The sequence below is a fragment of the Aeromicrobium sp. CF3.5 genome (assembly GCF_051262695.1).
Classification (GTDB): Bacteria; Actinomycetota; Actinomycetes; order Propionibacteriales; family Nocardioidaceae; genus Aeromicrobium.
This window is the reverse complement of record NZ_JBIMEZ010000002.1, coordinates 1-115343: the sequence shown is the minus strand read 5'-3', so window position 1 is coordinate 115343 and position 115343 is coordinate 1. Positions and strand designations below refer to the sequence as shown.

The following is a 115343-nucleotide window of genomic DNA, read 5'->3' as shown; positions in this document are numbered from 1 at the left end:
ATCCTCACGCACAAGGACGTGGCCAAGAAGGCCTCCTGACCCGTGCGGACAGGATGATCAGGTCACTGGTGAGGGCAAGTGATCAGGTCACCGGTGACGGCAGAGTGATCAGGTCGCGCAGCGGTGCGGCGCTGACCCGGTCCTCGGGGCGCGAGACGAACAGCTCAGCGTGGTAGTACCCGTCGTCCTCTCGGCCCGTCGGGTCGTGGCCGTGGTCGCGCACTGACTCGATCGCCCATGCCTGCTCGTCGTCGCTGACGAAGCGCCGCTGGCGTACCGTCCCCTCCGCGAGCTCGGTCACGAGTCCGTGGGCAGCCAGGGTGTTCTGCACGGCGGCGTAGTCGTACGTGCGCAGGCACAGCGATGCGACGGTCACGGTGGGCGGAGCGTGGCGCAGCAGTCGTTCGAAGGTCTTGCCGGTGACGTACCCGATGCCACCGGTGGTGGTGATGAGGTCGACCCCGGACAGCAGCTCGGCGAGTTGCGGCGAAGGCTCGTCGGTCTCGAGATTCTCCGCCGCTCCGTGGTCGAGGGCACCGACCTCGACGGCGTACTGCACGGCGTGCTCGGCGATGTCGATGCCGATGGTCTCGACCGCGTCGTGGCGGCGGTGATCGCGCAGCAGGCCACGGTCGGCTGCGATGAGCTCGTCGGTGGACAACGATTCGCGCTGCGCTGCGCGGTAGTGAGCGGTCAGGTCGTCCATCGACAGATCGGTGGTCATCAGCGAGGTGACGATCCCGTACGAGCAGCACACGTCGAGCACGGTGGGCCTGTCAGCCTGGGGAGGGCTGGCGACGCGCAACAGCTGGTCGAAGATGTCGGCTCCGTGCTGAGGAATCTGGTAGTCGAACTCCGCCAGGGTCGAGTAGTACGCCCGCGGATCGTCTTGGTCGTAGATCGTGCCGAAGTCAGCCTTGTGCAGATCGGTCGTGAGATGGGAACGGTCCGTGGACGACGTCATGGTCACCTTTCGGGAGGGGGAGTGTCGTGCTCGGTCACGTCCCACGGTAGGCGTGCTCGTCTTCATGGCAAGTTCGGACCCCATCGGGTCGGCGTCTAGGTTGGCTTGCATGACTTCTGTCGACATCGCTCTGCTCGGCGCCACCGGCTTCACCGGCGGCCTGACGGCCGACTACCTGGCCACGCACCTGCCCGACGGCGCCACCTGGGCCATCGCAGGTCGCAACCAGGCCAAGCTGGAGACGGTGGCTGATCGTGTCGAGGCACTCGGCGGTGTGCGGCCCGAGATCATCTCGGCGGACAGCACCAACGCCAGCTCGATGTCGGCGCTGGCTGGAAGCACCCGCGTGCTCGCCACCACGGTGGGGCCCTACCTGCAGCACGGCGAGGCCGCCGTCAAGGCCGCAGCCGAGGCCGGGATCGCCTACATCGACCTGACCGGTGAGCCGGAGTTCGTGGACCGCATGTGGCTGAAGTACCACGATGTCGCGCAGCAGTCCGGCGCCCGCCTCATCCACGCGTGCGGGTTCGACTCCATCCCGTACGACCTCGGCGTGCTCTTCACGGTGCGCCAGCTGCCTGAGGGAGTGCCCCTGTCCGTCAGTGGCTACATCCGTGCTGGCGGCACGGCGTCGGGCGGCACGTATCACTCCGCCATCGGGGCGTTTGCCGGTATCCGCGGTGCCGGCAAGATCGCAGCCGAGCGCAAGCAGCGCGAGACGCGGCCCGAGGGTCGCACGATTCGCGGCGGCGGCACGATCGGTCGCGGTGCCGCCGGCAAGGGATGGGGGCTGCCGCTGCCGACCATCGATCCGCAGATCGTGCTGCGCTCGGCACGCGCACTCGAGCGCTACGGCCCCGAGTTCAGCTATCAGCACTTCGCGCAGTTCACCAGGCTGCCGGTTCTGGCGGCCACCCTGGTCGGCGGCGGCGTGATGCTGGCCGGTGCGCAGCTGGCGCCCACCCGTGCCCTGCTGCTCAAGCTGAAGACCCAGGGCGACGGCCCTGACGAGGCCAGGCGTGAGAAGTCGTGGTTCTCGTTGCGCCTCATCGGCACCGGCGGCGGCCAGTCCGTCATCACGCAGGTCAGCGGCGGCGATCCGGGCTACACCGAGACCGCCAAGATGCTCAGCGAGTCAGCGCTCTGCCTCGCCTTCGATGAGCTGCCCGAGGTCTCAGGGCAGACCACGACTGCGGTGGCCATGGGCGACGCCCTGATCGGCCGGCTGCAGGCCGCAGGCATCACCTTCCGCACCATCTAGCTGGTCAGGCAGTCTGCTCTGCGTCGAGGTCCTGGCCGACCAGATCAGCGATCTGGTCCACGAGGTCGGCGTCGGCGCTCTCCACCGTGATGGAATCGCCCTGCTTGGCGCCCAGCGTCATGATCAGCAGCGCCGAGCCGGCATCGATGGGGGTGCCGCCGGACTTCGACAGCGTCGCGGGTGTGGTGGCGGCCGAGGCCGCCTGCGAGATGAGGGCGGCTGGTCGGGCGTGCAGGCCGACCGCTGATCCGACGGTGATGGTCTTGCTGGTCATGGTGTTCATCCTTCGTTCCAGTGGTGCACATCGGGCAGGGGAGGTAGATCTGCGGGTCGGGGCATGGTCGAACCGGGGAGCGCCGCTGCGGCACTGCCGTAGGCGACGGCGAGGCTGAGCCGCTTGGCCGCATCCAGGCCGTCGAGAGCGCCCAGCAGGTAGCCCGCCAGTGCGGAGTCGCCTGCACCGACGGTGCTCCGCGCCTCGACGCTGGGAGCATCGGCGTGCCATGAGCCCTCACCGGACACCAGAACGGCGCCCGCTGGTCCGAGAGTGACCAGGACGGCGCCGATCCCGGCATCGATCAGCGGCATCGCCGCGGCAACCACGGCATCGACGGTCGTGAGGGTCGACGCGTCGACCCCGACGAGGTCGGCGAGCTCGGTCTCGTTGGGCTTGATCAGGTCGATGCGGTGCGGCTGTCGGCGCACGGCCTCGCGCAACGGTTCGCCCGAGGTGTCCAGGGCGATCGAGAGTCCGTCCCCCGCCACGCGGGCAATGACATCGGCGTACCAGTGAGAAGGGACACCGGGGGGCAGGGAGCCGGACAGGACCGCCCAGCGGGCGCCGGGGGTCTCGCGTGCGACCTCGTTGATGAGCGCGTCCAGGTGTGCGGGGTCGAGCGCCGAACCCGGGGCATTCACCTTGGTGGTCACACCGTCGGGCTCGGCGAGGGTCAGATTGATCCGGGACGCCAGGCCGGTGGGGACGGCTCGATGGGTGAGCCGCAGCTCGCGGAGTCGGACCAGCAGGGGATCGTCATGGTCGCCGGGCAGCACGGCGACAGCCAGCTGTCCCGCCTGCCTCACCACCTGCGCCACGTTGACGCCCTTGCCGCCCGCATCGTCGTGGGTCGAGATCGACCGCAGCACCTCGCCGCGGGCCAGCGGCTCCGACAGGGTGATCGTGCGATCGATGCTGGGATTGGGCGTGAGGGTCACGATCATGCGATGACGACCTTCACGTGGTGCGCCTCGAGGGCCGCGATGTCTTCCGCCGAGATGCCGTCGTCGGTCACCACGATGTCGAGGTCGTCGTACGTCGCGAAGGTGAAGACGTGGCGCTCGGCCAGCTTGGAGGAGTCGAACACAGCGACGACAGTGGTCGCACAGCGCACCAGGGCCCGTTTCGCCGCAGCTTCCTCGCCGTCGGGCGTGCTGAGACCGGACTCGGGTCCTGCGGCGTTCGTCGCGAGGAAGCAGACGTCGACATGCATCTCGTTGACCGCGTCGATCATGCTCTGCCCCACGGCGGCGGCCGTCACGCCGCGCACGCGCCCCCCGAGGATGTGCAGGTTCACCGACGGGATGGCTGTGAGCTTGGCGGCGATCGGGATCGCGTGGGTGATCGCTGTCAGCGGGTGGTCGAGGGGGATCTCGTCGACCAGGTGGCTGATGGTCGTGCCGGCGTCCAGGGCGATGCTACCGCCCTCGGGTGGCAACAGGTCGGCAGCGGCCCTGGCGATGCGCGCCTTCAGGTCGGTGTTGGTCGAGGTGCGTTGGGTCAGACCCGGCTCGAGGATGCGCAGGGCCCGGGTAGACACGGCGCCGCCATGGACCCGCTTGGCCAGGCCGTCGCGCTCGAGAGCGGCCAGATCGCGCCGAATGGTCTCGCTGGACACGTCGAGCTCGCGGGCCAGGTCGACGACCACGAGGCGTCCGTCGACCTGTAGGCGCTCAGCCAGAAGTTGTTGACGTTCAGGTGCGTACACGTGCCCCCCTCGGGCAGACGGTCTGACGACCGAATAAGTGAGATTGTGTGGTTTTCAACCTCTTACCCGTAGTTTTACGTGCCCGATCGGAGTAAAGTCAAGGATATGCGTGAGTTCAGTCACATATTCGGCCATGAACGGGCCTTCCAGGAGGATGAACAGAGATGACGGTCCTGCTCGGCAACGGTGTGGTCCCCGGAATTGGTGCCGGACCGGTGGTGCGGCCGATACCGCGACCCACGGTGCCGGCCGACGAGCAGCCGGTACAGCCTGACGAGGGGGCCGTGCTGTTCACCGCTGCCGCCACTGCCGTGGCCGATCGTCTCGCCTCACGGGCGAATCACGCCAGCGGCGCCGCCTCGGAGGTGCTGATGGCCACGGCAACGCTGGCCCGCGACCGCGGCCTGGTCGCACTGGTGACCAAGCACCTGGGTGACGGCACCGGGCTGTGCGCCTCGACGGTGGCTGCCATCGACGAGCTGAGCGCGATGTTCGCCGCTGCCGGCGGGTTGATGGCTGAACGGGTCACGGATCTGCGGGACGTGCAGGACAGGATCATCGCCGAGCTGATCGGGCAGTCGGAGCCCGGCATCCCGACGGCAGACGTGCCCTCGGTGCTGTGCGCCGACGACCTCGCCCCGGCCGACACCGCCGGGCTCGACCCCGCCACGGTCGTCGCTATCGCCACCTCGTTGGGTGGGCCCACCAGTCACACGTCGATCATCGCCCGGCAGCTCGGCATCCCCTGTGTAGTCGGAACGGTGGGGCTCGGCGACGTTGCGGTGGGCACGTATGTGCTCGTCGACGGCGCACTCGGCGAGGTCGTCCTGGATCCCGCAGCAGATCTCGTCGCGACCCGCCTCGAGGCGGCAACCGCCGCCGGCGAGGCCGCTGCTGCCTGGCGCTCGCCCGGTCGCACCCGTGACGGCCACGGAGTCGACGTCCTGGCCAACGTCCAGGACGGCGCCGGTGCGCGCCGCGCCGCCGGCACCCAGGTGCAGGGAGTGGGCCTGTTCCGCACCGAGCTGTGCTTCCTCGACCGGGACGTCGAGCCCACCGTGTCGGAGCAGGCGAGCATCTACGGGGAGGTGTTCGAGGCGATGTGGGGCCGCAAGGTGGTCATCCGCACGCTCGACGCCGGCTCGGACAAGCCGGTCAGCTTCGCCACCATCACGAACGAGCCGAACCCCGCGTTGGGTGTTCGGGGCATGCGGCTCGGCTGGCGCGACGAGGGTCTGATGGACCGGCAGCTCGACGCCATCGCCCAGGCTGCCGGTACAGCAGCCGGACCGGTCTGGGTCATGGCGCCCATGGTCGCCACCGAGGACGAGGCCGCATGGTTCGGGGCCAAGGTCCGCGACCGTGGCCTGGTGCCGGGGGTGATGATCGAGATCCCGAGCGCTGCGCTGCTGGCCGATCGCATCCTGCGCCACGTCGACTTCGTCTCGATCGGCACCAACGACCTGAGCCAGTACGCCTTCGCCGCCGACCGGATGGCCCCGTCGTTGGCGCGGCTCACCGATCCCTGGCAGCCGGCGTTGCTCGCCCTGATCCGGACGGTTGCCGACGCCGGCATCGCCGCGGGCAAGCCCGTGGGTGTCTGCGGGGAGGCGGCGGCGGACCCGCAGCTGGCGTGCGTCCTCGTGGGACTGGGCGTCACCTCGTTGTCGGCGGCAGCCACGGCGGCGCCGCTGGTCGGCGCCACGATCGGCGCGGCGACGCTCCAGCAGTGCCGCGAGGCCGCGGCCGGGGCGCTGTCCGCCTCGGGGCCGGCGGAGGGTCGAGAGGCTGCCCGCGCCGCCCTGTCCTGATCTCGGCGCCACTGGCTGCACAGCACGAAGGGCGCCTCCTTTGCGGTAGGCGCCCTTCGTGGTTCGTGGTTCGTGGTTCGTGGTTCGTGGTCCGTGGTGTCGACGTGTCTGTCAGGAGGCGTGTGGCTCGATGGTCACCTTGATGCCTGCGCCGCTCTTGACGATGTCGATGGCCTTCAGCACATCACTCAACGGCAACCGATGGGTGATGAGGTCGCCGACCGGCACTGCACCGGAGGCGATGCGCTGGAGCGCGTCCTTGTTGTTTGCAGGGCTCGAGCCGTTGGCGCCCACGATGCTGAGCTCGCGGTAGTGCACCAGGTTGGAGTCCAGGCTGATGGTGGGCCTGTCCTTGGGCAGTCCGCCGAAGAAGCTGATGCGGCCCTGCCGGGCGGCGTACTGCACCGCCTGTTCCTGGGCGATGCCGGCAGCGGTCGCTGTGATGGCGACGTCGGCTCCGCGTCCGCCGGTCAGCTTCATGACGGCCTCGACGACGTCGACCTCGCCGGCGCAGATCGTCTCGTCGGGCTTAACCAGATCGGCTGCCTGGTCCAGTCGGCCGCGGTTGAGCTCGATCAGCGTGATGCGCCTGGCGCCGTTGGCCCGCGCTAGGCGAACGTGCAGGCATCCGATGGGGCCTGATCCGACCACGACGACGTCATCGCCCTCGCCGACGCGGGCGAGATTCTGCGCATTGATAGCACATGCGAACGGCTCGGCCACCGACGCCTCGGCGTAGGAGAGGCCCTCGGGGATCTGGTTCAGGCCGTCGACCTTGAGCACCTCCCGCGGCACGATCATGTTCTCGGCGAAGCCACCGTCGAACTGGTAGCCCATCGACACTTGATTCGGGCACACCGACATCCGGCCGCGGGTGCACTCGTCGCAGTCCCCACAGGGAACGGCGGCGATGACCTGCACCCGGTCGCCCGGTGCCCACGAAGACCCGTAAGTCGCGTTGACCGCGGACCCGACCTCGACGACCTCGCCGGCGATCTCGTGACCGATCACGCGCGGGAGGGGGTGCAGATTCTGATGGCCCGCGCCGAAGATCTTGACGTCGGTGCCGCACGTGGAGCAGGCGTGCACCTTGATCTTGACCTCGTCGGGACCGGGCGTTGGTTCGTCGGCGTCCTCGTAGCGCAGGTCGCCGGGGGCGTAGAAGCGTGCCACCTTCATCAGTCGGATTCTCCTTCGTCGGGTTGGAGCAGCGCGAGCACCGTGTCGGCGTCGGCTACTTCTCGTAGTTGCCGGGCGCTCTCGGGGTCGACCAGGATGCTGGCCAGCTTCGACAGGATGCCGACGTGGTTGTCGCCCGCAGCCGCGATGCCGATCGCGATACGCACGTCGTTGCCGTTCCAGTCGACGCCCTCGGGGAAGCGCACGAACGAGAGCGCGTCCCGCTGGACGGAGCCCTTGCTCTCGACGGTCCCGTGGGGGATGGCGAAGCCCTCGCCCATGTAGGTGGACACCGACTGCTCGCGGGCGAGCATGGCCTCGACGTAGGACGCCTCGACAGCACCGACGTCGACCAGGACCTGGCCGGTCAGGCGGATCGCTTGTTCGGCCGTCGAGGCCGTTGCGTCAATCACGACGGCCTCGCGGCTCAGCAGATCAGCCACTGATTTGTCCCGAACCCATCAGGATCTTCTTGACCAGCGCGGTGACGGCCGGATCACCCAGAAAGATCTGGAACGGCACGATCGGCGTGCCCGGGGCGGTGGCCCTGGCCCGATCGGCCAGGCCCTGGTGGCAGATCACCACGTCCGCGTCGTCCGGGATCGAGACCACGGGGGTGTGCTCGACCGTGACTCCGGACTTCTTGAGCTGTCCCTTCAGGGTGCTGGCGAGCATCACGCTGCTGCCCATGCCGGCGTCGCAGGCCACGACGAGCTTCCTGATCGCGGAGGCGTCGATGGTGTTCATGCGGTGCCTGCTTCCTGCATGTCTTCCTCGATGGCTTCTTCATCACCCTCGGCGTTGCGACCGAATCCCATGAGCGCGGAAGCGACGGAGAAGGAGACCAGGGTGGAGATCACGACGCCGGCGATCATGCCGGCGTAGTTGCCGAAGCCCTTGGGCGTCTGGATGATGTAGGCGAAGATGCTGCCCGGAGATGGAGACGCCACGAGTCCTGCACCGGTGAGCTGGAAGGTCGCGACGCCCGCGGCGCCACCGGCGATGACGGCCAGGATCAGCTTCGGCTTCATCAGAATGTACGGGAAGTAGATCTCGTGGATGCCACCGAGGAACTGGATGATGATCGCAGCCGGGGCGCTCTGGCGCAGCAGGCGCGGTCCGAAGAACATGTAGGCCAGCAGGATGCCCAGGCCGGGTCCGGGGTTGGACTCGAGCATGAACAGGATCGACTGACCGGTCTCCTTCGCGTCGATCGCGCCGAGCGGGGTCAAGATGCCCTGGTTGATCGCGTTGTTGAGGAACAGGATCTTGGCCGGCTCGATGACCACCGAGGCCAGCGGCAGAAGGTTGCGCTCGACCAGAGCGTCGACGCCCTCGCCCAGGCGATCGGTCATCCACTGCACGACGGGGCCGGCGCCCTTCAGGCCGACGATCGCGAGCGCGCCGCCGATGATGCCGGAGGAGAAGTTGTCCACCAGCATCTCGAAGCCGGGCTTGATCTTGCCCTCGATCCGCTCGTCCCACTTCTTGATCAGGTAGCCGCCGAGCGGGCCCATGATCATGGCGCCGAGGAACATCGGCACCTCGGTGCCGACGATGACGCCCATCGTGGCCACGGCCCCGACGACGCCGCCGCGGTGACCGTGCAGCATCTTGCCGCCGGTGAAACCGATCAGCAGCGGGAGGAGGAAGAGGATCATGGGATCGACGAGTGCGGCGAGGCCTTCGTTCGGCAACCACCCGGTGGGGATGAACAGTGCCGTGATCAAGCCCCAGGCGATGAAGGCACCGATGTTCGGCATGACCATGCCGGCGAGATGGGCACCGAACCTCTGGATGTTGGCGCGAACGCCGGTGCCCGCTGCCATGGGCGTGTAGTTGGACATGTGCTCTCCTCGGGATGCCGCGGGACTACCGCGTAGTGATCTGCGTCACGAGAACATCAAATGCCCGATTGTGTGGTTTTGTCAAGAACATTGTGAGTTCTTGTGAGATTTAGTCGGAGTTCGGCAAGTCCAACGTGGCCTCGACGAGGATTTCAGGGCCACCCGTGGTGGTTTCGACCGGGCCAGTGACTCGTCCGGCGGCGCGGACGTCATCGAGGGCGAGGGCCAGCAGGTCCAGCGACTCCTGTGCCGCGGTGACCTGCACCCGGGTGGCCTGGGTCTTCTGGCCGACCTTGGCGGTCGACTTGGCGCCGCGGATGCCGGCCAGCACCGTGGCGGCGGTGGGAAGCAGGGCCGGATCGGCCGGGGTCGTCGCGATGTCGTCGAGGGTGGGCCACGCCGACCGGTGGATCGAGCCGCTCTGCCACCACGACCAGACCTCCTCGGTCACGTACGGCAGGAACGGCGCCAGCAGGCGCAGCTGCACCGACAGGGCGATCGCGAAGGCGCTGCGGGCCGAGGAGCCACCCTCGTCGTCGCGGCGGGCTCGCTCCTTGACCAGCTCGAGGTAGTCATCGCAGAAGTCCCAGAAGTTCTTCTCGGTGACCTCCAGGGCCGACGCGTAGTCGAAGGACTCGAAGTGTCGCGTCGCCTCGGCGACCACTCTGCGAAGCCGTTGCAGCATCGACTGGTCGAGAGCCATCGTGACGCGTGCCGGGTCGAGGTCGTCGACGCCTGCGCCGAGCCCGTACTGGTCCTCGGCGGCCAGCACGAACTTGCTGGCGTTCAGCACCTTCATCGCCAGACGACGGCCGACCTTCATCTGGGCCTCGTCGAACGGAGAGTCCGTGCCCGGGCGGGCTCCGGCAGCACGCCAGCGCACCGCGTCGGCGCCGTAGCTGGCGAGGATCTCGTCGGGCACGACCACATTGCCCTTGGACTTGCTCATCTTCTTGCGGTCCGGGTCCACGACGAAGCCCGAGATCGAGGTGTGCTTCCACGGCGCCACGCCGTGCTCGAGATCGGCGCGCACGACGGTCGAGAACAGCCAGGTGCGGATGATGTCGTGGGCCTGGGGGCGCAGGTCCATCGGGAAGGTGCGCTCGAACAGGTCGGCGTCGCGCTCCCAACCGCAGGCGATCTGCGGGGTCAGCGACGACGTGGCCCAGGTGTCGAGCACGTCGGGGTCGGCCATGAAGCCGTTCGCCTGACCGCGCTGATCCTCGGTGAAACCGGCGGGTGCCTCGGCGGCCGGGTCGATGGGCAGGTCTGCCTCGGCGGGCAGGATCGGGTCGTCGTAGACGGGTTCGCCGGCCGCGTCGAGGCGGTACCAGATCGGGAAGGCGACGCCGAAGAACCGTTGGCGCGAGACCAACCAGTCGCCGTTGAGGCCGTCGATCCAGTTGGTCAGGCGCGACTGCATGTAGGCGGGCACCCACTCGATCTCGCCCCCGCGAGCGATCAGCTGGGTGCGGAGGTCGGCGTTGCGGCCGCCGTTGGTCAGGTACCACTGGCGCGTCGAGACGATCTCGAGCGGCTTGTCGCCCTTCTCGAAGAAGTTCGCCATGCGCTGGGTGGGCTTCGGCTCGCCGTCGAGGTCACCGGACTCGGACAGTGCAGCCACGGTCAGCTCGCGCGCCGTGAAGATGGTCTTGCCGACGAGGTCGGAGTACAGGGCGACACCCGCATCGGTGGTGATCCAGGCCGGGACGTCGGGCAGGATTCGGCCGTCGCGACCGATCACGGTGCGGTTCGGCAGCGCGAACTCGCGCCACCACTGCACGTCGGTCAGGTCGCCGAAGGTGCAGCAGTGCACGATGCCCGATCCCTTCTCGGGATCGGCCAGCGTGTGCGCGATGACGGGAATCTCGACGCCGAAGATCGGCGAGGTGACGGTGGTGCCGAACAGGTGGCTGTAACGCTCGTCGTCGGGGTGCGCGATCAGCGCGACGGCCGCCGCGGTGAGCTCGGGCCGCGTGGTCTCGACGTGCACCTTCGAGCCGTCAGGCAGGTGGTAGGCCACCCGGTGGTAGGCGCCGGGGTACTCGCGGGCCTCGAGCTCGGCCTGCGCGACGGCGGTCTGGAAGGTGACGTCCCACAGGGTCGGGGCGTCCTGCTGGTACGCCTCGCCGCGAGCGAGGTTGCGCAAGAACGCCCGCTGGCTGGTGGCCCGGGCGTCGTCGCCGATCGTCGTGTAGGTCTGCGTCCAGTCCACGCTGAGGCCGAGCGTGCGCCACAGCTCCTCGAAGACCTGCTCGTCGGTCTCGACCAGCTGGTTGCACAGCTCGATGAAGTTGCGCCGGCTGATCGGCACCTGCTTCTTCGCGTCGGGCTCGGCTGGCGGCGTGTAGTCGGCCTCGTACGGCAGCGACGGATCGCACCGGACGCCGTAGTAGTTCTGCACCCGGCGCTCGGTCGGCAGGCCGTTGTCGTCCCAGCCCATCGGGTAGAACACCTCCTTGCCGCTCATCCGCTGGTAGCGGGCGATCAGGTCGGTGTGGGTGTAGCTGAACACGTGCCCCACGTGCAGCGATCCCGAGACCGTGGGGGGAGGGGTGTCGATCGAGAAGACCTCGTCACGGGTCTTGGAGCGGTCAAAGGCGTAGGTGCCCTGCTCGGCCCAGCGGGCGGACCAGGTGGCTTCGAGGCCTTCGAGGACGGGCTTTTCGGGGACGCGGTTCACGAGGAGTGAGTCTACGGGCGCTCCAGCCAGTGCATCGACCTGCCGTGCCCGTGCGTCCAGGCAGCGGCCCGACCATCGATTCCGAGGACGAACGTCTCCTGTGCGGGACGAGGACCGGTCGAGGTGACCGAGGGCAACACGTCCATCGACTCGTTGCTGATCCAGTGGCATGCGTCGTCGGCAACCAGGTCCCTGATGAGGTGGTCGAACGAGGTGCGTTCGGCGCCGTCGAGGTAGGCGATGACGGCACTGTGGAACACCACGACCGGACCGTGGCGGCCTGCTTCGGCGATCAGGTCCGGCAGCCCGCGCAGCAGGTCACCGGTGGTAAGCCGAGGTGGATCGTGGCGTGCGATCTCGATCGCTGTGCGCAGACGCGATCGACGATCGTCGTGCTCGGGCCAGATCAAGTTCTCGAGCCATCGCATTGCTTCGTCGTCAGTCACGTCGAGCGGATTGAGGTCGAGTCCAGCGCGTCGCGCGATGCGCACGGGCTGCGTCGGAAGGGGAGCCGGCCCGCGCACCTGACAGGAGATCTCGGGACCCCGGCCGAGGACCACGTCGCCCTGATCGGTCGACCATCGATAGCGGTAGCGATCTGGGTACAGGCACAGGCCTGCACTGGCGCCGATCTCGATCAGGGACAGGGCCGGCGAGGATGCATCGGGCTGCAGCAGGCCCATCGCGGGAACCAGGGTAGCGAGACGACCGACCTCGTTGGTCTGTGTCGAGCGATCGAAGATGGTGTGGCGGATCGCGTCGCCAACGTCTCCGAGGACGGCCGCACGGAAGCCGTCGTAGGGTCCGGGCGCCTCGACACCGTGCCAGCGTGCCGCCGCGAACACGAGATTGGGCTGCTGCTTGATCCGCGGCAGCGTGGCCAACCAGTCGAGGACCTCCAGATCCCGCGCGACTGCTGCTGACCAGGCCGAGAAGCAGGGCGAGTCCGTGGCCTGGAGCGCGAAGGCGCGGTACTGGTGCGTCAGATTGCTCCACAGATCCACGAAGTCAGCATGTCATCGTCTCGCCCCATCCCCGGGCGAGCGAGGTGGAAGTTTCCCAGGAGAACCCCGAAAGTTGACGCCTCTCCCTTGTCGCAACCAGGGTGACGTGCCAGCTTTCGGGGTTCTCCTGGGAATCATGTGACCAGCGGGGCCTCAGGCATGGCGGGGTTCCTTGCGGCGATCGATGCGACGCAGACGCGACCGATGGCCTGCTGCGACAATGGGAGCAATGAATCCCACCTACACCGAGGTCGAGCAGGCGCTGCTCGGTCGCTGGCCCGAGAACCGGGTCGAACCGTCGCTGGATCGCATTCGTGCGATCTGTGATCTGCTGGGCGATCCGCAGGCGTCGTTCGCCGCCGTGCACCTGACCGGCACCAACGGCAAGACGTCGACCAGTCGCATGATCGACACGCTGCTGCGGGCCCTCGACCTGCGGGTCGGGCGCTTCACCAGCCCACACCTGGAGTCGATGACCGAGCGGATCACGGTCGACGGTCTGCCCCTCACCGAGGAGCTGTTCGTCGAGGCCTTCGCGGACATCGCGCCCTTCGCGCAGATGGTCGACGAGCAGTCCATGAGCGCCGGCGGACCACCGATGTCGTACTTCGAGACGATGGTCGCCATGGCGTACGCCGCGTTCGCCGACACCCCGGTCGACGTCGCTGTCGTCGAGGTGGGCATGGGCGGGTCCTGGGACGCGACCAACGTCGTCGACGGCGAGGTCGCGGTGATCACGCCGATCTCGGTCGACCACGCGCGGTACCTCGGCGACCGGCCCGAGGTCATCGCGATCGAGAAGGCCGGCATCATCAAGGCTGGCGCCTCCGTGGTGATCGCCGAGCAGGAGCCCGAGGTGCTTGACGTCCTGATGCGCCGGGTGCTCGAGGTGGGCGCCAAGCCGCTGCGCGAGGGTGTGGACTTCGGGCTCGCCTCGCGGGTCAATGCCGTCGGCGGTCAGCAGATCGACCTGCAGATGGGCTCGCGCCGCTACGACGACATCTTCCTGCCGCTGCACGGCGCGCACCAGGCGCACAACGCGGCCTACGCGCTGGCGGCGGTCGAGGCCTTCACCGACGGCCGTGAGCTCGACCCCGATCTGGTGCGGGATGCCTTCGCCCAGGTGACGTCACCGGGCCGCCTCGAGATCGTGCGCCGCAGCCCCACGGTGCTGCTCGACGCCGCCCACAACCCGGCCGGAGCGCAGGTCGCGATCGACACGGTGCAGGACGCCTTCGACCTCAGCCCGCTGATCGGTGTCGTCGGCATCATGGCCGACAAGGACGCCGACGCGATCCTGCGGGTTCTGGAACCTGTGCTCGCCCACGTCGTGATCACCCAGAGCAGCTCCGCGCGATCGATGTCGGCCGCCGAGCTCGGCGACATCGCCATCGACCTGTTCGGCGAGGAGCGCGTCACCATCGCGCCGCGCCTCGACGACGCGTTGGAGCGGGCGGTCGTGATGACCGATGGAGCTGACGGCTTCAGTGACGAGGTCGGCGGCGGGGGAGTGCTGGTCACCGGTTCTGTCATCACCGTCGGCGAGGCGCGCCTGCTCTTCGGCGGCCCCGAGCGGGACGACGATCAGCGATGAGGGGTCAGTCATGAGGGGCCAGTCGTGAGGGGCTGGGCATGAGAGGCATGTGCGCGGCGATGCTGACGCTGCAGGCCATCATCGTGGGCCTGGCCGTGCCCGTGCTGATCTCGGTCGAGGACGTCGAGCCGTCGCTGGCTCTGCCGCTCGGTCTGGGTCTCGCGCTGCTCTGCGTGCTCACGGCCGGCATGCTGCGCCGCCCCTGGGCGTACTGGATCGGCCATGCCACCCAGGTCGCCACGATCGGGCTGGGCTTTCTGAGCACGCCGATGTTCTTCGTCGGGGCGTTGTTCGCGCTGCTGTGGATCAGCGCCTTCCTCCTCGGCCGCCGCATCGAGGCCGACAAGGCCCGGTGGGCCCGCGAGGCCGAGGAGGACTGAGCGTCAACCGACCATGTGCACCAGGGACCACTGGTGCTCCTGGGCGATCATCTCGGCGGCCTTCTCGCCGATCATGATGCTGGCCGCGTTGGTGTTGCCGCTGACCACCGTGGGCATGACGCTGGCGTCGGCGACGCGCAGGTTGGCCACCCCCATCACCTTGAGCTCCGCGTCCACGACGCTGCCCATGCGGCACGTCGACGTCTCGTGGTAGACGGTCATCGAGTAGTGCCGGGCCAGGTCCTGCAGCAGCTCGTCGCTGGGCTCGGCCCCCACCTCGTGCCCGTGCTTCGCGGCCAGCGCCGGCGGCACCATGAGGGCGCCGATGCCGTCGCCGGGCCAGTGCCTGGCAATGTCGAGGGCGCGGCGGATCACCGCCAGCATGACCGACATGTCGTGCGGATCGCCGTAGTAGTTGAGGCTGATGTTCGGCGCATCGGCGATGTCGGCGCTGGTCAGGGTGATCTCACCCTCGGAGTGCGGCTGAACCGGGTTGGGCAGGATCACGATGGTCTGTGCGTCAGGCGACAACGCGCTGGCCGGGTCCGGGAAGTAGGTGGCCGGGTCGATGCGGAACACGTGCTGCCAGATGTCGGGGGTGTACCCGCAGGCCAGGACGCCGATCTGTGCGTCGTGGGTGTGCTCGTCACCCAGGCCGGTGGAGAAGAAGGCCACGGCGTCGTAGAACGACGAGGACGCCAGTCCCTTGCCGGTGGTGGCCCACTCGGTGACCTGACGCTCGGCCTCGGCCTTCAGTGCGGCCAGCTCGGGCGGAAGGTTCACGTCGTCGGCCGGGTCGGCCGGTAACGGGCCCGCAGGCTCGCGCAGGGCGTCGGGGCCAAGGCCGATGGCGATCTCGGTCATGGTCAGGGCCACGCCGGGCGCCGGGAACGCCAGCGGGACGTGCAGGTGGTCCTTGAGGTGCTTGCCGACGTGCGGGTTGTCCACGACGCTGTCGATGTCGAGCGCGGCCAGCTCGTCGGCAGGACCGATGCCCGAGACGAGCAGCAGGTGCGGCGACCCGATGGCACCGGCGCTGACGATCACCTCGCCGTCGGCCATCACCGTGTGGGAGGCGCCGTCGGCGTCGCGGTACTGCACGCCGGTGGCGCGCGGATCGGCACCGCCGGACTCCAGCAGGATCCGCTCGACCTGCGCGTGGGTGATGATCGTCAGGTTGCTGCGGTCGAGATTCGGCTCGAGGAATGCGTGAAAGGTCGAGGACCGCTTGCCGTCGCGGGTCGAGGTCTGGAACAGCGACGAGACACCCACGGCACCGCCACGATCGCGGCCGTTGTAGTCGCCGCGGGGGATGCCGACTGCCTCGGCGGCCTGCACGAACTGCTGGGCGGCCACGGTGCGCGGTGCGCGCACCGACACCCCGAGCGGTCCGTCGGTGCCGTGAACCTCCTCGTCGATGACGACCTCGTCGCCGTCGGGTGAGCCGGCTCCGTTCGGGTCGGCCAGCCCCTCGCTCTTGATGAAGTAGGGCAGGACGTCGTCGTAGGCCCACCCCTTGGCACCGTCAGCCGACCAGCTGTCGAAGTCGCCCGGGTGCCCGCGCACGTAGGCCATGTAGTTGAGGCCCGAGGAGCCGCCCAACATCTTGCCGCGTGGCACCATCATGCGGCCATCGGCGAGGCCCTCGCCGGCACCGCCCGGGTCGCCGGTGAACATCCAGTCGACCTCGGGGTCGAGCTGCAGGGACGCCACCGCGGCGGGCATCGCCTCGTGCGGGGGAGGGGGGCCGCCGGCCTCGATCAGTGCCACCTGCACCGTGGGGTCCTCGCTCAGTCGTGTCGCGATGACGGCGCCGGCCGATCCACCTCCCACGACGATCACGTCGAACTGTGCGCTGGAACCCGTGGTGTCTGGCTGGGTCATGGAAGAGACCTCCGTCGGCAATGCGTACTGGCGTGTGTGATGTCTATCACTGTCCGGCGGTTGTGCGGTAGGGGTCGAGGCACCGAGTACCGTCGGGCCATGGTGCGGATGCTGGCCATCGCCGACGAAGTGGATCCGTTGCTGTCCGACGCCCGGCTGCGGTCCCTGATCCCGGACCTCGTCGTCTCGGCCGGCGATCTGCCATGGGACCACTTGGAGCACGTCGTCTCGGTGACCGGTGCTCCCGCGCTGTTCGTGCCGGGAAACCACGAACCGCCCAGCGGGGCCGGCGAGATGACGGCTCCGCCCGGCATGCGCAGTCTCGATGGTGCGGTGGTCGAGGTCGCGGGGCTTCGCCTCGCAGGTCTCGGTGGCTGCGTGCGGTACAACGGCGGCGATCACCAGTACACCCAGGAGGAGTACGAGGCGCGTGCCGCTGCCCTCTGCTCGGCCGTGGAGTCCGCTGGCGAGCCGCTCGACGTGCTGGTGACCCACACGCCTCCGCTGGGGCTCGGCGACGACACCGACCCGAGCCACCGGGGCATCGCGGCATTGCACGCCGTGATCGAACGGCTCTGCCCCACGTGGCACCTGCACGGCCACCTCCACCCGCACGGCATGCACAAGCCCGACCGCGCCCTCGGCGCGACAACCATCCGCAACGTCATCCCGTGGTCGCTGCTCGAGATCGAACCCCGACGGAAGGCCTGACTCATGGTCAGCAACTCAGGATCGCCCCGCGTCGACGCCGAGAGCGACTTCATGCGGGCCAGACGTCACCAGGTGCTCTCGAGCCTCGCGGCGCGGCTGCGTGGCGCCACCGATGACGTGGTGCAGTCGATGTCGTTCGACGACGTGGTCGAAGCGCTCGGCCGACGTGGCGAGCACTACGCCGGAACCAAGGTCATCGCGCTCGATGACATCGTCGGATCGGTCGACAAGGTGCGCGACTTCGATCGTCGTTTCCGTCCGACCTCGACGCGCAGTCGACAGCGATGGGAACGTCTGGCGCGCGCCAATCGCACCGGCGAGATCATCCCTCCCATCGATGTCTACCGGATCGGCAACGTGTACTTCGTGCGCGACGGCCACCACCGGGTGTCGGTGGCCCGCAGCCTCGGCACCAAGCTGATCGAGGCGAGGATCACCGCGATCGACACCTTCTTGACCCCCGTGGGGATCGAGGGTCGAGCCGACCTCGAGTTGAAGTTCTGGCGGCGGATCATGCTGCAGCGCGTGCCCTTCACCGGTGAGGCCCGGGCCGCCGTGGCCGTCAGCCGCCCCGCCGCCTACGGCGAGCTCGCGGAGGCGGCAGAGGCCTGGGCGTCTCGCGCCATGCATGCCGAGGGGGCCTACATGGATCCGGAGACGATGGCGGCCCGCTGGTACGCCGAGGAGTTCAAGCCCGTCGTCGAGATGATCGAGGAGGCCGGCGTTCGCGGCGACGACGAGCGACCCGCTGAGGCCTACCTGCGGGTCGCCTGCGAGCGGTACCGGCTCATCCGCGAGCACGCGTGGAATGCGGAGGTCCTCGACGAGGTCAAGGGCAAGGGTCGCCGCAAGCGTTGACGGGAAAAGGCCCCAACTTCTGTAGCGGTAAGCAGGTCAGAACCGGTCCCAGACCTGCGTAACGCTACAAAAGTGGGGGGGGGGGGGGTTACAGACCGACGGTCAGGTTCTCGCCGCTGGCCGGATCGAACAGGTGCATCCGGTCGGTGTCGATGAACAAGGTGGCGTTGTCGTCCGCGGTGACGGTGCTGGCTGCGTCGAGCGAGACCACGAGCTGGGTGCGCAGGGAGTCGCCATCGCCCTCGCGGGCGAGCTCGCGCAGCTGGTCCTGGACCTGGGCCTCGGCCTCGTACGGCACGTAGGCGTACTGCTGGTCCCCGAGCCACTCGCGCACGTCGATGTGGGCGTCGAAGGTGCGCGCCGAGTCGACCTTGCCCTCCTCGATCACCGAGACGTCCTCGAAGTGCTCGGGGCGGATCCCGGCCATCAGCAGGCCCTTGCCCTCGGCCTTGGCGGCCTTGTCTGCCGGCAGCGGGAACGTGCCGAACGGCAGCGTGACCTGGCCGTTCTCGACCGTGGCGGGCAGGAAGTTCATCGGCGGCGATCCGATGAAGCCGGCCACGAAGAGATTGACGGGCTGCTCGTACAGCTCGCGGGGGCTGGCCAGCTGCTGCAGATTCCCGCGCTTCATGACGGCGACGCGGTCACCGAGCGTCATGGCCTCGGTCTGGTCGTGGGTCACGTAGACGGTCGTGATGCCCAGCTTCTTCTGCAGACGTGCGATCTCGGTGCGCATCTGCCCGCGCAGCTTGGCGTCGAGGTTCGACAGCGGCTCATCGAAGAGGAACGCCTGCGCCTCGCGCACGATCGCGCGACCCATGGCGACGCGCTGGCGCTGGCCACCGGACAGGTTGGCGGGCTTGCGCTCAAGGTGCTCGTCGAGGTCGAGCGTCTTGCTGGCCTCCCGCACCTTCGCGTCGATCTCCTTCTCGCTCGTCTTGGCCAGACGAAGGGGAAACGCGATGTTCTCGTAGACGCTCAGGTGCGGATAGAGCGCGTAGTTCTGGAACACCATCGACAGGTTGCGGTCGCGCGGCGCGAGATCGTTGACCCGCTCGCCACCGATGACCATGTCACCCTCGGTGATGTCCTCGAGCCCCACGATCATGCGCAGCAGCGTGGACTTGCCGCAGCCCGAGGGCCCGACCAGGATCATGAACTCCCCGTCGGCGACGTCGATGCTGACGTCGTTGACGGCCGGGAAGCCGTCGCCGTACTTCTTGACGATGTTCTTCATCTCGATGGCAGCCATGAGATCAACCCTTCACTGCGCCGGCGGTGAGGCCGGCGACGATCTTGCGCTGGAAAAACAGGACGAGGATGACGATGGGGACCGTGGCGACCACGGCACCCGCGGCCAGCAGCGATGCGGGCCGGTTGAACGGATCGGCGCCGACGAAGAACGACAACGCGGCGGGGATGGGACGGGCGCTCTCGGTGGAGGTCAGCGAGATGCCGAAGACGAAGTCGTTCCACGCGAAGAAGAAGGTCAGGATCGCGGCGGTGAACACGCCGGGTGCGGCCAGCGGCACGATCACCTTGCGGAACGCCTGCCAGGACGTGGCTCCGTCGACCTGGGCGGCCTGCTCCATCTCCCACGGGATCTCCCGGAAGAACGCCGAGAGGGTCCAGATGGCCAGCGGCAACGTAAAGCTCATGTACGGAATGATGAGGCCGGGCCAGGTGTCGTAGATGCCGAGCGTGCGCCACAGGTCGAACAGCGGACCCACCAGCGAGACCACCGGGAACATCGCGATCACCAGGGCCGTGGTCAGCACGAACTTCTTGCCAGCGAACTCCAGACGAGCGATGGCGTACGCGGCCAGCGTCGCGAAGATGACCGACAGGATCGTCGCGGTCAGCGAGATGCCGATCGAGTTGATGATCGCGCGCCGGAACTGGCTGTTCTGGAGGACGTCGACGTAGTTCGTCCAGCCGGCGCCGCCGCCGCTGGAGGGGAAGAATCCGGGGCTGCCGTTGGTGACCGCAGCCTGGCTCTTGAACGACAGCGAGATGATCCACGCGACCGGCAACAGGCACCAGGCCAGGATCACGCCGACACCGAGGGCGGTGCCGATCCTGCTCTTCAGCTGCTTATTCATCTCAGCTCTCCTGCCGTGCGTCGGCCAGATTGACCTTGAACAGCTTGACGATCACGAACGCCACCACCAGCACCGAGATGAACAGCAGGACCGACAGGGCCGATCCGATCCCCAGCTGGAACTGCTCGATCACCTGGCGGTAGGTGAGGAACGAGATCGACTCAGTGCCGTTGGCGCCCGCGGTCATCACGAAGATGTTGTCGAAGATGCGGTACGCATCGAGCGCGCGGAACAGGACGGCGACCATGATCGCGGCCCGCATGTTCGGCAGGATCACCTTGGTCAGCCGCTGCCACCAGGTGGCGCCGTCGACCTTGGCCGCCTCGAGCATGTCCTCGGACACCTGCGCCAGGCCGGCGAGCAGCAGCAGGGACATGAACGGAGTGGTCTTCCAGATCTCCGAGGCCATGATCGCCAGCACCGACGACGGATACTCGGCGAACCAGTTGAAGTCGGCACCGACGAACGGCAGCCAGCTGTTGACGAAGCCGTTGGTGTTGGAGAAGGCGAACTGCCACGCGAAGCCCGACACGACGGTGATGACGCCGTAGGGGATCAGGATCGAGGTGCGAATCAGGCCGCGGGCGAAGATGACCTTGTGCATCACCATCGCGAAGGCGAAACCGATCACCAGCTCGACAGCGACCGTGACGATCATGATCATCACGGTGTTGGCGGTGTCGCGCCAGAACAGTGCGTCGGTCAGGGCCGTCGCGTAGTTGGCCAGCCCGACGAACTCACGGTCGTCCGGCGCGGTCAACGAGTAGTTGAACAGCGACAGGTACAGGGCGCGCAGCATGGGGAACGCGGTGACCAACAGCATCATCACCAGAGCTGGCGCGACGAGCTTGCGGGCCAGCGAGGTCTCGGCCTTCGAGCGATCTGACTCTGGCGGCTTGGGTGTCTTCTTCTTCGGTTCATCCAGTGTCGTGGTCACAGGAGTGCCTTTCCGCTCAGAACGGCCTTGAGGAAGGCCGCCGATTCGGCGGGAGTGTCGGTACCCACAGCATTGGGCGAGTGCCACCGCGACTGCACGGCACTGGAGACCTGGCTGTAGAACGCGCTCTTGGGCCGCGGCCCGCCGGAGTCGATGCTGTCGCGCCACAGAGCCAGCAGCTCGGTGGGGTAGACCTCGGTGAGCTCGGGGGAGTCGTAGACGGACTCGCGGGACGGCATCAGGCCCTCGTTGACCGCGAGAGCGGCCTGCGCGTCGCTGTCGGTCACACAGATGGCGGCCTCCTGCGCGAACTCGGGGTACTCCGAGAAGGCGCCGACCCCGATGTCGATGCCACCGATCGGTGGGCGGGACTCCTCGCCGGCCACGGTCTGCGGGTATCGGGCGAAGCCGAGGTCGTCGAGCTCGGCCTCGTCGGCCGGCCCACCGGGCTGGCCGAGCAGGCCCAGGTAGTTCTGGTAGACGAAGGTCCAGTTGGTCATGAACTCACCCGGCCCGTCCTCGGGGAACATGGCGCCGAGGCTGGTGCCCTCGTTCGAGGTGGAGAAGTCGGGCTGAGCGGCCCCGGAGTCTGCCAGCTTCTCGATGACGCCTGCGGCTGCCTCGGCGGCCTCGGAGTCGATCGTGACCTCGGCGTCGCGCCCCTCCTCGACCGTGTCGGGGTCGAGGATGTTGCCTCCGGCGCCCTGGATCAGCGAGTTGATCCAGACGACGTAGGCCTCGTACTTGTCGGCCTGGACGCCGACGGTGGCGCCGTTGTCTGCGGCGGCGTCGATGACCTGGTCCCAGGTGACGGGTTGGGTCATGTCGAGTCCGGCCGCCTCGGCCAGGGACTTGCGGTACCAGAGCACCTGGGTGTTGGCCCACTGCGGTGCTGCCACGACCTCGTCCTCCCACGTCACGGTCTCGGCCGCCCCGGCGAGCACGTCGTCGTCGAGGACGGTGTCGCCGGCCTCGCCCTCGAACGGCGCCAACCACTCGGCGTTGGCGAACTCGGGCACGAAGACGGGGTCGAGGCTCATCAGGTCCGTCGAGGTGTCGCCCGCGGCAAGCCGCCGGGCCAGCTGGGTGCGCTGGTCGGTGGCGCTCGCGGGCAGCAGCTGGATCGCGATGTCGTAGTCATCGGTGCTGCAGTCCTCGGCCAGCTGGTTGAGCGTGTCCTGGCCGTCGGGGTTGATGTACCAGTTCAGCGTCGGCTTGCCATCGTCCCCGCCACAGGCCGCCAGCATCGAGGTGCTCACGGCCAGGGCTGCGAACGCAGCGAACCCCCGGCGTCGTGTTCTGCCCAGTCGCGATGTGTCTGGTCGCTGGACCATGTGGACCTCCCCATCCGAGCCCCAGTGAGTGTGACTCACCGCACAGGGCTCACTGAACGTATCGCCGCGGTGGGCCACGCGCAAGAATCGCGCAAAAAGTCAGACGAGGACCCACGCGGTGACGTCGGGAGGCACATGCTGACCCTCGAGCGGCGCCGACACGGCGATCACGGTGGCCCGTGGTGGGAGAGGCGCGAGATCTGTGCCCAGGTTGCAGATCACGGTCACCTCGCCGTTGTCGAGCTGGAGGAGGTTCGGCCGGGCAGCCGCCCATCGCAGCGAACCGTCGCCGAGGTGGTACTGGCGGCGCAGGCGCAGCAAAGATCGGTACAGCTCGAGGGTCGAGCCCTCGACGCCGTGCTGCCGGTCCGGGGCGAGGTCGCCGAAGGTGGCGGGCTGCGGCAACCACGTGCGCCCGGACGGCCCGAATCCGAGACCGGGCGCACCGGACTCCCACGGCACGGGCACGCGGCATCCGTCGCGTCCGCGAACGGTGTGGCCGCTGCGCTCCCACGTGGGATCCTCGCGCACCTCGTCAGGAAGCTCGGTTGCCTCGGGGAGTCCCAGCTCCTCTCCCTGGTACAGGTAGGCCGACCCCGGCAGCGCCAACATGAGCGCGGTCGCGGCCCGAGCGCGACGAAGGCCCAGCTCGGCGTCGGGCTGTGGATCCCCGATCCCGATGCCGAGCGTGTCGACCACGTCGGTGGCCCCGGCGCGACCCAACCGGGTCGCGTGTCGGACGACGTCGTGATTGGACAGCACCCAGGTCTGGGGTGCTCCGACGGCCTGGGCGTGGTCCAGGGATGAGGTGATCGACGCCCTCAGAGCCTCGGCGTTCCACGGGGTCTGCAGGAAGTTGAAGTTGAACGACTGGTGCAGCTCGTCGGGGCGCACGTACCGGGCCAACGCCTCGGGCGGCTCGACCCACGCCTCGGCGCACAGGATGCGAGCGGTGCCGGTGGCCGTGGAGTAGGTGTCGACCAGGGTGCGCCAGCTGCGATGGATCTCGTGCACCCCGGGCTGGTCCCACATGGGGGACAGGGCGGTGTCGGAGTGATTGGGGTCCAGTGACAGGTCGGTGTCCGGCAGGCCCTCGGCCTTGACCATGCCGTGCGCCACGTCGATGCGAAACCCGTCGACGCCGCGATCGAGCCAGAACCGCAGGACCGATTCCATGTGCTCGCGCACTTCGGGATGGGACCAGTCGAAGTCGGCCTGGCTGGGGTCGAACAGGTGCAGGTACCACTGACCGTCGGGTACCTGGGTCCAGGCCGGGCCGCCGAACACGCTGGTCCAGTTATTGGGAGGTGCAGCGTTGGGAGGTGCAGCACTAGGTGGTGCAGCGCCGTCTCTGAACAGGTAGCGCGCCCGCTCGGCACTGCCCGGCTCGGAGGCCAGTGCTGCTTGAAACCACGGGTGGTCGATCGAGGAGTGGTTGGGGACGACGTCGACGATGACCCGCAGGCCGAGGCCGTGGGCGCGCTCGATGAGTGCGTCGAAGTCCGCGAGCGACCCGAAGAGGGGATCGACGTCCGTGTGGTCGGTGACGTCGTAGCCGCCGTCGCGCTGCGGCGACGTGTAGAACGGCGACAGCCACACCGCGTCAACGCCCAGATCGACCAGGTGGGGCAGGCGCTGAGTGACACCGGCGAGATCGCCGATCCCGTCACCGTCGCTGTCAGCCCACGACCGCGGGTACACCTGATAGATGACGGCATGTCGCCACCACTGAGACTCGGCCACACGGCCACTGTATGGTCTGGCGCATGCCTGAGACTCGGGATGGAGCCGCACGCGTGTTCGCCACAGTCATGGCGGTCGTGGTGGTCTGGTACCTGGTCGCGTTCGCGCCCACGGTCGTGCGGTTCGCCCAGATCGACGCGTCCACGTCTTTCGTCTTCCCGACCTTCGTGGTGCTGCCGTTGATGCCGGGCTCGTGGTCGGTGCTGCTGATCGGACCGACCGTCGGGGGCGCCGTCGCCGGGCTGCTCTCACGGCGCGCATTCGTGCTGATCGCTCCGGTTGCGGCGCTGGCCGTGGTGCTCACCGTGGTCGAGCTCAGCGGGATGGTCGGAGCAGGCGCAGGTGCCTATGCCACGGACGACCGACTGATCGCGGGTGGCCTGGTGCTGTTCGGACTCGGCACCACGATCGGTCTGGTGATTGGCGCCCTGGCGCTACGAGGTCGGTCGGTCGCACGCCAAGGCCTTGCGTGGGTGATTGGCGCCTGGTATCTCGGTCCGTGGCTGAGCGGTTGGGCCTCCTTTCCGGGGACATCGCTCGATGACGGCGGAGTGCTGGGGTTGGCCTGGACGCGTGTCGTCGCGCTCGTCGCGCTCGTCGCTGTCGGGGTGCTGATCGGTCGAGGTGGAGCCTGGATCACGGCGGCGGCAGCGACGGTCAGTGTCGTCGTCCTTCCACTGACGGTGGGCGTGTTCGACTTTGTCACCCCGATGCTGCGGCCATCAGAGCCCGCGGACGTCGTCGGTGAGGCTGTGGACCGTGCGGTCTACATCCTGTGGTTCATGCTGGAGCGACCTCAGTCCTACCTTCCGGCCCTCGCGGTGCTCGTCGGTGTGCTGGGCGGCGCGCTGCTCGGTCGCCGGACGGGGTCCTCTCCCGCCGGTCCGGAGCCCGTCGAAGCCCGATAAGTTGCACACATGACCCAGCGCACGCTCGTCCTGATCAAGCCCGACGCGGTTCGCCGCGGACTCACCGGACAGGTTCTGTCCCGGTTCGAGGCCAAGGGCCTCACCCTCGTGGCGATGCAGCACCGAGCCATCGACGCTCAGATGGCCGACGCCCACTACGCCGAGCACGTCGACCAGCCCTGGTACCCGCCGCTGCGCGAATTTGCGATCTCCGGGCCCCTCGTGGCTCTGGTGCTCGAGGGCGACGAGGCGATCTCGGTCGTGCGGACGCTCAACGGAGCCACCGATGGTCGGGCCGCTGCCCCCGGCACCATCCGCGGCGACCTGTCGCTGTCGAATCGCGAGAACCTCGTACACGCCTCGGACTCCGAGGAGTCCGCAGCGCGCGAGATGTCCCTGTGGTTCCCCGACCTGGCCTGACGGGTGTCGCGAGGATGGCCCGCGACCGGCCCTCGCCGAGGATCGGGAGGCGGCAGTGAGCGTGCTGCGTAGGTTCCTGGTCTGGCCCACGCCGCGCAGGCTCCGCATCCTCGCCCGGCTGGTGCGAGATCGACTGCTGCGTCGTCGCCGCGCCTTCAGCGCCCTGAGCACCTCGCCGTTGTTCGACCCGCAGTGGGTCGCGGCGCAGGTGGGCCGTCCGCTCTCCATTCGCCAGGCCGTCCGGGCCTACGGGGCTGATGCGGCGAACCTGTCGCCCCACCCGCTCTTCGACACGGCCGCTGTGGGTCTGGAGGCCGCGGACACGCCCAACGGCGGGTCTCCGCTCGAAGTGTTCGTCCATGACGGTGAACGGCGTCTCGGCTCGACCCACCCGCTGATCGACGTCGACGTGCTGCGCGAACGGCACCCCGATGCGGCCGCCCACGAGCAGGGACCCGTGGCCGGTTGGCTGGCCACCGTGACCGACGACGCCGTGCTCCCGTCGCCGACGGGAGTCGAGCCCGCAACCTGGTCCGACGTCCGGCGATGGTCAGCGGAGACCGTGGCGTCGGGACGCGCGGTGGAGGCGACCCGACGTCCTCCGTCCGCCACCATCAGTGTCGTCGTGGTGGTGACCGACGAGAGCATCGCTGACGCAGCGAGCTGGTGGCGCCAGGGCCGAGCAGACGTCGGTGGTGACATCGAGACGATCGAGCTGGTCCTCGTCACGGTCGGCCTGACGCGGGCCCACCAGGTGCTGGTGGACCTGCTGGCTGCGGCCGACGCGGTCACGTCGGTGGTTCCGGTCCCGGCAGGATCGACCGTCGCCCACGGCTGGAACGCCGGGGCCGCCGCGTCGAGCGGTCGGGTCCTGATCCTCGCCGGACCGGGACAGCATCTCGACGTCGACGGGCCTGTTCGTCTGGCCGGCTGTGTGCGCGATCATGCTGCGTCGATGGTCCAGCCGTTGGTGGTGAGCCCCGACGAGCTGGTGGTGAGCGCCGGCGCGGGCTTCCTCCAGGGTGGTCACGCCTTTCCGTTGCTGGCCGGACACGCGATCAGTGACGCGCGAGCCGCAGGACACGCCGAGATCGCGGCTCCCCTCGGCGATCTCGTGGCGGTGGACCGGCAAGCACTGCTGGCGACCGAGGGCTTCGGGCCGGACCGGTCGCCCGACGCCGCCGTGGTCGAGATCGGTCTGCGCGTCGAGGGTCCGGTGATGCTGTGCCCCGACGTCAGGGTGACGCGCCACGGCGATCATGTCGCGCCCCTCGGTCGAGAGCTGGTCGGCGATGTCGAAGCCGATCGGATCACCAGAGACTTCTATGCGTTGGCGGGTTTCGACCTGACGACGTCCGAGCCGTCCGCGGCTCGAACGCCGGTCGCCACACCACACCCGCGTCTCGAGGTCGGGGAGGAACGGCTCCCGGCCCTGCGCTGGACCATCGACCTCGCCTCGCCGCCGGGACCTCGCGGAGAGTCCTGGGGCGACGTGCACTTCGGGCGCGCGCTGGCGGCCGCGCTCGAGCGGCGCGGCCAGCGGGTGTCGGTGGACTCCCATGCCGGTCGTCACCGACCGACGCGCGATCTCGATGACGTGATGCTGGTGCTGCGGGGTCTGGACCGCGTTGAGCCTCGCCCCGCGCTGGTCAACATCGAGTGGATCATCAGCCATCCCGATCTGGTCTCGGCCCAGGAGGCCCGAGGCTTCGACATCGTCTTCGCGGCCAGTGCCGCGTGGTCCGAGCGGATGACCGAGCAGTGGGGAGTCCCGGTCAGTCCGCTCCTGCAGTGCACCGACCCGAGCGTCTTCCATCCCGATCTGGCCGAGCACGACACCGGGCCCCCTGTCCTGTTCGTCGGCAACTCGCGCGGCGTCCACCGACTCGCCGTCCGGGCCGCCCGGGATGCCGGTCTCGATCTCACCCTCTACGGCGAGCACTGGGAGCAGTTCCTGCCCGATGCGGCGATCGCCGGCATCTACGTGCCCAACGGCGAGGTCGGCGCGCTCTACGCCTCGGCGGGGCTCACCCTGAACGATCACTGGGACGACATGAAGCGCGAGGGCTTCATGTCCAACCGCCTGTTCGATGCGGCGGCCAGCGGAGCGCGCATCGTCAGCGACCACGTCGACGGCATCGCCGACGTCTTCGGCGAGCAGGTCCAGTTCTTCGAGACCCCAGACGATCTGCGACGACTGGCCAATGATCCTGGTGCGGTCTTTCCTGACGCTGCCTCGCTGCGCGACCACGCGATCCACGTCATGCGCGACCACTCCTTCGATGCTCGTGCCGGAGTGCTGCTGGAGCACGCCGCGCGACGATGGGCCGAGCGTCGCTGAGCACGGGTCGGCTGGGCGTCAGGACTCCACGGCCAGTCGGGTGTGACCTAGGGTCGTGGCGTGGATGTGAACAGAGCTGGAATCAAGCACCTGGCGCGCCGCTCGCTCCCTGTTCGGTGGCATGCGCCGATGGGCCGAGTGGTGCGCGCCGCTCGGCGCAGGCCTGCCCGCGCCGTCGATCGTGCGTCGAGACCGATCGTCGAGCGTCAGCTGCACCGGGTCGACCCTGCTGCGGCTCCGTGGCTGCGGACCGCCGTGGCCGAGGCGTTCGAGCGCCTGTGGCAACCGCCTCACCAGCCGGTCGAGCCGCCAGAGCCGGTGGTGCGCGAGGTGATCGAGCGACAGATGAACCGCTTGTACTACCACGTCTCGGATCGCACGTGGAAGGACACGTGGTACCGCGGCACGCGCCTGTACAAGTGCCCCACCGACATGTGGGTCTATCAGGAGATCATCGATGACCTGCGCCCCGGACTCGTCGTGGAGACCGGCACGTTCCGGGGCGGGAGCGCCTCGTTCATCGCCGACCGTCTTGATCTCCTGGGACACGGAGAAGTCGTCACGGTGGACATCACCGAGCTGCCCGATCAGCCGCAGCATCCGCGTCTCAGCTATCTGATCGCGTCCTCGACGGCCCCCGACCTGCTGGCCGAGATCCGACGGCGACTTCCGACCGACGGCTCGCCCGTGGTCGTGATCCTGGACTCGGACCACTCGCACCAGCACGTCCTCGACGAGCTGCGTGCCTACGCCCCCCTCGTCACTCCCGGCTCCTACCTGATCGTCGAGGACACCAATGTCAACGGTCATCCCGTCGCTCCAGCCCACGGCCCCGGACCGTGGGAGGCCGTGCAGGAGTTCTTGGCCGAGACGGACCAGTTCGACATCGACCCCAGGGGTGAGCGCTACTTCCTGACCCAGAACCCCGGGGGATTCCTGCGCAAGATCGACACGGCAGAGCAGACCGGGACCGGTGACGTCACGGTGTCCTCGACGGACGTCGCGTCGTCGTCGGGCCGACGCCGGCCGGACGACCCGGCCGAGCTCGCCATCGACATCGTCTCGGACATGGAGGTCACGGGCGAGACGCCGGCCGTGGTGCTGGTGCTTCCGGGGCTCAGCGCCGGGCAGGCGTTCGCAGGCATCCGAACCGCCGTGGTGGCCGGAGCGACGATGGCCGATCTCACGCGACGTCCCCTGCACATCGTCCTCGCCGGAGACAGCCACGGTGACGTCGATGACTTGCACACGGAGCTGCGCGCGATCATCAGCGGTCAGGGTCTCGGGCAGATTGCTGACTCCCTGCGCCTCACCCGTCCCGACGACTGTGGTCGTCAGCACCACCGGGCCGATCTGTGGATGGTGACGTACTGGACCACGGCACTCGCGGTGGCCGACGCCATCGAGAAGAACCTCATCGACCGCGACCGGGTCGTCTACCTGATCCAGGACTACGAGCCCGGGTTCTACGCGTGGGGACATCAGCACGCCCAGGCCCTGTCGACGTACCGGCAGGGGTTCGTCCCGCTGGTGAACTCATCGACCCTGGCCCGCCACCTCGTGCAGGAGGGCGTCGCCGACGTCGATGACAGGCGCGTCTTCGCTCCGGAGGTCGACAGCGCGCCGGTGCACCGGGCCTCCGCTGCGTGGGCCCCGTCAGCGGACGGGGAGATCCGGGTGCTGTTCTACGCGCGCCCGTCCAAGCCGCGCAACATGTACGACACGGGCATCGACGCCCTCCGACGATGGGCGGAAGGGCTCCCCGACGGCGTGCGGGCCACGGTCTCCCTGTCCGGCGAGAGCATCAGTGTTCCGCCCCTGCTCGGCGACAACGTGACCACGCGCACGCTGGGCAAGCTGGACTATGCCGGCTACTACGAGGAGCTCCAGCACACCGACGTCGGACTCGCGCTGATGCTCAGCCCGCATCCAGGACACCTGGCACTCGAGCTGCCCATGAGTGGGATCCCGACCGTCACCAACGAGTTCGTCGGAGTCCGCGCGGCGTGGGTGCCGGGTCTTCATCTCGCCGCCGCGGACCCCCGCAGCCTGGCCGTCGCGCTGTCAGCGGCGACCCAGGCCGCCCGAGGGCTGTCCGAGCACAGCACGCACGAGGTCCCCGACTCGCTGGGCGGCCCGCTTCGATCGGCCGTGGCGGCCGCGCTCGAGGAGCTCGACCTCGACTGAGATCGGGCACTACCTGGACTCAGACCAGATCTTGCGGCACGAGACACCAGGCCACGTGGTGGAACAGTCCGCGCACGTTGTCGGGCAGCCAGACCACCTCGTGCGACTGCGATGCCAGCTCGATGTCACCCTCCAGCGTCACCACGTCCTCGACCTGCTGGGGGCTGTCGCGCACCTTGTCCTCGAAGGCCACGAGCGCCACGCGGACCTGGACCCCGAACGGGTTGGCGTTCGCCACCCCCACACCCCAGAAGTCCTCGGGCTCGAGGGTCGCCTTCTGGTCCAGGTCGACCATCACGGCGCGCAGGTTCTCGTCGAGCGTCGGGTGCTCGACCTCCTCGACCTCGACCAGCCGCACCTGTACGCCGCGCACGTCGCGGGCGGCGGGACCGTCGAACCGCAGGATGTCCTGCATCGTGGCGTGTCCAGGCAGCAGGGCTGCGCCCAGGTGGGTACCGAGCACGGTGCGGACCTCGATGTCGGGCATCTCGGCGCCGTACATGTTGAACGCGACGAACTCGAGCGTCGGGCGCACGGCCGTCTCGGTGTTGTTGGTGATGGTCAGCGTCTGGTCGGGGGAGTCGTCGGTCGACTTGGCCTTGTACTCGATGTCCAGGGGTGCAGGCTCGCGCGAGCGGCGTCTTCTCACCCCCCGAGCCTACGGGCGCGGGGACAGCTCGTCCTCGATCACCCCGGGACGGGCCACGAAGGTACCGAGAACGCCGACCAGCAGGCCCGCGGCGGCGAGGACCATGACCGCGACGTCCCAGTTCCCGGTCGCCTCGTGCAGGATCCCGACGCCCAGAGGTCCCACGACGGCGATGAGGTAACCGATGCTCTGCGCGAATCCCGAGAGCGCGGCCGTGCCGTCGACGGTGCGGGCTCGACGGTTGATCTGGGTGAGGAACCAGGGGAACGCCACGCCACCGGCGCCCAGCATCGACGCCCACAACCACGGCGCGGCGGTGGGCGCCAGCAGCACGCCCAGCCAGCCGCTCACGACCAGCAGCGAGAACGCCCACGGCAGGATCGGGCGGTCACCGGTCAGGCGGATCAGTCGCGGCAGGGCCAGGGTGATCGGCACACCGACGGCCGCCAGCAGGCCGAGCATCGCACCTGCGGTTGCCGTGCTGAGGCCGGCCTCGTCGAGGATCTGCGCGAACCAGCCGAACTGGGCATACGCCTGGGCTGACTGGGTGCCGAAGAATGCCGCCATGATCCACGCACTCTTGCTGCGCGCCAGGCTCGTGATCCCGATCGTGCGGGTGCCGAGCTCGACCGGCTTGGCGGAGTTCCGGCGCGACAGCAGCACCCATGGCACTGCAGTAGCCAGCGTCAGCAGCGCCCACACGCCGATGCCACTGCGCCACCCGCCGAAGGTGTCCGACAGGGGCACGGTCGCTGCCGAGGCCAGGGCAGCGCCGCCCAGGAGCGCCGCACCGTAGGCCGCACCGATCGAGGAGAGGTGATCGGGCACGTGCTGCTTGGCCAGCGCCGGGAGGATCACGTTTCCCACGGCGGCTCCGCCCAGTGCGACGATCGACAGGACCACGAAGACGGCAGCGGAGTCGACCAGGGCGCGGGTCACCAGCCCGATGGCGGCGATGGCCAGCAGCGCGACCGCGGTGCGATCGAGACCGAGACGCTGCACGAGGCGGGGGGTCAGCGCGCCGAACACAGCGAAGCACAGGACGGGCAGGGCGGTGATGACACCGGCCAGACCGGTCCCGATGCCCAGGTCGTCTCGTAGCGGCTCGATCACCACGCCGACACTGGTGACGGCCACCCGCAGGTTCAGGGCGAGCGCGATGATGGCGACGGCCCACCACCAGGGCAGACGGGAGTTCGAGGGCACCGCAATAGTGTGGCGCCACCGCTGCGAGGGGTGCACGTGGGCCGGATCGGACGGCCCGCGCGATGGTCATGTGCGATACTCGTCACCAGACGACACGGCAGGCGGATCACACCGCGCCCGACCGCGACGCGCCCCACAGGGTGCTGACCGCGGCAGGACCAGTGGTTCGCCGTAGTGACAGGCCGCATGCGTCGACCTGACCAAGCTTCTGGCCCGTCCTGCGGGCCACACACACGCCGGACGCTCGACCGAGGTCGAGCATCCGGGAGGAGAGCAGATGCTCGACGACGACTCGAACACACCCACCACCTCGACCGAGGGTGACGCTGCGGATGAGGCGCCCAAGCGCCGCCGCGCGGCGGGCCGTGCCGCTGGCCCTCCGGCGGCCGTGAGCTTCTCGGCTCCGGCCACCAGTCCCGCCAGTGCCACTCCTGAGCGGGCCGGGTCTGCTGCCAACGCGGACGATGCCGATGCTGCCAACGCGAACGATGCCGACGGAGCGCCGCAGCAGCGGGCGCCCCGGAAGCGCCCAGCCAGAAAGGCGCGATCGGTCGACAGCGACTCCGACGACACCGTCGAGTCGCCGGCCTCTGACGCCTCGGCCGACGAGACCCCGGTGCGCAAGCCGGCCGCCGCAGCCTCCGCTGCAGCGATGTTCCGGGCTCCGGCCGGTGGGCTCGCTCCGGCGCGCCAGTCATCGAAGAGCGATGACGACGACGAGGACGAGATCGACCACGACCGCGACGGTCGCCACCAGACGGACGACGACTCGGACGACGACGAGGGAGCGCCCAAGCGGCGTCGCCGCAGCCGTGGTGGACGTCGGCGTCGCAAGGGAGACGGTGACTCCGACGGCGAGGTCAGCGACGAGGACTCCGAACCGTCCACCTCCGGCCGATCCGGCGCGGGGGGCGGCAACGCAGGTCGTCAGGAGTCGGGCCGTCAGAGCTCTGGCGGCGGACGTGGCGATGACAACGAATCCGACGACGACTCGGGTGCGAATGGCGGCACGCGCCGCCGTCGCCGCCGGGCGCGTGCCGGCGATCAGTCGGACTCCGCGCCGGACGATCCCGACAACACCGTCGTCCGTGTTCGCAAGGGCCGCAGCGCCGATGATCGGCAGAGCCGAAGCGCCGAGGACGAGATCACCGGTGTGGCCGGCTCCACTCGTCTCGAGGCCAAGAAGCAGCGCCGCCGGGAAGGTCGCGAGGCTGGCCGCCGTCGCGCGCCGATCGTGTCCGAGGCCGAGTTCCTGGCCCGCCGCGAGTCGGTCGATCGCCAGATGGTCGTGCGTCAGAAGGACGACTACACCCAGATCGCCGTGCTCGAGGACAAGGTGCTCGTCGAGCACTACGTGGCCCGCGAGTCCCAGACGTCGTTGATCGGCAACGTCTACCTCGGCAAGGTCCAGAACGTCCTGCCCAGCATGGAAGCCGCTTTCGTCGACATCGGTGCCGGCCGCAACGCCGTGATCTACGCCGGCGAGGTCGACTGGAGCTCGGTCGGCAACGGCAAGGCCCGCAAGATCGAGGACGCGCTGAGTCCCGGTCAGGTCATCCTCGTGCAGGTCACCAAGGATCCGGTCGGCCAGAAGGGCGCCCGGCTCACCAGCCAGGTCAGCCTGCCCGGTCGGTTCCTCGTGCTCGTACCCGGTGGTCAGACCAGTGGGATCTCGCGCAAGCTTCCCGAGAACGAGCGCAACCGTCTCAAGGCGTTGCTCAAGGAGGTCCTGCCCGACGGCACCGGTGTCATCGTGCGCACGGCCGCCGAAGGGGCGTCCGAGGAGCAGCTGACCCGCGACGTCGGCGGACTCACGGCCCGCTGGACCGACATCGAGGCCAAGGTCGCCGACGGCAAGGCGCCGCAGCTGTTGTACTCCGAGCCCGACCTGATGATCAAGGTCGTGCGTGACCTGTTCAACGAGGACTTCGCCGGACTCATCGTCGAGGGCGACGACTCCTGGGACATGATCAAGGGCTACGTGGACCACGTCGCACCTGATCTCGCCGAGCGAGTCTCGCGCTGGGAGAACGCCGACACCGACGCCTTCACCAGCTTCCGCATCGACGAGCAGATCCACAAGGCGCTCGACCGCAAGGTGTTCCTGCCCTCGGGCGGCTCCCTGGTCATCGACCGCACCGAGGCCATGACCGTGGTCGACGTCAACACGGGCAAGTACACCGGTTCGGGCGGCAACCTCGAGGAGACCGTCACCAAGAACAACCTGGAGGCGGCCGAGGAGGTCGTGCGCCAGCTGCGGCTGCGTGACATCGGCGGCATCATCGTCGTCGACTTCATCGACATGGTGCTGGAGAGCAATCGCGATCTGGTGCTGCGTCGCCTGGTCGAGTGCCTCGGCCGAGACCGCACCCGTCACCAGGTCGCCGAGGTGACCTCGCTCGGCCTGGTCCAGATGACGCGCAAGCGCATCGGCACCGGCCTGCTGGAGTCCTTCAGCGTCGACTGCGATCACTGCAAGGGACGTGGGGTCGTCATCGCCGACACTCCCGTCGAGCCCAAGAAGGACGACGGTCCTCGGCGCGGTGGCCGCGGCGGCGGCCGCAGTGGACGAGCCGGCAGTGGGGGCGGTAGTGATGCGCCCAACGGTTCCGGATCCAACGGCTCCGGATCCAGCAATGCGGGAGGCAACGGTGGGGGCGGCAACCGCAATGGCGGTCGCAACCATCCCAAGCCCGAAGCCCCGCGCAACCCGGCCCCTCAGGACTCCGCGCCTGCGGACCCCAGGCCTTCGGACTCAGCGCCTGCAGACTCAGCGCCTGCAGATTCGGTGCCCGCGAGTGCACCGGCGGAGACGACCCCCGAGGTCTCGGCACCTGAGCACCAGGCGCCTGTGGCTCCTCGAGTCGAGGCTCCTGCCGCTGTGCCCGCCCCGCAGGCAGAGCCCCGGGAGGCGACTCCCGAGGAGCCCACCAAGAAGCCCGTGCGGCGTCGGGCGGCCTCCAAGCCGGCCGGCCCGCCACCCCCCGTTTTGACCAGCGAGGGTGAGGCTCCGTAGACTGAACCGTCGGTGCGCTTGTCGCATCGTCGTGCGCGTTTAGTCGCGCCCCATTTCATTGGACGAGGTAGAGGAATTCCCGTGGTGTACGCAATCGTGCGCAGTGGCGGAGGCCAGCAAAAGGTCGCCGTCGGTGACGTCATCGAGATCGATCAGGCCGCCGAGGTCGGAGCATCGGTGTCGCTTCCCGCGGTGCTGCACGTCGACGGCGACGCCGTCACGGCCGATGCCGACACCCTGGCGAAGGTCAACGTGACCGCCGAGGTGCTCGGTGGGACCAAGGGCCCCAAGATCGTCATCCAGAAGTACAAGAACAAGACCGGCTACAAGAAGCGCCAGGGTCACCGTCAGAAGTACACCCAGGTCAAGATCACTGGTATCGAGAAGTAGGGGACTGGCATGGCACACAAGAAGGGCGCCGCTTCTACCAAGAACGGCCGCGACTCAAATTCCCAGCGCCTCGGCGTGAAGCGCTTCGGTGGCCAGAAGGTCAACGCGGGCGAGATCATCATCCGCCAGCGCGGCACGCACTTCCACCCCGGCGTCAACGTCGGCCGTGGCAAGGACGACACGCTGTTCGCCCTCTCGGCCGGTGCGGTCGAGTTCGGCACACGTCGTGGCCGCAAGGTCATCAACATCGTTCCGGTCGCTGCCCCCGTCCTCGCTGGCGCGGCGGAGTAACCGAGCACACACCTCATCCACGAGGGGGCGGTCCGCAGCAGCGGGCCGCCCCCTCGTGTCAATTCACACCCCCCCCAGGAGCAGGTCATGGCCGTCCCGACCTTCGTCGACACCGTGACGTTGCACGTCGCTGCAGGAGCAGGTGGCCACGGCGTCGCCTCGGTCCACCGTGAGAAGTTCAAGCCGCTCGGAGGCCCCGACGGCGGAAACGGCGGCCACGGCGGTGACATCATCCTGCGCGTCGAGCAGGACGTCACGACGCTGATCGACTACCACCACGAACCGCACCGCAAGGGCGGCAACGGCGGACCTGGCGCGGGCAACAACCGCAGCGGCGCCAACGGCGAGACGCTGGTGCTGCGCGTTCCCGACGGGACCGTCGTCAAGTCCAAGACCGGCGAGGTGCTGGCCGACCTGATCGGTCCCGGCACCGAGATGGTCATCGCGGCCGGTGGCCGTGGCGGGCTGGGCAACGCCGCCCTCGCCTCGTCGAAGCGCAAGGCGCCCGGCTTCGCACTGAAGGGTGAACCCGGCGAGGACCTGACCATCACGCTCGAGCTCAAGGTCGTGGCCGACATCGGTCTGATCGGCTTCCCGAGCGCCGGCAAGTCCAGCCTGATCGCGGCCCTGTCGCGGGCGCGGCCGAAGATCGCCGACTACCCGTTCACGACGCTGGTGCCCAACCTGGGTGTCGTCAGCGCCGGATCCACCACGTTCACCGTCGCCGACGTCCCGGGGCTCATCGAGGGTGCCAGCGAGGGTCGCGGCCTCGGTCACGACTTCCTGCGCCACGTCGAGCGCTGCGCCGCACTGGTGCACGTGATCGACTGCGCGACGGTGGACCCCGGTCGCGACCCGCTGACCGACCTCGACGTCATCGAGAACGAGCTGCGGGCCTACGCCGAGGCCACCGGGTCCGATCTCGGTGACCGTCCTCGCCTGATCGCACTGAACAAGACCGACGTGCCCGACGCCCGCGAGATCGCCGACTTCGTGCGCGCCGACCTGCACGAACGCGGTCTCGACGTCTATGAGGTCTCGGCAGCCAGCCATGCCGGTCTGCGTGAGCTGTCCTTCGCGATGGCCGAGGTGGTCGCATCCAAGCGAGCAGCCGCGCCACACGCCGAGGCCACCCGCATCGTGCTGCGGCCACCGGCCGAGGCTGGTGTCGGCGACGACTTCACGATCACCCAGATCGACGGCAAGTGGGTCGTCAAGGGCGACAAGCCGCGCCGGTGGGTGCGTCAGACCGACTTCACCAACGACGAGGCCATCGGCTTCCTCGCCGACCGCCTCAACCGGCTCGGCGTCGAGGCCAAGCTGCTCAAGATGGGTGCAGAAGCCGGCGACGACGTCCTCATCGGCGAGGAGGACGATGCCGTGGTGTTCGACTTCGCTCCCGACGTAGTCGCCGGCGCCGAGGTGCTCGGTCGACGCGGCGAGGACGAGCGCCTCGACCCCAATGATCGACGCACCAACCAGCAGCGGCGCGAGGAGCTGGCCGCCAAGCGCGAGTTCGAGGCTGGTGCCCGCGAGGCCCGAGAGCGCGGCGACGACCCCGCCACGCCCGACTGGAGCTTCGACGACGAGGACGACGAGTCCACCTCATGATGGTCGCCACCATGTCAGGCGTGGGGCTGTGAGGGGACGGGGCCGATGACTCGGCTGGTAGTCAAGGTCGGATCCTCGTCCCTGACGACCCGACAGGGCCACCTCGATCCCGCTCGGGTCGACGCGATCGTCGATGCGATCGCCGGCGCGCGCGATCGCGGCGACGAGGTCGTCCTGGTCAGCTCGGGCGCCATCGCGGCAGGGCTGGGTCCGTTGGGACTGTCGCGTCGTCCCCGGGACCTGCCCACCCAGCAGGCCGCGGCCAGCGTGGGCCAGGGCGCGCTCGTTGCGCGCTACACCGAACGATTCGCGGCTCGTGGCCTGGTGGTCGGCCAGGTGCTGCTGACGGTCGACGACGTGACGCGGCGGGGGCACTATCGCAACGCGCAGCAGACGTTCGCCCGCCTGCACGAGCTGGGCGTGCTGCCGGTCGTCAACGAGAACGACACCGTGGCCACCAGCGAGATCCGGTTCGGCGACAACGATCGGCTCGCGGCGCTGGTGGCTCATCTGGTGCACGCCGACCGGTTGGTGCTGCTGTCCGACGTCGACGGCCTCTACGACGGTCCGCCGGACCGGCCCGGCTCGCGACTGGTGGAGCGAGTCGAGGATCCGGCGGATCTCGGCGGCATCGACATCTCGACGGTCAGCGCGTCGAAGGTCGGGACGGGCGGCATGATCACCAAGGTCGACGCCGCCCGGATCGCCACCGGTGCCGGCATCGCGGTCACGCTGACCTCGGCCGAGAAGATCGACGGAGCACTGCGCGGCGACCAGGTCGGGACTCAGTTCGCGGCCACCGGTCGCCGGCGGTCCACCCGCCTGTTGTGGCTGGAGCACGCGAGCGAGTCCAAGGGACGCCTGCACCTCGATGCCGGTGCGGTGCGTGCCATCACGGGTCGTCAGGCATCGCTGCTGCCTGCGGGCATCACGACGGTCGACGGCGAGTTCGACGCCGGCGATCCTGTCGACCTCCTCGCGCCCGACGGCAGGGTCGTCGCGCGCGGTCTGGTCGGTTTCGACAGTGTCGACCTGCCGCGCCTGCTCGGACGCGACACCCGTGACCTCGGAGCCGAGCTGGGGCCCGGATACGACCGTGCCGTCGTCCACCGCGACGCCCTGACCGTGCTGACCAGACCGCGCTGACCTGAGCGGGTCGCTTGCCTAGACTTCGGGCATGACGATCGTGCATGACCTGGCCCGCAGCGCCCGAACAGCGGCGATCGAGCTCGCGGTGGCGACTCGATCGGTCAAGGACGCGGCGCTCGTGGCCATGGCCGACGACCTGATCGCGGCCACCGACCGCATCGTGGCGGCCAATGCGATGGACGTCGAGACGGCCCGCGCGGCCGGCACGGGCGAGCACGTGATCGATCGCCTTCGGCTCGACGCCGACCGGGTGCGTGCCTTCGCCGAGGGGGTGCGCGACGTCGCCGCGCTGCCCGACCCGGTGGGTGAGGTGGTTCGCGGGTCGACGCTGCCCAACGGCCTGCGGATGCAGCAGCTGCGCGCCCCCATGGGCGTCATCGCCATGATCTACGAGGGCCGCCCCAACGTGACCGCAGATGCCGCCGCGATCTGCCTCAAGGCCGGCAGTGCGGTCCTGCTGCGGGGGTCGTCGTCAGCGGCCCAGTCCAATCACGTGATCGTCGACGTGATGCGATCGGCCGTCGCCCGCGTCGGCCTGCCCGAGGACCTCATCACGGGCGTGCCAGCAGATGACCGTTCCACCGCCACTGACCTGATGCGTGCCCGTGGCCTGGTCGATCTCGTCATCCCGCGCGGGGGAGCGGGCCTGATCCGCACCGTGGTCACCGAGTCGACGGTCCCGGTGATCGAGACCGGCACGGGCAACTGCCACGTGTACGTCGACGCCGATGCCGACCTGGAGATGGCGCTGCAGATCGTGCTGAACTCCAAGACGCACCGCACCAGCGTCTGCAACGCGGCCGAGTCGTTGCTGGTGCACCGTGCGGTCGCCGAGGAGTTCCTTCCGGCGGTCGTCGAGGCCCTGCAGGCCGCCGGGGTCACCATCCACGGCGACGAGGTGTTCCAGGCGGTCTCGCCCGCCGTGGTCGCGGCGACCGAGGAGGATCACGCCACCGAGTACCTCGACCTCGACATCTCGGCGGCCGTGGTCGACACCCTCGACGCGGCCATCACCCACGTGCGCCGCTACTCCTCGGGCCACACCGAGGCGATCGTCACCCGCTCGCTCGCGACGGCGCAGCGCTTCACGGCGGGGGTCGACTCGGCGGCCGTCATGGTCAATGCCTCGACCCGTTTCACCGACGGAGCGGAGTTCGGTTTCGGCGCCGAGATCGGCATCTCGACGCAGAAGCTGCACGCCCGCGGACCCATGGGTCTGCCCGAGATGACCACCACGACCTACGTCGTCACCGGCGACGGTCACGTCCGTTGAGGCGCGCGGGTCGCTCCGCTCCCCGCTCCAGCCGCTCGTGCCTCGCGGCTGCTGGGCTCCGCCCAGGCGCCTGCCTCGCTGACGCTCGGCCCGTGGTCACGACGGTTGCCCGTGTTCGTCGGTCGGCGGCGGCGTCGGCTAGATTGTGGTCATGACGTCGAACCTGATGACCTCCTTCGCCACGTCCGAGGAGCCGCTGCGTGACATCGGCATCGAGCCGTGGCTGGTCGGCGTCATCGCGCTGGTGGCCCTGATCGCGCTGCTGCTCGGCCTGCTGCAGTTCGGCAAGGGACGCGAGCACTCCTGAGCACCACCGCCGCGGGCATGTCCCAGACCGTCACCGCCGTCGCCCCTGAGCGTTCCGACGGTCGTCGTCGGCGCATCGGCGTCATGGGTGGCACGTTCGACCCCATCCACCACGGCCACCTCGTGGCCGCGAGCGAGGTGCGAGCCTGGTTCGACCTCGACGAGGTCATCTTCGTGCCCACCGGGCGTCCGTGGCAGAAGGCCGACCGCGAGGTCTCCGAGGCCGAGGACCGCTACCTGATGACCGTCATCGCGACGGCCAGCAACCCCCACTTCTCGGTCAGTCGTGTCGACATCGATCGCGACGGACCGACCTACACGATCGACACGCTGCGCGACCTGGCCGACCGGCATCCCGATGCTGACCTGTACTTCATCACGGGAGCCGATGCCATGGCCGCGCTGCTGAGCTGGCGCGACCACGACGAGCTGTTCTCCCTGGCGCAGTTCGTGGGCTGCACGAGGCCCGGACACGAGCTCGACGAGACCTCCCTGGAGGGGCTGCCGTCGGATCGCATCACGATCCTGGAGATCCCCGCCCTGGCGATCTCCTCGACCGACTGCCGTCTGCGCGTCGATCGGGGAGATCCGGTGTGGTACCTCGTTCCCGACGGCGTCGTGCAGTACATCGGGAAGCACGGCCTCTACCGAGGCCAAGACGAGCAGAGCCTGTACCACGACCCGCATCCATCCGAGGAGAACCCATGACCGCCACCGACCGAGCCGTCGAGCTGGCACGCCTGGCCGCCACCGCAGCCGACGACAAGCTCGCCACAGACATCGTGGCCTTCGACGTGTCCGACCAGCTGGCGATCACCGACATCTTCGTGATCTGCTCGGCGTCGACGCCGCGCCAGGTCAGGGCCGTGCAGGACGCCGTCGAGGAGGCGCTGCTGGCCGAAGGGTCCAAGCCGGTGCGCCGCGAGGGCCAGCGCGAGGCCCAGTGGGTGCTGCTGGACTTCGCCGACATCGTGGTCCACGTGCAGCACACCGAGATGCGGTCGTTCTACTCGCTCGAGCGGCTGTGGAGCGACTGCCCCGTCGTCGCCCTCACGGCGTGAGCACCCGCCAGGTCGTGCAGCGCCCATGAACACGCGCCAGGCCGTGCAGCTCTCATGAACACGCGCCAGGTCGTGTTGTGGCGTCACGGACGCACGGCATGGAACCTCGCCGGCCGGGTGCAGGGCACCAGCGACATCGAGCTCGACGACGTCGGCCGACGACAGGCCGGTGAGGCCGCAGAACGGCTCGCCGCGCTCGGGCCCACCCGCATCATCAGCTCGGACCTCGTGCGCGCGCACGCGACGGCGCAGGCGCTGGGCGCCGTGGTCGGTGTCGAGGTCGAGCTCGAGCCCCGCTTCCGCGAGATCCACTTCGGGGCGCGCGAGGGGCTCACCTGGCAGCAGGCCTGGGAACAGTTCCCCGTCGGCATGAAGGCCTGGGTCAGTGGCGACGAGACGCAGATTCCCGACAGCGAGACCCATCGAGGCGCGGGGGACCGGTTCACCGAAGGGCTGCGTGAGCGTCTCGCCGAGACCGACGACGAGGTCGTCGTGGTCGTCGCGCATGGGGGCGTGATCCGGTCGGGTGCCTGCGCCTTCCTCGGTTTTCCCCTCGAGACGTGGGGCCTGTTCGGGGGCCTGGACAACTGCTCGTGGTCGGTCCTGCAGGAGACGCGGCACGAGCAGTGGTCGCGCTGGCGCATGACGGAGTGGAACGCCGACAACGTGCCGCGGCCCGTGCTCTCGGACGACCAGTGACCCGATCAGGGGCCCGATTGGGACACGGGAGAGACCTCCGATAAGGTGGTGCGGTCCCCCCGGGGCATTGGCGCAGTTGGTAGCGCGCTTCCATGGCATGGAAGAGGTCAGGAGTTCGAATCTCCTATGCTCCACCGGTGATCGAAGGGCCCCGCACAGCGTGCGGGGCCCTTCTTTGTGGGTAACAGCCCGTAAAGATCTGATTATCAGATACCATGGTGTCATGCGTATGGTCAGCGCCACCGAGGCCTCCCGACGATTCTCCGACCTGCTCGACTCGATCGAGGCGGGCGACACCGTCACTGTCACCCGGGGCAACCGCGCGATCGCAGAGATACGACCCGCACCCCATCGCACCGGGCGCGACCTTCGGGCAGCACTGGTAGAGGCGTCGCCACCTGATGACCGGTTCGCCGCCGACATTGCCGATGCCGTCGAGAACTTGACCCACGAGGAGGCGGACCCGTGGGAAGGCGCGTGATCCTCGACACGAACGTCTTGATCGACTACGAGCGCGGCGTCCTGGATCGCGCTGCCCTCGACGACGACGAGCTGGCTATCGCCGCCATCACGGTGGCTGAGTACAGGACGGGAATCGAGCTGGCGGACACGTCGAAGCGTGCCGCCGCCCGGACGCGAGCCCTGGCCGCAATCGTCAGCGTGGTCGAAGTGCTGGAGTACACCGAGGCTACCGCGGTCCATCACGCTCGACTGATCGCCTATGCGCGGCGGTCGGGACGGGCCCGCGGTGCTCATGACCTCATCGTTGCCGCGCACGCGGTGCAGTCCGAACGCCTGCTGCTCAGTGGTGATGCGGTGGCTCGTTTCGCTGACCTTCCTGGAGTGTCCGCGGAGCGGCCCTGAGGAGTCACACCCTTCGTGATGGTCGCTCGTCGGGCCATGGAAGAAGGGGCTCCAGGGTCGGTGTTCTTCGTTGGCGAGATCGGGGTTGCGTGCGTTCGCCTCGGTCCCACCTTCGTGACCCTGGGATCACCAGGCCGGATGCACGCGCGCTCGGACGCGACCACGTGTCCGACCGATCTCGAAGACCCAGAACCCATCCAGAACTGGCCAGACGTGTGTCCGGTGGGGCGTCTCCTATGCTCACCCCCATGGCTTGGCTCTCGGGACGTGTGGCGTTCCTCACCGTCCTGAGCGGACTCGTGGCGGTTCACCTGACCGCCGTGACCTTCGCGGCCGTGCCGCCCAACCGGTACTCGAATGCGGTCGCGCCCAGCACGGGCTACCTGGGGGCCTACTTTGCACAGAACTGGCGACTGTTCGCGCCGAACCCGGTGGCCCAGGACCGGGTCGTGCAGTTCCAGGTCAGCTACCGCGATGACGCAGGCACCCTGGCGCAGACCGAGTGGATCGACTGGACCGATGTCGAGCTCGATCTCGTACGGCACCGGATCGTCGGTGGTCGCGCCGGATACACGACCAACAAGATGACGTCGTCGCTCGGCAGCCGGTACCGCACGCTGACCGACGCCCAGCGGCGCGTGGCCGACGAGGCGCCCGAGGATCCACCGCCGGCGTGGGAGGACCTGGCTTCCCAACTGATCGAGTCCGGCACCGATCCCAGTCGCGAGTCGGTGGCCCTGTCGGCCTATCTGCGGTACGAGCGTGCTGTGGTGAGGCTGGGCAGCGACATCGCCGCCGCACGGCTGCCGGACCGCGAGATCGTCGCGATCCGGTACGCGATCGAGACGCAGGCGGTGACCCCGTATGCCCAGCGAGGCGGAACGAAGGCCGAGCGCGAAGCTGCCCGCCCCGACCCCACGCAGCGCGCATCGGGCTGGCGTGCGCCGCTGACGGGCTCGGCGGCCGAGCGCGCCGTGGTCGGCGACTTCGACAGCAGGCACCGATGACGACGACATCGCCGCGCCGGGGCGCCATGGAGACCGGTCTGCGCCGGGCCGAGGAGTGGTTGACCGGCCAGAAGCGTTCGCTGTACGGCATCTCGGTCACCCGGATGATCCTGGGGTTCGTGGTGTGGAGCCAGCTGGTGGCCAACTGGCCCGACCGCCAGTACACGTGGGGCGACGGCGCACGCTGGACCTCGCCGGTGCAGGACCAGGCGGGCTGGCCCAGCTTCCTCGGGGCGTTCGACGCGTTGTCAGGTCGTGGCTTCGACGCCCTGTACCTGCTGACGATCGTGGCCGGCGTCTCGCTGATGCTGGGCTGGTTCACCCGCGCCAGTGCCGTGCTGACCCTGGTGCTGTGGATGTCGCTGTACGTGACCAACCCGTTCGTCGGGTCCGGCGGCGATGCGGTGCTGCGGATGGTGCTGCTGTACCTGTGCTTCACCGATGCCGGACGCATCTGGTCCCTCGATGCGCGGCGGGAGCAGCGGCGCGCAGGTCGTGCGGCAGAAGATCGGGAGCCACGTCGCCCCTTCGTGCCGTCGTGGATGTCCTCGGCCGTGCACAACCTGGCGCTGGTGCTGATCATCCACCAGGTCGTGATGGTCTACGTCGGATCGGCGTTCTGGAAGCTCTCCGGTCCGCTGTGGACCGAGGGCACGGCGGTCTACTACCCGCTGCAGACCGAGGCGTTCTCGCCGTGGGGTGACCTGCTGCAGCCCCTGATCGCCTGGTCGCCCTTCGTGCTCGGGGGCACCTACGTGGCGCTGGTGGTGCAGCTGTTCTTCCCGGTGTTCCTGATCTATCGACCGACGCGCTTTTTGGCCCTGATCGTGATCACCGGCATGCATCTGGGCATCGGCCTGCTGATGGGCATCTTGTACTTCTCACTGGTGATGATCGCTGTCGACATGATCCTGGTCAGTGATCAGTCGTGGAGGAGGGCCATGGTGACTGTGAGATACATCACGGGTAGGGTGCGTCGTGCGCGAGAGCTTCATTCCGAGATCTAGCGCATTTTGAGTTTTTGTGACTTTTATCCCACTCCGGGCCGCGAGACCTATATGGTGCCTGAGAGTCCGATATGACGAACGAGGACTGCTCCGGCACCACTGACCACTCCTGACTGGGGAAACCACTCGATGAATAGACTTGCCAAGAACTCGATCGCCGCAGGGTTGACCACCTTGCTGGTGACCACGGGTCTTTCCTTCTCCGCCTTCGGTGCGGACTCCTCCACGGGCCAGAGCGACGCCTCGGCCCTGACGGCCACCGGGTTCGCTGATCTCATTGACACGGGGATCTGCGAGGCCATGTCGACCAACGGTGCCTCGACCGGCACCGGCACCTGTGGCACGGGACTGGCCACGCAGGGCACCGGCACCTTCAACCAGAACGCCAGCACCGGTGACGGTGGTACGTCGGCCGCCGCGGCGGAAGTCGAATCAGTCGATATCGACGGCTTGACGACCATCGATCTGGGCACGATCCCCACGGACCTGCAGAACATCGACACCAGCACCGCCCTCGATGACATCGTCCGAGCGCTGTTCGGCGGCGGAGACGACGGCGGAGGCGGCGGCGGCCTCCCCGATCTGGGCGACCTGTTCCCCGGAGGTCTGGATGGCCTTGGACTCGGCGACCTGAGCCCAGAGCAGCTGGACTTCCTGAACGACTTGGGTCTGGGCGATCTGAGTGAGTCAGACGTCCAGAATCTTTCGGACATTCTGCAGCCGATCCTTGATCCCCTGCAGGACAACGCAGTGGACCCCATCGCCGAGGCATTCGACGACGCTCTGCCCGTCTCGATCGAGATTGGTGCGGTCACCAGCCAGTGCACGGCTCAGGCCGGTCAGAACGCCACGGGAACCTCGTCCATCGCTGGCATCGACATCGTGATCGAGCTCGGTGACAGTGGCGACACTGACATCCGGATCCCTGTGACGATCCAGACCGACCCCAACTCCGATCTGATCGGCTCGATCGCGCTGACCCAGATCTCGGACGGGATCACGCAGGGCCTCGAAGACTCCCTCAACACCAGCTTCGATGGTGAGGCCGGTCCGCTGGCAGACCTCGTGGGGCAGGTCCAGGATCAGGTCATCGCCGAGATCCTCGATCAGGCTGACGTGATCCTCGAACCCCTGAGCGATGCCGTGGCGCCGCTCTTCGAGGGCACCGTCAACAAGCAGGTCGTCGGCGATGACGGCGAGTCGATCGAGGTCACCGCCCTGGATCTCACGATCTTGGGACTTGAGGGCGCTGGCGATTTCTTCGGAGATAACTCCGAAGCCGCTCCGGCTGGTGCCAACCTGCAGATCGCCCGCGTGAGCTGTGGACCGAACGGTGCTGCTCAGGTCGACAATGACGACGACGGCAACGCTGACGTCGACGGACCGGTTGCTGACGGCACCAACGCAGACGCTGACGCAGTGGCTGACGCCGACGCGAACGACGACGGCACTCCCGTCGCGTCGATCGCCGACGCGGACAGCGCCGCTGACGCGGACGTCCAGGCCAGCCTGCCGAACGCCGGTGCGCCGAACCTGCTGCCGTTCTTCCTGCTCGGCATCGCACTGCTGGCCTTCGGCCTCGCGGTGCTGCTGAACGAGCGTCGTCGACTCGGGCTTCCGAGCTCGGACAACCTCGCCTGATCAGCTGAACGCGTGAGTGCCGGCATCCCTCGGGATGCCGGCACTCGCCGTATTCTGACGCCATGCCCGAACCTGTCTCCGTAGCCGGCCATCTCGGCCGCTGGCAACGGCTGGTCGTGCTGGTCCTCGGCGTCGTGCTGGTGGCCCACACCGTGCTCCTGGCCCTGTGGCTCGCCCCGTCGAGCCCCATCCGCGACACCGTCGGCGCCGGCAATCTCGCCACCTACGTCGATCCGTACTTCCAGCAGGGCAACGACGTCGTCGGTGTCGGCTCCAACCAGGTCGACGAATCCCTGGTACTGCGTGCCCGCGTGCAGCCCGAGGGCGGGGGAGAACCGTTCGTCACCGAGTGGATCGACGTCACCGCCACGGAGCTGCGCGCCGTGCGGGGCGAGCTGGGTCCGTCACGATCTCACCAGATGGCCCGCCGGGTCGCCACCAACATGAACTTCGCCGTGTTCGGGCTCGACACCGCCCAGCGCGAGACCATTGCCGAGACCGAGGCGAACGTGCCTGTCGTCCGTCTGCAGCGGGCACTGAACGAGCAAGGATCCAGCGCAGGCGCCGTGCAGAACTTCATGGCTCAGGACCAGATGGCCACCCAGCTCTCCTCGCTGTGGCTCGGCGCGTTGTACGACGACGTCGAGCTGCTGGAGGTGCAGTACCGCGTGGGACGCCGCGTGGTGCCTGACATCGCGGACCGGGTCACCCAGAAGATCACCGACACCGACTTCGACTACTTCGACATCGGCTGGCGCGCGGCCTACCGCGCCAACCCCGAGGCGCGCGCCGCATTCAACGACTACCTGCACGGAGACGCACTGTGACCGATCTGTGGTGGCGCTTCTCGGATGCTCTCGGCGACCTCCGTCGCGGGTTCGAGCGGTGGATGGTCGACGAACGCCACGCCCGACGCGGCGCGGCAGCGGTTCGCATCGGCACCGGTCTCGCCGTGCTGGGGCTCCTGCTCTCCAACTTCACGACCCGCGACGTGTGGGTCGGACAGGCCTCGGTGTGGGCCGAGCCGGCCCGCTCCATCAGCACCTTCCCCGAGCTCGCGCTGCTGCGCGACGTCAGTGGGGACGTCCTGAGCGTCGTGTACGTCCTGACGCTGCTGGCCGCCGTCGCCTTCACTCTCGGCTGGCGCACCAAGGCGGCCAACGTCATCACCTATATCGGGTTCATCGCGATCGTCGCGCAGAACCCGGTCGTGGGTATACAGGGCGACAACCTCCTGCGGCTGACACTGCTGTGGTTGTTGCTGATGCGCACCGCCGACCACTGGTCGCTGGATGCGCGCCGCAAGGACAAGCTGGCTCGCGGAGATGCCGATGCCAAGGCCTACGAGGCCGAGGTCCTGCCCGCCTGGATCTCCAACCTGCTGCACAACACGGGCCTCGCGGCCCTGGCGATCCAGACGATGCTCGCCTACACCGCCGCCGGCCTCGGCAAGATCGCCCAGGACATCTGGCAGAACGGCACCGCGTTGTACTTCACGCTCCAGCTGCCCGAGTCGCGGCCGTATCCGGGACTGTCGGACCTGTTCAGCTCCAGCGAGCTCGTGCTGGCGTTCGTGACGTACCTGATCCTGCTCACCCAGCTGTTCTTCGCTCCCTTGCTGCTGTCGCGCTACTCGCGTCCCGTGGTGATCGGCTCGGCCGTCGTGGTCTCGGTCCTGTTCGCTGTGCTGTTCGCTGCACCGTGGTCCCAGCTGGCGGTCGTGGCGGTCACGGTGCTGTTCGTGTCCGAGTCGACGTGGGAGGCGTTGGAGAACCGGGTGCTGGACATCGTCGACGCCGTCGCCGATCGGGTCGACTCCAGCACGAACAGCGTGGTCGCGGGTGTCAGGGACGGTTCGCGTGACTTGGTGGACTCGGTTCGTCAGCGCGTGCGGCGCTGAGCACCATCACCACCACTGGGATCACCAGGACGGTCGCCGCTGCGTTCAGCGTGCCGAAGCCACTCCGAGCCACCACGCCCCCGGCGAGCAGACCACCGGCGGCCCCGGCGAGGTTCATGGCCAGGTCGGAGAATCCCTGAACGAGTGGACGCTCGGGAGGGTTGACCGACGCCGAGAGCATCGCCGCACCGGCGATGACCGACGCCGACCAGCCGATGCCCAGCAGCACGAGTCCGATCGTGATCCGCAGCTCGGACTCGGCCGACGTGCCGGCCACCGTCACGGCCGCCAGCAGGATCGCCTGACCAGTCAGCACGACCCGCTCGGGGCCCCACCGGTCGCTCGCCCAACCCATCACCGGCGACAGCGCGTACATGCCGGCGATGTGCAGACTGATCGTGAGCCCGATGATCTGCAACCCGGACCCGTGGTCCTGCATGTGCACGGGTGTCAGCGCCATGACACCCACCATCACGGCATGAGAGGTCGCGATCGTCAGCACGGCCACGAGCGTGCGACCGCGCAGGTGTGGCAGAGCGGCCCGCACCCCTCGCCCGGCACGGGGCCCGTCGCCGCTTCGCACCAGAGGATCGGGGCGTAGCGCCGTGGCCGTCACGAGCGCCGCCAGCGCGAATCCGGCCGAGGAGAACAGCAGGGGACCCGCGAGATCGGGGACGCCGAGGGATCGGGCCACCGAGGCGCCGGGGCCGGTGAGGTTGGGCCCCGCGACGGCGCCGATCGTGGTCGACCACACGACGAGCGACAGCGTGCGTCCGACATGCTGTGGTTCGGCACGGTCGACTGCAGCGAAGCGCGACTGCAGGTTGGCAGCAGTGCTGCCCCCGAACAGCAGCAGCCCGAGGAGCACGACGGGCAGCAGTCGGGTCTGGGCTCCGAGTACGGCGACGGCGGCGCCCACGGCGCCGCTGATCCAACCCACGGTCAGCGCGGGGCGGCGTCCGGCCCGGTCGGCGAGCGACGACAACGGCACGGCGAACATGGCCGCACCGAGGGTCAGCATCACGACGGCGGTGCCGGCCCAGCCCGAGGACCCGCTGACGTCCTTGACCAGCAGGGCTCCCACTGAGATGCCGGCGCCGTTCCCGATCCCGCCGATCACCTGCGCGGTCGCCAGCGTCCGCACGATGCGCGCCTGCACCGCCGCAGTCGTCGGGTCCGTCGTCGTCACGGACTCAGTTTAGTGATGGACGACAGCAAGCACGGCCGTCCGCAGGCACTGACGTGACGGAACAGCGGCGAAGCCGCCCCGGCTCACTGACGGCGCTCGTCCCCGCCCGAGAGCCCACGGCTACTCCAACACTTCCCGACGAGGTCCCCGTGAAGGGTGGTCCCGCCGCGACGAAAGGACTTACCAGATCGTGACGCGGTCGGCGGGGTCGAGCCAGAGGTCGTCGGACTCGGTGACGCCGAAGGCCTCGTAGAAGGCATCGATGTTGCGCACGACCTGGTTGCAGCGGAACTCCGGCGGGGAGTGCGGGTCGACCGTCAGGCGACGGACGGTCTCGGCGGGGCGGGTCTTGCCCTGCCACGCCTGCGCCCACGACAGGAAGAAGCGCTGGTCCGGAGTGAGGCCATCGATCTTCTCCTCGCCAGGCTCGCTCATCTCGGCCCGGCTCATCCGGAACGCGCGGTAGGCGATGCCGAGACCACCGAGATCGCCGATGTTCTCGCCGATCGTCAATGATCCGTTGACGGTCTGGCCGTCGGCGCCCTCGGGGGACAGGTCGTCGTACTGCTGGACCAAGGTGGCCGTGAGCTTCTCGAAGGCGGTGCGGTCGTCGTCGGTCCACCAGTTCTGCAGGGCGCCAGTGCCGTCGTACTGCGACCCTTGGTCGTCGAAGCCATGGCCGATCTCGTGACCGATGACCGCACCGATCGCGCCGTAGTTGACCGCGTCGTCAGCGTCGGCGTCGAAGAACGGCGGCTGAAGGATGGCGGCCGGGAACACGATCTCGTTCATCGTCGGGTTGTAGTACGCATTGACCGTCTGCGGCGTCATGTACCACTCGTTGCGGTCGATGGGGGCGCCGATCTTGGCCAGCTCCCGGTCGGTCTCGATCGCGATGCTGCGCTGCACGTTGCCGACCAGGTCGGTCGGATCGGTCTGCAGCTCGGAGTAGTCCTTGAACCGTTCGGGATGCCCGATCTTGGGTGTGAACGCCCCCAGCTTGTCGTGGGCGCGCGCCTGGGTCTCCTCGCTCATCCACGACAGCTCGGAGATGGACACCCGGTACGCCGCGAGCAGGTGGTCGATCAGCTCGGCCATGCGCTCACGGGCCGCCGGCGGGTACTCGGTCTCGACGTAGATGCGTCCGACCGCCTCGCCCATGGCTCCCTCGACGAATCCGACCCCGCGCTTCCAGCGGGGCCGCATCTCGTCGGTGCCCTGCAGGGTGCGGCCGTAGAACTCGAAGTTCGCCTGCACGAACTGCTCCGACAGGTACGGCGAGGCGCCGTGCACCACGTTCCAGCGCAGCCAGTCCTGCCACGCCGGCAGCAGGTCGTCGGTCAGCAAGGTCTGCACCCCCGCGAGGAACGACGGCTGCGAGACCACGAGCTCGGCGACGACGGGATCGGGGATCTGCCCGGCCTCGGCCCACGCCGACCAGTCGAAGGCAGGAGTCAGCGCCTGCACGCCGGCCAGGTCCAGCAGGTTGTAGGTCTTCTGCGCGTCCCGGCACGCCACCCGATCCCAGTGGAACGAGGCGATCTGGGTCTCCAGGTCCATGACCCGCTGCGCCCGGCCGTCGGCGTCATCGAGACCAGCCACGTCGAACATGGTGCGCAGGTGGGTCAGATAGGCGTCGCGAACGGGCCCGAACTGGTCCTCGCGGTAGTACGACTCGTCGGGCAGGCCGATGCCGCTCTGCACGACGTGCGTCACGTAGCGGTCCGGCTGGCCGCGGTCGGGGGCGATGTACAGCCCGAAGACGCCGCCCACGCCCTGGCGGTCCAGCGCTCCGCAGGTGCGCACGAGCGCCTCGACCGAGTCGATCGCGTCGACGGCCGCGAGATCGTCGGTCAGAGGAGTGGCGCCGAGCGCCTCGATGCGTGCGGTGTCCATGAAGCTCGCGTAGAGGTCTCCGATGCGCTGGGCATCAGGATCAGACCCCGCGTCCGCGGCCGATGCCTCGATGATGCGACGCACCACGAGCTCAGACTCGTCGCGCAGGTCCACGAAGGCACCGGCGACTGCCCGGTCGGCCTCGATCTCGGTGTTGGCCAGCCACGGGCCGTTGACGTGGCGGAACAGATCGTCCTGCACCCGGACCTCAGGGTCGAACGCGCCAGTGTCGAGAGCGGGGGTGTCAAGATCAGGGGTGTCGCTACCGGAGTTCACGCTCACAGGCTAGCCCGGTCACAATGAGGCCATGAGCAAGTCCCAGCCAGCCCGCCTGACCGTCGTGCGCACCGAGCAGGTCGCCCCGTCGATGCGCCGCGTGGTGTTCGGCGGCGACGGCTTCGGCACCTACCTGCAGCGACACCGCGATCTCGGGGAGTTCACCGACACCTACGTCAAGCTGGTGTTCCTGGCGGACGGGTACGACTACCCCGAGCCGCTGGACCTCGACGTGGTCCGCGAGGAGATGCCCGATGCGGCCGCACCCGTGCTGCGTACCTACACGATCCGCTGGATCGACCCTGACGCCCGCGAGCTGGCGATCGACTTCGTGGTGCACGGCGACCCCGACGATCCCGCTGCAGGGATCGCCGGCCCGTGGGCGCAGCGCGCTCAGCCCGGCGACGTCATGCACCTGCGCGGTCCCGGCGGCGACTACGCGCCCGACCCGTCGGCCGACTGGTACCTGCTGGTCGGCGATGAGACCGCCATCCCGGCGATCTCCACAGCCCTCGAGGCACTGGGAGCCGGCGACAGGGCCGCGGTCTTCATCGAGGTCGACAGCCCCGGAGACGAGGTCGAGTGGAGCACCGAGGCCGATCTGGACGTGCACTGGCTGCATCGTGGTGGCGCCGAGCACGGCACCACCACGCTGCTCGACGATGCCGTTCGGGCGTGGGACTGGTGGCCCGGTCGCGCCCAGGCGTTCGTGCACGGTGAGTCGGGGCTGCTCAAGACCGTGCGCGCTCATGTGCGCAACGACCGTGAGGTCGAGCGTCGTGATCTTTCGGCCTCGGCCTACTGGCGCCGCGGGGCCACCGAGGAGGGCTTCCGGGTCTGGAAGTCTGAGCAGGCGAAGGTCACCTAGATGCGACACGTCGCCGTGGTCCTGGCCGGCGGCAGCGGCACCCGGATCGGCGGTGAGCTGCCCAAGCAGCTGGTGCAGGTGGCCGGGAAGTCGGTCATCGAGCACACCATCGCCGCCTTCGAGGCGTCTGCGCTGATCGACGAGATCGTCGTCGTGATGATGCCCGGACACCTCGACGCGGTCCGCGAGATCGTGCGCGTCGGCGGCCACCACAAGGTCTCCCAGGTCATCGAGGGCGGCACGACCCGCAACGGCTCGACCCGGGCGGCCCTCGATCATCTCGGGGCGCAGGGGGAGGAGGAGTGTCGCGTGCTGCTGCACGACGCGGCCCGCCCCTTGGTGACCCAGGCGATCATCGCCGACGTCGTGGCCGCTCTCGCCACGCATCGAGCCGTCAACACCGCTGTGCCGTCGACGGACACGATCGTGCAGGTCCACCCGACCGAGCCCGGCCGCCCCGATGTCATCGCCGCCCAGCTCGATCGCCACCTGCTGCGGCGGGTGCAGACCCCGCAAGGATTCGACCTGTCGGTCATCCGCGACGCCTACGCCCGGGCCGAGGCCGACACCTCGACGAGAGGCGTCAGCAGCACCGACGACATCTCCGTGGTGCTGCGGTACCGGCCCGATGTCGAGATCGCTGTCGTGGCCGGGGATGCCGCGAACATCAAGGTCACCGAGCCGATCGACCTGATCGTCGCTGAGCGGACGCTGACCACCGGACCGTAGGCTGGAAGGTATGCCCACAGTTGACGCACTCCTGACCCATTCTGCCGACTCATCCTTCGAGCGCGGCACCATCGAGCGCCGCGATCCGCGCGCCCACGACGTCGTCATCGACATCGCCTACGCCGGCATCTGCCACTCCGACATCCACCAGGCACGCGAGGAGTGGGGCAAGGCATTGTTCCCCATGGTTCCGGGCCACGAGATCTCCGGCACCGTCAGCGCCGTCGGTGCGGACGTCACCTCCTACGCCGTCGGCGATCGTGTCGGTGTCGGCTGCTTCGTCGACTCGTGCCGCGAGTGCGAGAACTGTGTGGCCGGCGAGGAGCAGTACTGCCTCAAGGGCGAGGTGCCCACCTACAACGGCAAGGAGTACGACGGCGAGCCCACCTTCGGTGGCTACAGCACCCAGATCGTCGTCGACGAGAACTACGTGCTGCGCATCCCCGAGGGCATCTCGCTGGACGAGGCGGCTCCGCTGCTGTGCGCTGGCATCACGGTGTTCTCGCCCCTCAACCACTGGAACGCCGGCCCCGGCAAGCAGGTCGCGATCGTCGGCATGGGCGGACTCGGTCACATGGGCGTCAAGATCGCGCACGCCATGGGCGCCGAGGTCACGGTGCTGAGCCAGACGCTGTCGAAGCAGGAGGACGGCAAGAAGTTCGGCGCCGACCACTACTACGCGACCGCCGAGAAGGAGACCTTCAAGCAGCTGCGGGGTCGGTTCGACCTGATCGTCAACACCGTCGCAGCCAACCTGCCGGTCGATCGCTACCTGGGCATGCTGCGTCTTGACGGCACCATGGTCAACGTCGGCATCCCCGACAGCCCCGACTCGTTCCACGCCTTCAGCCTGGCCGGGATGCGTCGTTCCATGTCCGGTTCGAAGATCGGCGGCATCCGCGAGACCCAGGAGATGCTCGACTTCTGCGCCGAGCACCAGCTCGGGGCCGAGATCGAGACGATCGGCGCCGATGAGGTCACCGAGGCCTACGACCGTGTGGTCAACAGCGACGTGCGGTATCGCTTCGTGATCGACGCCTCGACCATCACGGCCTGAGGCTCGCCACCGACCTGCTCGAGGGTGAACCCGTGCTCGACGACTAGCGTCTTGCCGCGATCGCGGCGCGGGTTGTAGGTCGGCACATGGGAGGAGGCAGGCTCCGGGTGACGCCGTCAGACCACGGCCACTGAGATCCGTGCACCGTTGTCAGCGCGTCCGAGACGTGTGCGTTCCAGGCGTAGACCTTCGGACGATGCCGGGGCACGCTAGTCGCGCATACGGTGGTCTCATGCCTGTCTCGCATGCGTGTCGATGACACGCCCCGCACCCGCACCGCCGCCCCGGTGGGCACGCGTGGCCGCACATGCCGCAGCGCTGACACCTCTGCCATCTGCCTTGTGGCGCCTCTCCCTCGTCCTGGGCTTCTCGGGTGGTTACACGGAGCAGGGTCTGGTCAACCTGAACGTTTCTGGATTGGGGTGGATCTCGCTGGTGGTGCTCAGCGTGCTCACTGAGGTGCTCGCGCTCCTCACCCTTGGTCTCGTGCAGCCATGTGGGGACGCCTTTCCGCGATGGGTTCCCTACCTTGGCGGACGCTCGATCGCACGAAAGCCGGTCGTCGTGGTCGCGTCGGCCAGCGCACTGGTTCTCACCGTCTTGTGGGCCCAGATGCTCTTCTGGTGGCACATTCCGCACCCCGATATGACGTCAACGGGAGCGAACCTGGTCGGGTTCTTGTACCTGCCCCTGGTGGCCTGGGGCCCACTGCTCGCCCTCGTGACCGTCTCTTACGCCAGACGGCACCGCACAGCTCACGATCAACGGGCGCAACTCGATCCGGTACGTAGTCACGTCCGGCCGAGATGACCCACGGCGTTATGGCTTCGGCAACTCACGAGCCACTGACGTCTTGCGGCACCGCCATCGCGAGTTTCGTGCGCAGTCCCGGTCGGGACTAGTGCGCAGGCTTGTCCTCGCGCTTGGCGTTCTTGCGCAGGGCCCGACGCAGCTGAGCGATGCGCAAGGAGCCGGGAACGGCGACGATCAGGACCGCGACAACGGCACCAGCGAGCATGGCCACGGCGAGGGGGACGTTGCCCTCCCAGCCAAGAAACTTGATCGCGACGTTCTCGGAGTTCTGGGCGATGAAGATCAGCAAGAACACGGCGAGGATCGCCGCGATGACCAGGCCGACCCACAGGCCGCTGACGCGGGTCCCGCGCACCTTGTTCTTGTCGGTCAGCCCGGAGTGCGGCCGGACCGGCTCGTCGGCCGCTGGCTGGTCCGGAGCAGCTCGCTCGGGGATGGGTCGAGTGTCGGAGGGACTCGCGGGTCCCGACGCCGCAGCGGGTGGGGTCGCTCTGGCCTCGCGCTGAGTCGTTTCGCGCGGGGCGATGGACTCGCGCGGGGCGATGGACTCGCGCGGCTCGCGACTGCGCGGCGGTGGCGTCGTGCCAGCTGCCTTCGGTGTCGTCGAGGGTGTGGAACCGTCGTCGGACTCGGACTTGTTGCGGCCAAACTTCACGATCGGTCCTCCTGGTCGAGCGGAACGGTGACGTGTCCGGAAATGACGACGCCCCCGACACCAGCGTATGGCGTCGAGGGCGTCGTGGCGCTCAGATACTGTCCGGGGACGGTCTAGGACCGGCCCTTCTTGAGGTCAGAGGCGGCGTCCTTGACGTTCTCGCCGATGTTCTTGGCGCTGCCCTTGGCCTGGTCCTTTTGACCCTCGGCCTTCAGGTCCTTGTCGTTGTTGTGCTCACCGACGGCCTGCTTGGAGTGGCCCTTGGCCTTCTCGGCGCTGTTCTTGGCCTTGTCGAACAATCCCATGCTGAACTCCTTTGATCGAGGCCCCCGAAAGGGCTGATGTCTGCACCGTACCCACGGTGCGGTGATTTAACACGGGGGACAAGAAATCAGCGATGTCACGGGGCGCAGCGCCGCAGGTGCGATACCGTCGCCCGCATGCCCGGACCACCGCGGTTGCGCATCCCTGCAGCCATCGCGCACCCGGTGCGGCTTCTCCCGCTGACGTTCTTCGTGCTGATCGCGATCGGCACCGCGGCGCTGCTGCTTCCGTTCGCCCGGGCGGGCGACACCTCCGCCGAGTTCATGCCGGCCTTGTTCACGTCCGCCTCGGCGGTCACCGTCACCGGTCTGGCCACGGTCGACACCGCCGAGTACTGGACGCCTGCGGGCCAGGTGATCATGTTGATCCTCGTCGAGATCGGTGGTCTGGGCATCGTCGCCCTGGCCACGGTGCTGGGTCTGTTCATCGGCGGTCGTCTGGGCATTCGCACCCGACTGGTCGCCCAGGCCGACATGCACGTGGTCAACATCGGTGAAGTGCGGCCGCTGTTTCGCCGCGTCGCGGTCACCATGCTGTTCTTCCAGGCCGTCACCGCTGTCGTCTTGTCCGCGCGCTACCGCGGTGCCTATTTCGACGACTGGCCCACCGCGCTGTGGCACGGGCTCTTCGACGCCGTCATGGCGTTCAACAACGCCGGCTTCTCGCTGAACTCCAACAGCCTTGGTCTGTACGCCGGCGACGGACTGGTGATCCTGCCGATCTCTGCCGCCGTGTTCATCGGCGCGGTCGGATTCCCCGTGCTGGCCGAGCTGTTCCAGGGGTGGAGGCGTCCGAGCAAGTGGACCATCCACACACGGTTGACGGTGTGGGGATCGATCGGACTGCTCGTCGTCGGCGCAGCAGCGTTCCTCGCACTGGAGTGGCAGAACCCCACGACGATCGGCACCGAGAGCGTCGGCCACAAGCTGGTGACTGCCATCGAGGGCAGCGTGATGACGCGGTCGGGCGGCCTGGCCAGCTTCGACTGGGGCGCGACCCGGCCGGAGACCCTGAACCTGGGCGTCATCTTGATGTTCATCGGTGGCGGCAGCGCCAGCACCGCGGGCGGCATCAAGATCACGACCTTCCTGCTGCTGGCCTACGTCATCCTCGCCGAGCTGCGCGGCGACCCCGAGATCACCGTGGGCGCCCGCTCGATTGGCTCGAGGGTGGTGCGCACGGCGGTCTCGATCGCCCTGCTCGCCGTGATGCTGGTGACCAGCTCGACGTGGGCCATCATGTTGATGACCGAGTTCCGCTTCGACCAGGTGCTGTTCGAGGTGACCTCGGCGTTCGCGACCGCCGGATTGAGCACGGGGATCACCCCGGATCTCAACGTCGGATCGCAAGGGGTCATCATCATGTTGATGTTCGTCGGCCGAGTGGGCACGATGGCAGCAGCCGGAGCATTCGTCCTGCGGAGGCGAACACCTCGCTTCCACCTTCCCGAGGAGCAACCGATCATTGGCTAATCAGGACAAGACCTTCAACGGCCGCAAGATGCCGTCCCGAGACTCCGTGCTGGTGATCGGGCTGGGCCGCTTCGGCTTCGCTGTCGCGCGCTCGCTGACCCAGCAGGGTCATGAGGTGCTGGCGGTCGATCACCGTCCCGAGATTGTCCAGCAGTACGCCAGCGACTTCACCCATGTGGTGTGTGCCAACGCCACCGACACCGAGGCGCTGCGCCAGATCGGCGCTGAGCAGTTCGACGTCGCGGTCGTCGGTATCGGCACGGACCTGGAGGCGAGCGTCCTGACCGTGCTGAGCCTGCTCGACCTCGGAGTCGACGAGGTGTGGGCCAAGGCCGTCAGCGGCAAGCACGCGGCGATCCTGGAACGCGTCGGTGCGACCCGCGTGATCCGTCCGGAGTCCCAGATGGGCAAGCGGGTCGCTCACATGGTCGCCGGCGCCATGACCGACTTCGTCGAGTTCGACGACTTCGCCATCGCCCGCACGGCTCCTCCCCAGGCATCGCACGGCAAGACGCTGCAGGACGCGCAGCTGCGCGCCCAGTTCGGCGTCACGATCGTGGCGGTCAAGTCGGGACGCGGTGAGTTCGAGTACGCCACGGCCGGCACCACGCTGGGACCCGACGACGAGCTGATCGTCTCGGGACCCACGGCCAAGGTCGAGTCCTTCTGCGCGACGTCATGAACAAACCATCGGTTGATGTCCTAGCCGAGCCTTCGTCAGCTGAGCGAGGGCCCCGGTAACATTCCGCGGGTGATCACGGCAGACAGCACTTCAGGCACCGACGCGGCTCCCCACCGCTACACCGCGGCGCTCGCCGACGACATCGAACGTCGCTGGCAGGACCGCTGGGAGAGCGACGGCACCTTCTGGGCGCCCAATCCGGTCGGCGACCTGGCTGATCAGGCGGCCGCCGAGCTCGACCTCGGCCCGAAGTTCTTCATCATGGACATGTTCCCGTACCCCTCGGGCGCGGGCCTGCACGTCGGCCACCCGTTGGGCTACATCGGCACGGACGTCGTGGGCCGGTTCCGGCGCATGCTGGGCGACAACGTGCTGCACACGATGGGCTATGACGCCTACGGCCTGCCTGCCGAACTGCACGCGATCCAGACCGGTGAGCACCCCCGGGACAACACGCTGGCCAACATCGAGACCATGAGGCGCCAGCTGCGCCGCCTCGGCCTCGCCCACGACGACCGACGTTCCTTCGCCACGATCGATCTCGACTTCATGCGTTGGACCCAGTGGATCTTCGTGCAGATCTTCGAGTCCTGGTACGACGACGTGGCCGGTCGCGCGCGTCCCATCAGCGAGCTGCGCGCCGAGTACGCGTCGGGTCAGCGCAGGGCCCCCGACGGCACCGTGTGGGCCGATCTCGAACCGATGGAGCGCTCCATCCTGGTCGACGGCGCACGTCTGGCCTATGTCGACGACTCTCCCGTCAACTGGTGCCCGGGCCTGGGCACCGTACTGGCCAACGAGGAGGTCACCGCCGAGGGGCGCAGCGAGCGTGGCAACTTCCCGGTCTTCACCCGCAACCTGCGGCAGTGGAAGATGCGCATCACCGCCTACTCGGACCGCCTGATCGATGATCTCGACCGGGTCGACTGGCCCGAGTCGGTCAAGATCATGCAGCGCAACTGGATCGGTCGATCCGCCGGCGCCCACGTGCGCTTCGCGACCGAGGCGGGCACCCCGATCGAGGTCTTCACGACCCGTCCCGACACGCTGTTCGGCGCCACCTACATGGTCCTGGCCCCCGAGCACCCGCTGGTCGGGCGGCTGACTCCCGAGGCCTGGCCCGACGACGTGCCGCGCACTTGGACCAACGGAGTGTCCGATCCGCGATCCGCGATCTCGGCCTACCGCGAGGCTGCGGCCGCGAAGACCGACGTCGAGCGCCAGGCCGGTTCGTCGGAGTCCAGTCGCGCCAAGACCGGGGTCTTCACCGGCGCCTACGCCACCAACCCGGTCAACGGCGAACGCGTCCCGGTCTTCATCGCCGACTACGTCCTGATGGGCTACGGCACCGGCGCCATCATGGCGGTCCCGTCGGGTGACCAGCGAGACTTCGAGTTCGCCACGGCCTACGACCTGCCGGTCGTGTCGACGCTGGCCGAGCAGGAGGGCCACGACGCGGCGTACTCCGGCGAGGGCACCATCATCAACTCCTCGAACGACTCGATCACCCTCGACGGCATGAGCGTCGACGACGCCAAGGCCGCCATGATCGGCTGGCTGCAGGATCACGGCCACGGCGCGGGAACGACCACCTACCGCCTGCGCGACTGGTTGTTCAGCCGCCAGCGGTACTGGGGCGAACCGTTCCCGATCGTCTACGACGCCCAGGGCCAGCCGCACGCCGTGCCCGACGACCAGCTGCCCGTGGAGTCCCCGGAGGTGCCTGACTACTCGCCGCGCACCTACGAGCCCGACGACGCGTCCAGCGAGCCGGCGCCGCCACTGGCCCGTGCGACCGACTGGGTCCAGGTCGAGCTCGACCTCGGCGACGGACCCCAGCAGTACCGTCGCGAGACCAACACGATGCCCAACTGGGCCGGATCGTCGTGGTACGAGCTGCGCTACGCCGACCCGCACAACGAGGGCGCCCTTGTCGATCCCGCCAACGAGGCCTACTGGCTCGGTCCCCGTGGCGAGGGCGACACCGGCGGAGTCGACCTCTACGTCGGTGGCGTCGAGCACGCCGTGCTGCACCTGCTGTACGCCCGCTTCTGGCACAAGGTGCTGTTCGACCTCGGTCACGTCAGCAGTGAGGAGCCCTTCAAGAAGCTGTTCAACCAGGGCTACATCCAGGCCTACGCCTTCACCGACGAGCGCGGTGTCTATGTGCCGGCCGAGGAGGTCCTGGAAGCAGACGACGGGACCTTCACGTTCGAGGGCCGTCCGGTCGATCGCGAGTACGGCAAGATGGGCAAGAGCCTGAAGAACGCCGTCACCCCAGATGAGATGTACGCCGAGTACGGCGCGGACACGTTGCGGGTCTACGAGATGTCCATGGGGCCGCTGGACGCGTCACGCCCGTGGGAGACGCGCGCGGTCGTGGGGTCGCAGCGCTTCCTGCAGCGCCTGTGGCGGCTGTTCGTCGACGAGGAGTCCGGCGAGGTGCTGGTCGACGATGCGGCCGACGTCGATGCAGGCACCTTGCACCAGCTACACGTCACGATCGACGGCGTGCGGGCTGACATGGACGCCATGCGGTTCAACACCGCCATCGCCAAGCTGATCGAGCTGACCAACCTGTTGACCAAGAACCAGGTGCGTGCCCGCAGCGTCCTGGAGCCGCTCGTGCTCATGACCGCGCCGGTCGCGCCACACGTCGCTGAAGAGCTGTGGTCGCGTCTGGGGCACTCGGAGTCCCTGGCCCACCACCCGTTCCCCGAGGCGGACCCGGCGCACCTCTCGGCGGCCACCGTCACCTGCGTCGTGCAGGTGGCCGGCAAGGTCCGCGGCAAGCTCGAGGTCGACCCCCAGATCGGGGACGAGGACCTGCAGGCCCTGGCGCTGGCCGAGGACAATGTGGTGCGCACCATCGACGGCCGCGAGATCCGCAAGGTGATCGTGCGCGCGCCGAAGCTGGTGAGCATCGTCGTGTGAGCGCACGGCCGGATAGCATCTCGGCATGCCTTCCGTCGCGATCGTGACCGATTCCTCGTCGTCGTTGGCCGTGGCCGATGCCGAGCGTGAACAGATCCGCGTCGTGCCGTTGAAGGTCGTGCTCGGAGCCGACACGTACGACGAGGGTTCGCCCCACGTGACGGCCGACATGATCGCCGAGGCACTGGCGACCTTCGTGCCGGTCAGCACGTCGCGTCCCACTCCGGACGACTTCCTGTCGGTCTACGAAGAGCTGGCGGCCGGGGGAGCGGACGCGATCGTGTCGGTCCACCTGAGCGCCAAGATGTCCGGCACGTGCGACTCCGCACGACTCGCCGCGGACAGGTCGCCCATCCCGGTCTTCGTGGTCGACTCGCGCCAGGTCGGGCTCGGTGTCGGATTCGCTGCCGGTCGTGCCGCAGCTGCCCGAGACGCTGGCGGTGACGTCGATGACGTCGTGGCCGCCGCCGAGCGTGCGGGGGAGTCCACCACCGTCCTGCTCTACGTCGACACACTCGAGTACCTGCGCCGCGGTGGCCGGGTCGGATCGGCTGCCGCGCTGATCGGTTCGGCCCTCGCCGTCAAGCCGATCCTGACCCTCGCCGACGGCAAGGTGGCGCCGCTGGAGCGGGTGCGCACGACCGCGCGTGCGCTGGGCCGGCTCGAGGCGCTCGCCGTCGCGGCGGTCGAGGCGTGCGAGGACGGCTACGACGTCGGCGTGCAGCACCTGGCCAATCGGGCGGTCGCCGAGCAGGTGGCGGGCCACCTGGCCGAGCAGCTAGGGCGCGACTCCGTCCCGGTCGACGAGGTCGGAGCCGCGATCGGCGCCCACGTGGGGCCCGGCATGGTCTCGGTGACGGTGACACCCCGATGATGCGTCGAGGCGTCGCGCTGTGCGTGCTGCTCGTGCTCACGCTCGCGGGGTGCACGACCGGCGACAGCACCGACGGGGCGTCGGCCGGTGGCACGCAGGCCCCTGATCTCGCCGCGCCTGAACGACCGGCTGACCAACGGACCGAGGCGGGGGCCATTTCCTTCGCCGGGTACGTGTTCGAGGTGCTGCAGTTCGCGTACGGCACCGCAGATCCTGCCCCGTTGGAGGACATCGCCGATCTGGAGCTGTGCTTCGGATGCATGCAGCCCCTGGAGACGATCGCCGCCGCGGCATCGTCCGGCGACCAGCTCGTCAGCGACGCGGAGGTCTCGACCAGCGACGCGCAGGTCGTCGACGAAACCGGAGCGCGCACCACCGTGCGCCTGCGCGTCGAGTTTCCTGAGCTCGGCTCGTCCGGTTCAGCGGGAGAGACGGTGCCGGCCTCTGACGGGCCGATGCTGGTGACGCTGCGCTGGGACGCCACCCAGTGGACGCTGGTGGACTTCGCTCCCATCGGCAACTGATTGCCAGCCCCCTGATGCCCGGTCCCTCGATCCACAGGGGGTTCGGACAGCCCGCCCCGTCCACAGGCGCCTTCGAGTGGGTTCCGCGACGGCCGGAGGGCTTCTAGCGTCGCGAGCATGAGGAGCGAGGAATCCGAACCCAGCAGGCCCGAGGAGACCCGGCCCGAGGAGACCAGGGCCGAGGTGGCCCGGCGCAGGCTGGCCGAGCTCGCGGCGTCCTTCGAGGCGGAGGTGGCGGCTCGCGCGGCCGAGGCGGAGCCGGCTGTGCCAGTCGCGCCTGTGGACGTGGCGCCTGCGGAGGTCGACGTACCGGCCTCGCGCGGAGGAACCCGCAGGGCGCGAGCAACCGTGCCGCGAGTCGCGCGAGTGTCGGCGGCCCACCTGCGGGTCGTCGGAGCGCTGGGGGTCGCCGCGGTCGTGGTGCTCGGTGCCCTGCTGCTGTCGGGGCGACCCGAGGCGAGCGAGGACATCGCACCCTTGTCCGTGAGCGGGGACACCGCCGCAGGCTCCCGTGAGGAGTTCGCCTCGGGCTCTGCCGACCAGCCCGCCGAGCTGGTCATCGACGTCATCGGCGAGGTCGCCACGCCGGGCATCGTCACGGTGCCGCGTGGATCTCGCGTCTACGAGGCCATCGAGGCGGCCGGGGGCCTGGACGGCAAGGTTGACACCTCGGGCGTGAACCTCGCCCGGGTGCTCGAGGACGGCGAGCAGATCATCGTCGGTCCTGCGCCGGAGGTTGCTGCCGGCACCGGGGGTGCGCCGAGTGGTACCGGTGCCACGGGCGCGAAGATCTCGCTCAACCGGGCCACCGTCGAGCAGCTGGACACGCTTCCGGGAGTGGGGCCGGTCACCGCCGCTGCGATCATCGCCTGGCGTGATGAGAACGGCTCCTTCTCCTCCGTGGAGGATCTGCTCGACGTCACGGGTATCGGCGATGTCACCTTCGCCGAGCTCCGCGATCTCGTGACCCCCTGATGCCCGCCGTCTGATGCGGGCAGGGCCGTGATCGGCGGTCACGACGTCCGGCTGCTGCCGACAGCCGTGGTCGTCTGGGGTGTCTCGGCCTGGCTGACCACACGTGGGTCCACGCCGTCGGTCGTGGTGGCGGCGACTGCGGTGGTCCTGGCTGGCGCGGTGGTGACGCGGTGGCGTCCGCTGGCGCTCGTCCTGGGCTGCTTGACGGTCGTCGCCGTCTCGTGCGCGTGGCGGACGGCTGTCGCGGAGTCGTCGCCGCTGAACGACCTGGCCGAGCGGCACCGCTCGGGCACCTTCGAGCTCTCGGTGAGCCGCGACGCGATCGCTTTCGACCAGCGCGGAGCACCTCAGGCGGTCGTCCAGGTCACGATCCGGCAAGCCGAGGTCGCCGGTCAGCGGATCGCGGACGCGGGCCGGGCCACGGCGTTCGTCGAGGGCGACGCAGCTGACCTGGTGGTCGGGCGTCACTTCACCGCCGTCGCCCGGCTGTCTCCGTCGGACCACTCGCGCGAGGTCGCGGTGCTCGACGTCACCCGTCGCGGCGACGTGTCGGCCGGCGCCACCTGGTGGGAGGGCGCCGAACGCCTCCGACAAGGGATGCGGGATGCGTCCGAGCCCCTGCCTCCGCGGCCCAGGGCCCTGCTCCCTGCGCTCGTCAACGGCGATGACGCCCGGGTCGACGCCGAGATGGAGACCGAGTTCCAGCGCAGCGGGCTGACTCACCTGATGGCAGTCTCGGGCACCAACCTGACGATCGTGCTCGGCGTGATGCTTGCCCTCGTACGAGGGGTCGGCCTGGGGCGGCGCAGCGTGCTGTGGGTGATCGGTGGTCTGACGGTCGCAGCGTTCGTCCTGATGGCCAGACCCGATCCCAGCGTCGTGCGTGCCGCCGCGATGGGCATCGTCGGTGTGGCGGCACTCGGCTTCGGACGATCGGGTGGGATGCGAGCGCTGTCGCTCGCAGTCATCGCGTTGCTGTTCATCGACCCGTGGATCGGCCGGTCACCAGGTTTCGTCCTGTCGGTGTGCGCGACCGCCGGCATCTTGCTGCTGGCCCCACCACTGGCCGACCGACTCGGGCAGTGGATGCAACGGTGGGCCGCGCTGGCCGTTGCGATCCCGATCGCCGCGCAGCTGGCCTGCACCCCGGCCCTGACCGCCATCTCAGGACAGGTGTCGGCGGTGTCGGTGATCGCCAACGTGCTGGCCGCTCCCGCCGTCGCCCCGGCCACGGTGCTGGGTCTTGCTGCGGGGCTCGTCGCCGTGCCGCTTCCTGTGGCGGGCCAGCTGATCGCGCAGCCAGCGGGGTGGTGTGCTGCCTGGATCGTCGCGGTGGCGCGGCACAGCGCCGGTCTGGACGGCGCCTCGGTGCCGTGGTCCGCACCGTGGCAGCTGATGCTCGTGCTCGCCCCCGTCGCAACGGTTCTGGTGCTGGCACTGGCGAGTCGTCCCGTTCTCGCAGCGGGGGTGGTGCTCGGGCTCGTGGCCGCCACGGTCCGCCCACCCTCGCCGGGCTGGCCGCCTCAGGGGTGGGTGATGGTGGCGTGCGACGTCGGGCAGGGCGACGGGACCGTGCTGCGGGCCGGACCGTCGACCGCGGTGCTGGTCGACGTCGGGCCCGACCCCACCGCGATCGATGGATGTCTCGACCGGCTGGGTGTCGATCACATCGCGCTGGCGATCTTCACCCACAGCCACGCCGACCACACCGCCGGGTGGTCCGGTGCCCGACGCGGACGCGCGGTGGATCGAGTCGCCGTCGGGCCGAGTGGCGGACCCGAGGTGCAGGACTCTGGCGCCCTGCACCTGCAGGCCGGTGCGACCTTCTCGGTCGGGGACGTGCAGGCTGAGATCGTCTGGCCGGCGGACACCGAGGCCTTGCCCGCCGGCGCAGACGGATCGACCTTCAACGACGCGAGCATCGTGCTGCGTGTGCAGGTTCGGGGCGTCGCGCTGCTGATCACCGGCGACATCGAGCCCGAGGCGCAGGACGCGATCGTGCGCTCGGGTGTGCCCCTTGCGGCCGACGTCCTGAAGGTGCCGCACCATGGCAGTGCTCGGCAGTCTCGGCAATTCTTCGAGGCGGTCGACGCGCGCATCGCGACGATCAGCTCCGGCGAGGACAACGACTACGGCCACCCGGCGGGAGCGGCGCTGGCGCTGCTGCGCGACGGCGACACCCAGGTCTGGCGCACCGATCAGGACGGGGACGTGGCGGTCGTGGTGCGTGAGGGCCAGATGCGTGTCGTCACCCAACGATGAGATCCGCCAGCGCCTACCCTTGCGGCATGGATCAGGCCTGGCTGGGCAGACTCGAGCACGACCTGTCACGGCTCGTCGACGAGCGACGCACGCCGGGCGCGGCGTTCGCGATTCGACTCGGTGACGAGGAGTCGGTGCGTTGCGTCGGGGTGACAGCCCTCGAGGGAGGCGTACCGGTCACGCCCGACACGCCCTTCTGGCTCGCCTCGGTGAGCAAGCCGATCGGCGCAGTGCTCGCCCACGTGCTGCTGGAGGACGGCGCCATGTCCCTGGACGATCCGCTCGAGCGCTGGCTGCCCGAGCTCGTCTCGCCCCGAGTGCTGGTCCACCCATCTGCAGCCCTGCAGGACACCGTTCCGGCCGCGCGGCCGCCGACGGTCCACGATCTCCTGGCCGGGACGCTCGGATGGGGCATGGCGGCCGACTGCTTCGCCGACCCGCCACCACCCCTGTTCTCGGCCATGATCGAGATGGGTGTCTCGCCCGGCCCGTTCGCCGCCGACCTCGATCCCGACGACTTCATCGCGCGGCTCGCCGCGCTCCCGTTGGCCTCCCAGCCGGGGGAGGAGTGGCGCTATCACGTGCCGCACGACGTGCTCTCCGTGCTGCTGGCCCGTGTCGCCGGCCGGCCGCTGCCCGAGCTCCTCGACGATCGGCTGCTGCAACCCCTTGGTCTGCAGCACACCGGTTTCGGTGATCCCTCGCGAACGGCAGCCGAGGTGACCGACATCCACTCCCGCCACTCGTCGGGGGAGGTCGACGTCGTGCCGGCGCCGGACCCACGACGCCCGCCCGCATTTCCCGGCCTCGGAGCCGGCCTGTTGTCCTCGGCAGCCGATCTGCTCAGCCTCGGGAGCACGCTGCTCGACGGTGGAGGCCCGGTCCTGTCGCGGGCCCAGCTGACCGTCATGACGTCCGACGCGCTGACCGGGGAGCAGCGAGCCGCAGCCGCGCCGTTCATCGAGCCGGGATCGTCGTGGGGGCTCGGGGTGGGCATCGACGTCCCCCTGGACCAGGGGGTGGCGCCCGAGCAGGTGTGGCACAGCCCGGGTCGTTTCGGGTGGATCGGTGGGACCGGCACCATGTTCTACGTCGATCCCGCGCACGACCTGGTCGCCGTCCTGCTCACGGGGCGGCTGATGAACGGACCCGATGACGCACCCGACTCGTTCGTGGACACCCTGGTCGCGGGGCTGGTGAGTTGAGCGGATCTGACGTGTGTCTCGCCGTCATGTCGTGACCCGCGGATAGGCTGCTTGCGTGGCGACTCCGTTCGGCAAGATCCTCCTGGTCACCGGCTCGGCTGAGTTCGAGTCCGACCGCACCCGCCGGCGCGCCATCTCAGCGGTCATGGACCTGCAGCCCGAGTGCCAGCTGACCGAGTCCGGCGCCTCGGGACTCCAGGCCGGCGAGCTGATCGGCCTGACCAGTGCGTCGCTGTTCAGCGACTCCACGGCCGTCGTGCTCACCGACCTGCAGGACCTGCCCGACCATGCGCAGGCCGAGCTGCTGGACTATGCGGTCGATCCGTCTCCCGACGTCGCGGTCGTGCTCGTGCACGGTGGTGGGCAGAAGGGCAAGGGTCTGCTCGACAAGCTGCGCAAGATCCCGTCCGTCACCGAGGTCAAGGTCGAGCAGCCCAAGTACGAGCGCGACTACGCCGCCTGGGTGCAGCGCGAGATCCGTGCCCTGGGGTCGCGCACCGATGCTGAGGCCTCCGCAGCCCTGGTGGCATCGGTCGGTCAGGACCTGAGGGCCCTCGCCGGGGCTGCCGACCAGCTCGTGGCCAGCCTCGACGACGGCCAGTCGGTCGACCTCGACCTGGTGCGTCAGTACTTCGGCGGGCGCGCCGACGTCCGCGGCTACGAGATCGCCGATGCCGCCATCAACGGCCAGCTGCACGTGGCGATGGAGCAGGTGCGCTGGGCCGAGACCGCCAAGGTCGCGCCGTTGCTGATCACCGCCGCCTTCGCCTCGGGTCTGCGCTCGCTCGCGAAGCTCGAGTCCGCTCCGCAAGGCCTGCGCGACGCCGACCTCGCGGCCATCGTCGGGGCACCCCCGTTCAAGCTGCGCATCCTGCGCCAGCAGCTCAGCGGCTGGAACGCGAACGGTCTGGCCCACGCCATCCGGGCCGTCGCCGACGCCGATCTGGCCGTCAAGGGTGGGGGAGCCGATCCGGGTTACGCCGTCGAGCGCATGGTCCTCGAGGTCGCCAACCACCGGGTCCGCTGACCCGCATGAGGCAGAGTCCGCTGATCCGCATGAGGCAGAGTCCGCTGATCCGCATGAGGCAGAGTCCGCTGATCCGCGTGATGCGCGGTCCGGTGAGGCTCCCATGACGACGAGTCGTCTGGTCGCGGTCGATCTTGCCCGCGGCATCGCCCTGATCGGCATGATGCTCGCCCATCTCGGTACGTCCTGGACCGGACAGGGCACTCCGCCGGTGGGTGATCTCCTCAGCACCGGGCGGGCAGCTCCCCTGTTCGCGCTGCTCGCCGGCGTCGCGCTGACCTTGGTGCACCGCCGCGATCCCCGCGGCGTCGGGTCGGTGCGCGCCACCGTGATTCGCGGCGTGCTGCTCGTGCTGCTGGGTCTGGCACTCGGTTCCCTGCGCGACATGCCGATCCTGATCATCCTGGCGGTCTACGGGGTCCTGATCATTGCCGTGCTTCCGGCCCGGCACCTGCCGACCCGGCCCTTGCTGGGGCTCACCGTCGCGTGGTCGGTGCTGGCGCCGATCGGACTGCTGGCGTTGCGCATCTCCCGCGATCCCGTGCTGGTCGAGCAACCGACCTGGCCGGACCTGCAGCATCCATCGCAGCTGATCGGCACCGTGGTGCTGTGGGGCGGCTACCCGGCCATCGTGTGGGTGGCGTTCGTCCTCGCGGGCCTGCTCGTCGGCCGACTCGACCTCAGCGACGGCCAGGTCGGTGCCCAGCTGTTCGGTGGGGGGCTGGCGCTCGCGTCGGCCACGCTGGCGATCGGCAGACTGTTCGAGCCGGACTGGCGTCAGCTGTTCGCCCGCGACCTGTACCCGTCGACGCCGGTGGACTGGACCGACGTGTGGGTCACGAGTCCGCACTCGTCCATGCCCCTGAACGTCATCGGAGCGATGGGCAGCGCCGTGATGGTCGTGGGACTGTGCGTCATGCTCGCACGTGTTCCAGCCGTGGCCAAGCTCGTGTGGCCATTGGCCGCAGCGGGCTCGATGACGTTGACGCTCTACACCGTTCATGCTCTCTGGACCTGGCGCCTGCGGCTCGACGACCCGGTCCCCGACGAGGGCGGCTGGGGACCGTGGGCCCTGCAGGTCGTCGCGCTGGTTGCGGCAGCGACCGTGTGGCGCTGGCGCCTGCGCCGCGGACCGCTCGAGACGGTCATGCGCTGGCTGTCCCGGCCTCGGCGGGCCGACAGCGAGGGCCCGGACACGACGAAGACCCCGTCCGTCGAGCAGTGAGCTCGAGAACGGGGCCGTCAGAGGTGCGTCAGAGCGCGGCGGCCTTCTTGGCGATGGCCGACTTGCGGTTCGCGGCCTGGTTCTTGTGGATGACCCTCTTGGAGGCGGCCTTGTCCAGGTTGCGGGTGGCCTCGGCGGCGAACGCCTTGGCCTGGTCCTTGTCGCCAGCCTCAGCGGCGTCGGTGAAGCGGCGGATCGAGGTCTTCAGCGCAGAACGCACCGAAATGTTGCGCTGACGCGCCTTCTCGTTCTGGAGGTTGCGCTTGATCTGCGACTTGATGTTCGCCACGGGGCGTCCTGTTTCTCTCGACGGCTGGTTCAGAAGTGTGTGGGCATGCCGAAACACGCGACCCGTCACTCTAGCAGCGCGGGACGGGGCTCCCAAATCGACCGATGCCAGTGATGCTGGCGTGTGATGGGAGGATGGGTGGATCATGACGAAGGCCCCCTCAGCAGCCCCGCAGCCGGGCGCCACCGATCCGTCGATCATCCGCAACTTCTGCATCATCGCCCACATCGACCACGGCAAGTCGACCCTGGCCGACCGCATGCTGCAGCTGACCGGCGTGGTCGACGACCGAGCCGCCCGGGCGCAGTACCTGGACCGCATGGACATCGAGCGCGAGCGCGGCATCACGATCAAGAGCCAGGCCGTGCGCATGCCGTTCACCAAGTCCAACGGCGAGGACGCAGGCACCCACTACGTGCTCAACATGATCGACACCCCCGGCCACGTCGACTTCACCTACGAGGTCAGTCGTAGCCTCGAGGCGTGCGAGGGGGCCGTCCTCCTGGTCGACGCCGCGCAGGGCATCGAGGCGCAGACACTGGCCAACCTGTACCTCGCGATCGACGCCGATCTCGACATCATCCCCGTGTTGAACAAGATCGACCTGCCCGGCGCGCAGCCGGACAAGTACGCCGCGGAGATCGCCGGCATCATCGGGGGCGACCCCGCCGACGTCCTGCGCGTCTCGGCCAAGACCGGCGAGGGCGTCGAGGACCTGCTCAACCTGATCGTCGACGAGGTCCCCCCGCCGGTCGGCGATCCCGACGCGCCGCCGCGGGCCCTGATCTTCGACTCGGTGTACGACACCTACCGCGGCGTGGTCACCTACGTGCGCGTCGTCGACGGCAAGCTGAGCCACCGCGACCGCATCAAGATGATGTCCACCGGGGCCGTGCACGAGATGCTCGAGGTCGGGGTCATCTCGCCCGAGCCGGTCAAGGCCAAGGAGATCGGCGTCGGCGAGGTCGGGTACCTGATCACCGGCGTCAAGGAGGTGCGGCAGTCCCGGGTGGGCGACACCGTCACCTCCAACTCCAAGGGCGCCACCGAGCCGCTGGGCGGGTACAAGACTCCCAACCCCATGGTGTTCTCGGGCCTGTACCCGATCGACGGCGACGACTTCTCCACGTTGCGCGACGCCCTCGAGAAGCTGCAGCTCAACGATGCCGCCCTCGTCTACGAGCCGGAGTCCTCCGGCGCGCTCGGCTTCGGTTTCCGCATCGGGTTCCTGGGCCTGCTGCACCTGGAGATCGTGCGCGAACGGCTGGAGCGTGAGTTCGACCTCGCCCTCATCTCGACTGCACCCAACGTCGTGTACCGCATCCTCCTGGAGGACGGCACCGAGCAGATCGTCACCAATCCGAGCGAGTACCCCAACGGCGGCAAGATCGACAAGATCTTCGAGCCGGTCGTTCGCGCCACCGTGCTCAGCCCGTCGGAGTACATCGGCGCGATCATGGAGCTGTGCCAGTCACGGCGTGGCCAGCTGCTGGGCATGGACTACCTGTCCGAGGACCGCGTCGAGATCCGGTACACGCTGCCGATGGGCGAGATCATGTTCGACTTCTTCGACGCGTTGAAAAGCCGCACCAAGGGGTATGCGTCCCTGGACTACGAGCCCACCGACGAGCAGGCCGCAGATCTGGTCAAGGTCGACGTGCTGCTGCAGGGCGAGGTGGTCGACGCCTTCAGCGCGATCGTGCACCGCGACAACGCCTACGGGTACGGCGTCTCCTTGGCGGGCAAGCTCAAGGAGCTCATCCCGCGCCAGCACTTCGAGGTACCCATCCAGGCGGCCATCGGTGCCCGGGTCATCGCCCGCGAGAACATTCGCGCCATCCGCAAGGACGTCCTCGCCAAGTGCTACGGCGGTGACATCAGCCGCAAGCGCAAGCTGCTGGAGAAGCAGAAGGACGGCAAGAAGCGCATGAAGATGGTGGGCCGTGTGGAAGTTCCCCAAGAAGCGTTCATCGCGGCCCTCTCGACCGGCGACTCGGCGCCCGCGGCCAAGTAGCCGTGGCCGTGCAATCGGCCCTCATCCCGGTATCGGTGCCGGGTGCGACCGTGGCCGAGGTCGTCGATCGGCTCGGCGCGCGCGGTCTGGTCGGCGCCGCTGTCGATGGTGGTCGGCTGGGCCTTGCTGGAGTCGTGCTGGCGCGGGTCGCCGGTGACGATCACGAGGTCTGGGTGCGGCGCGACCCGGACGACCCGGGCGAGGGCATCGAGCTGACCGAGATCGCCGCCGAGCTGGCAGGCCGGTGGCCCGGCACATTGGTCGGGGCGGACGTCTTCGACCGCCATGACCTCTTCGACCCCGTGCTGGCCTCGGTCAGCCAGCCGCGCGCGTCGGTCGCAGTCACGCCGCGGACGAATCTCGCGCTGGGTGCCTTCGCCTCGGCGTCGGGGACGACGTTCCACATGGCCGACGTCGACGACCGTCTCGTGATCGGCGTGCAGGAGCTGCGCGGCCCGTCGCTCGACGTGCTGGTCGACGCGTTGGGAGGCGCGAAGGGCCGCACTGTCGTGCTGTGGAAGGTGGGCGGCCAGGTCGCCCTGCACGCCCTGCGCAAGGGCCGGCACGCCGCGGCCCACGTCTGGACCGTGCCGTGGACGCCGTTCGGCCATCGGGACCTCGACGACCTGCGCGACCCGCAGCTGACCGGAGACGCCGAGGTCTTCGGCGACGTCCTCGGGCTGAGGGAAGATCAGGTGCACCGGCTGCAGGCCGCCATGGGACGTGAGGTGCCTGATCTGGGTGAGCTGGCGGCCCTGCTCGACCTGCCGCCCGTCATCGTCGACGTGCTCGAGCGCCGCACGGTCGTGGCAACGCTGCCCGGCGCCACCACGATCGAGCCCCGACCTGCCCATGAGGACGACACAGGCCGTCAGGTGTTGGGCGTCAGGGGGATGAGGACGGGGTTCGTCCTGGTGCGGCTGCTCCTGCTGCTGTTCGGCATCGCCCTGGTCGCGGCCTGGCTGGGGGGCGGCTCGCTGCTCGAGGGCGTGGCGGGCCTTGCACTGGTGGTCAGCACGCTCGTCATCCTGGCCATGCGGTGGCGGACTGTGCATCGAGAGCCCGGTTGACCGCGCGAGCCGTGCGGCGCCCTGAGGCGAGGGCGCCCTGGATCGACGGGGTGTCGCGGTGGTCGCCGCAGACGAAGAGCCCGTCCCCGAGGTGCACCGGGGCCGTGATGTCCAGCGGCGGGCGGGACCGGGGCAGCGCCCGCGTCACGTCGTGGCGTACCAGCAGGTCCCAGTCGCTCACGTCGGCGTGCCACAGACGAGCCGCCTCGGCCCGGGCCGAGGCGTCCGAGAGCCCGGCGCCGGACAGCGTCGTCACCTGCACGAGGTGGCGCCCGGCCGGGGCATAGGTCGGGGCTGCAGCGGAGACGACGGCCGTGTTGACGACCGGGCCGCGGTCTCCGTCGACGACGAGGAGTCGATCCTGCGGCATCGGGGTGGGCGTGCTGAACCACCACGTGGTCAGCCCGCCCATCGGGGCCGCGCCGTGCGCTGCTCCCAGGTCGGCGGCGTCGTGGACATCGGTGGCGATCACGACGGCGCGAGCCGAGATCGATCCCGACGAGGTGTGCACGGTGACCCCCGAGGTCCCCCTGGAGATGTCGTTCACCCGGACTCCGGTCTCGGCCGGCTGCAACAGATGGGTGGCGAGCTGCGCGGGCAGCTCGCGCATGCCTCGCGCCGGCAGGGCCGGCGTGCCGAGCAGGAACCATCGGATCAGCAGTCGGGCGTAAGCGGCCGACGTGGTCCCGGTGTCGTCGGCGAGCACACCGGCGAGGAACGGCTCCAGCACCTGCCGGCGCAACGGCCCCGCGACCCCAGCTGCGTCGAGGGACTCCTCCAGCGAGACGTCCTGACCGCTGACGATGCGCTTCTGTCCGAGCAGGATCGGTGCCGCCCAGCGGGTCAGTGCGGCGATCTCGCGCGGCTCCAGCATGCCGCTGCGCAGCGTCGCGGGCAGCAGACGGTGCTCGCGGCGCGGATCGCCGAGCGTCACGTCGGTCTCGCCGCGGCGCACCCGCACGCCGGCCGCGAACGGCTGGAGGTCCAGTGCGTCGGTGTCGACCAGCTCGCGGACAGCTGGGTAGGCCGGGTTCAGCAGCTGGAATCCGACGTCGCACAGGTGTCCGTCGACCACCTCGGTCCGCACCCGGCCGCCGATCTCGTCGGAGGCCTCCAGGAGCCGGGTCTCGAGACCGCCGCGCTGCACCTGCGCCGCGCACGCCAGTCCGGCCAGCCCGGCGCCCACCACGACCACGTCCGTGCGCTGCTCCATGCGCCCAGAATCGCACCTCTGTCGTCTCTGCGCCGGTGTGGTGATCGATACGCTCCCGGCATGAAGGCGCACCTGATCTCGGTCAACACTGGAACCATCGCCGAGGTGACGTGGGGTCGCGTCAAGCGCAGCGCGATCGACAAGCACCCCGTCGAGGGGCCGGTCGGCGTGAGCCGGCTCGGGTTGGCCGGCGACGAGATCGCCGACCTCACGTACCACGGGGGAGTCGACCAGGCGGTCTACGCCTACGCCCGTGAGGACCTCGACGCCTGGGAGGTCGAGCTCGATCGAGACCTGGTGAACGGACAGTTCGGCGAGAACCTGACCACCTGCGGCATCGACATCCAGAACGCGAGCATGGGCGACCGGTGGCGCATCGGCACGACGCTGCTCGAGGTGTGCGACGTCCGCATTCCGTGCAGCGTCTTCGCCGGATTCCTCGGTGAGAAGCGGTGGGTCCGCCGGTTCGCCGAGAAGGGAGTGCCGGGCGCCTACCTGCGGGTGATCGAGGAGGGGCAGGTGGCCGCCGGCGACGACATCGTGGTCGAGATGCACCGCGATCTCGGTCTCACCGTCGAGCTTGCCTTCCGCGCCCGCATGACCGAGCCCGATCAGTTGCATCGCTTCGCTGACGAGCCGGGCCTGGGTAGAGCCTTCGCCCGAGCGGTGCATGCATATCGCAACCACGCCTGATGTGACTGGTCGGTAGGTTAAAGTGACACGCACCACAACGCCCCCGATTGATTGAGGACGCACATGCCAGCCCCCCAGGCCACCGCCGCAGAGCTCAAGGTCATCGAAGACCGACCCGCCACGGTCAACCAGATGTTCTTCGACCGGGTCGACACCTTCGCCGACCGCGAGGCGTTCAGCTTCCCCGACGAGAACGAGGTCTGGCAGAAGCTGACCTGGGCCCAGACCGGCGAGCGGGTCACCCGACTCGGAGCAGGCCTGGTCGCGCTCGGCGTCGAGGCCGAGCAGCGCGTCGCCATCGCCTCGGGCACCCGGCTGGAGTGGATCCTCGCCGACCTGGCCATCATGGCTGCCGGCGCTGCCACCACGACCGTCTACCCGACCACGATCCCCGACGACGTGGCCTACATCTTGTCCGACTCCGACAGCCGCGTGGTCTTCGCCGAGGACGACGAGCAGGTCGCCAAGCTGCGCGAGAAGCGCAGCGAGCTGCCGGCCATCACCAAGGTCGTCGTCACCGACGGCGCCACCGACGGCGACTGGGTCATCTCGCTCGACGACCTGGAGCAGCTGGGCGAGGAGCACCTCGCCCAGAACCCGACCGCCATCACCGACCGGGTCGCAGCAACCAGGCCCGACTCGCTCGCCACCCTGATCTACACCTCCGGCACCACGGGTCGCCCCAAGGGCGTCCGTCTGCGCCACGAGAGCTGGACCTACGAAGCCGCCGTCATCCAGGCGCAGGGGATCCTGACGCCCGACGACCTGCAGTTCCTGTGGCTGCCCATGGCGCACTCGTTCGGCAAGGTGCTGACCACGACGCAGCTGCTGATCGGCTTCCCGACCGCGATCGACGGTCGCGTGCCCAAGATCGTCGACAACCTCGCCATCGTGAAGCCCACCTTCATGGGTGCGGCTCCGCGCATCTTCGAGAAGGCCTACGGCCGCATCATCGGCATGACCGAGGCCGAGGGCGGCGCCAAGCTCAAGATCTTCCGCTGGGCCGAGAAGGTCGGGCTGGAGTACTCGCGCAAGACCCGTGCCGGTGAGTCCATCTCACCGGTCCTGAAGTTCCAGCACGGCCTGGCCGACAAGCTGGTCTTCTCCAAGGTCCGTGAGCGCTTCGGCGGCCGCGTGCGCTTCTTCATCTCCGGTGCTGCCGCGCTCTCGCCGGACATCGCCGAGTGGTTCCATGCCGCGAACGTGCTGATCCTCGAGGGCTACGGCCTCACCGAGACCTCGGCCGGCGCCTTCGTCAACAGCCCGGACGCCTACAAGATCGGCTCCGTGGGCCGCGCGTTCCCCGGCAGCGAGGCCAAGATCGCCGCGGACGGCGAGGTCATGATCAAGGGGCCGCACGTCATGGAGGGGTATCACAACCTCGACACCGAGAGCGCCTCCACCAAGTCCGACGAGGGCTGGCTGCACACCGGTGACGAGGGCCGCATCGACGAGGACGGCTTCCTGTTCATCACCGGGCGCAAGAAGGAGCTGTTCAAGACGTCGGGCGGCAAGTACGTCGCACCGCCGCACATCGAGGGTGTCTTCAAGGGCATCAGCTCGCTGACCAGCCAGATCCTGGTGCACGGCAACGAGCGCAACTTCTGCACCGCGCTGATCACCCTGGACACCGACGCGGTCGCCGAGTGGTCGGCCAACAACGGCATGGCCGGAAAGTCGTACGCCGAGGTCGTGTCGTCGCCGCAGATCCACGCCATCATCGAGGGTCAGATCAACGAGCTCAACACCAAGATCAATCGCTGGGAGCAGGTCAAGAAGTTCGCGATCCTCGATCACGACCTGTCGCCGGAGAGCGGCGAGCTGACCCCCAGCATGAAGGTCAAGCGAGCGGTCGTGGAGTCCAACAACAAGCAGTTGCTGGACTCCTTCTACGCTTGATCGATGAACACCTCTGTTGGGCCGCTCTCCGCAGGGGAGCGGCCCTTCGGCGTCTACCTTCACGTCCCGTTCTGCTCGGTGCGGTGCGGGTACTGCGACTTCAACACCTACACGGCCGACGAGCTCGGCGAAGGTGCCACGCGCGCGTCCTACGCCGACACCGCGATCCTCGAGATCGACCTCGCCCGCGAGGTCGTGGGGGACCGACGGGTCGACACCGTGTTCGTCGGCGGAGGCACGCCCACCCAGCTGCCGGCTGGCGACCTGGTGCGGATGCTGTCGGCGATCGACCACCGATTCGGTCTGGCCGACGGTGCCGAGGTCACCACCGAGGCCAATCCCGACAGCGTCACCCCGGAGTCGCTCGCGGCCCTGCGGGCGGGCGGCTTCAACCGCATCTCCTTCGGCATGCAGTCCGCGGTGCCGCACGTGCTGGCCACGTTGGACCGGACCCACGACCCGGAGGGCGTCCCCGACGCCGTGCGCTGGGCGCGCGAGGCCGGGTTCGAGCAGGTCAGCGTCGACCTCATCTACGGCACGCCGGGAGAGTCACTCGACGACTGGCGCACCACGCTCGAGCAGGCCATCGCACTGGAGCCGGACCACGTCAGCGCCTACGCTCTGATCGTCGAGGACGGCACGGCGCTGGCCCGGCAGGTGCGTCGCGGTGAGCTCGTCATGCCCGACGAGGACGAGACTGCCGACAAGTACCTCCTGGCCGACGACCTGCTCACCGCTGCCGGACTGGGTTGGTACGAGCTGTCCAACTGGGCGACGTCTGAGGCCGGACACTGCCGGCACAACATCGGCTACTGGAACAGCGACGACTGGTTCGGGATCGGCCCCGGAGCGCACTCCCACCTGTCCGGCGAACGCTGGTGGAACGTCAAGCACCCGGCCGCCTACGCCCAGCGGCTCACCGCAGGCGAGTCGCCGCGGCACGATGGCGAGACCATCGACGCGCCGACCGCGCAGGTCGAGCGGATCATGTTGATGACCAGGCTGCGGTCCGGGCTGTCGATGGCCGAGCTCGCCCCCGAGGCGCTCGCCAAGATCCCCGAGCTGGCCCGACGCGGCATGCTCATCGAGCACGAGGACCGTCTGGTCCTGACTCGCGACGGGCGTCTGCTCGCCGACGCGGTCGTCCGCGAGCTCGTTCCCTGACCCCTGACCTAGCGCTCAGGGAACGGTGACGAAGTCGATCAGCTCCTCGACGCGGCCGAGGAACGACGGCTCGAGATCGGCGTAGGAGCTCACCCGGCCCAGGATCGTCTTCCAGGCTCGCGCGATGTCGGCCTGGTCGGCGTGCGGCCACCCGAAGGCGGCACAGATCCCGTGCTTCCACTCGGTGCCGCGGGGGATGACCGGCCACGACTCGATGCCGAGGCGGTCGGGCTTGACCGACTGCCATACATCCACGTACGGGTGACCGACGACGAGGACGTTCGCCCGCCCCGACACCGTGTCGGCGATGCGCGACTCCTTGGACCCCGGTACCAGGTGATCGACCAGCACGCCGAGCCGGCGGTCTGCAGTGGGGCCGAACTCCTTGACGGCGCCGGCGAGGTCGTCGATGCCCCCGAGGTACTCCACGGCCACGCCCTCGACCCGGAGGTCGTCGCCCCACACCTTTTCGACCAGCTCGGCGTCGTGGCGACCCTCGACCCAGATGCGGCTCGGTAGCGCCACCCTGGCCCGGGCGTCGTGCACCGCGGTCGATCCCGAGGCCGTGCGGGTGGGACGGCGCTGAGCCCGCGGAGGAGTGACGAGCCGCACCGGCTTGCCCTCCAGGAGGAACCCCGGCCCGAGCGGGAACGAGCGTCGCTTGAGGTGACGATCCTCCAGCACCACGATGCCGTTCTCCAGCATCACCAGCTCGCCACAGAACCCGGTCTCCGCGTCCTCGATGATCAGACCCAGATCGGCCGCATGATCGGTGGTGCGCCCGTTCTTGGGCTTGCGCCAGTCACCGGACAACACATCGGGCCCGTAGCGGTCAGCCATGGAGGCTCCCTCCGTGGAGGTGAGCCAGCAGCTCCTGGTGGAACGCCTCGAGCCGTTCGCGATCGATGGCGCCGTGGCTCGTCTCGACCGTGGTGGTGGCGGTCATGAGGCCCAGCACGAGGTCGATCGTCACGGGCCACGCCGGGGCCACCTGGGTCGGCGCCGGATCGTAGAGATCGCCGATGGCGACCAGATCGCGGTCGGGCACCACCAGCACCAGCTCTCCGCCACGGGGCCCGTCGCCGAGATGGGTGACCTCCACGTACAGGTCGCCCAGATCACCGGCCCACACCGATTCGAGGTCACCGCCGCGCGACGTGTGCACGAGGTCGGTGCCGTCGTCGAGTGTGATCTTGGTCGGGTTGTAGGTGAGGGTTCGCTCGCCACCCGTGATCACGACAGACATCTCGCTAGACTGGCACTTGCCCTGCACGAGTGCCAGACAACACGCCCGACGAGGGGCCGCTCAACCAGCAGCACGATCCCCAGCGGAGGTGAATCATGTCCGACGAACGTCGGCTCGACGTCCTGCGCGCGATCGTCGAGGACTACGTCGCCACCCATGAACCCGTGGGCTCGCGCTCCCTGCTCGAGCGCCACCAGCTCGGCGTCTCGCCAGCCACCATCCGTGGCGACATGGCCGTGCTCGAGGACGAGGGATACATCACCGCGCCGCACACCAGCGCCGGCCGCATCCCCACCGACAAGGGCTACCGGGTCTTCGTCGACCGGCTGGCCACCGTCAAGCCGCTGTCCGCGCCCGAGCGGCGCGCGATCGAGACGTTCCTCGGCGGAGCGGTCGACGTCGAGGATGTCGTGCAGCGCAGCGTCAAGGTGCTCGCGCAGCTGACGCAGCAAGTCGCGATCGTGCAGTACCCGTCGCTGACCCGGTCCTCGGTGCGGCACATCGAGATCGTCCCGATGGAGTCCGCCCGCGTCCTCCTGGTGGTCATCACCAGCAGCGGTCGCGTCGAGCAGCGTCTCGTCGAGCTGGTCGAGGCCCCCGACGACAACCTCCTCGCCGAGCTGCGCCGACGCATCGTCGGCGCCACGGTCGGCGAGCGTCTGCCCGAGGCCTCGCTGCGACTGGCCGAGCTGATCGACACCTTCCGTCCCGAGCACCGCCCCGTCGTCACGGCGATCGTGACCACGCTGACCCAGACCTTCTCCAACGAGCGCTCCGATGCGCGCATCGCGATCGGCGGCACGGCCAACCTGGCCCGTTTCGGTGCCGACTTCGACGGCTCCATCAAGCCGGTCCTCGAAGCACTCGAGGAACAGGTCGTGCTGCTCAAGCTGCTCGGAGAGGCCACCGGTGGACTCTCGGTGAGCATCGGGCACGAGACTGGGTACGAGGGACTGTCCGCGGCCACGGTCGTGGCGACCCCCTACGGCAGCGAGGCGCAGGCACTTGCCACACTCGGGACAGTGGGTCCCACGCGCATGGACTACCCCTCGACGATGGCGGCAGTTGCCGCGGTGTCGCGCTACGTGGGCGGAATCCTGACCGAGCACTGGACGCCCGATCCCTGACGATCCTGCAACGATGCACCTGCACCACCTGACTTCTGTGACGAACACTGGACTGGACTGAGATGGCTACCGATTACTACGACACCCTCGGCGTGAGCCGTGAGGCCACCGCTGACGAGCTGAAGAAGGCATACCGCCGCCTCGCCCGGCAGTGGCACCCCGACGTCAACGACGCGCCCGAAGCAGCCGATCGCTTCAAGGAGGTGACGGTGGCCTACGAGGTGCTGTCCGATCCGCAGAAGCGTTCGGTCTTCGACCGCGGCGGCGACCCCATGGGCGGCGGCGGAGGCAGCGCCGGATACGGCCAGGGCTTCAGCTTCGACGACATCATGGACGCCTTCTTCGGCCAGAACGCCGGAGGTGGAGGCCGGGGACCGCGCTCGCGCACCCAACGCGGACAGGATGCTCTGCTGCGCCTCAACGTCGACCTCGGCGAAGCCGTGTTCGGCGTCGATCACGATCTCAAGGTCGACACGGCCGTCGTGTGCACCACGTGCGAGGGCAGCGGCGCCGCCGAGGGCTCCGAGCCGGTCACCTGCCGCACCTGTCATGGTCACGGCGACGTCCAGCAGGTGCAGCGCTCGCTGCTGGGCGACATCCGCACGTCTCGTCCGTGCCCCGCCTGCCGGGGGTTCGGCACGACGATCCCCGAACCGTGCTCGGAGTGCTCGGGCGAGGGACGCGTCCGTTCGCGGCGCACCATCTCGGTGTCGATCCCGGCCGGAGTCGACCAAGGCACGCGCATCCAGCTGTCCGGCGAAGGTGAGGTGGGGCCCGGTGGTGGTCCCGCGGGCGATCTGTACCTCGAGGTCAACGTGGCCGATCACCCGGTGTTCAACCGTCAGGGCGACCAGCTGCACTGCCAGGTCACCCTGCCCATGACGGCGGCGGCGCTCGGCGCGCACCTCGACCTGCCGACCCTCGACGACGACGAGGTCGCCATCGAGGTCCCGGCCGGCACCCAGTCCGGACACGTCGTGCACATCAAGGGACAGGGCGTTCCGCGGCTGCGCGGTCCGGGCCGAGGCGACCTGCTGGTGCAGGTCGTCGTGGAGACGCCCGACCACCTCGATGCGCGCCAGAACGAGCTGCTCACCGAGCTGGCCCAGCTGCGCGGCGAGGACCGCCCCCAGGCCGTGCTCGACCCGCAGCACCAGTCGGTGTTCGGCAAGATCAAGAACGCCTTCCGCTGAGCGCGGCTCCTTCGTCGCAGCGGCGCGCAGCTCGTTCCTCGCTGCTCCAGCCGTTCGTTCCTCACGGCTGCTGCGCTTCGCGCAGGCGCCTGCCTCGCTGCGCTCGGCCCTTGGTCGCCGCCCGGGTATGGCCTTCGTGGGCGCTCGGCCCCTGGCTTGGGGTAGACATGGTTCATGAGCTCTGAGTGCCTTTTCTGCTCCATCGTGGATGGTTCGATTCCGGCTGATGTGGTGTCGGAGACGGAGCACACGGTGGCGTTTCGGGACATCAATCCGCAGGCCGATGTCCATGTGCTGGTGGTGCCGCGGGTCCACGAAGCCGACATCGCCAGCCTCGCTGCCGCGGCTCCTGAGGTCGCGGTCGCGCTGATCGCCGAGACCCGGCGCATCGCCGAGACCGAGGCCGGCGGTCAGTACCGACTCGTGTTCAACACCGGCGAGGCCGCCGGCCAGACCGTGTTCCATGCGCACGGCCACGTGCTCGGCGGCCAGCTGCACGCCGCGCTGCCCAGCTAGTGGTCCGAGGTCGCGGCGCCGGATTCGCGCGAGATCAAGGCAGTTGCGTACCATGGAGAGCACATGACTGACGACACCACGCCTGCTCACACGTTCACCATTCCGTCGAGCGTTCCGGCCGTCGCCCTCCTGGGGCCCGCCGACGAGTTCCTGCGCCTCATCGAGTCCTCGTTCGAGGCTCGCGTCCACGTGCGCGGCAACGCCATCACGGTCAACGGGACGCCAGCCGAGGCCGCGCTGATCGAGCGCCTGCTCGACGAGCTGGTCACCATCGTGCGCACCGGGCAGAACCTCACGCCCGAGACGGTCGAACGCTCCATCTCGATGATGCGCACCGAGACCGAGGAGCACCCGGCCGAGGTGCTGAGCCTCAACATCTTGTCGAACCGTGGCCGCACGATCCGACCCAAGACCCTGAACCAGAAGAAGTACGTCGACGCGATCGACACCAACACCATCTGTTTCGGCATCGGCCCCGCCGGCACCGGCAAGACCTACCTCGCCATGGCCAAGGCCGTGCAGGCGCTCCAGGCCAAGGAGGTCAGCCGCATCATCTTGACCCGTCCTGCGGTCGAGGCCGGCGAGAACCTCGGCTACCTGCCCGGCACCCTGAGCGAGAAGATCGACCCCTACCTGCGCCCGCTCTACGACGCGATGCACGACATGCTCGATCCAGACACGATCCCCAAGCTGCTCACCTCGGGCGTCATCGAGATCGCGCCACTGGCCTACATGCGTGGCCGAACCCTGAACGATGCGTTCATCATCCTCGACGAGGCGCAGAACACCACCGCCGAGCAGATGAAGATGTTCCTGACGCGCCTGGGCTTCGGCTCCAAGATGGTCGTCACCGGCGACATCACGCAGGTCGATCTGCCACGTGGCGACAAGAGCGGACTGCGCGTCGTGCGCGACATCCTCGACGGGGTGCGCGACATCAACTTCTCGATGCTCACGGCGCAGGACGTCGTGCGGCACAAGCTGGTGGGTCGCATCGTCGCGGCCTACGACGAGTTCGAGGGAGAGGCACCACACAGCAGTGAACGTCGACGTTCTCAATGAGTCCGGGTTCGACGCCGATGTCGTCGACCTGACCCGTCTGTGCCGCTTCACGATGAGCCGCATGCGCCTGCACCCGGCCACCGAGCTCACGCTGCGGCTGGTCGACATCGAAACCATCGCGGCGCTCAACGAACGCTGGATGGACAAGAAGGGGCCCACCGACGTCCTGTCCTTCCCGATGGACGAGCTGACCCCCGGCAGCGACGACGAGGACGCCGACGAGGGCTACCTCGGTGACATCGCCCTGTGCCCCCAGGTCGCCGAGCAGCAGGCGCCGGCGGCGGGTCACTCCGCGGTCGACGAGATGCACCTGCTGACCGTGCACGGCATCCTGCACCTGCTGGGCTACGACCACGCCGAGCCCGAGGAGCACCGCGAGATGTTCGGCATCCAGGGCCGGTTGCTGCTGGAGTGGCACGGGTTGGTCCAGGGGGCTGACCCCGAGGCCGTCTCGTGACCTGGTTGCTGCTGGTCCTGACCGCGCTGCTCACCGTGCTCGCTGGCGCTCTGGCGAGCGTCGACGCCGCGATCTCGGCCTTCTCGCGAGCGCGCGCCGAGGAGCTGCACGACGAAGGCCGCGCCGGTGCCTCCCGGCTCGGCACGATCCTCGACGATCCGGCCCGCTACATCAACAGCGTCCTGCTGATGCGCATCGTGGCCGAGACCGCAGCGGTGGTGCTGTTCGCCGTCGTCGTCATCGACGCCGCCGAGTGGCCGCGCGTGCTGATCACCGTCGGCGTCATGTCCGTGGTCAGCTTCGTCGCGATCGGGGTGGGTCCGCGCACGCTCGGACGCCAGCACGCGGAGCGATTCGCGCTGCTGTCCTCACTGCCGGTGATCGTGCTCACCCGCGTGCTCGGGCCCGTCCCACGTGTCCTGATCGCAGTGGGCAACATGCTGACACCAGGCCGTGGCTTCAAGGAGGGCCCCTTCGCCTCGGAGGTCGAGGTGCGTGAGCTGGTCGACCTCGCCGCAGCGAGCTCGCTGATCGAGTCCGAGGAGTCCAAGATGATCCAGTCGGTCTTCGAGCTCGGCGACACCATCGTCCGCGAGGTCATGGTGCCGCGCACCGACCTCGTCTACGTCGAACAGGCCAAGACGTTGCGGCAGGCCATGTCGTTGGCGCTGCGCAGCGGCTACTCGCGCATCCCCGTCGTCGAGGACAACCTCGACGACGTCGTGGGGATGGCCTATCTCAAGGACATCACCAAGCGCGTCTTCGACAATCACGTCGCCGAGACCACCGAGAAGGTCGAGTCGGTCGCGCGGCCGTGCCTGTTCGTGCCCGACACCAAGCACGCCGACCAGCTCCTGCGCGAGATGCAGGCGTCGCGCACCCACGTGGCGATCGTGGTCGACGAGTACGGCGGCACCTCCGGCATGGTCACGATCGAGGACATCCTCGAGGAGATCGTCGGCGAGATCACCGACGAGTACGACCTCGAGCCCGACGAGAGCGAACAGCTCTCCGACGGCACGTGGCGTCTCAGCGCCCGCTTCGAGGTCGACGACCTCGAGGAGCTGTTCGACATCCCGATCGACGACGACGACGTCGACACGGTCGGGGGCCTGCTGGCCAAGCACCTCGGCAAGGTCCCCATCCCCGGCAGCACGGTCGACGTCGAGGGTCTGCGTTTCACTGCCGAGAGCCCGTCGGGTCGGCGCAATCGCATCGGTCGGGTGCTCGTGACCCGCCTCGACGACCCGGCCGACCACGACGCGGCGGTAGCCTCCTCGCATGCAACTGGATCCTGAGGACGTCAAGCTCGTGACCCTGGCTCGTGCGAGTCGAGCGCGGGCGGCCGCCGAGCAGGGCGCGGCCGTGCGCGACCAGGACGGACGGACCTACGCGGCCTCGACCGTCGCGCTGGCCTCTCTTCGCATCGACGCCCTCGACCTCGCCGTCGCGATGGCGGTGTCTTCAGGAGCTCGCAGTCTTGAGGCCGCGGCCGTGGTGGGCGGCGCAGAACCGTCCATCGACGCCGTGCGTGACCTGGCTGGCGACGGCATCGACATCGTCCTGGCCGACGACGACGGCACACCCGCATCGGTGCTGAGCACATGAGCATCTTCCGATCAGGGTTCGCCTGCTTCGTGGGCCGGCCGAACGCCGGCAAGTCCACGCTGACCAACGCGTTGGTGGGCGAGAAGATCGCGATCACCTCCTCGCGCCCGCAGACCACACGCCACGCAATTCGCGGTGTCGTGCACCGGCCGGAGGGCCAGCTCGTGCTGGTCGACACGCCCGGTCTGCACAAGCCCCGCACCCTGCTCGGCGAGCGCCTCAACGCCTTGGTGCGCACCACGTGGGCCGAGGTCGACACGATCGGCATGTGCCTGCCCGCCGACGAGGCCGTCGGTCCGGGCGACAAGTTCTTGATGCGTGAGCTGGCCGAGATCACCCGCGCGCCCCTGTTCGCGATCGTGACCAAGACCGATCTGGTCTCGCCCGAGAAGGTCGGCGCCCACCTGATGGCCGTGCAGAAGGCCGGCGAGGCTGCTGGCCTCACGTGGCGCGAAATCGTGCCCGTCTCGGCGGTCGCCGACGACCAGGTCGACCTGCTGGCCCGGCTGCTGGTCGACACGATGCCCGAGGGACCGGCGTTGTACCCCGAGGGACAGCTGTCCGACGAGCCCGAGGAGACGCTGATCGCCGAGATCGTGCGCGAGTCGGCGCTGGAGGGTGTGCACGACGAGCTGCCGCACTCCTTGGCCGTCGTGGTCGAGGAGGTCATGCCGCGCGAGGGCCGTCCGGCGGGCAAGCCGCTGCTGGACGTGCGCGTCAACGTCTACGTCGAGCGCGACAGCCAGAAGGGCATCATCATCGGCAAGAAGGGCGTCCGGCTGCAGGAGATCGGCACCGCGTCGCGCACCCAGATCGAGAAGCTGCTGGGCACCAAGGTGCACCTCGACCTGCACGTCAAGGTCGCCAAGGACTGGCAGCGCGACCCACGCCAGCTGCGCAAGCTCGGCTTCTGATCCGCGCCGTCAGACTCGCTCGTCGTCCTAGGATCGATCTGTGAACCCTGTCGATGCGTTGCGCGAGATCGCGTTCTGGCTCGAGCGCGACCGTGCGTCCTCACATCGCGTCGAGGCCTTTCGGACCGCAGCCGGTGCCATCGCCGATCTCAGCGACGGCGAGCTGGCTCGGCGGGGGTCGGACGGCACGCTGGCCCAGATCAAGGGGTTGGGTCCGCGGACGCGAACGGTGATCTCCGAAGCGCTGCGCGATGGGGTGCCCGGCTACCTGGCGGACCTGCGCGACGACGAGCCGCTGACCGATGTGGGCTCCGACCTGCGCGCCCAGCTGCGCGGCGACCTGCACAGCCATTCGGACTGGTCCGACGGCGGATCTCCGATCGAGGAGATGGCGCGCGTCGCGGCGTGGCGCGGGCGTGAGTACCAGGTGATCACCGACCACTCGCCGCGGCTTCGGGTCGCCAACGGGCTCAGCGCTGATCGTCTGGCCCGCCAGATCGACGTGATCGCCTCGATCGACGACCAGCACGCCGACCTGCGCCTGCTGGCCGGCATCGAGGTCGACATCCTCGACGACGGCACGCTGGACCAGTCGCCCGAGCTGCTGGATCGGCTCGACGTCGTCGTGGCGAGCGTGCACTCCAAGCTGCGGATGGACCACACGGCTCTGACCCGACGGATGGTGCGCGCGGTGTCCGACCCGCACACCAACGTGCTGGGCCACTGCACCGGGCAGCTGGTCGAGGGTGGTCGCGGCACCCGACCACCATCGACCTTCGACGCCGAGCTGGTCTTCGAGGCCTGCGCGCACTTCGACGTGGCGGTCGAGATCAACTCACGACCCGAGCGGCGCGACCCACCCGATGAGCTGATCGACCTCGCGATCGAAGCGGGCTGCCTGTTCGCGATCGACACCGACGCGCACGCCCCCGGTCAGCTGGACTTCCTCGACCTGGGGGCGGCTCGCGCCGCCGAGCACGACATCGACCCCGACCGCATCGTCACCACCTGGCCCGTCGATCGCCTCCTCAACTGGTCTCGCGCCTCCCGCTGAGGAGTCACGGAGACCCGCCGAGGAGTCACGCAGACCTGCCGAGGAGTCACGGAGACCGGCAGCCATCGTGATGGTCCTGCGGCGCCGCCCGGTCCCAGGCGGGTCTGAGTGACTCGTCAGTGGGTTTGAGTGACTCGTCGGCGGTTCTGCGTGACTCGTCAGCGGACCTGGGCGATGAGGTCGCGGACCTGGGCGACGTCCAGCTGCTCGGAGGCGCGGCCGGTGGCCGCGTCGTAGGTGTCGACCAGGGCGCCGAGGTCCTTGACCATGCGACGACCGCGGGACGGGGCGTCGCCGCAGTCGGCCTGGCACTGGCCGGCCGCGATGCGGTGCGCCACGACCAGGGCATAGAGCGCATGCGCCTCGCCCGGTTCGAGGTCGGGGCTCGTGCCGAAGGTGAAGACTCGCGAGGCCGCCTTGTGCGCATGCCAGTGATCGACGTCCAGATCGCCCTCGGCGACGGGGAACGCGATGCAACGGGCGTACAGCTGATCGTGCGTCAGGTCGTCCTCGAGCCCGTCCAGCACTGCCTCGGCATGGGTGATCGCTGCGGTGATGCGGGAGCGCTCGTTCTTGTCGACCAGGGTCGCGACGCGTCGCGCCTGGGTCAGCCGCAGCCGGGCCCGGATGGCCGAGGAGTCCTCGGTCGTGCCGAACAGTCGGCCGATGAGCGGCACCAGGCGGGGCCGGTCGGCGTCGAGGAGAAGATCGTTGGCCACGCGAGCCTCGTGAGCCAGGATCGGGTGCGTGCACTCGGGGCGATCGCTCCACTCCTCCCCGGCCAACAGCGACACGTACTCCATGACGCAGGCGTTCCCCGTGTCGGCGTCGTGGGCTCCTGCAGACAACGTGGGGAGGGAATCGGGGGACTTCACCCCTCGATCTTCCCATCCACGTGGAGAACACGCAGCAACACCGCCGAATGGGCTCGGGGCGGCCGGTCCGGTCCGATCAGTCGCTCAGGAGCGCGGCCAAGGTGCCACCCAGCTCCGTGGCCGCCTCGCGTCCGGCTTCGTCGACGTCTCCGAGGATCTCGACGACCTCGGCCTGCTGCTGCCACCCGAGGGCCTGCACGATCGACTGGACCGATCGCACGGCCCCGGTCGTGTCATATCGACCGTGCACCAGCAGGCCGTAGGGCTTGCGGCCCGCGGGGCCGGCGTCAGCTGACCCGTCATCGGCCAGCGAACCCCCGGCGGTCAGGAAGATCGTGTCGAAGAAGTGCTTGAGAGCGCCCGACATGTACCCGAAGTTGGCCGGGGTCACGAGCACGTAGCCGTCGGCCGCGAGAACCGCGTCGGTCATCTCGGCGTCGGTGCCCTGCAGGGCGTGTCGCACCACGATGTCAACGCCCTGGATGGACTCGTCCGACGCGCCGGCGACCACCGCATCGAGCAGATGCTGGGTGTTCGGGGTGGGGGAGTGGTGAACGACGAGCAGGCGAACCATGTCTCGACGCTAGTGGACCCTGCGTCGACAGCTTGAGATCCCCCTGCGCGTTTGCGGCCGTGTGTCTACGATTGGTCATGCTCTTCACGGAGGCTGCTCAGGCCCTGCGCGACAACATCGAGCGGGTCATCGACGGCAAGCCGGAGGTCGTGGAGACCACACTGGTCGTCTTCCTGGCCGAGGGACACCTGCTGATCGAGGACGTCCCTGGAGTCGGCAAGACGGTGCTGGCCAAGGCACTGGCGAAGTCGTCCGGCTGCGCCGTGCGTCGTATCCAGTTCACGCCTGACCTGCTGCCCTCCGACATCACGGGCGTGTCGGTCTTCGTGCCGTCCACGCGCGAGTTCGAGTTCAAACCCGGTGCGGTGTTCGCGAACATCGTGATCGGCGACGAGATCAACCGTGCCTCGCCTAAGACCCAGTCGGCGTTGCTGGAGGCGATGGAGGAGCACCAGGTCACGGTCGATGGCACCACCTACGAGCTGGGCAGCCCCTTCACGGTGGTCGCCACCCAGAACCCGTACGAGATGGAGGGCACCTACTCCTTGCCCGAGGCGCAGCGCGATCGCTTCATGGCGCGTATCCAGGTCGGCTACCCCGACGCCGCCGCCGAGCTGGCCATGGTCCGGGGGCGGGACCTCGACAACCCGATGGACACCCTCGGCCCCGTCGTGTCGATCGAGACGGTGCAGCAGATGATCGCCCATGCACGATCCGTCCACGTGTCGTCGGCGGTCGAGCAGTATGCGGTGGCGATCGTCCAGGCGACCCGCAACCACCCCGACCTGCGACTGGGCGCGAGCCCACGCGCCACGTTGCAGATGATTCGCGCCGGCAAGGCGCTTGCGGCCATCCATGGGCGCGACTACGTGCTGCCCGACGATCTCGACGCGCTGGCTCCGGTCGTGCTGCCGCACCGGCTGGTGGCCCATCGCGGTGCGACCAGCGCCGAAGAGGTCGTGGCCGACATCATCGCCCGCACCCCCGTGCCGTCCGAGGCGCCTCGCGGCGCGCATCCGGGCTGATCCATGTCGTCTCGAGCAGTGCCACCTCGCACGCGTCGAATCCGGTTGGCGGCACGCTCGTTCCGCCTGACTCGGCGAGGAATCGGGTTCGGGGTCGCGGCGCTGGTGGTCTTCGTGCTTGCGCCGACCCTCTCGGCACCCGCTCTGCTGTACGCCACCGGACTGCTGCTCGGCCTGCTGGCGCTTGCCTTCGTGTTCGTCGTCGCAGGCCACTCGCGGGTCAGGGTGGAGCGCACCTTCTCGCCGCAGGTCGTCGATCCCGGCCATGAGGTGCATGCGCGTCTGGTCGTGACCAACACGTCCTCGGTGCCGTGCCCGGAGTCGGTCTGGAGGGACCGGCTGCCGTCGGTGGTCGCTGGCGCGGCCTCCGGCACGATGCCGTCGCTGGCCGCTGCGGGGAGCCGCGATGCCAGCGCCACGGCCGACTACGCTCTGTCCTCGTCGACGCGCGGCGCGCACCGCGTCGGACCGTTGAGAGTGCGGGTGGTCGACCCGTTCGGACTGATCGAGCGCCTGCGCGACTTCGGCGAACCCCACGAGGTCACCGTCCTGCCGCGGCGCTACGACCTGCCCGCGATCCGGCCCACGGGCAGCGACGAGGGCGGCAGCACGAGGCCTGCACCTCACCAGGTGGGTCTCGGGGAGGACGACATCATCGCTCGCGCCTACCAGTCCGGTGACGCGCTCAAACGTCTGCACTGGAAGGCCACGGCCCGACGCGGCGAGCTGATGGTGCGTCAGGAGGAGCAGCAGATGAATCCCCGCGCTGCGGTGCTGATCGACCTCGACGCCGATTCTCACGGCACGGCCCGTGACCGCGGGGGCGACTGGGAGTACTCGCCCGGACTCGAGTGGGCCATCGCCGCCGGTGCCTCGATCGTCACCCACCTCGTCCAGGCCGGGTACGTCGTGTCGGTGGGGTCGCCCTGCGGTCAGATCGATGCGGAGGTCTCCGAGGGGCACGACTCCCTGCGACACGTCATGATGGCGCTCGCCCGGTGCGGTCCGGCCGAGGCCGACACTTGGCGCCTGCGGGTCGAACCGGCCACCTTCCTCCTCGCCGGCCGCCTCGAGCCTGCACGAGCCCAACGCTGGGCAGCCGAGGTCGGGCCCGTCGCCTCGGTGCACGCCCTCATGGGATCGGCGAGTCGAACCGGCGCCATCACGATCGCCGACGCGGCCGGCTGGCATCGCACCTCCTGGACTCCCGAGTCCGACATCCCGGAGACCTGGGCCAGCCTCGACGGGAGTCATGCGCATGCCAGGCGTTGAATCCGCTGGACGCACGCCCGTCCGCGGCGGATGGGCCGACATGCTCTGGGGCACCACGGCGCTGCTGGTCCTGCTCGCCGGCTTCACGACCGTCGTCGAGGGCGTGGACTGGTTCGTGAGCACGGCGCTGGTGTGTGTTCTCGTGGCCACCGCGACCATCGTCCTGCGTCAGCTCGGCGCGCGGCGCGTGGTCGCGCCGATCGCCCTGATCGTCGAGGTCGTCGTCCTGTCCTGGGTGTTCGTGCCGGCGACGCTGGTCGTGCTGATCCCGACCCCGGCGACCCTCACCGGATTCAGCGACCTGATCGAGCAGGCGGGTCCGATCATCGCCCAGGAGCAGGCTCCGGTCGCTGCGTCGGCGTCGATCGTGCTGGTGCTGGCGGCCGCGTTCGGCGCGCTGGTGGTTCTGCTGGATCTGCTGATCCAGCAGCGTCAGGGTGTGGTGGTCCTCGGGGCGTTGCTGCTCGCGATCTACATCACCCCGAGCCTGATCACCGGCACGTCGCCGTCGGGGGTGCTGTTCGTCATGGCAGCGGCTCTGTGGTTGATCATGCTGCGTCGCCGCACCGCGGTGGTCCGCACTTCTGTGGGCGAACCCCGGCGGGCTGCCCGGCAGGTCCCAGCCCTGGTGCTGGGCGTCGGTGGTCTGGTGGCTGCACTGATATTTCCTGCCGTTTCCCCCAATGTCAGCTCGGTCGCGGCCTCGTGGGGCAATCCTCCGCCGCAGGTGTTCGGCCCCGGCATCAATCCGATCGTCGAGCTGGGCACGAACCTGCGCCGCAACACACCGGTCCCGGTCATGACCCTCACCACGACGCTCGACGAACCGCCGTACCTGAAGGTGGCGACCCTTCCCAACTTCACCGGCCGCACCTGGCGCCCGGCCGAGAACTTCAACGACGGCCGGTTCGAGGAAATGGCGGTCCGCGACGGTATCTCGGCAGATCGTGCCGCGACGCAGATCTCGGTCTCGAAGCTGCGCAGCGACCTGCTCCCGGTGCCGTATCCCACGGTCGACATCGGTGGCCTCGAGGGTTCCTACCAGGTCGAGCGGACCGGCCTCACGGTGAAGCTGCGCGGATCGGACATCACGGGGCAGACCTACACGACCGAGAGCATCGACGTGCAGCCGACGGCCGAGCAGCTGCGGGGCGCGAACCCGCGCGTCACTCCGGACCTGCGCCGCTACACCGAGCTCGAGGACGCTCCGCCGATCATCTTCGACATGGCGACTCAGGTCACCGAGGACGCGACCAACAACTATGACCGCGCCGTTGCCCTGCAGAACTACTTCAGGTCCGGTGAGTTCGACTACTCCGAGACCGCTCCCGTGGCCGAGGACTACGACGGCAACGGGCTCACCGTGATCGCGGAGTTCTTGCAGCGCAAGGCCGGTTACTGCGTGCACTTCTCCTCGGCCATGGCGGTCATGGCGCGTTCGCTGGGCATTCCGGCCCGGGTCGCGGTCGGGTACGCGCCCGGCGGGCTCACCGGTGAGTTCGACGGCGGACGCCGGGTGTACGAGGTCATGTCCGACGACCTGCACGCCTGGACGGAGCTGTACTTCGACGGAGTCGGTTGGGTGCGCTTCGATCCCACGCCCGGCATCGGTCAGGGGACGGCGTTCTCCGAGCCGGCCTCCGACACTCCGGACTCGACCCTGCCTGAGTCGGGGGTCGAGGACGCGCAGCCGCAGGAGCAGCAGCAGAATCCCCGCTCCGAGGACGGCGCGCTGGCTCCGGGGCAGAGTGAGGAGTCGACGTCGACCGCACCCCGCTCGGCCGTGGCCGTGGCGCTTGCACTGCTCGCGATCGTCCTGCTTCCCGGATTGGCGCGTGTCCTGCGTCGCTCGTGGCGACTTCGGCAGGCCGAGCCCGACCGGGTGTGGCGAGAGATCGAGGACACCGCTCGTGACTTCGGTGTGCTGACCTCGGTGGCGGACACCCCACGCGGGTTGGCACGCCGCCTGTCCGTCCGGCCGGGCATCGACTCGGTCGCACTGGATCGCCTGCTCGACCTGGTCGAGCGGCGGCGGTACTCTCCGGCGACCGTCTCGGGAGACGAGGCGGCCGGCGACGCCCGGGTCGTGATCGACTCTTTGCAGGAGGGGGCCCCCCGCCTCGAGCGGTGGCGTGCAGCGCTGCTGCCCCGATCCCTCGGACCGCGATCAGCCGTAGCCGCCCCCGCACCCACGCCGAACCCGGCCACCTGAGGGCCCGGGCCGGGCGACTTGGACGCACCTGAGGCGCATCCATGGGCCGAGCGAAGCGAAGGCAAGGCGCCCGGGCGAAGCCCGGCAGCCGTGAGGAACGAACGGCTGAAGCTGCGAGGAACGAGCAGCGCGCCGCGAGGAACGGGCAGCGGGCTTCAGGCCTGCATGGGCGGTGGCGGGGGAGTGCCGTCGCCGAACGGGCGGCCGCCGAGCGATTCGCGTCCGTGCGGGCTGGCCCACCCCGACGTGTCCGGTCCGGCCGGCACGATCTGCGTGGGGTTGAGGTCCTCGTGCACGAAGTAGTAGTGGCGCTTGATCTGCTCGAAGTCGATCGTGTCGCCGAAGCCCGGCGTCTGGAACAGGTCGCGGGCGTAGCCCCACAGGGCGGGCATCTCGGCCAGCTTGTTGCGGTTGCACTTGAAGTGGCCGTGGTAGACCGCGTCGAAGCGGGCCAGCGTGGTGAACAGACGGACGTCTGCCTCGGTGATGGTGTCGCCCATCAGGAAGCGGCGGTCGGTGAGGCGTTCCTCGAGCCAGTCCATCGCCGTCCAGAGGCGCTCGTAGGCGCTCTCGTAGGACTCCTGCGAACCGGCGAAACCGCAGCGGTACACACCGTTGTTGACCTCGGTGAAGATGCGATGCATGACCTCGTCCATCTCCTCGCGGACATCAGCCGGCCACAGGTCGGGCGCGCCGTCGCGGTGGAACTCGGTCCACTCGGAGAAGAAGTCGTGGGTGATCCACGGAAAGTCGTTGGTGACGACCTCGCCGCTGGCGACCTCGACCATGGCAGGCACCGTGATGCCGCGCGGGTAGTCGGGATAGCGCTTGAGGTACGCCTCCTGGAGTCGCTCGATGCCCAGGACGGGGTCGACGCCGCCGGGGTCGAGGTCGAAGGTCCAGCTGCGCTGGTCGTGGGTCGGACCGCAGTAGCCGATCGAGAAGGCATCCTCGAGGCCCAGCAGGCGCCGCACGATGATGGCCCGGTTGGCCCAGGGGCAGGCGCGCGCGACGACGAGTCGGTAGCGATCAGCCTCGACGGGCCAGCGCGGCGTGTCCTCGTCCACCTCGGTGTCGGACGTCACGATGCGGTCCGGGATGTAGTTCATGTCGCGGTCGAAGGTCTCGCCGGTCTTGACGTAGGCGCCCTTGGTCGAATGATCGTCGGTCATGGCCCTCAGCATACGAGCGGGAGAAGCTTCCGGCCGGACGCGACCGCACCGGCCGCGGCGGCTATGGGGCCGAGCGCAGCGAGGCAGGCGCGCGGGCGCAGCCCGTCAGCGGTGAGGAACGAGCCGTGCGCCGCTGCTAGGCTAGCCACATCATGCGGTTCACACGCTCGCTTCTTCTGTGCCGCGTCGAGGTCCTCTTCTAGGTCGGACCCCTCGGCGCGGAGTTCGTCACGTCCCGGCCACGCACCACTCACCCTGAGCCGACGAACACCCCGAGGAAGTATCGATGCACCCCTACGTCTCCACTCCGCAACAGCCCAGCGGCATGCGCGTCGAGCGCTACGCGCCGTACGCCCCCGTTGACCTGCCGGATCGCAGCTGGCCCGGCGCCACGATCACCCAGGCGCCCCGTTGGTGCGCGGTCGACCTGCGCGACGGCAACCAGGCCCTGATCGATCCCATGACCTCGGCCCGCAAGCTCGCGATGTTCCAGCTGCTGGTCCAGATGGGCTACAAGGAGATCGAGGTCGGTTTCCCGAGTGCCAGCCAGACCGACTTCGACTTCGTGCGCCAGCTGATCGACGGCGGCCACATCCCCGACGACGTCGTCATCCAGGTCCTCACCCAGTGCCGCGAACCGCTGATCGACCGCACCTTCGAGTCGCTGGTGGGCGCCAAGCAGGCGATCGTGCACTTCTACAACTCGACCTCCACGTTGCAGCGCCGGGTGGTGTTCGGTCTGGACCAGGACGGCATCACCGACATCGCCACGCAGGGCGCACGGTTGTGCCTGAAGTACGCCGAGATCCACACCCCCGACACGCGGATCTCCTACGAGTACTCCCCGGAGTCCTACACCGGCACCGAGCTGGACTACGCACTCGAGGTCTGCAGCAAGGTCATCGAGGTCATCGATCCCACGCCCGACTGGCCGTTGATCATCAACCTGCCGGCGACGGTCGAGATGGCCGTGCCCAACATCTACGCCGACTCGATCGAGTGGATGCACCGCAACCTGCCGCGGCGCGACAGCGTGGTCCTGTCGCTGCACCCGCACAACGACCGCGGCACCGGGGTCGCCGCGGCCGAGCTGGGTTACATGGCTGGTGCCGATCGCATCGAGGGCTGTCTGTTCGGCAACGGCGAGCGCACCGGCAACGTGTGCCTGGTGACGCTGGGCCTGAACATGTTCAGCCAGGGTGTCGACCCGCAGATCGACTTCAGCAACATCGATGAGATCCGCCGCACCGTCGAGTACTGCAACCAGCTGCCAGTGCCCGAACGGCACCCCTACGGCGGCGACCTGGTCTACACCGCCTTCAGCGGATCGCACCAGGACGCCATCAAGAAGGGATTCGAGGCACTTGAAGTGGCCGCGCAACGCGACGGCAGACGAGTCGAGCAGCAGCCCTGGGCCGTTCCGTATCTTCCCATAGATCCAAAGGATGTGGGGCGCTCCTACGAGGCCGTGATCCGGGTCAACAGCCAGTCCGGCAAGGGCGGCGTCGCCTACATCCTGCGGACCGACCACCAGCTGGACCTGCCGCGTCGTCTGCAGATCGAGTTCAGCCAGGTCGTTCAGGGCCTCACCGAGGGTGAGGCCGGTGAGATCGAGCCGGCGGCGATCTGGTCGACCTTCCAGCGCGAGTACCTCGATCGCGTCGACCCGTACGCGCTCACCTCGTTCAGCTCGACCACCTCGGTCGAGGGCCGTGATCAGCAGGTCGTGAACCTCGTCGTGCGCGGGCAGGATCGCTCGTTCACCGGTGAGGGCAACGGCCCGGTCGACGCCTTCGTGGACGGCATGCGGCAGGCGGGCTCGGACATCCGCGTGCTCGACTACAGCGAGCACGCCCTGTCGTCGGGCGGCGACGCGAAGGCCGCGGCCTATGTCGAGGCCGAGATCGGCGGCGAGACGGTCTGGGGCGTGGGCATCGACGTCAACATCGTCAAGGCGTCGCTGATGGCCGTGGTGTCGGCGGCCAACCGCGCGGTCGGGATCACGATTCCCCAGTAAGGCCACCGGGGACTGCTGGTCAGGACGTGGCCGGGTCGTCCTGCTCGTTGCGCGGCCGCATGGCTGCGAGCACGGCGCGCAGGACGGCTCGGTTGCGCTCGGTCGTCCGGACCACGGCCCGAACATCTCGGCGCAGGGTGGAGTCCGAGGGCAGGGCGGTGCGCAGGCCCGGGTAGCGACGGTCGACGGCGAGCTGGGGCAGCAGACTGATGCCGTGCCCGGCTGCCACGACGCTGGACAGCAGCTGCAAGTCATCGGTCTGCCACCGGACGGTCGGCTCGAATCCTGCGTGGCGGCAGGCGTGTCGCACCGCCTGGCCGCATGCCGTGTCGGGAGGCGGCATGACCCACACCTCGTCGGCCAGGTCCGACAGGCTCGGCGGCGTCCGGTGGTCGCGGTTGCTGATCAGCACCAGGGGTTCGGACCACACGGTCTCGGCGCTGAGGCGAGCGGGGATGGGAGTGGGGGCGTGATCGTAGACATCGATCAGGGCGATGTCGAGCCGGCCCTCCTGCAGACCGGTCAAGGTCGCCTGAGGCTCGTCGACGCGCACCGTCATGTCGACGTTGGGGTGCTGCGTGGCCAGCTGGGTCATGGCCGGGAGGACGATCGACGCGGCGGCGGAGGCGATGGTCCCGATCCGGACGCGCCCCGCCAGTCGTTCGTCGAAGGTGTCCAGATCGGCGCGGGCGCCCTGCAGCATGCGGATGATGGTGCGGCCGCGTTCGACCAGCACCTCGCCCGCTGCGGTCAGGGCGACGCCGCGGGGGAGCCGTTCGAGCAGCGTCACGCCGCACTCACGCTCCAGCAGGCTGATCTGCTGGGACACGGCCGAGGCGGTGATCGCATGCGCGCGAGCGGCCTTGGCGATGGACCCGTGGTGCGCCACGTCGACGAACAATCGAAGTCGTGTGGCATCAGGAAGGTCGCGATGCGACGTGGTGAGGGTCGCCATGAGTTGAGGTTAGCAAAACTTACCTCTGGACGATCAGAGGTTTAAGTCGACAGGGTGGTGGTCGTCAGGCTTCGGCGAATTCAGGAGAGCGTGTGTCGCGCATCATCAACCAGGTGGCCGTGTTCGGTCTGGGCAAGGTCGGCGAGCTGGTCGCCGTGCTGCTGGAGGAGTCGGGCTTCAAGGTCGTCGGTCATGACGCCGCTCCGCGCGAGGGTCTCGGCATCGAGACCAGGGCCGTCGACGTCTCGGACGCCGAGGCGCTGCGCGAGTCGCTGCGCGGCTTCGACGCCGTCGTGTCGTGCCTGCCCTTCCACCTGAACATCGACGTGGCCGAGGCGGCCTCGGCCGCCAGCACCCACTACTTCGACCTGACCGAGGACGTGCCGACGACCAACCGGGTCATCGAGCTGGCCGGGACGTCCGGTGAGACGGTCTTCGCGCCCCAGTGCGGGCTCGCGCCCGGGCTCATCGGCATCGTCGGCGCCTCGATCGCCGCCACTTTCGAGGAGATCCGCTCGATCGAGCTGAAGGTCGGCGCGCTGCCGCAAAACCCCACGGGTCTGCTCGGATATGCGGTCAACTGGTCGGCCGAGGGCGTCGTCAACGAGTACCTCAACGACTGTGAGGTGGTGCGGTCCGGGCGCCGCCAGATGGTGCCGGCCATGAGCGAGACCGAACGGGTCGTCATCGGCGGCATCGAGCTCGAGGCCTCGTTGACCTCGGGCGGTCTGGGCACGATGTGCGAGACCTACGACGGTCGCGTCCAACGCCTCGACTACAAGACGATGCGCTATCCCGGCCACTTCGAGCAGATGCGCTTCCTGTTCGAAGAGCTCAACCTGCGCGATCGCCGCGATCTGGTCGGGCAGATCCTGGTCGATGCCAAGCCGCCGGTCAACGACGACATCGTCTACCTGCACGCCGCGGTCGAGGGCGTCAAGAACGGTCAGCCGTTCCGGGAGAACCACGTGCGCGGCTACAAGCCGATCGAGATCGCCGGGACCACCTGGCGGGCCATCTCGTGGACCACGGCGGCCTCGATCGTCGCGGTCGTCGAGCTGGTCGCCGACGGGCGCCTGCCGCAGCATGGATTCATCCGCCAGGAAGACATCGTCATGACCGAGGTGTTCGGCACGATCGCCGGCGCCCGCTTCGAGACCCTGGGAAGGGTGTGAGCACGATGACCGAGACCACCACCATCGCCCGCCAGACACGCGGCATCCTCGAGCGGCTGGGGGTCACGGACCCCTTCGTCGCCGGCCAGGAGGGGGACCTCTCGTGCGTCTCGCCCATCGACGGCGCCGTCATCGGCTCGGTGCGATCACACACTCCGGCGCAGGTCACCGAGCAGATCGGGCAGGCGCACGACGCCTTCCTGCAGTGGCGTTCGGTCCCGGCACCGGTGCGCGGTGCCATGGTTCGCGAGCTCGGTGAGCTGCTGCGCGAGCACAAGGACGACCTGGGAGCCCTGGTCTCGATCGAGGCGGGCAAGATCGTCTCGGAGGGCCTCGGTGAGGTCCAGGAGATGATCGACATCTGCGATCTGGCCGTCGGCCTGTCGCGCCAGCTGCACGGCCTCACGATCGCCACGGAGCGCCCCGGTCACCGCATGATGGAGCAGTGGCACCCCCTGGGTGTCATCGGTGTCATCTCGGCGTTCAACTTCCCCGTGGCCGTGTGGTCGTGGAATGCGGCCCTGGCCTTCGTGTGCGGTGACGCCGTGGTGTGGAAGCCGTCGGAGAAGACCCTGCTCACGGCTCTGGCGTGCCAGGCTCTTGCAGCCGAGGCGGCGCGACGGGTCGGCGCTCCCACGTCCTTGTCGTCGGTCATCATCGGTGACCGCTCGGTCGGTGCGGTGCTGGCCGACGATCCGCGCGTGCCATTGGTCTCGGCCACCGGCTCGACGCGCATGGGCAGGGAGGTCGCTCCCCGAGTGGCCGCTCGTCTCGGCCGCACGCTGCTCGAGCTCGGCGGCAACAACGCCGCCATCGTGGCACCCTCGGCCGATCTGGATCTTGCGGTGCGCGGCATCGTCTTCTCGGCGGTCGGCACGGCAGGCCAGCGGTGCACGTCGCTGCGACGCATCATCGTGCACGAGTCGATCAAGGACGATCTCGTGGCCGGTCTGAAGGCTGCCTACGAGACCCTGCCCGTCGGCTCGCCGCTGGAGGACACGACTCTGGTCGGACCGCTGATCGATCAGCAGGCGCTCGCGGCATTCGGCGCTGCGATCGAGCAGGCGAAGGCCGATGGCGGCACGCTGGTCACCGGTGGTGCGCAGGTCGAGGTCGGCGAGGGTGGTTTCTACGCGAAGCCTGCGATCGTCGACATGCCGGCGCAGACCGACATCGTGAGAACCGAGACGTTCGCCCCGCTGCTGTACGTGCTGACCTACCGTGATCTCGACGAGGCCCTGGTGCTGCACAACGACGTGACGCAGGGATTGTCGTCGGCGATCTTCACCCTCGACGTCCGCGAGGCAGAGACCTTCTGCTCGGCCGTCGGGTCCGACTGCGGAATCGCCAACGTCAACATCGGTCCGTCCGGTGCGGAGATCGGTGGCGCCTTCGGGGGCGAGAAGGACACCGGCGGAGGGCGCGAGTCCGGTTCGGACGCCTGGCGCAACTACATGCGTCGCACCACCAACACGATCAACTACTCCACCGAGCTCCCGCTCGCGCAAGGCGTCGAGTTCGGCTGAGACCGCTCGAGGTCCACCGCCCTCCGGGCAAGCACGCCATACTGATCGGGTGAGCCTCTACCGCGAGTCCGGCGTCGTGCTGCGCGTGCACAAGCTGGGCGAGGCGGACCGCATCATCACGGTGCTGACCCGCGATCGTGGTCTGGTGCGAGCCGTGGCCAAGGGTGTGCGCAAGACCACCTCGCGCTTCGGGGCACGGCTCGAGCCGTTCATGCACGTGCAGCTCATGCTTGCCGAGGGGCGCAGCCTCGACATCATCACGCAGGTCGAGACGATCGACGCCTTCGCCAAGGATCTCGGATCGGACTACCCGGCCTACACCGCCGGCACGGCGATGCTCGAGACGGCCGAGCGGCTCGTGCAGGAGGACGGTGAGCCGGCGGTGCAGCAGCTGCAGCTGCTCGTCGGGGCCCTGCGTGCTCTGGCCGGACGACGCCAGCCGCCCAGCATCATCCTCGACTCCTACCAGCTGCGGGCGCTGTCGATCTCCGGATACGCGCCGACCTTCGACGCATGCGCCCGCTGCGGTGTGACAGGTCCGCACCGGCACTTCCACGCCGCCTCGGGCGGCATGCTGTGCGATGCCGACCGCATGCCCGGATCTGCGATCCCGTCGCCGATCACCGTGACGTTGCTGGCCGCGCTGCTGGCCGGCAACTGGCCCGTCGTCGAGACCGCCGACGACCGGTCCCGTCGTGAGGCCGGATCGATCGTCGCGGCCTACCTGTCGTGGCATCTCGAGCACGGCCTCCGATCGCTGAGTCACGTCGATCGATGACCCGAGCTCCCCACACCCCCCGTTCTCCCACGCCCCATCCCTCGGGCGTCATGGCGCCGAACCTGCCGCCTGACCAGGTTCCGGGGCATGTCGCGATCGTCATGGACGGCAATGGCCGCTGGGCCAAGCAGCGGGGACTGCCGCGCACGGCGGGCCACGAGATGGGCGAGGCGGCCCTGTTCGACGTCGTCGAAGGCGCCATCGAGGTGGGTGTCACGGCCGTCTCGGCGTACGCCTTCAGCACCGAGAACTGGAAGCGCTCACCCGATGAGGTCCGGTTCCTGATGGGCTTCAACCGCGATGTCATCCGTCGTCGCCGCGACCAGATGCACGAGCTCGGTGTGCGGGTGCGCTGGGCGGGGCGACGCCCTCGCCTGTGGCGCTCGGTGATCCGCGAGCTCGAAGCGGCCGAGGAGCTGACCCAGCACAACACGGTCTGCACCCTCACGATGTGCGTCAACTACGGGGGTCGGGCCGAGATCGCCGACGCCGCGGCTGCCTTGGCCCGTGATGTCGCGGCTGGCCGCGTCCATCCCGACAAGGTCACCGAGAAGGTCTTCGCGCGCTATCTCGACGAACCCGACATGGCCGACGTCGACCTGTTCTGGCGGACCTCGGGCGAGCAGCGCACCAGCAACTTCCTGCCGTGGCAGTCCGCCTACGCCGAGATGGTGTTCACCGACATCGCCTGGCCCGATGTCGACCGGCGCGCACTCTGGCAGGCCATCGAGATCTACGCCGAGCGCAATCGGAGGTATGGCAGTGCCTGACAGGATCAAGCGGCAGTCGCCCCGGCGGCTCCTGACCGACTGGACCACCAGCGCCGGCGTCGACGGAACCGGCCTGCTGGCCCTCGTCCTCGAGGGCGCGACCGCGGAGGGCATCCATCTCGCGACCCTGGGTTACGAGGTGTTCGTCCTGCACGCCGACGACGTCTCGGCCGGGGCCGCCGAGCAGGCCGTGCACGTGCACCACGTCGCGGGCGATCCTGCCGCGCTGCCCGAGCCGTGGCGCCGCCGCTTCGACCTGGTGGTGGCCATCGACGCAGCGCCGGCGGTCGAGCAGGTGGCGCCGGCCGGACTGCTGTTCGTCGTGTCGGCCGACTCGATCGATGTCCCCGAAGGCCTCGAGCGGGTCCTGCGTGACGAGGTCGAGGATCCAGGCCAGCCCGGCGCGGTGCTCGAGCGGTCTGTCCTCGCTCGACTCACCTGACCTGCGCGCGACGCGGGAAGGTCAGATCTCCGGAACGGCCCACGTCCCTGTCCCGGCCACGACGTCGGCGACCAGGGAACGAAATCGATGGCACTCGGTGATGTCGTGCGAGCGGCAGCGCAGGGCGTGCTCGGTCATCTCGCGAGATCGCTGCATCTCGATCATCCGTCGGTCCAGGTCGGCGATGTGGTCCTGGAGCACCCGATGGCGCGACGGCGCCTGCTCGTCGAGCAGCACCGCGATCTGCTCGAGCGTCATGCCGGCGGCCTTGCTGCGCAGGATCACCGCGACCCGGACGAGGTCGTCGTCGCGGTAGAGACGTCGTTCCGCGGCATCGCGGTCGGGATCGAGCAGCCCCGCATCCTCCCAGTGGCGCAGCACGTGCGTGGCCAGGCCGAATCGCGCCGCGACATCTCCGATCGTGAATGGGCTTGACTTCATGTCAACATGAACTCACAGACTGGCCTTCAGTTCAAGTCAACCTGAAGGAGAACACCATGTACGACGCGATCATCATCGGCGGTGGACCGGCCGGTCTGCAGGCCGCGCTCACCCTCGGCCGCATGCACCGGCGGACGCTGCTGCTGGACTCCGGCGAGTACCGCAACGGCACGGTCGAGCACGCTCACAACTTCCTCACCCTCGACGGACTGCCCCCGGCGGAGATCCGGGAGCGCGGCCTGCGTGACATCGCGGCGTACGACACGGTCGAGGTGCGCCGGGCCAGGGCCGACGCCGTGTCCCTCGTCGGCCAGGCATCCGACGGTGGGGCCTTCACGGTGACGATCGGCGACGAGGAGCTCGCGACCCGTGCGGTGGTCCTGGCCACCGGTCTGCGCGACCAGCTTCCCGACATCCCCGGTCTCGTCGAGGTGTGGGGCGTGGAGGCGGCCAACTGTCCGTTCTGCCACGGCCACGAGTTCGCGGGCCGTCGGGTCGGGCTGCTCGGCATGGGGGACCATGCTTCGGCCATCGCGGCGATGCTCGAGCCCGTCGTGGCCGAGTCGATCGAGCTGCCCGAGGTCACCAGCATCGAACGCATCGAGGGCGGGCTGCGTGTCCAGGTCCCGCAGGCCGAACCGCTGGAGCTGGCAGGCATCTTCGTGCGCGCCGATTTCGAGCAGTCAGCTCCCTTCGCCGAGCAGCTCGGGCTCTCGATGCACGCGTCCGGGTGCATCGAGATCGACATCTTCGGCCGGACCAGCGTGCCCGGGATCTACGCCGCAGGAGACCTGGCGCACCACGGCGACCTTCCGGGACCGATGCCGACGCTGGCGGGCGCGGCGGCCGCCGGACTCATGGCCGCCTCCACCTGCGTCCGCGAGCAGGCGATGGCGACGCTCTGAGGTGGTCAGGGAGCCGTGACGAGGCGGCGCAGCAGGTCGAGCAGCTGCGCTCGCTGTGACGGTGAGAACCCCGCCAGCAGGGTCTGGCCAGCAGCGGCGACGAGACCGCCGGCCTGGTCCAGGGCGGGTTCGGCGGCCGCGGTCAGGTGCAGCATCTGGGTGCGGCGATCGGTGGGGAGACGTCGGCGCTCGAGCAGGCCGCGCAGCTCGAGGCCGTCGACGATCTGCACGACCGCGGGATGGCTGACGCCAAGCACCCGCGCCAGGTCGGCCTGCGAGATCGGGCCCGTCGACCGCAGTCCCGTGAGCGTGGCGAAGTGTCGAGGTTCGATGCCGACCGGCTCCAGGGTGGCGAGCACGGTGGGGTGCAGGGCGGCGTGGATGCGGGGGATGAGGAACGGGATGCTCACCAACAACGGGTCAGGGGTGTCGGCGGAGAGCCCGTCGCGAGCCAGGGTCAGCAGCAGGGTCCGGAAGTCCGCGCGCTCGACATTCGTGAAGCCCGCGGTGACCGCGCCCTCCGCGTCCTCGACGTGCCGTCGCCACCGACGCGCCGCGTTCGCCCCCTCGAGGGTCCGGGTCAGGGCGTAGGAGCGGCGGTCCTCGGGGTTGCGCACCCGTTGCGCGAGTCCTTGGTCGGCCAGGTCGCCGGCGACTCGCGTCATGGTGGTGGGGCTGACGCTGATCATCTCGGCGATCGCCTGCTGGGAGCGGGTCACGCCGCCGGCCAGGGCGAGCAGGGCGGCGTAGGTGTGGATGTCCACGGCGGAGGGCAGTTCTTCGCCGAGAGCCTCGGTGACCCGTGCTGCGGCACGCCAGAACAGGTGGCCGGGTACCTGCTGCAGGGCCGGGAGCAACTCGCGACTGGCGCATGCGTCACCCACTGTTCATCCTCCATCGAATCATTAATGACTTGACGATCCTTCGACTCCGAGTATCGTAACTCATGTAATCGTTAACTCCTTGACGATTCTCGAACCGTCGAAGGATCACCCGTGAGTCACTCCGCCGCACCGCACCCCCACGCCGTAGAACCACCGGCCTCGGGCTCGCAGTGGTGGACCCTCGCCGCGGTCTGCACCGGCGTGTTCATGCTTCTGCTCGACGTGACGATCGTGAACGTCGCGCTGCCCGACATCCAGACCGATCTGGGTGCCTCGCTGGCTGGGCTGCAGTGGGTCATCGACGCCTACGCCCTCAGCCTGGCCGCGCTGCTGCTGACCGCCGGATCGCTGGCCGACCTGTATGGCCGACGTCGCGTCTTCCTGATCGGCGTGGTGATCTTCACGACCGGTTCGGTCGCCTGCGGACTCGCCCAGAGCGTCGTCTTCCTGTGCCTCGCTCGGGTGCTGCAGGGTGTGGGTGGCGCAGCCATGTTCGCCACTGCGCTGGCACTGCTCGCCAGTGCCTACACCGGCCGTGAGCGCGGCATCGCCTTCGGTGCCTTCGGTGCCACCACAGGGGTGGCTGTGGCCCTCGGCCCCGTGCTGGGTGGCGCACTGACCAGCGGACTGTCCTGGCGCTGGATCTTCTTCGTCAACATCCCCGTCTGCCTGGTGGCGCTCGCCGTGGCCGGCACGCGGGTCCAGGAGTCGCAGGATCCCCGGGCCGGGAGCCCCGACTGGATCGGCTTCGCGACGTTCAGCACCTCGCTCGCTGCGCTGGTGTTCGGTCTCATCGAGGCGGGGCAGCGCAGCTGGGGCGACCCACTCGTGGTGGCCTCCCTGGTGGCGTCGGTCGTGCTGATGACGGTGTTCGTCATCAGCCAGGTGCGTCAGGGTGACCCGATGTTCGATCTCGGCCTCCTGCGCAAACCGACCTTCACCGGCGGACTCATCGCCGCCTTCGGTGTCTCGGCGTCGATCTTCTCCCTCCTGGCGTACCTGGTCATCTACGTCCAGAACGTCCTCGACTACTCCGCGGTCCAGACGGGCGTGCGATTCCTGTTCCTGTCGGGTGCCTCCTTCGTCGCCGCCGTCATCGCCGGCCGACTCACCGAGAAGGTGCCGACCAAGTGGCTGATCGGCCCCGGCTTCCTGGTGCTCGGTGTCGGCCTGCTGCTGCTGACCGGCATCGAGCCGGACTCCGTGTGGACGCACCTGATTCCCGGTCTACTGGTCTCCGGTGTCGCCATCGGCATGATCAACCCGCCCCTGGCCTCGACGGCGGTGGGCGTGGTCGAGCCGTCTCGTGCCGGCATGGCCAGCGGCGCGAACTCCACCTTCCGACAGGTGGGCATCGCCACGGGGATCGCGGCACTGGGGTCGATCTTCGCCCGACAGGTCAGCGATGCGGTTCAGCCCGGGCTGAGTGGCAAGGTCCCGCCGGAGGCGCTCGACGGCCTGACCACGGCGCTGTCCGGAGGGCAGGTCAGTTCTGCGGCACTCGGGGCGCAACGGGCGGCCGAGCAGTCCGGGGGAGCAGCTGCCGGGCAACAGGCGTTCGACCTGGTCGCCCAGGTCGGTACGGCCGGCGTGGTCGACGCCCTGAACCACATCGTCGGAATCGGCGCGGTCATCGCCTTCGTCTCAGGTGTGGCGTGTCTGGCCCTGATCCGGCAGAAGGACTTCGTGGCTCACGGGGAACCGCCGGTGGCCGCATCGGACGACGTGGTGCCCTCAACCGAAGTGGGCTGAGGATCCGCGCTCCGGAACTGGCGACGGTTCGCTGTCGGCGTCGGTGAACGGAGCGCCGCCGGCGAATCGCTGCGCCGCCTCGACCGGGGCCAGCACCGTGTAGGGAAACGGCGACCCGGCCACGGCTCGGGTGAGCTCGGCCACCGGCAGGTTCGCGCGGCTCGCCACGACCAGCACGTTGCCGTGGCGCCGGCCCTTCAGCGTCGCGGCCTCGCCGCCGAGCATGATCGCGGGAAGCACCTCGCGCAGTCCTGCGAGCACCCGGCGGCTCCACGCGAAGGGCGCGCGGTCCCCGAGGTTGACCAGCAGGGTCCCGTCGTGAGCGAGGACGCGCCCGACCTCGGCGAAGAACTCCGCGGTGACCACGCCAGCTGGAACCTGTGGTCCGTCGAAGGCATCGAGCACGATCACGTCAGCGTGGTCGTCACGCATTGCGGCCAACCCGGTGCGCCCGTCGAGGGGCCGGACCTTGATGCCGCTGCGTCTTGGCAGGGGCAGCTCCTCGCGGACGAGGGCGGTGAGGTGCTCGGCCGGTTCGAGCACGATCTGCGGTGAGGTCGGCCGGCTGGCGGCCACGAACCGCGGCAGGCTCATGGCAGCGCCGCCGATGTGCACGAAGCGCATCCGCTCGCCGGCCGGCGCGAGCAGCGTGATGACGGTGGCCATCCGGTCCAGGTAGTCGAACATCAGGTGATACGGATCGTCGAGGTCGACGAACGACTGGTCGTTACCGCCGACCTTCACGGTGTAGCCCGTGCCGTCGCGGACGATCGTCACCGGCGCAGGCTCCGCTCCGGACTCGTTCTGCCCTGAGATGCCCGGGGTCTGACTCACGCGCTCACCCTACGGTGCGGCCGATAGGGTGACCTCTGTGCGTATTGCGAGATTTGCGGGTGAGGACGACCCCCAGTTCGGTGTCATCGGTGACGACAACGGAGTCCAGACCATTGCTCACCTGAAGGGCGACCCGCTGTACGCGGGGATCGAGCTGACGGGACAGAAGACCCCGCTGGCCGACGTGCGTCTGCTGGCGCCGGTGATCCCGCGGAGCAAGGTGGTGTGCGTGGGGCGCAACTACGCCAAGCACGCGGCCGAGATGGGGGGCGAGGTTCCGGTCGAGCCGTTGATCTTCCTCAAGCCCAACACCTCGGTGATCGGGCCGGGCGAGCCGATCTTCTATCCCGACCAGAGCAACGACGTGCACTTCGAGGGCGAGCTGGCGGTCGTCATCGGGCGCATCTGCCGTGACGTGTCGGCCGAGGACGCCAACCGCGTCATTCTCGGCTACACGATCGGCAACGACGTCACGGCGCGCGACCTGCAGGCCACCGACGGCCAGTGGGCCCGGGCCAAGGGATTCGACACGTTCTGCCCGCTCGGCCCGTGGATCGAGACCGACTTCGACCCCGCCGACGTGCGCGTGCGCACCGTCCTCAGCAGCGGGGGGCTCGACAGCGGGGGACAGGCGGGCGAGACCAAGCAGGACGGGCGTACGTCCGACATGGTGTTCACCGTCCCCGACATCATCGCCTACGTGTCGTCGTTCATGACACTGCTGCCCGGCGACGTCATCCTCACCGGCACCCCCGAGGGTGTCGGCCCCATGGAGGTGGGCGATTCGGTCAGCGTGAGCATCGACGGACTCGGCACCCTGACCAACCAGGTGGTTTCTGCTCATGACTGAGCCCATCCGTCCCGTCGTGGCCCGGTTCTGCCCGTCGCCGACCGGCAACCCGCACGTGGGCATGGCCCGCACCGCGTTGTTCAGCTGGGCCTTCGCCCGCCATCACGGTGGAAAGTTCGTGTTCCGCATCGAGGACACCGACGCCTCGCGTGACTCCGAGGACTCCTACCAGCTGCTGATCGACGTGATGCGGTGGCTCGGTCTGGACTGGGACGAGGGAATCGAGGTCGGCGGCCCGCACGGACCGTACCGGCAGAGCGAGCGCATGGACATCTATGCCGACGTCGCCCAGAAGCTGGTGGACGCCGGCCTGGCCTACAAGGCGTACGACTCCGCCGAAGAGCTCGAGGAGCGGCGCACGGCGGCGAGGGCCGAGGGCCGCCCGAGCGGGTACGACGGGCTGCACCGTGATCTCACGTCCGAGCAGCAGGCCGCGTTCGAGGCCGAGGGCCGCGAGCCGGTCATCCGGTTCACGATGCCGGCCAAGGACTGGACCTTCACCGACCTGGTGCGCGGCGAGATCACCTTCGGCGCCGAGAACGTGCAGGACTTCGTCATCGTGCGCGCCAACGGCCAGCCGCTGTACACCCTGACCAACCCCACCGACGACGCGATGATGGGCATCACCCACGTGCTGCGCGGTGAGGACCTGCTGAGCTCGACACCGCGCCAGATCGCCCTGTACGAGGCCTTTGCGCAGATCGGTGTCGGCGGGGGATTCACCCCCGAGTTCGGCCACCTGCCCTTCGTGATGGGTGCGGGCAACGCCAAGCTGTCCAAACGCGATCCGGAGTCGAACCTGCTGGACTACCAGCCGCAGGGCTTCCTGCCCGAGGGGCTGCTCAACTACATGGCGCTCCTCGGCTGGTCGATCTCCGGCGACCGAGACGTCTTCACGCTGGCCGAGATGGTCGAGGCGTTCGAGATCGAGAGCGTCAACCCCAACCCGGCGCGCTTCGACCTCAAGAAGTGCGAGGCGATCAACGCCGACCACATCCGCATGCTCGAGACCACGGACCTGCAGCAGCGGCTCGTGCCGTACTTCCAGGCAGCCGGCCTGATGGCCGACGATCCGACGTCCGACCAGCTGGCCACCCTGCTGGCGGGCACACCCCTGGTGCACGAGCGGATGAACCGGCTCACCGAGGCCGTCGACATGTTGCGCTTCCTGTTCGTGACCGACGACGATTTCGTGATCGATGCGACCGACCGAGCCAAGCAGCTCGACGACAAGGGCCTGGAGGTCGTGCGTGCTGCACGCGACGCGCTCGAGGTCGCTCACACGCACGAGTGGACGACCGCGAGCATCGAGGGTGCCCTGAGGTCCGCCCTGGTCGACGACCTCGGGCTCAAGCCGCGGCTCGCCTTCGGGCCGGTTCGCGTTGCGGTGACGGGAAGTCGCATCTCCCCGCCGCTGTTCGAGTCGCTGGAGCTGCTGGGCCACGAGCTCACCATCGCGCGCCTCGACGCCGTCCTGACCTGAGACGCCGCTGGCCCCAGCGGCCGGCCGGTTTGGGACCGGCGGTACTGGTCGGGTAGAGTGACGTTTCGGTTCGGGCTCGTCCCGAAGCCTGTGGGGTATGGTGTAATTGGCAACACAGCGGTTTCTGGTACCGTCGTTCTAGGTTCGAGTCCTGGTACCCCAGCGATGATCAGTCGCCTCTCTTGGTAGACTGCATCCGGTTGCAAGACAGCTAGGGCCCCGTTGTGTAGCGGCCTAGCACGCCGCCCTCTCAAGGCGGTAGCGCGGGTTCGAATCCCGTCGGGGCTACAGACACGTCAGACCCCCTGAACTGCGCGAGCAGGTCAGGGGGTCTCGTCGTTCCGGCCGCAGAACACGGGACCCGTGAGGATGACCAGCTGCTGGGTGGCCCGGGTCATCGCGACGTAGCGGTCGACGACGCCTTCGATGCCATCGGCGTGCGAGGTGTCCTCCACGAGGACGACGAGGTCGAACTCCAGCCCCTTCGACAGCTCGGCGGTCAGCGACCGGACCCGGTCGGTCGCCGCGAACCAGGGGGCGCCGACGACACACGCGATTGCTTCTGGATGCTCGGTCTGCCACGTGTCGAGGAGCGAGGGAAGATCGTCGATCGATCCGTGGACCACCGGCACGCCGGAGATCCGGATCGAGGTGGGCACGTTGGCGTCGGGGATCGCCGCGCGGATCACGGGCTCGGCCTCGGCCATCACCTCGGTGGGCGTGCGGTAGTTGATGCTCAGCGGTGCCAGCGTGATGCGATCGAGTCCCACCCGGGTGAGGCGCTCGTGCCAGGACTCGGTGAAGCCGTGGCGGGCCTGGGCGCGGTCGCCGACGATCGTGAAGCTGCGCGACGGGCAGCGCGACAGCAGCATCTGCCACTCGGCGTCGGTGAGCTCCTGGGCCTCGTCGACGACGACGTGCGAGAAGGGACCTGCGAGCGCGTCGGGGGTCGCCGTGCTCAGTCCGGATTCGTCGATCAGGGTGTCCCTCATGTCACCGGCGTCCGGGCCCCAGAAGAATCCGGTCACGGCCTCCTCGCGATCGACGTCGGCGGCGAGCAGGTCCTCGATCACTCGATCGTGCTGCTCACGCTCGAGCTCGACGTGGGCCTCGTTGCGACGTTCACGCGTCGACGCTCCGGAGTCTCCGAGTCGTCGCCGGGCCGCGTCGAGGAGGGGGAGGTCTGCCGTGGTCCACGGTGCACCCTCGTCGCGCCGCAGTGAGCCGACCTCGTCGGGAGTGAGCCACGGAGCGCACAGGCGCAGGTAGGCAGGTGTCGACCACAGGTCGGAGATCAGGTCGGTCGCCTCGATCATCGGCCACGCCCGGTGCAGGGCACGGTGCAGGTCGGCGTTCTGCTCCAGGGCTCGACGCACCACCGCAGCTGATTCGTCGCCGTCATGGGCGTCGGTCAGGATCGTCAGCAGCGCCTCCCAGATCTGCTCGCGGCCCTCGTTGTGTGGAGTCCCCGGGTCGACGGCTGCGAAGGCTTCGGCCCAGTCACCGGGGTTCAACGGCAGGTCTGCCCAGCCGGTCTGGACGACCATCGCCGCCTTCGGAGGTTCTTCCCAGAAAGTCACCGCTTGTTCGACCGAGCGCACCAGGTCGACCGATGACTTGAGGGCCGCCACGCGGGGATCTGGGTCGTGGGCGGCCGTGGCACCCTCGGTTGTCAGGTCGCGGAGGGTGCAGGTCTGCACCCCGTCCTCACCCAGGCTCGGCAGGACGTCGCCGACATACGCCAGATAGGGCTGGTGCGGACCGACGACGAGCACACCACCTCGGTGGTGCCCGACATGGGTGTCGGCGTAGAGCAGGTAGGCGGAGCGGTGCAGGGCCACGACGGTCTTGCCGGTGCCCGGGCCGCCGTCGACCACGAGGGAACCGCGTGAACCGGCGCGGATGATGGCGTCCTGATCGGCCGCGATCGTGCCGAGCACATCGCGCATCTGGGCGGAGCGGTTCTGACCGAGACTGGCGATGAAGGCCGACTGGTCGTCGAGCGAGGCGCGGCCGTCGAGCCCACCAGGGGTGAACACCTCGTCCCAGTAGTCGCTCACCTGAGTCTCGGTGCCCCGTCGAGCAGCCCAGCGGTACCTGCGGCGACTGGTGAGCCCCATCGGATCGGCATGCGTCGCCCCGAAGAACGGTTCGGCCGCGGGGGAGCGCCAGTCGACCATGAGTCGGTGCCCATGACTGTCGGTCAGTCCGAGCCGTCCCACGTAGACGGTCGTCGTGCCCACCATGCGTCCGAGACAGGCGTCGAGCCCGAATCGTTGCAGCAGGCGTCGCCGGGTGGTCAGGCGCCGGACCTCGTCATCGCGGTCCATCGCTGCCTGCCCCGGATCGACCGGTGCCCTGAGCGCGGCGTCGAGCCGCTCGGACACCTCGACGATCGACTGTCGAAGACTTCGCGCGACGGCTGCGAAGTGTTCCTCGTCGTCGGCGATGAGTGCCGGATCGGTCTTGGCGGCGAGCCGGTCGGGAAGATCGAATGCGCTGGTGCCGAGTCGGTTCACGTGGGGTGAATCTGCTGTCATGCGAGGCTCCTGGGGAGGATGGGTGGGGGTCCGGTTGACGATTTTCGGGCACACCAGGGGGCTTGCGGCAAGCCCCCTGGTGCGCTATACCTTGGTGAAGGAGAGGGCAACACCTGCACGTTCTGCATCACGGCCCGGGCCTCGGTCCGGGCGTTTGTGCGTCCGGGGCCGGACACCGTGAGCTCTGCACGTCCGATTTCCGCTAGAACAGTGCGGTGCGGCGCGCCATGATGGACCCATGCACTCCGATCACGACCGTTGCTATCGCGCCGTCCAGTCGCGCGATGCCCGCTTCGACGGGGTCTTCTACACGGCGGTACGCACCACGGGGATCTACTGTCGTCCCTCGTGCTCGGCCGTGACGCCCAAGCCGCAGAATGTGTCGTTCCACGCCTCGGCCGCATCGGCGGAGGACGCCGGATTTCGTGCCTGCCGCCGCTGTCGTCCGGACACCACGCCGGGCTCGCCTCAGTGGAATGTGCGCGCCGACGCCGTCGGACGGGCCATGCGACTGATCGACGACGGTGTGGTCGAGCGTGAAGGAGTGGACGGTCTTGCCAGCCGACTGGGGTACAGCCAGCGGCACCTGCAGCGCATGATCACCTCCGAGCTCGGTGCAGGGCCGCTCGCGCTGGCGCGCAGCCGTCGGGCTCAGGTCGCCCGGATCCTGATCGAGACCACCGATCTGACGATGACCGACATCGCGTTCTCGGCGGGCTTCTCCTCGGTGCGACAGTTCAACGACTCGATCCGCCAGTCCTACGCCCTCACACCGACACAGATGCGGGGCAGACGTCGAGGCGCCCCCACCGGCCGGGTCGCGGTCCGGTTGCCCGTGCGCCAGCCCTTCGCCGTCGACCCGCTGCTGGACTTCCTGGCCGCACACGTGCTTCCGGGCGTCGAGACGGTCCGCGATCGCACCTATGCCCGTTCGCTGCGACTGCCGCACGGCCTCGGCGCGATGGCGCTGACGCTGCACGACGACCGCGTCGACGCCGTGCTCGAGCTGGCCGACTTCCGTGATGTCTCCGTCGCCATCAACCGTGCTCGCCGCATGCTCGATCTCGACGCCGATCCTGTCGCGATCGACACGGTGCTGGCCGCGGATCCGGTGCTGGCTCCGTCAGTGGCCGCGACCCCGGGTTTACGAGTGCCGTCGCACGTCGACGGCTTCGAGGTGGCGGTGCGCACCATCGTCGGGCAGCAGGTCTCGGTCGCCGGGGCGAACACCGTGCTGGGTCGGCAGATCCCCCTGCGCGGCACACCGATCGACTTCGGGATCGCCACGGAGTTCGGTCTGACCCATGCCTTTCCCGAACCCGACGCCTTCGCGCAGGCCGGCCCCGGCGATCTGGGCATGCCACGTGGTCGCGCCGCCTCGATCATCTCCCTCGCCGGGGCGGTCGCGGACGGCTCGCTGGACCTGCACCCAGGTGTCGATCGCGACGCCACGCGCGCCCAGCTGCTCGCCATGCGAGGGATCGGCCCGTGGACGGCCGACTACGTGCTCATGCGAGCCCTGGCGCACCCGGACATCCTGCTGACCACCGATCTCGTGCTCCGCCGCGAGATGGAGAAGCAGAACATCACCCCCGACCAGGCCGAGCGGTGGAGCCCATGGCGCTCCTACGCCGGCATGCACCTGTGGCGCGCCAGCGGCGCGCTCGAAAGGAATCCCCGATGACCTCACGCTGGATGGATTCGCCGATCGGTGGGCTGCGTATCCGCGCCTCCGCCGACCTGATCACCGCGATCGACTTCGACGCCGAGGCCGTGGGCCGCCCGGTCTCCGATCCTCTCCTGGATCGTGCTCAGCGACAGCTGACCGAGTACTTCGACGGTGATCGCACGACCTTCGATCTCCCCCTGGCTCGCGACGGCTCGGAGTTCCAGCTCAAGGTGTGGTCCGCGCTGAACACCATCGCCTACGGTCAGACCGCGACCTACGGACAGATCGCTCGCCAGCTGGGCTATGACACGACCGTCTCGCGCGCCGTGGGATCGGCCAACGGATCGAACCCGATTCCGATCGTCGTGCCGTGCCACCGGGTCATCGGGTCCAACGGCACCCTGACCGGATACGCCGGTGGTATCGATCGCAAACGCACCCTGCTCGATCTCGAGACAGCAGGACTGTTCTAGCGACCCGACGATCGCGTCCGGTTGAGGCGGTGCAGATCACATCGGCACGGTGAACGCGGAGCCAACTCCCGGCGTAGATCCTGTCATGAGTGCCATGCCCACCTCCGAGCCGAGAATGATGCTCGTCTCAGATACCGTGACGACACACGCACGCGGTGACAGGAGGACCACGAGGATGGCCGATGTCGGCTTCGACGTGCGCGCTGCCTACGCCGAGCATGGCCGTGACCTCCTGGGCTTCGCGATCAACGCCACCGGGGATCGCGGCATGGCCGAGGAGTGCGTCCAGGAGGCCTTCACCAAGGCCTGGCAGGCGCGTGAGCGGTTCGACCCGCAGCAGGCCTCGACCCGCACGTGGTTGTTCGCCATCACCCGCAACGTCATCACCGACCACCTCCGGGCCCGAGCCAGGCGTCCGGTGCGCATCGTCGCCGATGCGGGCCAGGACGTGGCCGCGCCCACCACCGTGGGTCAGGTCGACGACCACGTGACGCTGGTCTGGGCGTTGGCCCAGGTCAGCGAGCTGCATCGCCGGGTCGTGGTGGCGGTCCGGCTCGAGGGGTTCAGCTACGAACAGCTCAGCGAGCGCGACGGGGTACCGGTCGCCACCCTGCGGACCAGGATGTTCCACGGATTGAGAGCCTTGCGCGACATCCTGGACGGGGCACAGCACGACGAAGCAGACCACGAGGGAAGAAAGGACAGGTCATGATGGCGGCACTCGAACGACGCGAACACCTGATCATCGGTGCAGTCACCGGCGATATCAGCGATGACGAGCAGCGCGAGCTGGATGCGCTCATGACGCACGACCTGTCCGTGCGCACCGAGATCGAACAGATGCAGGACGTGGTCTCTCGCGTCGACGACCTCGACCACTGGGCCGAGGTCGCCGCGTCGCCGGATCTCGATGCGGCGATCGCCGCCATCGCGGACGCCGACGCGGCGCCAGTGCCCGTGCCCGCGTCCGGGATTCGGCCACGGGCCGGACACCGCTCGACCGGTCGTCGCGCGACGACCCGGCGCGAGGCGAGCCCCTCGACCCGACGATCCCCGACGGGCCGATCCCTGCCGTGGCGCGGAGTCGCTGCTGCCGCGGCTCTGGTGGTGGCCGGTGCAGGAGGGGCCCTCGGGATCGAGCGGGTCGTCGATCACTCCTCGATCGTGTCGGGGGAGCCCGGAACCCTCGGAGCCGCCGAGGACATCAGCTTCGCCTCCGAGGGTGCGGGCCAGGTCGATGGCTCGGTCGTGGCGCACACGTGGGGCACCGAGGCCATGTTGACCGTCGATGGTCTCGAGACGGGTCGGACCTATGACGTCCTGTTCGTCGACGAGCGCGGATCGACCATCGATGCCGGCTCGTTCCTGGGGTCGGAGGTGCAGATCAACTGCTCGATGAATGCCGCCATCATGCGCGAGGACGTCGCCTCCGTGCGCATCGTCGCGGACGACGGCACCACCGTCCGCGCAGCCGATCTCCCTCAGGTGAGCAGCTGAGCCACGGTTCGACACGATGGCGCGTTCACCTGGATGCGCCATGATGTGGTCTCCAACCCTAGGAGCCCACATGGCCAAGAAATCGGATCGGTCCAAGAAGGACGTCCTGATCGACGACCTCTCGACCCAGATCAAGAAGCTCAGCAAGCAGGTCCGTCGTCTCGAGAAGGAGCGCGATGAGCTCGCCGGTGCGGTCGACCAGCAGCGCAAGAAGGCGGTCAAGGCCGTGCGCAAGGTCGAGAAGCGGGCGCGCAAGGAGATCATGAACGCTCGAGAGCGGGCCGAGACCGCGACCGAGTCGGCGGTCAGCACGATCCTCGATCACGCGCCCGAGGCAGAAGCCGAGGCTGAGAGCGAGATCGAGACCGAGAGTCCACTCGTCGTGGGGCCCGACTCCTCGTGGACCGTGGTCGATCTGCGGGCCGTGGCCAAGAAGCGCGAGGTGGCCGGCTACTCGCGGATGACCAAGGCGCAGCTGCTCGCCGCGCTCAACTGAATTCCTGGGTGTTGATC

At 68.8% G+C, this 115343-nt stretch carries 108 protein-coding genes and 3 tRNA genes (1 of these 111 running past the window's edge); 77 read left to right on the top strand and 34 right to left on the bottom strand.

Annotation, left to right across the window (positions count from 1 at the left end):
- Positions 1-39 carry the 3' end of an ATP-dependent Clp protease ATP-binding subunit ClpX gene (clpX, locus tag ACHAA3_RS04120; protein ID WP_435707678.1) on the top strand. The gene continues 1233 nt to the left of window position 1, outside the view, so the window shows 39 of its 1272 coding nt (coding positions 1234-1272); its start codon lies beyond the left edge, outside the window; its stop codon occupies positions 37-39.
- A 43-nt stretch (positions 40-82) separates the two neighbouring features.
- Here the strand turns inward: clpX and ACHAA3_RS04115 are convergent, their stop codons facing one another.
- Entirely contained in the window at positions 83-964 is an 882-nt protein-coding gene (locus tag ACHAA3_RS04115; RefSeq protein ID WP_435707677.1) for a hypothetical protein, read from the bottom strand.
- A gap of 109 nt (positions 965-1073) precedes the next feature.
- On the opposite strand from ACHAA3_RS04115, the gene ACHAA3_RS04110 reads away from it, so the two are divergent.
- Positions 1074-2225, top strand: a complete 1152-nt coding sequence (locus ACHAA3_RS04110; RefSeq protein WP_435707676.1) for a saccharopine dehydrogenase family protein — start codon at positions 1074-1076, stop codon at positions 2223-2225.
- A 4-nt stretch (positions 2226-2229) separates the two neighbouring features.
- Here the strand turns inward: ACHAA3_RS04110 and ACHAA3_RS04105 are convergent, their stop codons facing one another.
- Genes ACHAA3_RS04105 through ACHAA3_RS04095 form a run of 3 tightly spaced genes read right to left on the bottom strand, consistent with a single transcriptional unit; the run spans position 2230 to position 4210 of the window.
- Positions 2230-2499, bottom strand: coding sequence for an HPr family phosphocarrier protein (locus tag ACHAA3_RS04105; RefSeq protein ID WP_435707675.1), 270 nt, complete (start codon positions 2497-2499; stop codon positions 2230-2232).
- 5 nt (positions 2500-2504) lie between these two features.
- Positions 2505-3446 carry a 1-phosphofructokinase family hexose kinase gene (locus ACHAA3_RS04100; protein WP_435707674.1) on the bottom strand — a complete coding sequence of 314 codons (942 nt, stop codon included), beginning with the start codon at positions 3444-3446 and terminating at the stop codon, positions 2505-2507.
- Positions 3443-4210 carry a DeoR/GlpR family DNA-binding transcription regulator gene (locus tag ACHAA3_RS04095; RefSeq protein WP_435707673.1) on the bottom strand — a complete coding sequence of 256 codons (768 nt, stop codon included), beginning with the start codon at positions 4208-4210 and terminating at the stop codon, positions 3443-3445. The genes ACHAA3_RS04100 and ACHAA3_RS04095 overlap by 4 nt, the downstream gene beginning before the upstream one ends.
- 164 nt (positions 4211-4374) lie before the next feature.
- Between ACHAA3_RS04095 and ACHAA3_RS04090 the strand changes: the two genes are divergently transcribed.
- On the top strand, positions 4375-6021 hold the full coding sequence (locus ACHAA3_RS04090) for a phosphoenolpyruvate--protein phosphotransferase (RefSeq protein ID WP_435707672.1): 1647 nt from the start codon (positions 4375-4377) through the stop codon (positions 6019-6021).
- 111 nt (positions 6022-6132) lie between these two features.
- Here ACHAA3_RS04090 and ACHAA3_RS04085 read toward each other — a convergent pair whose 3' ends face one another.
- The 6 genes from ACHAA3_RS04085 to ACHAA3_RS04060 all read right to left on the bottom strand — a co-directional run bounded on the left by ACHAA3_RS04085 (position 6133) and on the right by ACHAA3_RS04060 (position 12734).
- On the bottom strand, positions 6133-7200 hold the full coding sequence (locus tag ACHAA3_RS04085; protein WP_435707671.1) for a zinc-dependent dehydrogenase: 1068 nt from the start codon (positions 7198-7200) through the stop codon (positions 6133-6135).
- Positions 7200-7643 (bottom strand): PTS sugar transporter subunit IIA, encoded by a 444-nt coding sequence (locus ACHAA3_RS04080; protein WP_435707670.1) that lies wholly within the window; start codon positions 7641-7643, stop codon positions 7200-7202. The genes ACHAA3_RS04085 and ACHAA3_RS04080 overlap by 1 nt, the downstream gene beginning before the upstream one ends.
- Complete coding sequence (locus tag ACHAA3_RS04075) at positions 7636-7947, bottom strand: hypothetical protein (RefSeq protein ID WP_435707669.1); 312 nt, start codon at positions 7945-7947, stop codon at positions 7636-7638. Before ACHAA3_RS04075 ends, ACHAA3_RS04080 begins: the two co-directional genes overlap by 8 nt.
- Positions 7944-9047 (bottom strand): mannitol-specific PTS transporter subunit IIC, encoded by a 1104-nt coding sequence (gene mtlA, locus ACHAA3_RS04070; RefSeq protein ID WP_435707668.1) that lies wholly within the window; start codon positions 9045-9047, stop codon positions 7944-7946. Before mtlA ends, ACHAA3_RS04075 begins: the two co-directional genes overlap by 4 nt.
- 109 nt (positions 9048-9156) lie before the next feature.
- Positions 9157-11730: a valine--tRNA ligase gene (gene valS / locus ACHAA3_RS04065; protein WP_435707667.1), complete on the bottom strand. Its 2574-nt coding sequence runs from the start codon at positions 11728-11730 to the stop codon at positions 9157-9159.
- A gap of 11 nt (positions 11731-11741) precedes the next feature.
- Complete coding sequence (locus tag ACHAA3_RS04060; protein ID WP_435707666.1) at positions 11742-12734, bottom strand: DUF2332 domain-containing protein; 993 nt, start codon at positions 12732-12734, stop codon at positions 11742-11744.
- Positions 12735-12963: 229 nt separating this feature from the next.
- Here ACHAA3_RS04060 and ACHAA3_RS04055 point away from each other — a divergent pair, with 229 nt between their 5' ends.
- The gene (locus ACHAA3_RS04055; protein ID WP_435707665.1) at positions 12964-14328 is read left to right on the top strand and encodes a bifunctional folylpolyglutamate synthase/dihydrofolate synthase; all 1365 of its coding nucleotides are present in this window, start codon (positions 12964-12966) and stop codon (positions 14326-14328) included.
- Positions 14329-14366: 38 nt separating this feature from the next.
- Positions 14367-14708: a DUF4233 domain-containing protein gene (locus ACHAA3_RS04050; protein WP_435707664.1), complete on the top strand. Its 342-nt coding sequence runs from the start codon at positions 14367-14369 to the stop codon at positions 14706-14708.
- 3 nt (positions 14709-14711) lie between these two features.
- Here ACHAA3_RS04050 and ACHAA3_RS04045 read toward each other — a convergent pair whose 3' ends face one another.
- The gene (locus ACHAA3_RS04045; RefSeq protein ID WP_435707663.1) at positions 14712-16592 is read right to left on the bottom strand and encodes a GMC family oxidoreductase; all 1881 of its coding nucleotides are present in this window, start codon (positions 16590-16592) and stop codon (positions 14712-14714) included.
- A gap of 99 nt (positions 16593-16691) precedes the next feature.
- Between ACHAA3_RS04045 and ACHAA3_RS04040 the strand changes: the two genes are divergently transcribed.
- The gene (locus tag ACHAA3_RS04040; protein WP_435707662.1) at positions 16692-17303 is read left to right on the top strand and encodes a metallophosphoesterase family protein; all 612 of its coding nucleotides are present in this window, start codon (positions 16692-16694) and stop codon (positions 17301-17303) included.
- Positions 17304-17306: 3 nt separating this feature from the next.
- Positions 17307-18161 carry a hypothetical protein gene (locus ACHAA3_RS04035; protein WP_435707661.1) on the top strand — a complete coding sequence of 285 codons (855 nt, stop codon included), beginning with the start codon at positions 17307-17309 and terminating at the stop codon, positions 18159-18161.
- Between the two features lie 88 nt (positions 18162-18249).
- On the opposite strand, the gene ACHAA3_RS04030 is transcribed toward ACHAA3_RS04035, so the two are convergent.
- From ACHAA3_RS04030 to ACHAA3_RS04010, 5 genes are all read right to left on the bottom strand, one after another.
- Positions 18250-19413 (bottom strand): ABC transporter ATP-binding protein, encoded by a 1164-nt coding sequence (locus ACHAA3_RS04030; protein ID WP_435707660.1) that lies wholly within the window; start codon positions 19411-19413, stop codon positions 18250-18252.
- Positions 19414-19417: 4 nt separating this feature from the next.
- On the bottom strand, positions 19418-20263 hold the full coding sequence (locus ACHAA3_RS04025; protein ID WP_435707659.1) for a carbohydrate ABC transporter permease: 846 nt from the start codon (positions 20261-20263) through the stop codon (positions 19418-19420).
- A 1-nt stretch (position 20264) separates the two neighbouring features.
- Positions 20265-21200 (bottom strand): carbohydrate ABC transporter permease, encoded by a 936-nt coding sequence (locus ACHAA3_RS04020; RefSeq protein WP_435707658.1) that lies wholly within the window; start codon positions 21198-21200, stop codon positions 20265-20267.
- Positions 21197-22459: an extracellular solute-binding protein gene (locus ACHAA3_RS04015; protein WP_435707657.1), complete on the bottom strand. Its 1263-nt coding sequence runs from the start codon at positions 22457-22459 to the stop codon at positions 21197-21199. Before ACHAA3_RS04015 ends, ACHAA3_RS04020 begins: the two co-directional genes overlap by 4 nt.
- Positions 22460-22633: 174 nt before the next feature.
- Entirely contained in the window at positions 22634-24277 is a 1644-nt protein-coding gene (locus tag ACHAA3_RS04010) for a glycoside hydrolase family 13 protein (protein ID WP_435707656.1), read from the bottom strand.
- Positions 24278-24300: 23 nt separating this feature from the next.
- On the opposite strand from ACHAA3_RS04010, the gene ACHAA3_RS04005 reads away from it, so the two are divergent.
- The 4 genes from ACHAA3_RS04005 to ACHAA3_RS03990 are packed head-to-tail and all read left to right on the top strand — an operon-like array spanning position 24301 to position 30133.
- Positions 24301-25185 carry a hypothetical protein gene (locus tag ACHAA3_RS04005; protein ID WP_435707655.1) on the top strand — a complete coding sequence of 295 codons (885 nt, stop codon included), beginning with the start codon at positions 24301-24303 and terminating at the stop codon, positions 25183-25185.
- Positions 25186-25194: 9 nt separating this feature from the next.
- Entirely contained in the window at positions 25195-25605 is a 411-nt protein-coding gene (gene ndk, locus ACHAA3_RS04000; protein WP_435707654.1) for a nucleoside-diphosphate kinase, read from the top strand.
- Between the two features lie 55 nt (positions 25606-25660).
- Positions 25661-27946, top strand: coding sequence for a CgeB family protein (locus ACHAA3_RS03995; protein WP_435707653.1), 2286 nt, complete (start codon positions 25661-25663; stop codon positions 27944-27946).
- Between the two features lie 60 nt (positions 27947-28006).
- On the top strand, positions 28007-30133 hold the full coding sequence (locus tag ACHAA3_RS03990) for a CmcI family methyltransferase (protein WP_435707652.1): 2127 nt from the start codon (positions 28007-28009) through the stop codon (positions 30131-30133).
- Between the two features lie 19 nt (positions 30134-30152).
- Here the strand turns inward: ACHAA3_RS03990 and ACHAA3_RS03985 are convergent, their stop codons facing one another.
- Both ACHAA3_RS03985 and ACHAA3_RS03980 read right to left on the bottom strand, forming a co-directional pair.
- Entirely contained in the window at positions 30153-30782 is a 630-nt protein-coding gene (locus ACHAA3_RS03985) for a hypothetical protein (protein ID WP_435707651.1), read from the bottom strand.
- Between the two features lie 9 nt (positions 30783-30791).
- Positions 30792-31988: an MFS transporter gene (locus tag ACHAA3_RS03980; protein ID WP_435707650.1), complete on the bottom strand. Its 1197-nt coding sequence runs from the start codon at positions 31986-31988 to the stop codon at positions 30792-30794.
- Positions 31989-32265: 277 nt separating this feature from the next.
- On the opposite strand from ACHAA3_RS03980, the gene ACHAA3_RS03975 reads away from it, so the two are divergent.
- From ACHAA3_RS03975 to ACHAA3_RS03890, 18 genes are all read left to right on the top strand, one after another.
- The gene (locus ACHAA3_RS03975; RefSeq protein ID WP_435707649.1) at positions 32266-35004 is read left to right on the top strand and encodes an Rne/Rng family ribonuclease; all 2739 of its coding nucleotides are present in this window, start codon (positions 32266-32268) and stop codon (positions 35002-35004) included.
- 84 nt (positions 35005-35088) lie between these two features.
- Positions 35089-35394 carry a 50S ribosomal protein L21 gene (gene rplU, locus ACHAA3_RS03970; RefSeq protein WP_435708209.1) on the top strand — a complete coding sequence of 102 codons (306 nt, stop codon included), beginning with the start codon at positions 35089-35091 and terminating at the stop codon, positions 35392-35394.
- A 9-nt stretch (positions 35395-35403) separates the two neighbouring features.
- Positions 35404-35685 carry a 50S ribosomal protein L27 gene (gene rpmA / locus ACHAA3_RS03965; protein WP_435707648.1) on the top strand — a complete coding sequence of 94 codons (282 nt, stop codon included), beginning with the start codon at positions 35404-35406 and terminating at the stop codon, positions 35683-35685.
- Between the two features lie 87 nt (positions 35686-35772).
- The gene (gene obgE, locus ACHAA3_RS03960; RefSeq protein ID WP_435707647.1) at positions 35773-37296 is read left to right on the top strand and encodes a GTPase ObgE; all 1524 of its coding nucleotides are present in this window, start codon (positions 35773-35775) and stop codon (positions 37294-37296) included.
- A 45-nt stretch (positions 37297-37341) separates the two neighbouring features.
- Entirely contained in the window at positions 37342-38442 is a 1101-nt protein-coding gene (gene proB, locus ACHAA3_RS03955; protein WP_435707646.1) for a glutamate 5-kinase, read from the top strand.
- A 31-nt stretch (positions 38443-38473) separates the two neighbouring features.
- On the top strand, positions 38474-39718 hold the full coding sequence (locus ACHAA3_RS03950) for a glutamate-5-semialdehyde dehydrogenase (protein ID WP_435707645.1): 1245 nt from the start codon (positions 38474-38476) through the stop codon (positions 39716-39718).
- Positions 39719-39869: 151 nt separating this feature from the next.
- Positions 39870-40025, top strand: a complete 156-nt coding sequence (locus tag ACHAA3_RS03945; protein WP_435707644.1) for a hypothetical protein — start codon at positions 39870-39872, stop codon at positions 40023-40025.
- 17 nt (positions 40026-40042) lie between these two features.
- Positions 40043-40732, top strand: coding sequence for a nicotinate-nucleotide adenylyltransferase (gene nadD / locus ACHAA3_RS03940; protein WP_435707643.1), 690 nt, complete (start codon positions 40043-40045; stop codon positions 40730-40732).
- A complete protein-coding gene (gene rsfS, locus ACHAA3_RS03935) occupies positions 40729-41085 on the top strand; it encodes a ribosome silencing factor (protein ID WP_435707642.1) in 357 nt (118 codons plus the stop codon). Before nadD ends, rsfS begins: the two co-directional genes overlap by 4 nt.
- A gap of 54 nt (positions 41086-41139) precedes the next feature.
- Positions 41140-41784: a histidine phosphatase family protein gene (locus ACHAA3_RS03930; protein WP_435707641.1), complete on the top strand. Its 645-nt coding sequence runs from the start codon at positions 41140-41142 to the stop codon at positions 41782-41784.
- A 61-nt stretch (positions 41785-41845) separates the two neighbouring features.
- A tRNA-Ala gene (locus ACHAA3_RS03925) sits at positions 41846-41918 on the top strand.
- A gap of 89 nt (positions 41919-42007) precedes the next feature.
- Positions 42008-42265, top strand: coding sequence for a type II toxin-antitoxin system Phd/YefM family antitoxin (locus ACHAA3_RS03920; protein ID WP_435707640.1), 258 nt, complete (start codon positions 42008-42010; stop codon positions 42263-42265).
- The gene (locus tag ACHAA3_RS03915; protein ID WP_435707639.1) at positions 42262-42648 is read left to right on the top strand and encodes a type II toxin-antitoxin system VapC family toxin; all 387 of its coding nucleotides are present in this window, start codon (positions 42262-42264) and stop codon (positions 42646-42648) included. The genes ACHAA3_RS03920 and ACHAA3_RS03915 overlap by 4 nt, the downstream gene beginning before the upstream one ends.
- 248 nt (positions 42649-42896) lie before the next feature.
- On the top strand, positions 42897-43655 hold the full coding sequence (locus ACHAA3_RS03910; RefSeq protein WP_435707638.1) for a DUF5819 family protein: 759 nt from the start codon (positions 42897-42899) through the stop codon (positions 43653-43655).
- A complete protein-coding gene (locus tag ACHAA3_RS03905) occupies positions 43652-44662 on the top strand; it encodes an HTTM domain-containing protein (RefSeq protein WP_435707637.1) in 1011 nt (336 codons plus the stop codon). Before ACHAA3_RS03910 ends, ACHAA3_RS03905 begins: the two co-directional genes overlap by 4 nt.
- Positions 44663-44791: 129 nt before the next feature.
- A complete protein-coding gene (locus tag ACHAA3_RS03900; protein ID WP_435707636.1) occupies positions 44792-46303 on the top strand; it encodes a hypothetical protein in 1512 nt (503 codons plus the stop codon).
- Between the two features lie 62 nt (positions 46304-46365).
- Positions 46366-47130, top strand: a complete 765-nt coding sequence (locus tag ACHAA3_RS03895) for a DUF5819 family protein (RefSeq protein ID WP_435707635.1) — start codon at positions 46366-46368, stop codon at positions 47128-47130.
- A complete protein-coding gene (locus ACHAA3_RS03890) occupies positions 47127-48203 on the top strand; it encodes an HTTM domain-containing protein (protein WP_435707634.1) in 1077 nt (358 codons plus the stop codon). The genes ACHAA3_RS03895 and ACHAA3_RS03890 overlap by 4 nt, the downstream gene beginning before the upstream one ends.
- Here the strand turns inward: ACHAA3_RS03890 and ACHAA3_RS03885 are convergent.
- Together ACHAA3_RS03885 and ACHAA3_RS03880 are read right to left on the bottom strand one after the other, a co-directional pair.
- The gene (locus ACHAA3_RS03885; RefSeq protein ID WP_435707633.1) at positions 48148-49392 is read right to left on the bottom strand and encodes an MFS transporter; all 1245 of its coding nucleotides are present in this window, start codon (positions 49390-49392) and stop codon (positions 48148-48150) included. The genes ACHAA3_RS03890 and ACHAA3_RS03885 overlap by 56 nt on opposite strands.
- A gap of 180 nt (positions 49393-49572) precedes the next feature.
- The gene (locus ACHAA3_RS03880) at positions 49573-51564 is read right to left on the bottom strand and encodes a M13 family metallopeptidase (RefSeq protein WP_435707632.1); all 1992 of its coding nucleotides are present in this window, start codon (positions 51562-51564) and stop codon (positions 49573-49575) included.
- 31 nt (positions 51565-51595) lie between these two features.
- Here ACHAA3_RS03880 and ACHAA3_RS03875 point away from each other — a divergent pair, with 31 nt between their 5' ends.
- From ACHAA3_RS03875 to ACHAA3_RS03860, 4 genes are all read left to right on the top strand, one after another.
- Entirely contained in the window at positions 51596-52432 is an 837-nt protein-coding gene (locus ACHAA3_RS03875) for a siderophore-interacting protein (RefSeq protein WP_435707631.1), read from the top strand.
- Positions 52433-53161: an IspD/TarI family cytidylyltransferase gene (locus tag ACHAA3_RS03870; RefSeq protein WP_435707630.1), complete on the top strand. Its 729-nt coding sequence runs from the start codon at positions 52433-52435 to the stop codon at positions 53159-53161.
- Between the two features lie 10 nt (positions 53162-53171).
- On the top strand, positions 53172-54218 hold the full coding sequence (locus ACHAA3_RS03865; protein WP_435707629.1) for an NAD(P)-dependent alcohol dehydrogenase: 1047 nt from the start codon (positions 53172-53174) through the stop codon (positions 54216-54218).
- A gap of 297 nt (positions 54219-54515) precedes the next feature.
- A complete protein-coding gene (locus ACHAA3_RS03860) occupies positions 54516-55028 on the top strand; it encodes a hypothetical protein (protein WP_435707628.1) in 513 nt (170 codons plus the stop codon).
- An 88-nt stretch (positions 55029-55116) separates the two neighbouring features.
- On the opposite strand, the gene ACHAA3_RS03855 is transcribed toward ACHAA3_RS03860, so the two are convergent.
- Positions 55117-55686, bottom strand: coding sequence for a lipopolysaccharide assembly protein LapA domain-containing protein (locus tag ACHAA3_RS03855; protein WP_435707627.1), 570 nt, complete (start codon positions 55684-55686; stop codon positions 55117-55119).
- A 113-nt stretch (positions 55687-55799) separates the two neighbouring features.
- Complete coding sequence (locus ACHAA3_RS03850; protein ID WP_435707626.1) at positions 55800-55991, bottom strand: CsbD family protein; 192 nt, start codon at positions 55989-55991, stop codon at positions 55800-55802.
- A gap of 135 nt (positions 55992-56126) precedes the next feature.
- Here ACHAA3_RS03850 and ACHAA3_RS03845 point away from each other — a divergent pair, with 135 nt between their 5' ends.
- From ACHAA3_RS03845 to ACHAA3_RS03800, 10 genes are all read left to right on the top strand, one after another.
- On the top strand, positions 56127-57482 hold the full coding sequence (locus ACHAA3_RS03845; protein ID WP_435707625.1) for a TrkH family potassium uptake protein: 1356 nt from the start codon (positions 56127-56129) through the stop codon (positions 57480-57482).
- A complete protein-coding gene (locus ACHAA3_RS03840; RefSeq protein ID WP_435707624.1) occupies positions 57475-58164 on the top strand; it encodes a potassium channel family protein in 690 nt (229 codons plus the stop codon). The genes ACHAA3_RS03845 and ACHAA3_RS03840 overlap by 8 nt, the downstream gene beginning before the upstream one ends.
- 69 nt (positions 58165-58233) lie before the next feature.
- On the top strand, positions 58234-61098 hold the full coding sequence (leuS, locus tag ACHAA3_RS03835) for a leucine--tRNA ligase (RefSeq protein WP_435707623.1): 2865 nt from the start codon (positions 58234-58236) through the stop codon (positions 61096-61098).
- Between the two features lie 25 nt (positions 61099-61123).
- Entirely contained in the window at positions 61124-61972 is an 849-nt protein-coding gene (locus ACHAA3_RS03830) for a DegV family protein (protein ID WP_435707621.1), read from the top strand.
- On the top strand, positions 61969-62496 hold the full coding sequence (locus tag ACHAA3_RS03825) for a DUF6318 family protein (protein ID WP_435707620.1): 528 nt from the start codon (positions 61969-61971) through the stop codon (positions 62494-62496). Before ACHAA3_RS03830 ends, ACHAA3_RS03825 begins: the two co-directional genes overlap by 4 nt.
- Positions 62497-62613: 117 nt before the next feature.
- Positions 62614-63471: a helix-hairpin-helix domain-containing protein gene (locus ACHAA3_RS03820; protein ID WP_435707619.1), complete on the top strand. Its 858-nt coding sequence runs from the start codon at positions 62614-62616 to the stop codon at positions 63469-63471.
- A 27-nt stretch (positions 63472-63498) separates the two neighbouring features.
- Positions 63499-65733, top strand: a complete 2235-nt coding sequence (locus ACHAA3_RS03815) for a ComEC/Rec2 family competence protein (protein ID WP_435707618.1) — start codon at positions 63499-63501, stop codon at positions 65731-65733.
- A gap of 26 nt (positions 65734-65759) precedes the next feature.
- Positions 65760-66938: a serine hydrolase domain-containing protein gene (locus ACHAA3_RS03810; RefSeq protein WP_435707617.1), complete on the top strand. Its 1179-nt coding sequence runs from the start codon at positions 65760-65762 to the stop codon at positions 66936-66938.
- A gap of 55 nt (positions 66939-66993) precedes the next feature.
- Complete coding sequence (holA, locus tag ACHAA3_RS03805; RefSeq protein ID WP_435707616.1) at positions 66994-67965, top strand: DNA polymerase III subunit delta; 972 nt, start codon at positions 66994-66996, stop codon at positions 67963-67965.
- Positions 67966-68068: 103 nt separating this feature from the next.
- Complete coding sequence (locus ACHAA3_RS03800) at positions 68069-69190, top strand: DUF418 domain-containing protein (RefSeq protein ID WP_435707615.1); 1122 nt, start codon at positions 68069-68071, stop codon at positions 69188-69190.
- A 28-nt stretch (positions 69191-69218) separates the two neighbouring features.
- Here ACHAA3_RS03800 and rpsT read toward each other — a convergent pair whose 3' ends face one another.
- Positions 69219-69479: a 30S ribosomal protein S20 gene (gene rpsT, locus ACHAA3_RS03795; protein ID WP_435707614.1), complete on the bottom strand. Its 261-nt coding sequence runs from the start codon at positions 69477-69479 to the stop codon at positions 69219-69221.
- A 145-nt stretch (positions 69480-69624) separates the two neighbouring features.
- On the opposite strand from rpsT, the gene lepA reads away from it, so the two are divergent.
- Both lepA and ACHAA3_RS03785 read left to right on the top strand, forming a co-directional pair.
- Positions 69625-71493, top strand: coding sequence for a translation elongation factor 4 (gene lepA, locus ACHAA3_RS03790; protein WP_435707613.1), 1869 nt, complete (start codon positions 69625-69627; stop codon positions 71491-71493).
- Positions 71494-71495: 2 nt separating this feature from the next.
- Positions 71496-72563 (top strand): hypothetical protein, encoded by a 1068-nt coding sequence (locus ACHAA3_RS03785; RefSeq protein WP_435707612.1) that lies wholly within the window; start codon positions 71496-71498, stop codon positions 72561-72563.
- Here the strand turns inward: ACHAA3_RS03785 and ACHAA3_RS03780 are convergent.
- Positions 72517-73776, bottom strand: a complete 1260-nt coding sequence (locus ACHAA3_RS03780) for an NAD(P)/FAD-dependent oxidoreductase (RefSeq protein ID WP_435707611.1) — start codon at positions 73774-73776, stop codon at positions 72517-72519. The two genes, ACHAA3_RS03785 and ACHAA3_RS03780, sit on opposite strands and share 47 nt — an antisense overlap.
- Before the next feature lie 60 nt (positions 73777-73836).
- Here ACHAA3_RS03780 and ACHAA3_RS03775 point away from each other — a divergent pair, with 60 nt between their 5' ends.
- From ACHAA3_RS03775 to hemW, 3 genes are all read left to right on the top strand, one after another.
- Positions 73837-74469, top strand: a complete 633-nt coding sequence (locus ACHAA3_RS03775; protein ID WP_435707610.1) for an MOSC domain-containing protein — start codon at positions 73837-73839, stop codon at positions 74467-74469.
- A gap of 63 nt (positions 74470-74532) precedes the next feature.
- Entirely contained in the window at positions 74533-76368 is a 1836-nt protein-coding gene (locus tag ACHAA3_RS03770) for an AMP-dependent synthetase/ligase (protein WP_435707609.1), read from the top strand.
- Between the two features lie 3 nt (positions 76369-76371).
- Positions 76372-77532 carry a radical SAM family heme chaperone HemW gene (hemW, locus tag ACHAA3_RS03765; RefSeq protein WP_435707608.1) on the top strand — a complete coding sequence of 387 codons (1161 nt, stop codon included), beginning with the start codon at positions 76372-76374 and terminating at the stop codon, positions 77530-77532.
- Between the two features lie 15 nt (positions 77533-77547).
- Here hemW and ACHAA3_RS03760 read toward each other — a convergent pair whose 3' ends face one another.
- Both ACHAA3_RS03760 and ACHAA3_RS03755 read right to left on the bottom strand, forming a co-directional pair.
- Positions 77548-78372: a DUF3097 domain-containing protein gene (locus ACHAA3_RS03760; RefSeq protein ID WP_435707607.1), complete on the bottom strand. Its 825-nt coding sequence runs from the start codon at positions 78370-78372 to the stop codon at positions 77548-77550.
- Positions 78365-78778 (bottom strand): hypothetical protein, encoded by a 414-nt coding sequence (locus ACHAA3_RS03755; RefSeq protein ID WP_435707606.1) that lies wholly within the window; start codon positions 78776-78778, stop codon positions 78365-78367. The genes ACHAA3_RS03760 and ACHAA3_RS03755 overlap by 8 nt, the downstream gene beginning before the upstream one ends.
- A 95-nt stretch (positions 78779-78873) precedes the next feature.
- On the opposite strand from ACHAA3_RS03755, the gene hrcA reads away from it, so the two are divergent.
- The 9 genes from hrcA (at position 78874) to ACHAA3_RS03710 (ending at position 86709) form a co-directional block, all read left to right on the top strand.
- Positions 78874-79905 (top strand): heat-inducible transcriptional repressor HrcA, encoded by a 1032-nt coding sequence (gene hrcA, locus ACHAA3_RS03750; RefSeq protein ID WP_435707605.1) that lies wholly within the window; start codon positions 78874-78876, stop codon positions 79903-79905.
- Positions 79906-79967: 62 nt separating this feature from the next.
- Positions 79968-81098, top strand: a complete 1131-nt coding sequence (gene dnaJ / locus ACHAA3_RS03745) for a molecular chaperone DnaJ (RefSeq protein WP_435707604.1) — start codon at positions 79968-79970, stop codon at positions 81096-81098.
- Positions 81099-81272: 174 nt separating this feature from the next.
- Positions 81273-81614 carry an HIT domain-containing protein gene (locus tag ACHAA3_RS03740; RefSeq protein ID WP_435707603.1) on the top strand — a complete coding sequence of 114 codons (342 nt, stop codon included), beginning with the start codon at positions 81273-81275 and terminating at the stop codon, positions 81612-81614.
- A 63-nt stretch (positions 81615-81677) separates the two neighbouring features.
- On the top strand, positions 81678-82676 hold the full coding sequence (locus ACHAA3_RS03735; RefSeq protein ID WP_435707602.1) for a PhoH family protein: 999 nt from the start codon (positions 81678-81680) through the stop codon (positions 82674-82676).
- Positions 82654-83133 (top strand): rRNA maturation RNase YbeY, encoded by a 480-nt coding sequence (gene ybeY / locus ACHAA3_RS03730; protein ID WP_435707601.1) that lies wholly within the window; start codon positions 82654-82656, stop codon positions 83131-83133. The genes ACHAA3_RS03735 and ybeY overlap by 23 nt, the downstream gene beginning before the upstream one ends.
- The gene (locus ACHAA3_RS03725; RefSeq protein WP_435707600.1) at positions 83130-84431 is read left to right on the top strand and encodes a hemolysin family protein; all 1302 of its coding nucleotides are present in this window, start codon (positions 83130-83132) and stop codon (positions 84429-84431) included. Before ybeY ends, ACHAA3_RS03725 begins: the two co-directional genes overlap by 4 nt.
- Positions 84415-84741 carry a cytidine deaminase gene (locus ACHAA3_RS03720; RefSeq protein ID WP_435707599.1) on the top strand — a complete coding sequence of 109 codons (327 nt, stop codon included), beginning with the start codon at positions 84415-84417 and terminating at the stop codon, positions 84739-84741. Before ACHAA3_RS03725 ends, ACHAA3_RS03720 begins: the two co-directional genes overlap by 17 nt.
- On the top strand, positions 84738-85655 hold the full coding sequence (gene era, locus ACHAA3_RS03715) for a GTPase Era (RefSeq protein WP_435707598.1): 918 nt from the start codon (positions 84738-84740) through the stop codon (positions 85653-85655). The genes ACHAA3_RS03720 and era overlap by 4 nt, the downstream gene beginning before the upstream one ends.
- A gap of 40 nt (positions 85656-85695) precedes the next feature.
- Positions 85696-86709, top strand: coding sequence for a PHP domain-containing protein (locus ACHAA3_RS03710; RefSeq protein ID WP_435707597.1), 1014 nt, complete (start codon positions 85696-85698; stop codon positions 86707-86709).
- A 158-nt stretch (positions 86710-86867) separates the two neighbouring features.
- Here ACHAA3_RS03710 and ACHAA3_RS03705 read toward each other — a convergent pair whose 3' ends face one another.
- The gene (locus tag ACHAA3_RS03705) at positions 86868-87584 is read right to left on the bottom strand and encodes a hypothetical protein (protein ID WP_435707596.1); all 717 of its coding nucleotides are present in this window, start codon (positions 87582-87584) and stop codon (positions 86868-86870) included.
- Between the two features lie 76 nt (positions 87585-87660).
- Positions 87661-88158, bottom strand: coding sequence for a flavodoxin family protein (locus tag ACHAA3_RS03700; RefSeq protein ID WP_435707595.1), 498 nt, complete (start codon positions 88156-88158; stop codon positions 87661-87663).
- Between the two features lie 77 nt (positions 88159-88235).
- On the opposite strand from ACHAA3_RS03700, the gene ACHAA3_RS03695 reads away from it, so the two are divergent.
- The 3 genes from ACHAA3_RS03695 to ACHAA3_RS03685 are packed head-to-tail and all read left to right on the top strand — an operon-like array spanning position 88236 to position 92667.
- Entirely contained in the window at positions 88236-89183 is a 948-nt protein-coding gene (locus ACHAA3_RS03695) for an AAA family ATPase (protein WP_435707594.1), read from the top strand.
- 18 nt (positions 89184-89201) lie between these two features.
- Positions 89202-90455, top strand: coding sequence for a DUF58 domain-containing protein (locus tag ACHAA3_RS03690; protein WP_435707593.1), 1254 nt, complete (start codon positions 89202-89204; stop codon positions 90453-90455).
- Positions 90442-92667, top strand: coding sequence for a transglutaminase TgpA family protein (locus ACHAA3_RS03685; protein WP_435707592.1), 2226 nt, complete (start codon positions 90442-90444; stop codon positions 92665-92667). The genes ACHAA3_RS03690 and ACHAA3_RS03685 overlap by 14 nt, the downstream gene beginning before the upstream one ends.
- 155 nt (positions 92668-92822) lie before the next feature.
- Here ACHAA3_RS03685 and ACHAA3_RS03680 read toward each other — a convergent pair whose 3' ends face one another.
- On the bottom strand, positions 92823-93839 hold the full coding sequence (locus ACHAA3_RS03680) for a glutathione S-transferase family protein (protein ID WP_435707591.1): 1017 nt from the start codon (positions 93837-93839) through the stop codon (positions 92823-92825).
- A 286-nt stretch (positions 93840-94125) separates the two neighbouring features.
- Here ACHAA3_RS03680 and leuA point away from each other — a divergent pair, with 286 nt between their 5' ends.
- Complete coding sequence (gene leuA / locus ACHAA3_RS03675) at positions 94126-95856, top strand: 2-isopropylmalate synthase (protein ID WP_435707590.1); 1731 nt, start codon at positions 94126-94128, stop codon at positions 95854-95856.
- A gap of 19 nt (positions 95857-95875) precedes the next feature.
- On the opposite strand, the gene ACHAA3_RS03670 is transcribed toward leuA, so the two are convergent.
- Positions 95876-96811: a LysR family transcriptional regulator gene (locus ACHAA3_RS03670; protein ID WP_435707589.1), complete on the bottom strand. Its 936-nt coding sequence runs from the start codon at positions 96809-96811 to the stop codon at positions 95876-95878.
- 92 nt (positions 96812-96903) lie between these two features.
- On the opposite strand from ACHAA3_RS03670, the gene ACHAA3_RS03665 reads away from it, so the two are divergent.
- Genes ACHAA3_RS03665 through ACHAA3_RS03645 form a run of 5 tightly spaced genes read left to right on the top strand, consistent with a single transcriptional unit; the run spans position 96904 to position 101502 of the window.
- The gene (locus tag ACHAA3_RS03665) at positions 96904-97986 is read left to right on the top strand and encodes a saccharopine dehydrogenase C-terminal domain-containing protein (protein WP_435707588.1); all 1083 of its coding nucleotides are present in this window, start codon (positions 96904-96906) and stop codon (positions 97984-97986) included.
- A 5-nt stretch (positions 97987-97991) separates the two neighbouring features.
- Positions 97992-99512 carry an L-piperidine-6-carboxylate dehydrogenase gene (gene amaB, locus ACHAA3_RS03660; RefSeq protein WP_435707587.1) on the top strand — a complete coding sequence of 507 codons (1521 nt, stop codon included), beginning with the start codon at positions 97992-97994 and terminating at the stop codon, positions 99510-99512.
- 49 nt (positions 99513-99561) lie between these two features.
- The gene (recO, locus tag ACHAA3_RS03655; RefSeq protein WP_435707586.1) at positions 99562-100290 is read left to right on the top strand and encodes a DNA repair protein RecO; all 729 of its coding nucleotides are present in this window, start codon (positions 99562-99564) and stop codon (positions 100288-100290) included.
- On the top strand, positions 100287-101060 hold the full coding sequence (locus ACHAA3_RS03650) for an isoprenyl transferase (protein WP_435707585.1): 774 nt from the start codon (positions 100287-100289) through the stop codon (positions 101058-101060). Before recO ends, ACHAA3_RS03650 begins: the two co-directional genes overlap by 4 nt.
- Positions 101053-101502, top strand: a complete 450-nt coding sequence (locus ACHAA3_RS03645; protein WP_435707584.1) for a hypothetical protein — start codon at positions 101053-101055, stop codon at positions 101500-101502. The genes ACHAA3_RS03650 and ACHAA3_RS03645 overlap by 8 nt, the downstream gene beginning before the upstream one ends.
- A gap of 21 nt (positions 101503-101523) precedes the next feature.
- On the opposite strand, the gene ACHAA3_RS03640 is transcribed toward ACHAA3_RS03645, so the two are convergent.
- Positions 101524-101943, bottom strand: a complete 420-nt coding sequence (locus ACHAA3_RS03640; RefSeq protein WP_435707583.1) for a MerR family transcriptional regulator — start codon at positions 101941-101943, stop codon at positions 101524-101526.
- Positions 101944-101999: 56 nt separating this feature from the next.
- Here ACHAA3_RS03640 and ACHAA3_RS03635 point away from each other — a divergent pair, with 56 nt between their 5' ends.
- Positions 102000-102848: an NAD(P)/FAD-dependent oxidoreductase gene (locus ACHAA3_RS03635; RefSeq protein ID WP_435707582.1), complete on the top strand. Its 849-nt coding sequence runs from the start codon at positions 102000-102002 to the stop codon at positions 102846-102848.
- A gap of 5 nt (positions 102849-102853) precedes the next feature.
- On the opposite strand, the gene ACHAA3_RS03630 is transcribed toward ACHAA3_RS03635, so the two are convergent.
- Entirely contained in the window at positions 102854-103732 is an 879-nt protein-coding gene (locus ACHAA3_RS03630) for a MarR family winged helix-turn-helix transcriptional regulator (RefSeq protein WP_435707581.1), read from the bottom strand.
- Between the two features lie 111 nt (positions 103733-103843).
- On the opposite strand from ACHAA3_RS03630, the gene ACHAA3_RS03625 reads away from it, so the two are divergent.
- Complete coding sequence (locus ACHAA3_RS03625) at positions 103844-105484, top strand: MFS transporter (RefSeq protein ID WP_435707580.1); 1641 nt, start codon at positions 103844-103846, stop codon at positions 105482-105484.
- On the opposite strand, the gene ACHAA3_RS03620 is transcribed toward ACHAA3_RS03625, so the two are convergent.
- Positions 105467-106261 carry a spermidine synthase gene (locus tag ACHAA3_RS03620; RefSeq protein ID WP_435708208.1) on the bottom strand — a complete coding sequence of 265 codons (795 nt, stop codon included), beginning with the start codon at positions 106259-106261 and terminating at the stop codon, positions 105467-105469. The two genes, ACHAA3_RS03625 and ACHAA3_RS03620, sit on opposite strands and share 18 nt — an antisense overlap.
- 94 nt (positions 106262-106355) lie before the next feature.
- Here ACHAA3_RS03620 and ACHAA3_RS03615 point away from each other — a divergent pair, with 94 nt between their 5' ends.
- From ACHAA3_RS03615 to ACHAA3_RS03600, 4 genes are all read left to right on the top strand, one after another.
- Positions 106356-107168: a fumarylacetoacetate hydrolase family protein gene (locus ACHAA3_RS03615; RefSeq protein WP_435707579.1), complete on the top strand. Its 813-nt coding sequence runs from the start codon at positions 106356-106358 to the stop codon at positions 107166-107168.
- Complete coding sequence (gltX, locus tag ACHAA3_RS03610) at positions 107161-108651, top strand: glutamate--tRNA ligase (RefSeq protein WP_435707578.1); 1491 nt, start codon at positions 107161-107163, stop codon at positions 108649-108651. The genes ACHAA3_RS03615 and gltX overlap by 8 nt, the downstream gene beginning before the upstream one ends.
- A gap of 91 nt (positions 108652-108742) precedes the next feature.
- Positions 108743-108814 (top strand) — tRNA-Gln (locus ACHAA3_RS03605).
- A gap of 52 nt (positions 108815-108866) precedes the next feature.
- A tRNA-Glu gene (locus ACHAA3_RS03600) sits at positions 108867-108939 on the top strand.
- Positions 108940-108974: 35 nt separating this feature from the next.
- Here ACHAA3_RS03600 and helR read toward each other — a convergent pair.
- A complete protein-coding gene (helR, locus tag ACHAA3_RS03595) occupies positions 108975-111191 on the bottom strand; it encodes an RNA polymerase recycling motor ATPase HelR (RefSeq protein WP_435707577.1) in 2217 nt (738 codons plus the stop codon).
- Between the two features lie 238 nt (positions 111192-111429).
- Here helR and ACHAA3_RS03590 point away from each other — a divergent pair, with 238 nt between their 5' ends.
- The 5 genes from ACHAA3_RS03590 (at position 111430) to ACHAA3_RS03570 (ending at position 115326) form a co-directional block, all read left to right on the top strand.
- Positions 111430-112875, top strand: a complete 1446-nt coding sequence (locus ACHAA3_RS03590) for an AlkA N-terminal domain-containing protein (protein WP_435707576.1) — start codon at positions 111430-111432, stop codon at positions 112873-112875.
- Positions 112872-113333, top strand: coding sequence for a methylated-DNA--[protein]-cysteine S-methyltransferase (locus ACHAA3_RS03585; protein ID WP_435707575.1), 462 nt, complete (start codon positions 112872-112874; stop codon positions 113331-113333). Before ACHAA3_RS03590 ends, ACHAA3_RS03585 begins: the two co-directional genes overlap by 4 nt.
- Before the next feature lie 175 nt (positions 113334-113508).
- Complete coding sequence (locus ACHAA3_RS03580) at positions 113509-114045, top strand: RNA polymerase sigma factor (RefSeq protein ID WP_435707574.1); 537 nt, start codon at positions 113509-113511, stop codon at positions 114043-114045.
- The gene (locus ACHAA3_RS03575; protein WP_435707573.1) at positions 114042-114830 is read left to right on the top strand and encodes a hypothetical protein; all 789 of its coding nucleotides are present in this window, start codon (positions 114042-114044) and stop codon (positions 114828-114830) included. The genes ACHAA3_RS03580 and ACHAA3_RS03575 overlap by 4 nt, the downstream gene beginning before the upstream one ends.
- Positions 114831-114900: 70 nt before the next feature.
- A complete protein-coding gene (locus ACHAA3_RS03570; RefSeq protein ID WP_435707572.1) occupies positions 114901-115326 on the top strand; it encodes a Rho termination factor N-terminal domain-containing protein in 426 nt (141 codons plus the stop codon).
- Positions 115327-115343: the final 17 nt, after the last annotated feature.

Coding starts and splice junctions, on each gene's coding strand:
- ACHAA3_RS03770 (WP_435707609.1), top strand. CDS start 74,533: ATGCCAGCCCCCCAGGCCACCGCCGCAGAGCTCAAGGTCATCGAAGAC.
- ACHAA3_RS03910 (WP_435707638.1), top strand. CDS start 42,897: ATGGCTTGGCTCTCGGGACGTGTGGCGTTCCTCACCGTCCTGAGCGGA.
- helR (WP_435707577.1), bottom strand. CDS start 111,191: ATGACAGCAGATTCACCCCACGTGAACCGACTCGGCACCAGCGCATTC.
- ACHAA3_RS03680 (WP_435707591.1), bottom strand. CDS start 93,839: ATGACCGACGATCATTCGACCAAGGGCGCCTACGTCAAGACCGGCGAG.
- ACHAA3_RS03590 (WP_435707576.1), top strand. CDS start 111,430: ATGCACTCCGATCACGACCGTTGCTATCGCGCCGTCCAGTCGCGCGAT.
- ACHAA3_RS03905 (WP_435707637.1), top strand. CDS start 43,652: ATGACGACGACATCGCCGCGCCGGGGCGCCATGGAGACCGGTCTGCGC.
- proB (WP_435707646.1), top strand. CDS start 37,342: ATGACTCGGCTGGTAGTCAAGGTCGGATCCTCGTCCCTGACGACCCGA.
- ACHAA3_RS03780 (WP_435707611.1), bottom strand. CDS start 73,776: ATGGAGCAGCGCACGGACGTGGTCGTGGTGGGCGCCGGGCTGGCCGGA.
- ACHAA3_RS03820 (WP_435707619.1), top strand. CDS start 62,614: ATGAGGAGCGAGGAATCCGAACCCAGCAGGCCCGAGGAGACCCGGCCC.
- ACHAA3_RS03800 (WP_435707615.1), top strand. CDS start 68,069: ATGACGACGAGTCGTCTGGTCGCGGTCGATCTTGCCCGCGGCATCGCC.
- ACHAA3_RS03695 (WP_435707594.1), top strand. CDS start 88,236: ATGCTCTTCACGGAGGCTGCTCAGGCCCTGCGCGACAACATCGAGCGG.
- ACHAA3_RS04115 (WP_435707677.1), bottom strand. CDS start 964: ATGACGTCGTCCACGGACCGTTCCCATCTCACGACCGATCTGCACAAG.
- ACHAA3_RS03845 (WP_435707625.1), top strand. CDS start 56,127: ATGCCCGGACCACCGCGGTTGCGCATCCCTGCAGCCATCGCGCACCCG.
- ACHAA3_RS03950 (WP_435707645.1), top strand. CDS start 38,474: ATGACGATCGTGCATGACCTGGCCCGCAGCGCCCGAACAGCGGCGATC.
- ACHAA3_RS03830 (WP_435707621.1), top strand. CDS start 61,124: ATGCCTTCCGTCGCGATCGTGACCGATTCCTCGTCGTCGTTGGCCGTG.
- ACHAA3_RS03580 (WP_435707574.1), top strand. CDS start 113,509: ATGGCCGATGTCGGCTTCGACGTGCGCGCTGCCTACGCCGAGCATGGC.
- amaB (WP_435707587.1), top strand. CDS start 97,992: ATGACCGAGACCACCACCATCGCCCGCCAGACACGCGGCATCCTCGAG.
- ACHAA3_RS03685 (WP_435707592.1), top strand. CDS start 90,442: ATGCCAGGCGTTGAATCCGCTGGACGCACGCCCGTCCGCGGCGGATGG.
- ACHAA3_RS04090 (WP_435707672.1), top strand. CDS start 4,375: ATGACGGTCCTGCTCGGCAACGGTGTGGTCCCCGGAATTGGTGCCGGA.
- hrcA (WP_435707605.1), top strand. CDS start 78,874: ATGTCCGACGAACGTCGGCTCGACGTCCTGCGCGCGATCGTCGAGGAC.
- ACHAA3_RS03865 (WP_435707629.1), top strand. CDS start 53,172: ATGCCCACAGTTGACGCACTCCTGACCCATTCTGCCGACTCATCCTTC.
- ACHAA3_RS03810 (WP_435707617.1), top strand. CDS start 65,760: ATGGATCAGGCCTGGCTGGGCAGACTCGAGCACGACCTGTCACGGCTC.
- ACHAA3_RS04100 (WP_435707674.1), bottom strand. CDS start 3,446: ATGATCGTGACCCTCACGCCCAATCCCAGCATCGATCGCACGATCACC.
- ACHAA3_RS03895 (WP_435707635.1), top strand. CDS start 46,366: ATGCCCGAACCTGTCTCCGTAGCCGGCCATCTCGGCCGCTGGCAACGG.
- ACHAA3_RS03875 (WP_435707631.1), top strand. CDS start 51,596: ATGAGCAAGTCCCAGCCAGCCCGCCTGACCGTCGTGCGCACCGAGCAG.
- ACHAA3_RS04050 (WP_435707664.1), top strand. CDS start 14,367: ATGAGAGGCATGTGCGCGGCGATGCTGACGCTGCAGGCCATCATCGTG.
- ACHAA3_RS04105 (WP_435707675.1), bottom strand. CDS start 2,499: ATGACCAGCAAGACCATCACCGTCGGATCAGCGGTCGGCCTGCACGCC.
- obgE (WP_435707647.1), top strand. CDS start 35,773: ATGGCCGTCCCGACCTTCGTCGACACCGTGACGTTGCACGTCGCTGCA.
- nadD (WP_435707643.1), top strand. CDS start 40,043: ATGTCCCAGACCGTCACCGCCGTCGCCCCTGAGCGTTCCGACGGTCGT.
- ACHAA3_RS03670 (WP_435707589.1), bottom strand. CDS start 96,811: ATGGCGACCCTCACCACGTCGCATCGCGACCTTCCTGATGCCACACGA.
- ACHAA3_RS03825 (WP_435707620.1), top strand. CDS start 61,969: ATGATGCGTCGAGGCGTCGCGCTGTGCGTGCTGCTCGTGCTCACGCTC.
- ACHAA3_RS03850 (WP_435707626.1), bottom strand. CDS start 55,991: ATGGGATTGTTCGACAAGGCCAAGAACAGCGCCGAGAAGGCCAAGGGC.
- ACHAA3_RS04075 (WP_435707669.1), bottom strand. CDS start 7,947: ATGAACACCATCGACGCCTCCGCGATCAGGAAGCTCGTCGTGGCCTGC.
- ACHAA3_RS03775 (WP_435707610.1), top strand. CDS start 73,837: ATGAAGGCGCACCTGATCTCGGTCAACACTGGAACCATCGCCGAGGTG.
- ACHAA3_RS04025 (WP_435707659.1), bottom strand. CDS start 20,263: ATGAATAAGCAGCTGAAGAGCAGGATCGGCACCGCCCTCGGTGTCGGC.
- ACHAA3_RS03975 (WP_435707649.1), top strand. CDS start 32,266: ATGCTCGACGACGACTCGAACACACCCACCACCTCGACCGAGGGTGAC.
- ACHAA3_RS03640 (WP_435707583.1), bottom strand. CDS start 101,943: ATGAAGTCAAGCCCATTCACGATCGGAGATGTCGCGGCGCGATTCGGC.
- rsfS (WP_435707642.1), top strand. CDS start 40,729: ATGACCGCCACCGACCGAGCCGTCGAGCTGGCACGCCTGGCCGCCACC.
- dnaJ (WP_435707604.1), top strand. CDS start 79,968: ATGGCTACCGATTACTACGACACCCTCGGCGTGAGCCGTGAGGCCACC.
- era (WP_435707598.1), top strand. CDS start 84,738: ATGAGCATCTTCCGATCAGGGTTCGCCTGCTTCGTGGGCCGGCCGAAC.
- ACHAA3_RS04085 (WP_435707671.1), bottom strand. CDS start 7,200: ATGAAGGTGGCACGCTTCTACGCCCCCGGCGACCTGCGCTACGAGGAC.
- ACHAA3_RS04030 (WP_435707660.1), bottom strand. CDS start 19,413: ATGGCTGCCATCGAGATGAAGAACATCGTCAAGAAGTACGGCGACGGC.
- ACHAA3_RS03930 (WP_435707641.1), top strand. CDS start 41,140: ATGAACACGCGCCAGGTCGTGTTGTGGCGTCACGGACGCACGGCATGG.
- ACHAA3_RS03635 (WP_435707582.1), top strand. CDS start 102,000: ATGTACGACGCGATCATCATCGGCGGTGGACCGGCCGGTCTGCAGGCC.
- ACHAA3_RS03870 (WP_435707630.1), top strand. CDS start 52,433: ATGCGACACGTCGCCGTGGTCCTGGCCGGCGGCAGCGGCACCCGGATC.
- ACHAA3_RS04005 (WP_435707655.1), top strand. CDS start 24,301: ATGCCTGAGACTCGGGATGGAGCCGCACGCGTGTTCGCCACAGTCATG.
- ACHAA3_RS04045 (WP_435707663.1), bottom strand. CDS start 16,592: ATGACCCAGCCAGACACCACGGGTTCCAGCGCACAGTTCGACGTGATC.
- ACHAA3_RS03735 (WP_435707602.1), top strand. CDS start 81,678: ATGACTGACGACACCACGCCTGCTCACACGTTCACCATTCCGTCGAGC.
- lepA (WP_435707613.1), top strand. CDS start 69,625: ATGACGAAGGCCCCCTCAGCAGCCCCGCAGCCGGGCGCCACCGATCCG.
- ACHAA3_RS03570 (WP_435707572.1), top strand. CDS start 114,901: ATGGCCAAGAAATCGGATCGGTCCAAGAAGGACGTCCTGATCGACGAC.
- ACHAA3_RS03755 (WP_435707606.1), bottom strand. CDS start 78,778: ATGTCTGTCGTGATCACGGGTGGCGAGCGAACCCTCACCTACAACCCG.
- rpmA (WP_435707648.1), top strand. CDS start 35,404: ATGGCACACAAGAAGGGCGCCGCTTCTACCAAGAACGGCCGCGACTCA.
- hemW (WP_435707608.1), top strand. CDS start 76,372: ATGAACACCTCTGTTGGGCCGCTCTCCGCAGGGGAGCGGCCCTTCGGC.
- ACHAA3_RS03945 (WP_435707644.1), top strand. CDS start 39,870: ATGACGTCGAACCTGATGACCTCCTTCGCCACGTCCGAGGAGCCGCTG.
- mtlA (WP_435707668.1), bottom strand. CDS start 9,047: ATGTCCAACTACACGCCCATGGCAGCGGGCACCGGCGTTCGCGCCAAC.
- ACHAA3_RS04110 (WP_435707676.1), top strand. CDS start 1,074: ATGACTTCTGTCGACATCGCTCTGCTCGGCGCCACCGGCTTCACCGGC.
- ACHAA3_RS03740 (WP_435707603.1), top strand. CDS start 81,273: ATGAGCTCTGAGTGCCTTTTCTGCTCCATCGTGGATGGTTCGATTCCG.
- gltX (WP_435707578.1), top strand. CDS start 107,161: ATGACTGAGCCCATCCGTCCCGTCGTGGCCCGGTTCTGCCCGTCGCCG.
- ndk (WP_435707654.1), top strand. CDS start 25,195: ATGACCCAGCGCACGCTCGTCCTGATCAAGCCCGACGCGGTTCGCCGC.
- ACHAA3_RS03575 (WP_435707573.1), top strand. CDS start 114,042: ATGATGGCGGCACTCGAACGACGCGAACACCTGATCATCGGTGCAGTC.
- ACHAA3_RS04035 (WP_435707661.1), top strand. CDS start 17,307: ATGGTCAGCAACTCAGGATCGCCCCGCGTCGACGCCGAGAGCGACTTC.
- leuA (WP_435707590.1), top strand. CDS start 94,126: ATGCACCCCTACGTCTCCACTCCGCAACAGCCCAGCGGCATGCGCGTC.
- ACHAA3_RS03650 (WP_435707585.1), top strand. CDS start 100,287: ATGACCCGAGCTCCCCACACCCCCCGTTCTCCCACGCCCCATCCCTCG.
- ACHAA3_RS04055 (WP_435707665.1), top strand. CDS start 12,964: ATGAATCCCACCTACACCGAGGTCGAGCAGGCGCTGCTCGGTCGCTGG.
- ACHAA3_RS03900 (WP_435707636.1), top strand. CDS start 44,792: ATGAATAGACTTGCCAAGAACTCGATCGCCGCAGGGTTGACCACCTTG.
- ACHAA3_RS03700 (WP_435707595.1), bottom strand. CDS start 88,158: ATGGTTCGCCTGCTCGTCGTTCACCACTCCCCCACCCCGAACACCCAG.
- ACHAA3_RS03720 (WP_435707599.1), top strand. CDS start 84,415: ATGCAACTGGATCCTGAGGACGTCAAGCTCGTGACCCTGGCTCGTGCG.
- ACHAA3_RS03585 (WP_435707575.1), top strand. CDS start 112,872: ATGACCTCACGCTGGATGGATTCGCCGATCGGTGGGCTGCGTATCCGC.
- ACHAA3_RS03760 (WP_435707607.1), bottom strand. CDS start 78,372: ATGGCTGACCGCTACGGGCCCGATGTGTTGTCCGGTGACTGGCGCAAG.
- ACHAA3_RS03920 (WP_435707640.1), top strand. CDS start 42,008: ATGCGTATGGTCAGCGCCACCGAGGCCTCCCGACGATTCTCCGACCTG.
- ACHAA3_RS04040 (WP_435707662.1), top strand. CDS start 16,692: ATGGTGCGGATGCTGGCCATCGCCGACGAAGTGGATCCGTTGCTGTCC.